At 72.5% G+C, this 114501-nt stretch carries 101 protein-coding genes, 1 tRNA gene and 1 riboswitch (1 of these 103 only partly in view); of the genes, 60 read left to right on the top strand and 42 right to left on the bottom strand.

The annotated features are described in order from the left end of the window. The 5 genes from J3P32_RS09745 to topA form a co-directional block, all read left to right on the top strand. A protein-coding gene (locus J3P32_RS09745) for a baeRF2 domain-containing protein (RefSeq protein WP_210439580.1) crosses the window boundary here: on the top strand, positions 1–863 show its 3' portion. It extends 295 nt beyond the left edge of the window; 863 of the gene's 1158 nt are visible here — the last part of the coding sequence; its start codon lies off the left edge, out of view; the stop codon is at positions 861–863. Then, positions 863–1213: a DUF3140 domain-containing protein gene (locus J3P32_RS09750; RefSeq protein ID WP_210439581.1), complete on the top strand. Its 351-nt coding sequence runs from the start codon at positions 863–865 to the stop codon at positions 1211–1213. The genes J3P32_RS09745 and J3P32_RS09750 overlap by 1 nt, the downstream gene beginning before the upstream one ends. 156 nt (positions 1214–1369) lie before the next feature. Next, positions 1370–3508, top strand: a complete 2139-nt coding sequence (locus J3P32_RS09755) for a PQQ-dependent sugar dehydrogenase (RefSeq protein ID WP_210439582.1) — start codon at positions 1370–1372, stop codon at positions 3506–3508. A 70-nt stretch (positions 3509–3578) separates the two neighbouring features. Beyond that, entirely contained in the window at positions 3579–4580 is a 1002-nt protein-coding gene (locus J3P32_RS09760) for a sugar phosphate isomerase/epimerase family protein (RefSeq protein WP_210439583.1), read from the top strand. A gap of 176 nt (positions 4581–4756) precedes the next feature. Then, positions 4757–7468 (top strand): type I DNA topoisomerase, encoded by a 2712-nt coding sequence (gene topA / locus J3P32_RS09765; protein WP_210439584.1) that lies wholly within the window; start codon positions 4757–4759, stop codon positions 7466–7468. Positions 7469–7528: 60 nt separating this feature from the next. On the opposite strand, the gene J3P32_RS09770 is transcribed toward topA, so the two are convergent. Together J3P32_RS09770 and J3P32_RS09775 are read right to left on the bottom strand one after the other, a co-directional pair. Next, positions 7529–7897 (bottom strand): rhodanese-like domain-containing protein, encoded by a 369-nt coding sequence (locus J3P32_RS09770; RefSeq protein WP_210439585.1) that lies wholly within the window; start codon positions 7895–7897, stop codon positions 7529–7531. A 146-nt stretch (positions 7898–8043) separates the two neighbouring features. Beyond that, entirely contained in the window at positions 8044–8949 is a 906-nt protein-coding gene (locus J3P32_RS09775; RefSeq protein ID WP_210439586.1) for a GNAT family N-acetyltransferase, read from the bottom strand. 122 nt (positions 8950–9071) lie between these two features. Between J3P32_RS09775 and tmk the strand changes: the two genes are divergently transcribed. Genes tmk through J3P32_RS09785 form a run of 3 tightly spaced genes read left to right on the top strand, consistent with a single transcriptional unit; the run spans position 9072 to position 12450 of the window. Beyond that, positions 9072–9710: a dTMP kinase gene (tmk, locus tag J3P32_RS17810; protein WP_307861645.1), complete on the top strand. Its 639-nt coding sequence runs from the start codon at positions 9072–9074 to the stop codon at positions 9708–9710. Next, positions 9707–10885, top strand: a complete 1179-nt coding sequence (locus J3P32_RS17815) for a DNA polymerase III subunit delta' (protein WP_307861646.1) — start codon at positions 9707–9709, stop codon at positions 10883–10885. Before tmk ends, J3P32_RS17815 begins: the two co-directional genes overlap by 4 nt. Further along, a complete protein-coding gene (locus J3P32_RS09785; protein WP_210439587.1) occupies positions 10885–12450 on the top strand; it encodes an alpha/beta hydrolase in 1566 nt (521 codons plus the stop codon). The genes J3P32_RS17815 and J3P32_RS09785 overlap by 1 nt, the downstream gene beginning before the upstream one ends. Positions 12451–12895: 445 nt before the next feature. On the opposite strand, the gene J3P32_RS09790 is transcribed toward J3P32_RS09785, so the two are convergent. Next, positions 12896–13339, bottom strand: a complete 444-nt coding sequence (locus J3P32_RS09790) for an OsmC family peroxiredoxin (protein WP_210439588.1) — start codon at positions 13337–13339, stop codon at positions 12896–12898. 136 nt (positions 13340–13475) lie between these two features. On the opposite strand from J3P32_RS09790, the gene J3P32_RS09795 reads away from it, so the two are divergent. The 3 genes from J3P32_RS09795 (at position 13476) to J3P32_RS09805 (ending at position 15743) form a co-directional block, all read left to right on the top strand. Beyond that, a tRNA-Thr gene (locus J3P32_RS09795) sits at positions 13476–13551 on the top strand. Between the two features lie 423 nt (positions 13552–13974). Next, positions 13975–14805, top strand: a complete 831-nt coding sequence (locus J3P32_RS09800; protein WP_210439589.1) for a TIGR04255 family protein — start codon at positions 13975–13977, stop codon at positions 14803–14805. Between the two features lie 554 nt (positions 14806–15359). Beyond that, the gene (locus tag J3P32_RS09805; RefSeq protein ID WP_210439590.1) at positions 15360–15743 is read left to right on the top strand and encodes a hypothetical protein; all 384 of its coding nucleotides are present in this window, start codon (positions 15360–15362) and stop codon (positions 15741–15743) included. Positions 15744–15955: 212 nt separating this feature from the next. Here the strand turns inward: J3P32_RS09805 and J3P32_RS18470 are convergent, their stop codons facing one another. Both J3P32_RS18470 and J3P32_RS09815 read right to left on the bottom strand, forming a co-directional pair. Beyond that, positions 15956–17299 (bottom strand): tyrosine-type recombinase/integrase, encoded by a 1344-nt coding sequence (locus tag J3P32_RS18470; protein WP_210439591.1) that lies wholly within the window; start codon positions 17297–17299, stop codon positions 15956–15958. 149 nt (positions 17300–17448) lie between these two features. Next, positions 17449–17634, bottom strand: a complete 186-nt coding sequence (locus tag J3P32_RS09815) for a helix-turn-helix domain-containing protein (protein WP_210439592.1) — start codon at positions 17632–17634, stop codon at positions 17449–17451. 1020 nt (positions 17635–18654) lie between these two features. Between J3P32_RS09815 and J3P32_RS18650 the strand changes: the two genes are divergently transcribed. Both J3P32_RS18650 and J3P32_RS09825 read left to right on the top strand, forming a co-directional pair. Then, a complete protein-coding gene (locus J3P32_RS18650) occupies positions 18655–19275 on the top strand; it encodes a recombinase family protein (protein ID WP_210439593.1) in 621 nt (206 codons plus the stop codon). 78 nt (positions 19276–19353) lie between these two features. After that, on the top strand, positions 19354–20388 hold the full coding sequence (locus J3P32_RS09825; RefSeq protein WP_210439594.1) for a hypothetical protein: 1035 nt from the start codon (positions 19354–19356) through the stop codon (positions 20386–20388). 59 nt (positions 20389–20447) lie between these two features. Here J3P32_RS09825 and J3P32_RS09830 read toward each other — a convergent pair whose 3' ends face one another. The 4 genes from J3P32_RS09830 to J3P32_RS09845 all read right to left on the bottom strand — a co-directional run bounded on the left by J3P32_RS09830 (position 20448) and on the right by J3P32_RS09845 (position 28995). Further along, positions 20448–23474 carry a type I restriction endonuclease subunit R gene (locus tag J3P32_RS09830; protein ID WP_210439595.1) on the bottom strand — a complete coding sequence of 1009 codons (3027 nt, stop codon included), beginning with the start codon at positions 23472–23474 and terminating at the stop codon, positions 20448–20450. A 92-nt stretch (positions 23475–23566) separates the two neighbouring features. Continuing rightward, complete coding sequence (locus J3P32_RS09835) at positions 23567–24751, bottom strand: restriction endonuclease subunit S (protein WP_210439596.1); 1185 nt, start codon at positions 24749–24751, stop codon at positions 23567–23569. Beyond that, positions 24748–26781: a type I restriction-modification system subunit M gene (locus tag J3P32_RS09840; protein WP_210439597.1), complete on the bottom strand. Its 2034-nt coding sequence runs from the start codon at positions 26779–26781 to the stop codon at positions 24748–24750. Before J3P32_RS09840 ends, J3P32_RS09835 begins: the two co-directional genes overlap by 4 nt. A gap of 996 nt (positions 26782–27777) precedes the next feature. Next, entirely contained in the window at positions 27778–28995 is a 1218-nt protein-coding gene (locus tag J3P32_RS09845; RefSeq protein WP_210439598.1) for a hypothetical protein, read from the bottom strand. 311 nt (positions 28996–29306) lie between these two features. Here J3P32_RS09845 and J3P32_RS09850 point away from each other — a divergent pair, with 311 nt between their 5' ends. After that, positions 29307–29729 (top strand): hypothetical protein, encoded by a 423-nt coding sequence (locus J3P32_RS09850; protein ID WP_210439599.1) that lies wholly within the window; start codon positions 29307–29309, stop codon positions 29727–29729. Positions 29730–30535: 806 nt separating this feature from the next. After that, entirely contained in the window at positions 30536–31579 is a 1044-nt protein-coding gene (locus tag J3P32_RS09855) for an aldose epimerase family protein (protein ID WP_210439600.1), read from the top strand. Between the two features lie 18 nt (positions 31580–31597). Here J3P32_RS09855 and J3P32_RS09860 read toward each other — a convergent pair whose 3' ends face one another. Beyond that, positions 31598–32170, bottom strand: coding sequence for a TetR/AcrR family transcriptional regulator (locus tag J3P32_RS09860; protein WP_210439601.1), 573 nt, complete (start codon positions 32168–32170; stop codon positions 31598–31600). Between the two features lie 21 nt (positions 32171–32191). On the opposite strand from J3P32_RS09860, the gene J3P32_RS09865 reads away from it, so the two are divergent. Further along, positions 32192–33379 (top strand): MFS transporter, encoded by a 1188-nt coding sequence (locus tag J3P32_RS09865; protein ID WP_210439602.1) that lies wholly within the window; start codon positions 32192–32194, stop codon positions 33377–33379. Here J3P32_RS09865 and J3P32_RS09870 read toward each other — a convergent pair. Further along, a complete protein-coding gene (locus tag J3P32_RS09870) occupies positions 33376–33738 on the bottom strand; it encodes a hypothetical protein (RefSeq protein ID WP_210439603.1) in 363 nt (120 codons plus the stop codon). The two genes, J3P32_RS09865 and J3P32_RS09870, sit on opposite strands and share 4 nt — an antisense overlap. 190 nt (positions 33739–33928) lie before the next feature. Here J3P32_RS09870 and J3P32_RS09875 point away from each other — a divergent pair, with 190 nt between their 5' ends. Further along, positions 33929–34498: an RDD family protein gene (locus tag J3P32_RS09875; protein ID WP_210439604.1), complete on the top strand. Its 570-nt coding sequence runs from the start codon at positions 33929–33931 to the stop codon at positions 34496–34498. Between the two features lie 90 nt (positions 34499–34588). Beyond that, positions 34589–37495, top strand: coding sequence for an AfsR/SARP family transcriptional regulator (locus J3P32_RS09880; RefSeq protein WP_210439605.1), 2907 nt, complete (start codon positions 34589–34591; stop codon positions 37493–37495). Positions 37496–37512: 17 nt separating this feature from the next. Here the strand turns inward: J3P32_RS09880 and J3P32_RS09885 are convergent, their stop codons facing one another. Further along, positions 37513–38775 (bottom strand): ROK family protein, encoded by a 1263-nt coding sequence (locus J3P32_RS09885; protein ID WP_210439606.1) that lies wholly within the window; start codon positions 38773–38775, stop codon positions 37513–37515. An 89-nt stretch (positions 38776–38864) separates the two neighbouring features. On the opposite strand from J3P32_RS09885, the gene zwf reads away from it, so the two are divergent. The 14 genes from zwf to J3P32_RS09955 all read left to right on the top strand — a co-directional run bounded on the left by zwf (position 38865) and on the right by J3P32_RS09955 (position 55615). Continuing rightward, positions 38865–40376, top strand: coding sequence for a glucose-6-phosphate dehydrogenase (gene zwf / locus J3P32_RS09890; RefSeq protein WP_210439607.1), 1512 nt, complete (start codon positions 38865–38867; stop codon positions 40374–40376). Continuing rightward, entirely contained in the window at positions 40373–42247 is a 1875-nt protein-coding gene (edd, locus tag J3P32_RS09895) for a phosphogluconate dehydratase (RefSeq protein ID WP_210439608.1), read from the top strand. Before zwf ends, edd begins: the two co-directional genes overlap by 4 nt. Continuing rightward, a complete protein-coding gene (eda, locus tag J3P32_RS09900; protein ID WP_246850031.1) occupies positions 42231–42869 on the top strand; it encodes a bifunctional 4-hydroxy-2-oxoglutarate aldolase/2-dehydro-3-deoxy-phosphogluconate aldolase in 639 nt (212 codons plus the stop codon). Before edd ends, eda begins: the two co-directional genes overlap by 17 nt. A 148-nt stretch (positions 42870–43017) precedes the next feature. After that, a complete protein-coding gene (locus J3P32_RS09905) occupies positions 43018–43749 on the top strand; it encodes a hypothetical protein (RefSeq protein ID WP_210439609.1) in 732 nt (243 codons plus the stop codon). Between the two features lie 133 nt (positions 43750–43882). Beyond that, entirely contained in the window at positions 43883–44923 is a 1041-nt protein-coding gene (locus J3P32_RS09910; RefSeq protein WP_210439610.1) for a glycosyltransferase family 2 protein, read from the top strand. Then, positions 44920–47112, top strand: a complete 2193-nt coding sequence (locus tag J3P32_RS18475; protein WP_210439611.1) for a glycosyltransferase family 2 protein — start codon at positions 44920–44922, stop codon at positions 47110–47112. The genes J3P32_RS09910 and J3P32_RS18475 overlap by 4 nt, the downstream gene beginning before the upstream one ends. Then, positions 47109–47924 (top strand): polysaccharide deacetylase family protein, encoded by an 816-nt coding sequence (locus J3P32_RS09920; protein WP_210439612.1) that lies wholly within the window; start codon positions 47109–47111, stop codon positions 47922–47924. The genes J3P32_RS18475 and J3P32_RS09920 overlap by 4 nt, the downstream gene beginning before the upstream one ends. Further along, positions 47921–48991 carry a GNAT family N-acetyltransferase gene (locus J3P32_RS09925; RefSeq protein WP_210439613.1) on the top strand — a complete coding sequence of 357 codons (1071 nt, stop codon included), beginning with the start codon at positions 47921–47923 and terminating at the stop codon, positions 48989–48991. Before J3P32_RS09920 ends, J3P32_RS09925 begins: the two co-directional genes overlap by 4 nt. 61 nt (positions 48992–49052) lie before the next feature. Continuing rightward, complete coding sequence (locus tag J3P32_RS18480) at positions 49053–51347, top strand: phosphotransferase (protein ID WP_210439614.1); 2295 nt, start codon at positions 49053–49055, stop codon at positions 51345–51347. Further along, entirely contained in the window at positions 51344–53134 is a 1791-nt protein-coding gene (locus J3P32_RS09935; protein ID WP_210439615.1) for a hypothetical protein, read from the top strand. The genes J3P32_RS18480 and J3P32_RS09935 overlap by 4 nt, the downstream gene beginning before the upstream one ends. Continuing rightward, complete coding sequence (locus J3P32_RS09940) at positions 53131–53517, top strand: hypothetical protein (protein ID WP_210439616.1); 387 nt, start codon at positions 53131–53133, stop codon at positions 53515–53517. The genes J3P32_RS09935 and J3P32_RS09940 overlap by 4 nt, the downstream gene beginning before the upstream one ends. Further along, on the top strand, positions 53514–53696 hold the full coding sequence (locus J3P32_RS09945) for a hypothetical protein (protein WP_210439617.1): 183 nt from the start codon (positions 53514–53516) through the stop codon (positions 53694–53696). The genes J3P32_RS09940 and J3P32_RS09945 overlap by 4 nt, the downstream gene beginning before the upstream one ends. Positions 53697–53773: 77 nt before the next feature. Next, complete coding sequence (locus J3P32_RS09950; protein WP_210439618.1) at positions 53774–54643, top strand: glycoside hydrolase family 16 protein; 870 nt, start codon at positions 53774–53776, stop codon at positions 54641–54643. Positions 54644–54733: 90 nt separating this feature from the next. Further along, positions 54734–55615 carry a hypothetical protein gene (locus tag J3P32_RS09955; RefSeq protein WP_210439619.1) on the top strand — a complete coding sequence of 294 codons (882 nt, stop codon included), beginning with the start codon at positions 54734–54736 and terminating at the stop codon, positions 55613–55615. Between the two features lie 25 nt (positions 55616–55640). Here the strand turns inward: J3P32_RS09955 and J3P32_RS09960 are convergent, their stop codons facing one another. From J3P32_RS09960 to J3P32_RS09970, 3 genes are all read right to left on the bottom strand, one after another. Further along, positions 55641–57221, bottom strand: a complete 1581-nt coding sequence (locus tag J3P32_RS09960) for a peroxidase family protein (protein WP_210439620.1) — start codon at positions 57219–57221, stop codon at positions 55641–55643. Positions 57222–57262: 41 nt separating this feature from the next. After that, on the bottom strand, positions 57263–57877 hold the full coding sequence (locus tag J3P32_RS09965) for a hypothetical protein (RefSeq protein ID WP_210439621.1): 615 nt from the start codon (positions 57875–57877) through the stop codon (positions 57263–57265). A gap of 137 nt (positions 57878–58014) precedes the next feature. Then, positions 58015–60114: an acyltransferase family protein gene (locus tag J3P32_RS09970; protein WP_210439622.1), complete on the bottom strand. Its 2100-nt coding sequence runs from the start codon at positions 60112–60114 to the stop codon at positions 58015–58017. A gap of 282 nt (positions 60115–60396) precedes the next feature. Between J3P32_RS09970 and J3P32_RS09975 the strand changes: the two genes are divergently transcribed. Continuing rightward, complete coding sequence (locus J3P32_RS09975; protein WP_210439623.1) at positions 60397–60771, top strand: PaaI family thioesterase; 375 nt, start codon at positions 60397–60399, stop codon at positions 60769–60771. Between the two features lie 4 nt (positions 60772–60775). Here the strand turns inward: J3P32_RS09975 and J3P32_RS09980 are convergent, their stop codons facing one another. Next, a complete protein-coding gene (locus J3P32_RS09980; RefSeq protein WP_210439624.1) occupies positions 60776–61441 on the bottom strand; it encodes a PAS and ANTAR domain-containing protein in 666 nt (221 codons plus the stop codon). A gap of 181 nt (positions 61442–61622) precedes the next feature. Here J3P32_RS09980 and J3P32_RS09985 point away from each other — a divergent pair, with 181 nt between their 5' ends. After that, entirely contained in the window at positions 61623–62312 is a 690-nt protein-coding gene (locus J3P32_RS09985; protein ID WP_210439625.1) for a GAF and ANTAR domain-containing protein, read from the top strand. A 438-nt stretch (positions 62313–62750) separates the two neighbouring features. Beyond that, positions 62751–64244 carry a S8 family serine peptidase gene (locus J3P32_RS09990; RefSeq protein ID WP_210439626.1) on the top strand — a complete coding sequence of 498 codons (1494 nt, stop codon included), beginning with the start codon at positions 62751–62753 and terminating at the stop codon, positions 64242–64244. A gap of 183 nt (positions 64245–64427) precedes the next feature. Here J3P32_RS09990 and J3P32_RS09995 read toward each other — a convergent pair whose 3' ends face one another. Further along, on the bottom strand, positions 64428–64871 hold the full coding sequence (locus J3P32_RS09995; RefSeq protein ID WP_210439627.1) for a RidA family protein: 444 nt from the start codon (positions 64869–64871) through the stop codon (positions 64428–64430). 3 nt (positions 64872–64874) lie between these two features. After that, positions 64875–65324, bottom strand: a complete 450-nt coding sequence (locus J3P32_RS10000) for a cupin domain-containing protein (RefSeq protein ID WP_210439628.1) — start codon at positions 65322–65324, stop codon at positions 64875–64877. A 122-nt stretch (positions 65325–65446) separates the two neighbouring features. Here J3P32_RS10000 and J3P32_RS10005 point away from each other — a divergent pair, with 122 nt between their 5' ends. From J3P32_RS10005 to J3P32_RS10020, 4 genes are all read left to right on the top strand, one after another. Next, positions 65447–66163: a winged helix-turn-helix transcriptional regulator gene (locus J3P32_RS10005; protein ID WP_210439629.1), complete on the top strand. Its 717-nt coding sequence runs from the start codon at positions 65447–65449 to the stop codon at positions 66161–66163. Between the two features lie 15 nt (positions 66164–66178). Beyond that, the gene (locus tag J3P32_RS10010; protein WP_210439630.1) at positions 66179–67789 is read left to right on the top strand and encodes an amidohydrolase; all 1611 of its coding nucleotides are present in this window, start codon (positions 66179–66181) and stop codon (positions 67787–67789) included. A 136-nt stretch (positions 67790–67925) separates the two neighbouring features. After that, positions 67926–68480 (top strand): M15 family metallopeptidase, encoded by a 555-nt coding sequence (locus tag J3P32_RS10015; protein WP_210439631.1) that lies wholly within the window; start codon positions 67926–67928, stop codon positions 68478–68480. Between the two features lie 379 nt (positions 68481–68859). Further along, the gene (locus tag J3P32_RS10020) at positions 68860–69450 is read left to right on the top strand and encodes a rhomboid family intramembrane serine protease (RefSeq protein ID WP_210439632.1); all 591 of its coding nucleotides are present in this window, start codon (positions 68860–68862) and stop codon (positions 69448–69450) included. A 70-nt stretch (positions 69451–69520) separates the two neighbouring features. On the opposite strand, the gene J3P32_RS10025 is transcribed toward J3P32_RS10020, so the two are convergent. Genes J3P32_RS10025 through J3P32_RS10035 form a run of 3 tightly spaced genes read right to left on the bottom strand, consistent with a single transcriptional unit; the run spans position 69521 to position 71201 of the window. Then, on the bottom strand, positions 69521–70534 hold the full coding sequence (locus tag J3P32_RS10025) for a cation transporter (protein ID WP_210439633.1): 1014 nt from the start codon (positions 70532–70534) through the stop codon (positions 69521–69523). After that, positions 70531–71007 (bottom strand): transporter substrate-binding domain-containing protein, encoded by a 477-nt coding sequence (locus J3P32_RS10030; RefSeq protein ID WP_210439634.1) that lies wholly within the window; start codon positions 71005–71007, stop codon positions 70531–70533. The genes J3P32_RS10025 and J3P32_RS10030 overlap by 4 nt, the downstream gene beginning before the upstream one ends. Then, positions 71007–71201, bottom strand: coding sequence for a hypothetical protein (locus J3P32_RS10035; RefSeq protein ID WP_210439635.1), 195 nt, complete (start codon positions 71199–71201; stop codon positions 71007–71009). The genes J3P32_RS10030 and J3P32_RS10035 overlap by 1 nt, the downstream gene beginning before the upstream one ends. Before the next feature lie 551 nt (positions 71202–71752). Here J3P32_RS10035 and J3P32_RS10040 point away from each other — a divergent pair. Continuing rightward, positions 71753–72373, top strand: coding sequence for a flavodoxin family protein (locus tag J3P32_RS10040; protein WP_210439636.1), 621 nt, complete (start codon positions 71753–71755; stop codon positions 72371–72373). 49 nt (positions 72374–72422) lie between these two features. Here J3P32_RS10040 and J3P32_RS10045 read toward each other — a convergent pair whose 3' ends face one another. Further along, complete coding sequence (locus J3P32_RS10045; protein ID WP_210439637.1) at positions 72423–73097, bottom strand: HAD family hydrolase; 675 nt, start codon at positions 73095–73097, stop codon at positions 72423–72425. Positions 73098–73224: 127 nt separating this feature from the next. Between J3P32_RS10045 and J3P32_RS10050 the strand changes: the two genes are divergently transcribed. The 3 genes from J3P32_RS10050 (at position 73225) to J3P32_RS10060 (ending at position 75706) form a co-directional block, all read left to right on the top strand. Further along, entirely contained in the window at positions 73225–73884 is a 660-nt protein-coding gene (locus J3P32_RS10050; RefSeq protein ID WP_210439638.1) for a hypothetical protein, read from the top strand. A gap of 86 nt (positions 73885–73970) precedes the next feature. Continuing rightward, a complete protein-coding gene (locus tag J3P32_RS10055) occupies positions 73971–74747 on the top strand; it encodes a helix-turn-helix transcriptional regulator (RefSeq protein WP_210439639.1) in 777 nt (258 codons plus the stop codon). Further along, positions 74744–75706: a TIGR03557 family F420-dependent LLM class oxidoreductase gene (locus tag J3P32_RS10060; RefSeq protein WP_210439640.1), complete on the top strand. Its 963-nt coding sequence runs from the start codon at positions 74744–74746 to the stop codon at positions 75704–75706. Before J3P32_RS10055 ends, J3P32_RS10060 begins: the two co-directional genes overlap by 4 nt. Before the next feature lie 13 nt (positions 75707–75719). Here the strand turns inward: J3P32_RS10060 and J3P32_RS10065 are convergent, their stop codons facing one another. The 4 genes from J3P32_RS10065 to J3P32_RS10080 form a co-directional block, all read right to left on the bottom strand. After that, complete coding sequence (locus tag J3P32_RS10065) at positions 75720–76202, bottom strand: hypothetical protein (RefSeq protein ID WP_210439641.1); 483 nt, start codon at positions 76200–76202, stop codon at positions 75720–75722. A gap of 61 nt (positions 76203–76263) precedes the next feature. Then, positions 76264–76938 (bottom strand): DUF6766 family protein, encoded by a 675-nt coding sequence (locus J3P32_RS10070; RefSeq protein ID WP_210439642.1) that lies wholly within the window; start codon positions 76936–76938, stop codon positions 76264–76266. An 82-nt stretch (positions 76939–77020) separates the two neighbouring features. Beyond that, on the bottom strand, positions 77021–77428 hold the full coding sequence (locus J3P32_RS10075; protein WP_246850035.1) for a hypothetical protein: 408 nt from the start codon (positions 77426–77428) through the stop codon (positions 77021–77023). Between the two features lie 63 nt (positions 77429–77491). Then, entirely contained in the window at positions 77492–78025 is a 534-nt protein-coding gene (locus J3P32_RS10080; RefSeq protein WP_210439643.1) for a CinA family protein, read from the bottom strand. 176 nt (positions 78026–78201) lie between these two features. Between J3P32_RS10080 and J3P32_RS10085 the strand changes: the two genes are divergently transcribed. Genes J3P32_RS10085 through J3P32_RS10095 form a run of 3 tightly spaced genes read left to right on the top strand, consistent with a single transcriptional unit; the run spans position 78202 to position 80533 of the window. Then, the gene (locus tag J3P32_RS10085; RefSeq protein ID WP_210439644.1) at positions 78202–79383 is read left to right on the top strand and encodes a zinc-dependent alcohol dehydrogenase; all 1182 of its coding nucleotides are present in this window, start codon (positions 78202–78204) and stop codon (positions 79381–79383) included. Further along, positions 79380–80336 carry an iron-containing redox enzyme family protein gene (locus tag J3P32_RS10090; RefSeq protein ID WP_210439645.1) on the top strand — a complete coding sequence of 319 codons (957 nt, stop codon included), beginning with the start codon at positions 79380–79382 and terminating at the stop codon, positions 80334–80336. The genes J3P32_RS10085 and J3P32_RS10090 overlap by 4 nt, the downstream gene beginning before the upstream one ends. After that, positions 80333–80533 (top strand): CDGSH iron-sulfur domain-containing protein, encoded by a 201-nt coding sequence (locus tag J3P32_RS10095; RefSeq protein ID WP_210439646.1) that lies wholly within the window; start codon positions 80333–80335, stop codon positions 80531–80533. Before J3P32_RS10090 ends, J3P32_RS10095 begins: the two co-directional genes overlap by 4 nt. Positions 80534–80548: 15 nt before the next feature. Here J3P32_RS10095 and J3P32_RS10100 read toward each other — a convergent pair whose 3' ends face one another. Genes J3P32_RS10100 through J3P32_RS10130 form a run of 7 tightly spaced genes read right to left on the bottom strand, consistent with a single transcriptional unit; the run spans position 80549 to position 87346 of the window. After that, entirely contained in the window at positions 80549–81166 is a 618-nt protein-coding gene (locus J3P32_RS10100; RefSeq protein ID WP_307861647.1) for a methyltransferase, read from the bottom strand. Beyond that, positions 81163–82824, bottom strand: coding sequence for a phytoene desaturase family protein (locus J3P32_RS10105; RefSeq protein ID WP_307807835.1), 1662 nt, complete (start codon positions 82822–82824; stop codon positions 81163–81165). The genes J3P32_RS10100 and J3P32_RS10105 overlap by 4 nt, the downstream gene beginning before the upstream one ends. Beyond that, entirely contained in the window at positions 82821–83258 is a 438-nt protein-coding gene (locus J3P32_RS10110; RefSeq protein ID WP_210439647.1) for an SRPBCC family protein, read from the bottom strand. The genes J3P32_RS10105 and J3P32_RS10110 overlap by 4 nt, the downstream gene beginning before the upstream one ends. Further along, entirely contained in the window at positions 83255–84112 is an 858-nt protein-coding gene (locus J3P32_RS10115) for a glycosyltransferase family 2 protein (RefSeq protein ID WP_210439648.1), read from the bottom strand. Before J3P32_RS10115 ends, J3P32_RS10110 begins: the two co-directional genes overlap by 4 nt. Beyond that, the gene (locus J3P32_RS18485; protein ID WP_210439649.1) at positions 84109–85140 is read right to left on the bottom strand and encodes a glycosyltransferase; all 1032 of its coding nucleotides are present in this window, start codon (positions 85138–85140) and stop codon (positions 84109–84111) included. The genes J3P32_RS10115 and J3P32_RS18485 overlap by 4 nt, the downstream gene beginning before the upstream one ends. Further along, complete coding sequence (locus J3P32_RS10125) at positions 85137–86204, bottom strand: glycosyltransferase family 4 protein (protein WP_210439650.1); 1068 nt, start codon at positions 86202–86204, stop codon at positions 85137–85139. The genes J3P32_RS18485 and J3P32_RS10125 overlap by 4 nt, the downstream gene beginning before the upstream one ends. Continuing rightward, entirely contained in the window at positions 86201–87346 is a 1146-nt protein-coding gene (locus J3P32_RS10130; RefSeq protein WP_307861648.1) for a glycosyltransferase, read from the bottom strand. Before J3P32_RS10130 ends, J3P32_RS10125 begins: the two co-directional genes overlap by 4 nt. Before the next feature lie 161 nt (positions 87347–87507). Here J3P32_RS10130 and J3P32_RS10135 point away from each other — a divergent pair, with 161 nt between their 5' ends. The 3 genes from J3P32_RS10135 (at position 87508) to J3P32_RS10145 (ending at position 90270) form a co-directional block, all read left to right on the top strand. Continuing rightward, positions 87508–88218, top strand: coding sequence for a GAF and ANTAR domain-containing protein (locus J3P32_RS10135; RefSeq protein ID WP_210439651.1), 711 nt, complete (start codon positions 87508–87510; stop codon positions 88216–88218). A 129-nt stretch (positions 88219–88347) separates the two neighbouring features. Continuing rightward, positions 88348–89328 carry a helix-turn-helix transcriptional regulator gene (locus tag J3P32_RS18490; protein ID WP_210439652.1) on the top strand — a complete coding sequence of 327 codons (981 nt, stop codon included), beginning with the start codon at positions 88348–88350 and terminating at the stop codon, positions 89326–89328. Between the two features lie 117 nt (positions 89329–89445). Beyond that, positions 89446–90270 (top strand): sigma-70 family RNA polymerase sigma factor, encoded by an 825-nt coding sequence (locus tag J3P32_RS10145; protein WP_210439653.1) that lies wholly within the window; start codon positions 89446–89448, stop codon positions 90268–90270. Between the two features lie 50 nt (positions 90271–90320). Here the strand turns inward: J3P32_RS10145 and J3P32_RS10150 are convergent, their stop codons facing one another. Genes J3P32_RS10150 through J3P32_RS10160 form a run of 3 tightly spaced genes read right to left on the bottom strand, consistent with a single transcriptional unit; the run spans position 90321 to position 94676 of the window. Continuing rightward, a complete protein-coding gene (locus J3P32_RS10150) occupies positions 90321–91757 on the bottom strand; it encodes an NAD(P)/FAD-dependent oxidoreductase (RefSeq protein ID WP_307807837.1) in 1437 nt (478 codons plus the stop codon). After that, entirely contained in the window at positions 91754–93124 is a 1371-nt protein-coding gene (locus J3P32_RS10155; protein ID WP_210439654.1) for an aspartate aminotransferase family protein, read from the bottom strand. The genes J3P32_RS10150 and J3P32_RS10155 overlap by 4 nt, the downstream gene beginning before the upstream one ends. Next, entirely contained in the window at positions 93117–94676 is a 1560-nt protein-coding gene (locus tag J3P32_RS10160) for a CoA-acylating methylmalonate-semialdehyde dehydrogenase (protein WP_210439655.1), read from the bottom strand. Before J3P32_RS10160 ends, J3P32_RS10155 begins: the two co-directional genes overlap by 8 nt. Positions 94677–94826: 150 nt before the next feature. Between J3P32_RS10160 and J3P32_RS10165 the strand changes: the two genes are divergently transcribed. The 5 genes from J3P32_RS10165 (at position 94827) to J3P32_RS10185 (ending at position 99583) form a co-directional block, all read left to right on the top strand. Further along, complete coding sequence (locus J3P32_RS10165; protein WP_307807838.1) at positions 94827–96422, top strand: PucR family transcriptional regulator; 1596 nt, start codon at positions 94827–94829, stop codon at positions 96420–96422. A gap of 186 nt (positions 96423–96608) precedes the next feature. Continuing rightward, entirely contained in the window at positions 96609–96806 is a 198-nt protein-coding gene (locus tag J3P32_RS10170) for a cupin domain-containing protein (RefSeq protein ID WP_307861649.1), read from the top strand. Positions 96807–96824: 18 nt separating this feature from the next. Continuing rightward, positions 96825–98252, top strand: a complete 1428-nt coding sequence (locus tag J3P32_RS10175) for an aminobutyraldehyde dehydrogenase (protein WP_210439657.1) — start codon at positions 96825–96827, stop codon at positions 98250–98252. Positions 98253–98334: 82 nt separating this feature from the next. Beyond that, on the top strand, positions 98335–98724 hold the full coding sequence (locus tag J3P32_RS10180) for a hypothetical protein (protein WP_210439658.1): 390 nt from the start codon (positions 98335–98337) through the stop codon (positions 98722–98724). 94 nt (positions 98725–98818) lie between these two features. Next, the gene (locus J3P32_RS10185) at positions 98819–99583 is read left to right on the top strand and encodes a SurA N-terminal domain-containing protein (protein WP_210439659.1); all 765 of its coding nucleotides are present in this window, start codon (positions 98819–98821) and stop codon (positions 99581–99583) included. Positions 99584–99605: 22 nt separating this feature from the next. Here the strand turns inward: J3P32_RS10185 and J3P32_RS10190 are convergent, their stop codons facing one another. After that, positions 99606–99950 (bottom strand): response regulator, encoded by a 345-nt coding sequence (locus tag J3P32_RS10190; protein ID WP_210439660.1) that lies wholly within the window; start codon positions 99948–99950, stop codon positions 99606–99608. A gap of 121 nt (positions 99951–100071) precedes the next feature. On the opposite strand from J3P32_RS10190, the gene J3P32_RS10195 reads away from it, so the two are divergent. Next, a complete protein-coding gene (locus J3P32_RS10195) occupies positions 100072–102027 on the top strand; it encodes an ATP-binding protein (protein WP_210439661.1) in 1956 nt (651 codons plus the stop codon). 19 nt (positions 102028–102046) lie between these two features. Here J3P32_RS10195 and icmF read toward each other — a convergent pair whose 3' ends face one another. Genes icmF through J3P32_RS10210 form a run of 3 tightly spaced genes read right to left on the bottom strand, consistent with a single transcriptional unit; the run spans position 102047 to position 106581 of the window. Next, a complete protein-coding gene (gene icmF / locus J3P32_RS10200; protein ID WP_210439662.1) occupies positions 102047–105295 on the bottom strand; it encodes a fused isobutyryl-CoA mutase/GTPase IcmF in 3249 nt (1082 codons plus the stop codon). A gap of 39 nt (positions 105296–105334) precedes the next feature. Next, positions 105335–105823, bottom strand: coding sequence for a MarR family winged helix-turn-helix transcriptional regulator (locus J3P32_RS10205; protein WP_210439663.1), 489 nt, complete (start codon positions 105821–105823; stop codon positions 105335–105337). 11 nt (positions 105824–105834) lie between these two features. Continuing rightward, positions 105835–106581, bottom strand: coding sequence for a helical backbone metal receptor (locus J3P32_RS10210; protein WP_210439664.1), 747 nt, complete (start codon positions 106579–106581; stop codon positions 105835–105837). Between the two features lie 83 nt (positions 106582–106664). Between J3P32_RS10210 and J3P32_RS10215 the strand changes: the two genes are divergently transcribed. Next, the gene (locus J3P32_RS10215) at positions 106665–107813 is read left to right on the top strand and encodes an aldehyde dehydrogenase family protein (RefSeq protein ID WP_210439665.1); all 1149 of its coding nucleotides are present in this window, start codon (positions 106665–106667) and stop codon (positions 107811–107813) included. On the opposite strand, the gene J3P32_RS10220 is transcribed toward J3P32_RS10215, so the two are convergent. Further along, positions 107770–108210 carry a GNAT family N-acetyltransferase gene (locus J3P32_RS10220; protein ID WP_210439666.1) on the bottom strand — a complete coding sequence of 147 codons (441 nt, stop codon included), beginning with the start codon at positions 108208–108210 and terminating at the stop codon, positions 107770–107772. The two genes, J3P32_RS10215 and J3P32_RS10220, sit on opposite strands and share 44 nt — an antisense overlap. Next, positions 108207–109106: an alpha/beta hydrolase fold domain-containing protein gene (locus J3P32_RS10225; RefSeq protein ID WP_210439667.1), complete on the bottom strand. Its 900-nt coding sequence runs from the start codon at positions 109104–109106 to the stop codon at positions 108207–108209. The genes J3P32_RS10220 and J3P32_RS10225 overlap by 4 nt, the downstream gene beginning before the upstream one ends. Before the next feature lie 43 nt (positions 109107–109149). Next, a riboswitch (TPP riboswitch) is annotated at positions 109150–109259 on the top strand. Between J3P32_RS10225 and J3P32_RS10230 the strand changes: the two genes are divergently transcribed. The 4 genes from J3P32_RS10230 to J3P32_RS10245 all read left to right on the top strand — a co-directional run bounded on the left by J3P32_RS10230 (position 109249) and on the right by J3P32_RS10245 (position 114129). Continuing rightward, a complete protein-coding gene (locus J3P32_RS10230) occupies positions 109249–110352 on the top strand; it encodes a thiamine ABC transporter substrate-binding protein (RefSeq protein ID WP_210439668.1) in 1104 nt (367 codons plus the stop codon). Its footprint overlaps the riboswitch before it by 11 nt. Then, complete coding sequence (locus J3P32_RS10235; RefSeq protein WP_307861650.1) at positions 110328–112055, top strand: ABC transporter permease; 1728 nt, start codon at positions 110328–110330, stop codon at positions 112053–112055. Before J3P32_RS10230 ends, J3P32_RS10235 begins: the two co-directional genes overlap by 25 nt. A 4-nt stretch (positions 112056–112059) precedes the next feature. Then, the gene (locus J3P32_RS10240; protein ID WP_210439669.1) at positions 112060–113061 is read left to right on the top strand and encodes an ABC transporter ATP-binding protein; all 1002 of its coding nucleotides are present in this window, start codon (positions 112060–112062) and stop codon (positions 113059–113061) included. 21 nt (positions 113062–113082) lie between these two features. After that, positions 113083–114129 carry a phosphatase PAP2 family protein gene (locus J3P32_RS10245; RefSeq protein ID WP_307807840.1) on the top strand — a complete coding sequence of 349 codons (1047 nt, stop codon included), beginning with the start codon at positions 113083–113085 and terminating at the stop codon, positions 114127–114129. The last annotated feature ends 372 nt before the right edge of the window (positions 114130–114501 follow it).

The raw sequence follows: 114501 nt of genomic DNA on the forward strand, positions 1-114501 counted from the left end.
TGGCGGGTCACCAGCACCACGGGCCCGTCGCGCACCTCCTCGAGCTGGCGCGCGCCATGAGCGACGACGTGCGCTACGCCCTCGTCCGCGTCGACCACACCGGCGCCGACATCACGCTCGCCAGCACCATCGGGGCCGTCGAGCGGGAGCTGACGAGCGAGGGCGACCACGACGTGCTGCACAAGGTCAAGGGCGGCGGCTGGTCCCACCGGCGCTTCCAGATGCGGGTCCAGGACTCGCAGGACCAGAACGCCGACACCGTCGCGCGCGACCTCGACAGCCTCCTCACCAAGGAGCGCGTGGACCTGGTGCTCCTCACCGGCGAGCCGTCGGCGGTCTCCCGCGTCAGCGAGAGCGCCGGCCAGCAGGTCTCGGAGCGGCTCCAGGTGCTCGAGCACGGCGGCCGGGCCGAGGGAGCCGACGACGAGCAGCTCGACGAGGAGGTGGCGGCGGCGGTGCAGCGGTGCCGGAGCCTGCGCATCGACGAGGTGCTCGACCGGCTCGGTCCCGCCGACGCACCGAAGGCCATCGGCGTCGGGGAGACCCTCGAGGCGCTGCGCCGCGGCGAGGTCGAGACCCTGATCCTGCAGGACGGGGCCCTCGACGACCGTCGGGCCTACGCCGGCCCGGACCCGATGCTGCTGGCCACCGACCCCGAGGAGCTGCGCTCCCTCGGCGTGGAGGAGCCCGCGGCCGAGCGGCTCGACGAGCTGCTCCTGCGGGCGGCGATCGCGCAGGACGCCGACCTGCTGCCCCTGCATGCGCCCATCGGCGCCCTGCCCGACGGCGTCGGCGCGGTGCTGCGCTTCTCGTCGCGCCCCGATCCCCGACCCAGCACCCGTGACGACGGAGAGGACCTCTGATGGCCGAGTCCCACATCAGCGACGAGCTCTGGCAGGAGTTCCACGAGGTGGTCAACATGACCTCCCGCGAGCTCTCCGACTGGCTGCGCACCGACGCCACCCAGGAGGACGGCCAGCTCGTCGAGCCGGACAGCGTCCTGCCCGAGCACGAGGTCGGCACGCAGGTGGTCGCCATCCTCGGCAAGCGCCGCACCGATCTCACCCCCGACGACGTCGACACGATGCAGCAGGTGGTCGACCAGGTGCGCACCATCCGGGGCGACGAGCCCGAGCCCGAAGCGTACGACGACGACCTGCGCCGGACGCTGATGCTGTTCGGCCACGACCCGCTGAAGCCGGCGGGCGCCTGACCGGAGGTCCCCCGGTCAGGCCCCGACACCCTGGCCGGGGGACCCCGCCCACTTGTGTCGGCAGGCGAGCAAAAGTCGTCCGGTCGTTGACGTGACCGTCATCACCTGCCTACGTTGCTAGTCGCTCCTCACATCTCGGAAACAGGAGAACCCTCGATGACCCACCCCCTCCGCACAGGGCTGGTGGCCGCCGCCGGCGCCGCCCTCTGCCTGCCGCTCCTCGCGGCGACCACCGCGACTCCCGCGGCCACCGCCCACGAAGGGCACGCCGACACCGCCCCGCCGCCCGCCAAGGGGGCGTTCCAGAAGGTCACCCTCAACGACCGCCCCGGTGAGCCCGTGGACCTCGCCGTGCTGCCCAACGGCGACGTCCTGCACACCACGCGCGCCGGCGTCATCTGGCACAACGACGCCAAGACCGGCGTCAACAGCATCGCGGGCCGGATCCCGGTGTACCTCCACGACGAGGAGGGCCTGCAGAGCATCGCCCTCGACCCGGGCTACGACGGCAAGAAGAACAAGTGGATCTACCTGTACTACTCGCCGCCGCTCGACACCCCGGCCGACGACCCGGCGACCGAGTCCATCAACGAGGGCGACGCGCCGGAGACCGGCACGGCGGCGGACTTCGCGCGCTACAAGGGCTTCCTGCGGGTCTCGAAGTTCCGCTACTCGGGCGGCCAGGTCAGGCTCGGCACGGAGCGCAAGGTGCTCGACGTGCCGGTCGACCGCGGCATCTGCTGCCACGTCGGCGGCGACATCGTCTTCGACTCCAAGGGCAACCTGATCCTGTCCACCGGTGACGACTCGAACCCGTTCCAGTCCGACGGCTACGTGCCCCTCGACGAGCGGGCCGACCGCAACCCCGCGTTCGACGCCCAGCGGACGTCGGCCAACACCAACGACCTGCGCGGCAAGATCCTGCGGATCAAGCCGAAGCCCGGCGGCGGCTACACGATCCCGAAGGGGAACCTGTTCAAGAAGGGCACCCCGAAGACGCGCCCGGAGATCTACTCGATGGGCTGGCGCAACCCGTTCCGCATCGAGATCGACCCGGTCACCGACGACCTGTGGGTCGCCGACTACTCGCCCGACGCCAAGAAGCCCAAGGCCGACCGCGGTCCCGCCGGCCACGGCAAGTGGGCGGTCGTCGACGAGCCCGGCAACTACGGCTGGCCCTACTGCGCGACCGCGCGGCTGCCGTACAACGACTACGACTTCGGCACCGAGAAGAGCGGCAAGAAGTTCGACTGCGCGGCCCCGGTGAACACGTCCGTCCACAACACCGGCAAGCGCAGGCTCCCGCCGGTCGAGCAGCCGGAGGTCTGGTACAGCTACGGGAAGTCGAAGAGGTTCCCCGCGCTCGACAAGAAGGACGGTGGCATCGGCCCGATGGCCGGCCCCGCCTACCAGTTCGACCGCAGGGACACCCTCGGCCGCAACCCGGTCGCCTGGCCCCGGCGCTACGACGGCACCCCGCTCTTCTACGAGTGGACCCGCGACTACATCAAGGGCTTCCACGTCGACGGCGCGAGGGTCGGGATCGAGGACGTCGTCCCGGGCATCGTCACCGACAACCCGATCGACATGGAGTTCGGCCCCGACGGCGCGCTCTACGTCCTCGAGTACGGCGACGGCTACTTCGCCGAGAACCCCGACGCCCAGCTCTCCCGCATCGACTTCATCGGCAAGGGCGGCAACCGCAGCCCGGTCCCGGCGATCGAGGCGGAGCCGACGGCCGGCCGCGCGCCGCTGACCGTCGCGTTCTCGAGCAAGGGCACCAAGGACCCGGACGGCGACAAGAAGCTGCGCTACGCCTGGGACTTCGACGGTGACGGCAAGGTCGACAGCCGCAAGGCACGGGCCAGCTGGACCTACACCGAGGACGGCACCTACCGCGCCAGCCTCCGCGTCACCGACCGGGGCGGTCGCCGGGCCTCGACCGACGTGGACATCGTCGTCGGCAACCAGGCGCCGGAGCTGGAGTTCGTCACCCCGGTGGCCGAGCAGCCGTTCCGCTTCGGCGACACCGTGGCGTACGAGGTCAAGGTGACCGACGACGACCCCGTCGACTGCAGCCGGGTCACCGTGACCTACGTGCTCGGTCACAACACCCATGGGCACCCGCAGTCCACAGCCACCGGCTGCACCGGCTCCTTGGTGACCACGGTGCCCGGCGGGCACGACCCCGCGACCGACGACCTCTCCGCCGTCTTCGTCGCGGAGTACACCGACGCGGGCTCCCAGCCCGGTCTCAGCGGATCGGCCGAGGTCGTCCTCGAGCCGGCCGGCTGAGCACCGACATCCACGCAAGTCCCCGGAGAAACCCCCGAGAAATCCCGAGAAACCCAGGAAGTAGGCACACATGTGTTTCGGATATGACGGCGACGCCGCGCTGAGCGAGTCGCTGGAGCGAAAGGGCGCCAGCCGACGCGGCCTGCTGCGTGGCGCCGTGGCGGGTGCGGCCGGTGCGGCCGTGGTCGGTGCCGGGTCGCCGGCCCTCGCCGCCCACCCGGGCAAGGGCAGGGGCAACGGCCACGGGCGGAAGCGGGAGGTCCCCACCGACCTCATCAGCATCCAGCTCTACACGCTGCGCGACGCGATGAAGACCGGCGACAGCGTCCGGCGGCAGCTCGACCAGCTGGCGAAGTTCGGCTACGAGCGTGTCGAGCGGGCCGGCCTCTACCCGGACGCCGGCATCGACACGGCTGCGAAGCTCAAGGCCGAGTTCGACGCTCGTGGCATCTGGGCCTCGTCGAGCCACGACGGCATCAGCAGCAACGCCTCCGCCCTCAACAAGAAGCTCGACGACGCCCAGACGTTCCGTCAGAAGTACATCGTCGTGCCCTACCTCAACTCCAACAACAAGAGCGACTGGCAGAAGTGGGCCGCGCAGATGAACACCGAGGCGGCCGCCGCCCGGCGTCGCGGGCTGCGCTACGGCTACCACAACCACGCCCACGAGTTCACGATCGAGTTCGCCGACGGCACGACGCCGTGGGAGGTGCTGATGTCCGAGCTCGACCCGAAGCTCGTGCACCTCGAGGTGGACCTCTACTGGGCGTACACGGCGGGCGTGAACCTCGGCGTGTCCGACCCGCTGGCCTTCGCCAACCAGGTCATCCGCACCTCGCCGCTGAAGGTCCGGCAGTACCACGTGAAGGACCGCCACGGCGCCGACGCGGCCGTGCTCTACAAGCAGCAGCCCGGCGACATGGCCGACCTGGGCCTGGGGGTCATCGACTTCCGGGCCATCTTCAAGAAGCACCAGGTCGAGGAGTACATCGTCGAGAACGACACCCCGGACTTCTCCCCGGCGGCGACCGCCAACACGGGGTTCCGCTACCTCGAGGGCCTCGAGTTCTGACCCGTACGCCAGCCTGACGCGCTCGGGCCCCACGTCCTCGCGGCGTGGGGCCCGAGCCGTGTCCGGCGGCTGGGCGCGAGGGCCCTGTGGACCGCGCGGCGTGGAGATATGGGCAGGTGGCGCTACGGTTGCGGCGCTGAGCAACATCGCAGCAGCAACAAGAGGGAGCACACCAAGTGGCAAAGCTCGTGATCGTCGAGTCGCCTGCGAAGGCCCGCACCATCGGCGGGTACCTGGGCAAGGACTACGTCGTGGAGTCCTCGATCGGTCACATCCGCGACCTGCCCAACAACGCCGCGGACACGCCGGCCAAGATCAAGGACAAACCGTGGGGTCGGCTGGCCGTCGACGTCGACAACGGCTTCGAGCCCTACTACGTCGTCCCTCGCGACAAGAAGAGCCACATCTCCAAGTTGAAGAAGCTGGTCAAGGAGTCCGACGCGCTCTACCTCGCCACCGACGAGGACCGCGAGGGCGAGGCGATCGCCTGGCACCTGCTCGACGAGCTCAAGCCGCCGAAGGGCCTGCCGGTCCACCGGATGGTCTTCCACGAGATCACCAAGCCCGCGATCCTCGCTGCGGTCGAGAACCCGCGCGAGATCAACGACGACCTCGTCGAGGCCCAGGAGGCGCGGCGCATCCTCGACCGGCTCTACGGCTACGAGGTCTCGCCCGTGCTGTGGAAGAAGGTCATGTCCGGCCTCTCCGCGGGCCGCGTGCAGTCGGTGGCGACCCGCCTCGTCGTCGACCGCGAACGGGAGCGGATGAAGTTCCGCGTCGCCTCCTACTGGGACCTCGACGCCACCTTCGACGCCGGCACCGGCCACGACCCGCGGATGTTCCCCGCCCGGCTCCACTCCGTCGACGACGTCCGGGTGGCCCGCGGCTCCGACTTCGACAACACCGGCGAGCTCAAGCGCGGCGAGCGCGTCCACCTGTCCCGTGCCGACGCCGAGGCGCTGGCCGCCGGCCTCGCCGAGACGACGTACGACGTGCGCTCGGTCGAGTCCAAGCCCTACCGCCGCTCGCCGTACGCGCCCTTCCGCACCACCACGCTGCAGCAGGAGGCCAGCCGCAAGCTCGGCATGAGCGCGAGCGTGACCATGTCGGTCGCGCAGCGCCTCTACGAGAACGGCTTCATCACCTACATGCGCACCGACTCCACGACGCTGTCGGACGCGGCGGTGGGTGCCGCGCGCGACCAGGTGCGCGAGCTCTACGGCGCGGAGTACCTCCCCGACGCGCCGCGGACCTACGCGTCGAAGGTCAAGAACGCCCAGGAGGCGCACGAGGCCATCCGCCCGGCCGGCGAGACGTTCCGCACGCCGGCGCAGACGGGCCTGTCGGGAGAGCAGTTCCGGCTCTACGAGTTGATCTGGATGCGCACCGTCGCCTCGCAGATGAAGGACGCCACCGGCAACTCGGTCACGATCCGCCTCGGCGGCGCCGCCGCCGACGGCCGTGACGTCGTGTTCAGCGCGAGCGGCCGCACGATCACGTTCCACGGCTTCCTCAAGGCCTACGTCGAGGACATCGACGACGCGTCCAAGCGCCGCGACGACGCCGAGACCCGGCTGCCGAACCTGACCGAGGGGGCCGCGGTGTCCGCCGCAACGCTGACGCCGGAGGGCCACGAGACCAAGCCGCCGGCGCGCTACACCGAGGCGACGCTGATCAAGGAGCTCGAGGACCGCGAGATCGGCCGCCCGTCGACGTACGCCTCGATCATCGGCACCATCCTCAACCGCGGCTACGTCTACAAGAAGGGCACGGCGCTGGTGCCGGCGTGGCTGGCGTTCTCCGTGGTGCGGCTGCTGGAGGAGCACTTCCCGCGGCAGGTGTCCTACGAGTTCACCGCGTCCATGGAGGACGTGCTCGACGAGATCGCGAGCGGCCGGCGCGACCGCGCGACCGAGCTCGCCGAGTTCTACTACGGCTCCACCGACGTCACCGGCCTGAAGACCCTCGTCACCGAGCTCGGCGACATCGACGCCAAGGAGATGGCGACGTTCCCGATCGGCGAGCCGGAGGACGGGATCAACCTCCGCGTCGGGCGCTACGGGCCCTACGTCGAGGGTCCCGGGCCCGACGGCGGCGACGCCGCGCCCGTGCGCGCCAACGTCCCCGACGACCTGCCGCCCGACGAGCTCACCGTGGCCAAGGCCAAGGAGCTGCTCGCCAACCCCGCCGGCGAGGAGCAGGTCGTCGGCACCCACCCCGACACCGGGCTGCAGATCGTCGCCAAGAACGGCCGCTTCGGTCCCTACGTCACCGAGGTGCTGCCCGACGACGCGCCGAAGTCGGCCAAGCCCCGCACCGGCTCGCTCTTCTCGTCCATGTCCCTCGACACGGTCACCCTCGAGCAGGCCGTGAAGCTCCTCGACCTGCCGCGCATCGTCGGCGTCGACGACGACGGCACCGAGATCACCGCGCAGAACGGCCGCTACGGCCCGTACCTGAAGAAGGGCACCGACTCGCGCTCGCTCACCAGCGAGGACCAGATCTTCGACATCACCCTCGACCAGGCCAAGGCCATCTACGCCCAGCCCAAGCAGCGCGGGCGCGGCGCGGCCACCCCGCCGCTGAAGGAGCTCGGCAACGACCCCGTCTCCGGCCAGCCGGTCGTGGTGAAGTCGGGCCGCTTCGGCGAGTACGTCACCGACGGCGAGTACAACGCCACGCTCCGCAAGGACGACACCGTCGAGTCGATCACCCTCGAGCGTGCGGCCGAGCTGCTCGCCGAGCGGCGCGAGCGCGGCCCGGCCAAGAAGGCGGCCAAGGGCGCGAAGAAGGCCCCCGCCAAGAAGACCGCCGCGAAGAGGACCGCCGCGAAGAAGACCGCGACCAAGAAGACGGCTGCGAAGAAGACCGCTGCGAAGAAGGCCTGACCGGCCGCCTGACCGGCCGCACCGATCGGGCCGGGCTGGGCCGGGCTGGGCCGGCGTCCGTCAGCAGACGGGCAGGCCCTCGTCCTTCCACGCCCGGAACCCGCCCACCAGGTCGGTCGCGCGGTGCACCCCGAGCCGGCGGAGCGTGGCGGCGGCGAGGCTGGAGGAGTAGCCCTCGTTGCAGACCACCACCACGTGCAGGTCGTACGCCGCCTCCGGCAGCCGGGCCTCGCACGCGGGGTCGAGCCGCCACTCGAGCACCGTCCGCTCGACCACGAGCGCACCGGGCAGGCCGCCCTCGCTGACGCGGTTGGCCTCGGGGCGGATGTCGATGAGGACGGCACCGTCCTCCTGCGCCTGCAGCGCCTCGGTCGGCGAGAGCCGCACGAGGTCCGCCCGGGCCTCCGCCAGCAGCTCGTCGATGGTCATGGGTCCATCCCAGCGTGGCCGCCGGTGCGGCCGCCACGCCCGAGGAGGCGGGCGGTGGCAGCAGCCGGACTCAGCTCGACGTGACCGCGGTGCCCTGCCGGGCGTCCTTCAGCTCGAGCAGCGCGGCATGAGGTCCATGGCGCGCCTCAGAGCGCGATCGCCCGGTTGACCCAGGTGGACGCGACCTCCATGCCGACCTTCTCGTAGAGACCGCGGGCGCCGGCGCGGGTGTCGGTCGAGAGGTAGCACCGCACCGCTCCGTGCTCTCGGGCTCGGGCGAAGGCGTCGACGAGCATCGCCGGCGCCAGCCCACGGCCCCGGTGGTCGGGGCGGACGGCGATGCGGGCGACGTACGCACCCTCGCCTGCGAGGAACACGTGCGTGGCACCCACGACGCGGCCGTCGGGTGCGGCGAGGAGGCGCAGGTTCCAGGGCTGGTGGCCCGGACGGCCCCACACGCGGGCGCCGAAGTCCTCGAGGCTCATCCGCTCCCGCTCCGACCACTCGAGGAAGCAGTCCTCCAGCAGCGTCCAGACGATTTCGTGGTCGGACTCCTCGGCATTGCGGATCGCGAAGCCGTCGGGCAGCGGCCGGGCGGCGACCTCGCGCTCGGGCGGCAGCTCGAGGTCCCACGCGGTCCAGCGCACGGCGTAGCCGAGGTCGGCCATCAGCCGGTCGGCGGCGCTGCCCTCGGGCACCTGCGTGCCGATGCGCGCCGAGCCGGCCGCCCGCGCCCTATCCTGCAGCCAGTGGGCGAGGGCGGTGCCGATCCCGCGGCCCTGGTGGTCGGGGAGCACGGCCGTGTAGGCAACGTCGGCGTCGCTGTGGTCGGCGTAGGCGACGAGCCGGTCGCCGTCGAAGACGCCGATCGTGCTGGCGGTGATGTCATAGCTGGGCCGCTGCCAGTCGGCCACCACGTCCTCCACGGTCATCTCGGACTCGCCGAGGTCGACGACCTCCTCCGCGGCGATGACGGCGTGGACCGCCTCGGCGTCGGCGAGGGTCAGGGGACGGGTGCTGAGGCCCGCGGGCAGGCCGTCGATGGTGGTCATGGCAGCAGTGTGCGGCCCGGACCTTGCGGATCGCTTGCGGCTGGTCGCAGACCGTCCACCCGCCCCGGGCGCGAGCGGGCTCACCGCGCATCCCTGTCCCTCCGCGCCCGTAGGGTGTCCCCGTGAGCGCAGGAGTGTTGTCGGAGCGCGGGCTGTTCGTCTGCTTCGAGGGAGGCGAGGGGGCCGGCAAGTCCACGCAGTCGCGCCTGCTGCACGACTGGCTCCTGGAGCGGGGCGAGACCGTGCTGCTCACCTTCGAGCCGGGGGACACGTCGGTCGGCAAGGAGCTGCGCCGCATCGTGCTCGACCCGGCGACCGGCGACCTCTCCGACCGCACGGAGGCCCTCCTCTACGCCGCCGACAAGGCCGAGCACGTCGACCACGTCGTGCTGCCCGCCCTCGCCCGCGGCGAGGTGGTGATCACCGACCGCTACGTCGACTCCACGCTGGCCTACCAGGGCGCCGGGCGCACCCTCGACGTCGGCGAGGTGGAGGCCGTCGCCCGGTGGGCCACCGGCGACCTGCGCCCGCACCTCACCGTCGTGCTCGACCTCGACCCGGAGGCGGGCCTCGACCGCCTCTCCGGGCGCGACCGCATCGAAGGGCAGTCGCTCGCCTTCCACCAGCGGGTCCGTCAGGGCTTCCTCGACCTCGCGGCCGCCGACCCCGAGCGCTACCTCGTCCTCGACGCGCGTGCCCCCGTCGACGAGATCGCGGGGTCGATCCGCCAGCGCGTCGCGCCCCTGCTGGAGCGGTCGTGACCACCGCGAGCGCCACTGCCGGCGTCTGGTCCGGGCTCGTCGGCCAGCGCCCGACCATCGAGGTGCTGCAGCAGGCGGCGGGGGGTCACGGCATGACCCACGCCTGGCTCGTCACCGGTCCCCCCGGCTCCGGCCGCTCCAACGTCGCCCGGTCCTTCGCCGCCGCGCTGCAGTGCGAGCAGCGCACCGGGTGCGGCCGGTGCGAGGCCTGCCGGCTCGGCATGAGCGGCTCCCACCCCGACATCACGTGGGTCAGGTCCGAGACATCGGTCCTCTACGTCGACGACATGCGCGACCTCGTGCAGTCGGCCGCGAAGTTCCCCGCCATCGGCCGCTGGCAGATCGTGGTCATCGAGGACGCCGACCGGCTCGGCACCCCGGAGAACCCGCGCACCGGCAACGCGCTGCTCAAGGCGATCGAGGAGCCGACGCCCCGCACGGTCTGGCTGCTGTGCGCCCCGACCGTGCGCGACGTGCTGCCGACCATCCGCTCGCGCTGCCGTACCCTGACCCTCGCCACACCCGGCACGGAGGACGTCGCGGCCTTCCTCGTGCGCAACGAGGGGGTCTCCGAGACCCTGGCCGGCTTCGCCGCCCGCGCCAGCCAGGGGCACATCGGCCGGGCGCGCGCGCTCGCACTGGACGAGGAGACCCGTTCGCGCCGGCGCGAGGTGATCAGCATCCCGGCACGGCTCACCTCGCTCGGGTCGTGCATGACTGCGGCGACCAACCTCGCCGAGCTCGCCAAGGAGGAGACCGAGGCGATCACGGCCACGGCCGAGAGGCGCGAGCTCGAGGAGCTCCAGTCCATCTTCGGCAGCGAGCGCAAGGACCTCGCCAACCGGTCCTACCGGGCCGCGCTCGCCGGGCTGGAGAAGCTGCAGAAGCAGAAGGCGAAGCGTCGGGTGCTCGACGTGATCGACCGCGCGCTGATGGACCTCGTCTCGGTCTACCGCGACGCCATCGCGCTCTCGGTCGGCGCGCCCGGCGTGCTGGTCAACGAGGAGCTGCGCGGCGACGTGGCACTGGTGGCCCGCGCCGCCTCGCCGGAGCAGCTGCTGCGGATGATCGACGCGATCTTCACCGCCCGCGAGCAGATGCTGGAGTTCAACGTGCCGCCGCAGCTGGCGCTCGAGTCGATGACGGTCGCCCTGCGGCTGCCCGGAGGTCGCTGATGCGCAGGCTCCTCGCGCTCCTGGTCGTCTTCGCGCTGGCGGTGACCGCCTTCGTCGCGGTCGGGCTCGCCATCCAGGGCGGCGGCCGCGACGCCGCCGACACCTCGGACGCCCCGCCGACCCCGTCGCCGACGACACCGCCGCCTGCCGCCGTGACCGAGGCGCCGGACCCGTCGTTGGCCGACTTCTACTCCCAGCGCATCGACTGGCAGCCCTGCGAGCGCGACGAGGCGCAGGACTGCGGCTTCCTCACGGTGCCGGTCGACTACGCCGACCCCGCCGGCGACACGATCGAGCTCGCCCTGCTGCGGGTGCCGGCGAGCGGGTCGCGCGTCGGCTCGCTCGTGGTGAACCCTGGCGGCCCCGGCGCCCCCGGGACGTCGTACGCCGCGCTGGGCCGGCAGGTGTTCCGCGAGCCGCTGCTCGACGCCTTCGACGTCGTCGGCTTCGACCCGCGCGGCGTCGGCCGGTCGGCGCCGGTGGACTGCCTCAGCGACGCCGAGCTCGACGCCTACCTCGCCGGCGACCCCACGCCCGACACCCCTGCCGAGCAGGCCGACCACCGCGAGGCGGTGCTGTCGTTCGGCGAGCAGTGCGCGGAGGGCTCGGGACCGGTGGTCGGGCACGTCACGACGACCGAGGCCGCCCGCGACATGGACGTGCTGCGCTCCGCGCTCGGCGAGGAGCAGCTGGCCTACTTCGGCGCCTCCTACGGCACCAAGCTCGGCGCCACCTACGCCGAGCTCTTCCCCGAGCGCGTCGGCCGGTTCGTGCTCGACGGCGCGGTCGACGTCTCCCTCGACGCCCGGCAGCTGGCGCTCGAGCAGGCCACCGGCTTCGAGACCGCGCTGCGCGCCTACGTCCAGAACTGCCTCGACTCCACCGACAACTGCTTCCTCGGCGACACCGTCGACGAGGGCATGGCGACGATCTCCGGGCTGCTCGAGGAGATCGAGCAGCAGCCGTTGCCGGCGGGCGAGCGCGAGCTCACGGTGGGCAACGCGTTCTACGGCATCATCACGCCGCTCTACAACCGCGACTACTGGTTCCTCCTCAGCACTGCCCTGGCCTCGGCCCTGGAGGGCAAGGGCTCGGCGCTGATGAACCTCGCCGACGCCTACGCCTCCCGCAACCCCGACGGCAGCTACGCCGACAACTCGGTCGAGGCGAACTACGCGATCAACTGCCTCGACGACCCCACCTCGGTGCCCTTCGCCGAGGTGCCGTCGCTCTTCCCGGCCTTCGAGGAGGCGTCGCCGACCTTCGGCCGGGTGTTCGCGTGGGGGATGACCGGCTGCCGCGGCATCGAGGTGACCTCGCGCGAGGAGCCGTTGACGATCCGGGGCGAGGGCGCGGCGCCGATCCTGGTGCTGGGCACCAGCCGCGACCCCGCGACGCCGCTGAGGTGGGCGGTGGCACTGGCCGAGCAGCTCGAGTCGGGCGTGCTCGTCGAGCGCGACGGCGATGGCCACACGGCGTACAACGCCGACAACGCGTGCATCGACACCGTCGTGGAGGACTACCTCATCGACGGGGCCGTGCCCGACGACGGGACGACGTGCTGACCTGACGTCGCGCGTTGCCCGGGCTCGGGGTCCTTCCGCCGGCGGCGGCCTGCGTCATACGGGTCGGCGCCTATTGGTACGCGTTCGTATGACGCTGCGGCGGCGGGCCGGGCGACGTCATACGGACCGGCACCTATTGGTGCGGCTTCGTATGACGCTGCGGCGGGGGGCTGCGCGGGCGTCATCCGGACCGGCACCTATTGGTACGCGTTCGTATGACGCTGCGCGGTGGGCCGGGCGACGTCATACGGACCGGCACCTATTGGTACGCCTTCGTATGACGCTGCGGCCGGCCGGCCGGCCGAGGGGCGGGGGGCTGGGCGGCGTCATACGGACCGGCACCTATTAGTACGCGTTCGTATGACGCTGCGGCCGACCGGCCGACCGGCTGGCCGGCCGAGGGGCGGCGGGGCCGGCCCTCAGCAGCCGGCCGGCCCGGCCGCAGTCAGCCCTCGAGCGCCGCGTCGAGCGTGATGTCGACGGCGGCGAGCGCCTTGCTGATCGGGCAGCCGACCTTGGCCTTGTCGGCGGCCTCCTTGAAGCCGGCCTCGTCGAGGCCGTCCACCTCTCCGCGGACGGTGAGCTTGATGCCGGTCAGCTTGTTGCCGCCGGCCTGCTCGTCGGGCCCGAGTGTCACGTCGGCGTTGATGTCGAGCGCGTGCACCGTGCCGCCCGCGTCGCCGACGATCTTCGACAGCGCCATCGCGTAGCAGGCCGAGTGCGCCGCCGCGACGAGCTCCTCGGGGCTGGTCGTGCCGTCTGCGGACTCGGCCGCGCGCTTGGGGAACGAGACGTCGTAGGTGCCGACACCGGAGCTGGTCAGCTCGACCTGGCCGGAGCCGTCCTGGAGGCCGCCCTTCCAGGCGGTGCGTGCGGAGCGAGTGGGCATCGTGTCTCCTGTGTGACGAGGCGGGATGTCGGGTCGTCCTCGAACCTAGCCGGTGCCTCCCACCCCGTGATTTCTGTCCGGATGAACGTCGTCCGTATACTCGCCCGCGGCCCTTCGAGCAGCGCTCCCGGGCCACGCCGCCTTAGCTCAGTCGGTAGAGCGAATCACTCGTAATGATTAGGTCGTCGGTTCGATTCCGACAGGCGGCTCCACCTCCGGGCCCTGACCTGCCGGTTTGCTGGATCAGACTGGTTCTAGGCTCTCAATGGGCCCGCTGGTCCCGGTGATATCCCGGTGAATGCAGTCCTCGTCGGGGCTTCGCTCGGCGAAGGAACGAGGGCCGCGACGTGGCCAACTCTGGTCCCGGGTAGACGCGGAGGTGGTCAATCAGGTCCACCGGCAAGGCAGATCCCTTCACGGACCGCGGCGAAGCGCTCGAAGACCGCACCAGAACCCGTCACGCCCCAACATCTGCGAACAGCGGCAAGTGCCTGCGCTCCGCTGTCAGGACCGGAGTCCCGTCGTACTGCGAGGGCGGATGCGCCTGAACCCGAACGGCAGGGTCGTGGCGATGGCGAAACGCCGTATGCGGCGATCGCCGCGCGGGGTTTGTTGATCGGCACTATCCTGACGGCGTGGCGGCGGAGGAAGTGATTGCTGACTTCGCGACGCCGCCCGTCGTCGAGGTGGTCACCGCAGTTCGCTTCAGCCCCATGCGGCAAGAGACGTTCTTGGCCTTCGCGTCGTTCTGGCGGGACACTTGGAGGGACGACTTCCCTGGCTTCGAACTTCAGGGACCATACGAGTCCCCGGTCGAGCGGTTCTCGGACGGCGCACCGCAGGCACCGACCCTCTCCTTCGAGTTTCCACCGGTGATGCTGCTCCCTCGCGTCTGGGCGTCCTCGGCGGACGGTCAGCACCTACTGCAAGTGCAGCGCGACTGGTTCGCGGCGAACTGGCGGCGTCATGGCGGCGTTTCGGACGTGACCTATCCCCACTGGCCCGCCCGCCGGACGGAGTTCAAGCAGCGGTGGGCCGAGTTCAGCGGCTGGTTGGAGGCCCAAGGCGAGACGCCGGATTCCATCCAGTGCGAAGTGACTTACATCAACCACATCGCGCCCGTCGAAGGCATCTGGAGTTCTCACGGCGAAGTTGCACGTGTCCTTCCGGGGCTATCTGTCGGGGCCGACCTGCCTGTCCGAGCAGAGCAAGCGGCGTTGCGCTCGCAGTATGTTGTCGACGCCGAAGGCGACCTCCCGCAAGCGCGTTTACACGTGTCGTTGACGCCTGCCTTCGGCGGACCGGGGGAACCGAAGCCCATCTATGTCCTGGAACTGACCGTGCGTGGAGCACCCGCCTCTGACGGCGACCTCGGAAAGTTCGGAGACAGGGCACGGCGTGTGATTGTTGAGTCGTTCATCTCTATAACCAGTTCCGAACTTCGAATGGCTTGGGGACAGAAATGACAGTGGCACCCGTCCGCTCCTCGTCCGCCTGGTCTGTCGCGGAGCGCATTGACCTACCCGTGCGAGCGGCATCGGCCGACCTTTCCGTTGCAGCCTCGTCGCGTCACCTCAGGCAGGCTGACTTCCGTCCGCTCGACAACAGGTCTGCAGCCTGGCTCCCGGACGTAATCGCTCGCATCAACTACCTGATCTCGGAACTCGGACAGACTTTCGCGCCGCGACCCCTACAGGCGCTGGTGCAGGTGCTTGCAGACTCAATCTGGGAGGGCACTCCAGCGCCCACCGTTGCACCGGCTGGTGAGGGCGGTGTTGCGGTCGAGTTCCGGGGCCGCTCGGTGGAACTGCAGATTGAGGTTGATTCCGATGGGGCGGCGACTGCTTACGCGGCGCAGCGAGGAATCTCGGAGTGGGAAGGACCGTTCAGCGATATGCCGGACGGTGTCGAGAAGTGGGCGTGGAGACTCGCTCAGGACTCGCTCTGACACAGGGCCATGCCAGAGAGTTCGTCGCTTCGACCCCTCGTTGATGACCCGAGTATCTCGGACGACGACTTTGTGCTGAGGGTGGTCAGCCCGGCGTTCTTCGATGGCGACACGTTGCAGAGCCGAGCGTTCCAAGATCAATCCGCTGGCGTGGCGGCCTCCTTCGGCCTGGCCGGTCCTTGTGCGTCCGTCAATCTGCAGTCTGTGTGGGAGGCACACGGGGGGAACGTGAACGCGCTACTAGAGGCCTTCGGGCCGGGTTCGCGCATCGCTCAGGTTGCGGTTCGAGACCTCCGGAATCTGGTGAACTCCCTCGACCAGCCCATGCCGCAGGGAATCATGTCCGACCCGCGTCCAGACGCGCCGTGGCATGCGGTGATGTTCTCCCTGGCCGGTGGAAACCGCTCGAAGGGCGCGATGCGCGCCGTCGTCGAGGTGGCGCACTGGTTCACGTAACACTCCGCTCGTCTTCGATGAGACGCCCACTCGACGCAGCAACGGCTGGGAATCCTGCCCAGTGGTCCGGCGCGGTTACGAGTATCTCGGCCGAGGTTGGTGTGGTCGGTGTTCGGTCACCGTCCGCGACTGCAACGACTAGATGAGAGCGCTTCTTGCAGACCACTCACGACCCTGCACCCGAACGAACGCAGGTCGTTCAGAGCGCGTGGTCAGGCGGCTGGGTCGGCATAACGTGCGGCCAGACGGTCTTCTTCATCCGGTGCCGCGTTCGGGTCCCACGTGCCGAAGAGGCGCTCCAACACGTGGCTGGAGTCAGGCGCGACCTTCGCGCGTGCGATGTAGTGCCGCTGGGTGATCGTTTGCGCGCGCCCGAGACTGCCCTTATGGCCGAGTTGTGCCCCGGCTGCATCCGCGGTGACGGACCGTGCGAGCAGCGTCGCCACGCTACGGCGGAGGGTGTGAGGGCTCGTTCCTGCCAACTCCGCGATGTTGGCGGTTGCCCTTCGCAGGTCGCTGCGCACGTTGGCCGGTTCGCGCAGCCCCCCGGTGCGTGTCGCGAAGACTGTCTCGTCAGCGGACACCGTCCGTGTAGCAATGAGCCTCTCGTACCTTGCCTCCAAGATTGCGACCAGTGCGGGCGGCAGGTAGAGGATGCGGTCGGAGTGGTCCTTGCACCACGGCTGTCGGTACGTCTTCGTGATGGTCGGCTTGCGGGCTTCGATGAGTGTGCCGCGCAGGAAGGTCGACGGCTCGATGTCGTCGAGGTCGAGGTCCATCCACCTCACGGCGAGTACCTCGCCAGGCCGGGCGGCGGTCCCAAGCGCAAACGCCACAATCTCGGCGAGGTCAGGACCGGGCCTCCGTTTGGCACCAGGGACCCCGCGATTCGAAGGTTCGAGCAGGTGCCGCAGACGGAGGCACCGCTGCAGGCTGAGCGCCTCAACCTCTTTGGCCTCGTGCTTCGTAGGTGCGACCCGGGACATCGGGTTCTCCCGCAGCGCACCGTCGTCAACCGCCAATTGCAGCATCTGATTCAAGACCGTTCGTGCTTGGTCGGTCTTCCCTCCGGCGTTCTCGATGCCGGACAGCCACGCTTGGAGGGTGGCGCGGGAGCACTCGCCGAGGCGCAACGAAGCAATACCTCGTTCGCGGCCCTGGAGGACCCACTTGCCGTCAACGCGCGTCTTACGCTCGCCGAGGATGGCGGTGCGGAAGGTCGCTTCCATCTGAGCGAGCGAGGAGGCGCCAAGGTCACCGGCCGTATTCAGCAAACCGATCTGTTCACGATGAGCGAGCCAGTGCTGGCCGAGCCGCTCGACGGTCCAAGTCGGCTTGATGGTGTCCCCCGCTGCCACCGAGGGAGTAGCGGCCCAGTCTGCGAGCGCCTTATCGATCGCCCGTTCGGCGGCAGCCTGCCCCGACGCCCTTCGCTGCAACTCCGCGTACGAGCCGTCGAGCCGACGAACCCGGACACGTGCAACGACGTAGGACTTCCCCTTCCCTGGCTTCGGGTCGAGGTACTGCTTTCCTTTGTGCGTCTCGACTGCTCGCACACGCCGCTCGGCTCCCGCTGGTGCCGCAGGGAAGGCAGGGAACACTTCGGTCGCCTCCGTGGCGTCGACGGCAGGGGCACATCCTTCGACCCACCACTCGGCATACCAGCGCTTGCCGTGCTTCCCGGGCTCGATGGGTTCCCTCGGCATCAGGACCACCCCTCGGAGGCGGCCGTGGCGGAAGCCTGATCGGCGATCCACCGCTCGACGTCCTGTCGGCGGTATCGGATCGGACGGTTCATCGTCGCGGGGGTGGGTCCCTTGCGCAGGTGGCGCCAGTTGGTGAGGGTCTTAGGGCGGATGCCGAGTACGGCGGCGACGTCGGTGTTGGTCATCAGGGCTTCCATTGCGAGTTCTCCAGCGGCAGGGCCCCGTCGGTCGGGGCCGGACAACGCCGCTATCGGCATCCGGGCTCCCGGACGGTACCGTCCGCCTCCCGCATCTTTCGTGGACTTGAATCGAGGCGCAGTCGGGAACGGTTGGCGGACTCGATCCCAGGCCGAATTCGTTGCAGGCAAGGCTGCGGATAGCGCTTAGCGCGAACACGTTCCGGGCCGAGAGCGCATCGCATGTGACAGGGCAGGGGCCGTTCGCCCGATTGCGCGCCGGGTGTGTCGCTCAACCATCGGCTGCTTGAGCCGGACCGGACGGTCGCAGGTCGGTGGATATGCCTCTGTTGTCCGTTCGTCAGGTGAGAACGGCGCGGACCGGAAAAGCCGCCACGTCCCGCGGTGGCTGCGCCCAGAAACCAGCACGCTGCGCGACTAGCGGCGCCTGCGTTACGGAAGGTGGTTGGGCTGTCGATAAACAGTGCAGATGCCGACATCGGCTTCGAAGGGATGAAAGTGCGCACTACACGTAAGGCCGCAGAGGTTCGAGCAATCTGCTCGGCCGCGCTGGTCGGAGACTTGGCCAACGGCCACGATTCCTTCCGATGCCTCATAGGCGAGTGGGTGGAGTCGGACGGACGGGTGGTGATGCATATGGATTGTTCCCAGTCGGCCCGTCGCGTGGCTCATGCACTCTGGCTTCGATACGACGTATTCAGCGACGTACATCCCCAGAAAGGTGTGGTCCTTCGGGTCTAGAGCCGTCTGAAGCAAGTGGGTCAGGCACAGCCCGGAATTTTCCGATGTCGACGACGCGGTCCCAGCCAGCGATACCGGAGGCTCGGGTCGGTCGGCCGTCGTGCGTCACAAACGACCGGTTCTGCAACACAGCATCGAGCCGAGCGACATCGGCAGTCTCAGAGCGGGGATGAGTTGCTCAACCCGTGTCCGATTCGCGACTTGCACTACCTCCGGATGCCATGGGTTCTGCGAAAAGTGTCGGTGGAACGGGGTAAGACGTCGACCATGACATTTGCTGCAAATGACACCCGCGCGGGGGACCTCATCGGATACGCACGTGTGTCTACTTGGGATCAGAACCTCGCTATGCAGTTGGACGCGCTCAATCGTGCAGGTTGTGTGCGGATCTACGAGGAGACCGCTAGTGGAACCCGGACAGACCGCCCCGTACTCGCAGAGGCGGTCGATGCGCTTCGTCCGGGAGACAGTCTGGTGACCTGGCGGCTGGACCGTGCCTCTAGATCCCTTCAACATCTCGTCGCCTTCGTCGCCGACCTCCGTAGCCGACACTGCGGCTTCCGGTCTCTTCAAGAAGGGATATTCCTCACCCCCGGGAATGACTCCGCAACCACGAACTTCCAATGGCAACTGTGGGCGCTCCTGGCCGAGTTCGAGCGCGGCCTAATTGTCGAGCGGACGAGAGCAGGACTGGAGGCGGCTCGACTACGCGGCGCGAAGAGCGGTAGGAAGCCAAAGTTGTCTCCTGAGCAGAAGGCCCTCGCAACGCGTCTGTACTTCGAGGAGACCACCCCGGTGGCCCAGATCGCCGCGATGCTCGGCACCAGCCGTGCGACGGTGTATCGAGCCGTGCAAGTCAAGTCCCCCCAGGGAGTATCGACTCCCTGAGTTGGTTAACGTACGCAGTCGCTCCCACTACCGGACTGCCGTCTACGCCGACGGTCGCACGCCGATCTCTCAGAGGTTATGACCGACACACGCGCCGCCACCGAGTCCGTGTCCACACGTGTAGACACGGATGGCGAGCCGACGTTCCTGTCGCGCGACGAAGCCCGTCACCTCACAGATGCCATCCGCCTCACAGCCAGCGCGCTCCACGAACTCGTGCACCAGGCATACGTCGGGATGGCCCACTTTGCGCTGGGCTACCGCCGCTGGGCCGACTATGTGGCCTCGGAGTTCGATGGAATGAGCCGCGCTCGTTCCTACCAGTTGCTGAACCAGCACGAAGTAGTGCAGGTCCTCAGCGGAGCAGCGGGCACGGACGTCTCCGAAGTCGTAACGGAGAAGGCTGCGCGCGACATCAAACCCATCCTGGAACCGATCGCCGCCGAAGTTGTCGCCCGAAGTCATGGAGTGACGGACCGAGAGCAGGTGTTACGTCTGGTGTCCGAAGTGCTGGACGCGGCTCGCCGCTCGGACTCGGCACACTTGTCCGGCCGCATGAACGAATTGCATGCGAGCCAAGCGAAGGGCACGTCGGGCGACCTCTGGTACACGCCGCGGACGGCGGTAGCGCCGCTGCTGACGATTCTGCCTCGCCCTCCACTGCGCATCTGGGCACACGCCGACGTGCGGGGCCGCTCGCACATCGTTGATGTGCTTGAGGAGTCTGGATATGAGGTCATCTGCTCGGACCTAAGCACAGGGCAGGACTTCTTCCAGTTTACGCGTGCCGACGTCGAGGCCATGAACGTAGATGTCGCGGTCACAAACCCTCCGTACAGCGTGCGACGCCGTTGGCTCGCCCACCTCGTCGAACTGGGTGTCCCGTTCGCCTTGCTCACGCCCGAGACGGGAGTGGGGGAGTGGGCATTCGAGTCCCTGCGGTCGGCGGGAGCAGAGGCAGGCCTGCTCTTGCTCAACCGACGCATCGCCTACTCCCAGCGTTGGGGACAGAAGCCCGTGGGCAGCCCACCATTCAACAGCGGGTGGATCTGTCGAGGGCTGCTGCCGCCAGGGCAGCAACTCGTCTTCGGGGAGGTCCCTGCGTCGTACTGAGGTGGCGCGGCGGAGCGTGCGTCTGCCACCGCGATTCTGCGTGAGCACGGGCACAGCGGTTATGCCGCGCCTTCCGATTCCCGGACAGCCTTGTAGACCGCTTCGCCCATCATCCGGGTGATGGCTTCTCGGAAGTCGGGCTTGTCCAGGAACGCAGTGAGGAGGGCGTCGTTGGCTGTGTGCCGGTCGATGATGATGCCTTCGAGGATGTCGTCGAAGACGGTCATGAACTGGGTCTGGTCGTTGTTGCTGGCAATGTCTCTGGCGCGCTCGTTGTCCTTGACCTCGGCCTCGATCTGCTCGAAGAACAACTGGTCGGCTTCGCCCAGGTTCATGCCGAACCGCTCGTTCAGAACCTCGATGATCGACGACAGTCGGTCGACGGGTGACTCGGCCTGCTTGCCGCGACCCTCGCCGGTGTGGCCAGTGGTCTCGGCGTCCTCGTCGGTGACGGTGGTGAGCGATGCGCTGGTGATCTCGCCCTCTTCCATACGGAGGTGGGTTAGCACCGCTGCATCGGTCAGATCGGGAACGTCATCTCCCTCAGCGCGCGGCAGCCGCGCGGCCAAGATCTTGCCGTAGAGGTAGAGGCGCTCCATGTCCGTCGACTTGAACGGCACCACGTGAGCCAGGAAGGCGTAGAGGCGGACGTAGTCGCGCAGGGCGGTGCGGAACTGCTCCTGCTCGTCCTCGTCGAGGGCGAGCCAGCGGCCGACGGCCGGGTCGGTCTGCGCGTACAGCGCCTCGTGGGTGCCTGCGGTGCTGGCGAGGAACGCGGCCACCAAGTCGCCGACCTCGTCGTCGTCGAGCACCCCGGAGCCCAAGAGCCGGGTCTTCAGATTCGACAGGATGTTGGGGTCGGTCGGCTGGGACCAGGTGCGCTCGAAGTAGGGCGCGAAAGCCTCGGCCATGTCCCCGGCGGTGTTGACGAAGTCGAGTACGAAGGTGTCGTCCTTGCCGGGGTGCTTGCGGTTGAGGCGCGAGAGCGTCTGCACGGCCTTCACGCCGTCCAACTTCTTGTCGACGTACATCGTGTGCAGGAGCGGCTCATCGAAGCCGGTCTGGTACTTCTCGGCGACGACGAGCACCTGGTACTCGTCGGACTTGAACTTCTTCGGCAACTGGCCCTCGGGGAACCCGTTCATCGAGGCCTCAGTGACGCCCTTCTCGGGGTCGTTCGGGTCGACCGGGTTGTCGGGGTCCAGAACGCTGCCGGAGAACGCGACGAGGGCGCGCAGGTGCTGGTACCCCTTGCTCGCGATGTAGGCGTCGATCGCTTCCTTCATGCGGACCGCGTGCAGGCGCGAGCGCGTGACGACCATCGCCTTCGCCGAGCCGCCGATCTTCTTCGAGGTGTGCGACCGGAAGTGCTCGACGATGATCTCGGCCTTCTGCGAGAACGCCGAAGGGTGCAGCGAAACGAACCGGGCCAGGGCGGAGGCGGCCTTGCCCTTCGGCACCTCCGGGTCGTTGCCGGACAGACCGTTGGCGAGCCGGTAGTAGGTCGCGTAGGTGAGGTAGTTCTCCAGGGTGTCGAGGATGAACTTCTCCTCGATCGCCTGGCGCATCGAGTAGAGGTGGAACGGCACGAGGCGCTCACCCGACGGCACCGACGTTTCGGGCACCCTCTCGCCGAACATCTCCAAAGTCTTCTGCTTCGGGGTCGCAGTGAAGGCGAAGAACGACAGGTTGTCCTGCTTGCCACGGGCCTCGACGTTGCGGGCCAAGGCGTCCTGCGGGTCCTCCTGTGCCGCCGCCGCGGCGGTCTCGGCGGCCGCAGCGGCCTCCAGTGCCTTCTCGCCCTTCAGCCCGGCGAGGACGGCCTTCAGGTCCTTGGCGGCTTCGCCGGACTGCGAGGAGTGCGCCTCGTCGACGATCACGGCGAACCGTGATCCGGACAATTTCGTGGCTGCCTCGGAGATGACCGGGAACTTCTGGAGCGTGGTGATGATGATGCGGGCCTTGGCCGACTCCAGTGCAGTGCGCAACTGGGCGGAGTCGTCGTCGATCTTGGCGATGACGCCCGGGGTGTGGTCGAAGGACGTGACGGTGTTCTGCAACTGCCGATCGAGTGCGACCCGGTCGGTCACGATGATGACCTTGTTGAAGACCGGCTGGTTCTCGCTCAAGCCGGACTTCAAGGAGCCGGGGCCGAGTCCGGCGGCGTCGTGGGGTGTGTGCAGGGTCGAGAGCCGCTGCGCGAGCCACGCGATGGTGTTCGACTTGCCGGAGCCCGTCGAGTGCTGGGCCAGGTAGTTGTAGCCGGGTCCGTAGCCCTTCGCGTGTCCGGTGAGTTCACGGACCGCGTGCCACTGGTGGAAGCGCGGGAAGATGAAGCGGCGCTGGTGCGGCTTGATCTTCGTGACGTGCCTCTTCGTGCCCTTCTCGTCCGTGGTGTCCTCGCTGACGAACGAGCCGAGGATGTCTAGCCAGGCGTCACGCTGCCAGACCTGCTCCCACAGGTAGGCGGTCTTGTAGCCGCCGGGGTTGATCGGGTTGCCCTTGCCGCCCATCTGTCCGGGGCCGCCCGAGCCTTGGTTGAAGGGGAGCCAGTCGGTCTTCTCCTTCGCCAACCGGGTCGTCATCATGACGAGGTCCTGGTCGACGGCGAAGTGGATGAGGGACCGTGCCCGGAACAGCAGGTCGTTCGGGTTCCGGTCCGACTCGTACTGGGTCTGCGCATGCTTCACGCCCTGCCCGGTGACCTGGTTCTTCAACTCCGCGGTCGCCACAGGAATCCCGTTGAGGAGCAGCATGACGTCAACGGAGTCGTGGGGGTTCGACTCCGAGTGGTGCACCTGGCGGGTGACCGTGAGGCGGTTATTCTCGTACAGGTCCCACAGGTCCGCAGTGATCCGGTGTGCGGGCGCGAAGTAGGCCAGGTCGAAGGCGATGCCCATGTCCTCCACGCCCTGACGCATGACATGGATCGTGCCGCGCGAGTCGATCTCGTCGGCCACGCGCTTGTTGAACATCTGCTGCGCCTTGTCCTGCCCACCGCGCAGGCCGATCAACTGCTCCCACTTCTCGGGTTGGGTCGCGTGGATGAACGCGAGCAGTTCGTAGGTGTCGAGCCCGAGGTCCACGCGGTAGAAAGACGCGTCACCCTGCTCCCAGCCGTTGGCCAACAGGTGCGCCTCGATGGTCGCCTCAAAGGCCGACTCGGTGTGCTGCTTGGTCATTGGATCCCCCGTCCAGATGCAGTGGTCACGTCGAACTCGCCGGTCACGGCGGCAGTGATGAGGGAGCGCTTGCGCTCGTCGAGAAGGGCGTTGCTATCAAGGCATAGGGACCGGACCTCGAACGCCTGGCTCCGCAACCGCGATGCCTCGCGACCCAGTTCCCGCTGTGCACAAAGGGAGGCTGGTGTCGGAACCTCAATCCGTCGGAGGTCGCCGATGTTGATGCCCTTGACGGTGGCGCCCGTAATCATTTGCCTCATCCGCGACTGAACTGTCGGGGTTTCTAGAACGGCATGGAGCCAGTCAGCGTCGCAGCCGAGCGGCGCGATGCGAGCCGAATCTTGGGTGAGGTTGGCCCCAGTCAGTTCATCCGGAACCCGACCGATTTCTCCAACGCTGCCACGGATGGCGATGACAAGGTCGCCAGCCTTTACCCGACTCCGGGAGTACTGCGCGTCAATCTCATGGGTCGTGCGCTTCAGGAGGTCGAGGCGAAGCCTGTGAGACGCGACGTCGCCCCCCTTGATGATGGGGACCCCGCCCTCAACGTCCGGGCCGGGGAGGACGATGCCGTACTGGATGGGACGGCTCGGATCGGTGAGCCGGACAAGTGCCTCCCCGCTGGAGAAGGGGGCCACCAGCAACGCCTCCAAGGCGGCATCTAAACGAGAGTCCAGAAGGTCGACCTGCTCGCGCCGCAGCCGCACCGCTTCATCGATGCGCGCCACCTGGTCGTCGAGGAAGGCGGCGAGGATCCGTTGGACTTCGAGAGGGGGAGGTGACACTGGCAGCGCGGCCATCTCCTCCCACGAGGTGCGCGGCATCTTCGCGCCGTATGACGATGCTTGCGAGAAATTGACCCACGGGTCCGACAGGCTCAGATAGAGAAGCCAGCGGCCGTCGACGACCCCGGGCTGGGGGCGCAGGCAGAGGAACTCGCCGCTCGCGAAGACCGGCTCTTCGACATAGAGACTCTTGCGCAAGTAGGGGCGCAACTTTGCGAACAGGACATCTCCCGGCTCGGCGGCGATGTTCTGCGATGCCTGCGACAGGACTAGGTCGGCGGCGTCAGACAGTCGGCCCCCTCCGCTGGCAACGGAGTCCAGGTTCACGAGCGGCCTCTCGCCGACCACGTCCTTGTCGACTCGATGGCGGACGATCCGTCGCAGCGTCATGGTCACGTCAGGCCCCCGAGCAATTCGCGGATCCTTGCCTCGCGCTCGGCGATCTCCGCATCCAACTCGGCGACAGGACGCGGCGGTGTGTAGACGTAGAACTGCCGGGTGAACGGGATCTCATAGCCGATCTTGCTCTTCGCGTGGTCGATCCACGCCTCGGGAGCGTACGGGTGGACTTCGGCTTTCAGGTGCTCTTCGGCAGCCTCTACCAACGCCTTCGCGCGCTCGTCCCCATCCATGTCGAGGAAGCCGGACGGGAGTGGCACGTTCTCGGCATCGCGGAGGTCGAGGTCAGGCAGCGGGTTGCCCTTGCGGTCAGTGATGATGGGCGCGTCGGGGTCAGCGACGGCTGCGGCCTTGGCAAGTTCCTTCGCTACAGCGATCGGGACCCCACCACCCATGTTGTTGTTGCCGAGGTCGAGCAGCATCTCCTTCTCGGTTGCGTACTCCCGACCTACGAACGCGGCGTAGACCTCGGCCGGGGTCTGGTGGTGACCCCACTTGGCCCAGGCCTTCGTCTCGCCAACGGCCGCGACAGCCTCGGGACTCACGATCCAGCGGCGGCGCAGCGGCTGCTCGACGGTGACGCGTTGGAACCCGAATGCCTCGTTGTCCAGGACCTTCACCCGCGGGTCATCGACGCCCGCGTCGGCGGCGTCCATGTAGAGGCGAGTGATCTCAGCGATGGCGTCGTCGGAGAGGTACTTGCGCTTCTGGCCGAGGCTCTTGCGCATCTTCTCGAACTCATGGCGTGCGTCCAGCAGAAGGACCTTGCCTCGGCGCTCCGGACGCTTGCGGTTGGTCAGCACCCAGAAGTACGTCGAGATGGACGTGTTGTAGAACAACTGGTCCGGCAGGGCGACGACGGCCTCCAGCCAGTCGTTCTCGATGATCCACTTACGGATGTTCGACTCGCCGGATCCGGCAGCGCCGGAGAACAGGGGTGAGCCGGAGAAGACGATGGCGAGCCGCGAGCCGCCCTCGATAATGTCGGGTGTCGACGGGTCGTCGGCGACGGGTTTCATCTTCGACAACATGTGCTGTAGGAACAGCAGCGAGCCGTCGGACGACCGCGGCAGCCCGGCGCCGAAGCGACCGTCGAAGCCCTCGTTCTCGGCCTCGGACACGATCGGCTCGGCGTACTTCTTCCAGTCCACGCCGAATGGCGGGTTGGCAAGCATGTAGTCGAACTTGTCGTCGGGGTGTCCGTCAGCGGACAGGGAGTTGCCGAGCACGATGTTCTCGGGCTTCTCGCCCTTGATGAGCATGTCGGAGCGGCAGATGGCCCAGGTCTCGGGGTTCAGTTCCTGGCCGTAGACCTCCAGGTGCGCGTCCGGGTTCAGTTCGGCCAGGTAGTCCTGTCCCGAGGAGAGCAGCCCGCCGGTGCCGCACGCCGGGTCGAACATGGTCCGCACGGGGGCGACGCCAGAGAGCGCCTTCTCGTCCTCGATGAAAAGGATATTGACCATGAGGCTCACGACCTCACGGGGCGTGAAGTGCTCACCGGCGGTCTCGTTGGCCATCTCCGAAAACCGACGGAGGAGTTCCTCGAAGATGTAGCCCATCGCATGGTTCGGGACCACGTTCGGGTGCAGGTCGATGTCAGCGAACTTGGCGACCACTTGGTACAGCAGCCCGGCCTTGTCGAGGGTGGCGATCCGCTCGGCGAACTTGTACTTCTCCAGCACGTCGGCCGCGCCGGAGGAGAACCCGGCCAGGTAGGACGTCAGGTTCGCTCGGACGTTCTTGTCGTCGTTGAGGAGGTCTGTGAACGTTAGCGGAGAGACGTTGTAGAAGGGCGCTCCTGAGACTCGTTCCAGGATCGGGTCGACGTTGCTGACCTTGCCCTCCAGCGACTTCGCGCGAGCGATGACGTCAGCCTTCGTGGGCTCCAGGACACAGTCGAGACGCCGCAGCACGACGAACGGAAGGATGAACTGGCCGTACTCGTGCGCCTTCACGTCGCCACGGAGCAGGTCGGCAATCGACCAGATGAATCCGACCTTGTCGCCGAAGCCGTTGACCTGCGTCATACCGTGGGTGTCCTTCGTAGTTGGGTGGTGCCGCCGTTCATCCTGCCCGAGGCGGGTCCTTGGGCCGGGCACTCTTCGCACTCAAGAATCCCTTACCGCTTCGCGCTCGGGGTCTTCCTGTACCACTGGAGCGGTGGCAGCGACAGTGAGGCGCTCACCATAAGGCGGTGCAGGGGCGAAGGATCACCAGCGGCGGCCGACACAGCGTCTACGGCATCTTGCCCGGGTCGTGCGGTCAGCGGACACCTGGTGGGGCTGGGTGGCGCATGTGCTCTCTACCGCGCTCCACACCGACGTCGACCGAGCGAGGTGGGTACGCCGGGCACATCCCGCATCGATTGGACGGTTCGAGATCAGTTGGCGTCCCCGCTCGTCGCAGCGCCCACGGCGACGCGGCGCACCGCTCTACCTCGACCGCCGTCCGACGGTTCTAGACACCACAACCTCGCCCTCCAAAGGACGCATCCTCCGGTGTCCACCTTTGTAGACAGCGCGGCTATCGCGTTAGCGGTCGCTGAGTCGGCAGTCCCGCCGCGGGTTGCTGAAGCGTGGAGATCAGCCTGTCCCGCTCCGCCCGACGTCCGGCTTCAAACGCTCGGTTGAGTTCGTCGGCGCTCGGGCGACCGGCCAGATGCTGACCGATGAGGTCTCGGAGAATCACAGAGACTGCTGTGCGCCGCTCGAAAGCCTCGCGTCGAAGCGCCGCGTGCACGTGCTCGGGAACAGCGATCTGAACGGAGCGGAAGCCCGGTCGTGGTGTTGGCATTGGTGGGCTCGGCTTTCGCTAGGGGGCTGGGAGGGGCGGGAGGGGAGTGGTCCCTCCGTTCATGTCTTCGTCGGGGTGCAGCACCACCTTTAGTTCCTGAGCAAATGGGGCGTGGGAACACCGTGGGTCGTCGCGTCCAAGCGCGGTTTTGGGTCTCTGCTTGCGTGGGGCTGTTCGCATCCATGCGGGCCGTGGTGCGAACTGCCCCACGAGGCGTGGCTTCTCCGGACTCAGCCCGCCGGGCGCCCATGTGGTGACTGCGAGGGGGCAAGCCTGACGCGCCGCGTCCACTCAGGGGGGTCTGTCACCTGTTGGGCGGCGCGCCTTCGCGCGACCTCCGCTGGCATGCCCATCTTCACGTAGCACCGGGCGACTTCTGCGGCGACGTCCGTGACTCCGCCGACGAGCGCCGCCTCGACGACCTGCTGCTCTGCCATGCACTCTTGAATGGCTGCCCACGCGTCATAGCGGATGCGGCACCGCGCCTCAATGTGAAGGGCTGGTTGTGCCAGAAGCATCGTAGGAATGCCAGCGTTGGCGCATGCCTCGTCGAACTTGCGGGCAGGGGAGAAGCGGTTTCGCGATGCGTATGCCTTGGCGTGGGATTTGGGCGTCCCCGGAGGCAATGGGGAGTCGGCGGGGTCCGCAAACTTCCGCCACACGGCAGCATTTCGCTTGCAGTCCTCGCAGTAGCAGGGCGCGCCGAGCGCATCTTCGTGATCCGCCAGCGCCTCCAGGAGGACGAACATCCCCGTGGCACGCAACCGTCCCGACTTGTCGCGGTGCATCGTGCCCTTGGTCAGGTACGCGGCTGTAGCCTCTGGCGACTTGATCGGTTGCACCCACACGCCGTGCTTGGCCACGGCATCCCGGTTGCCGTCCCAGATGGGCGCCTCGGTCTTCCCTAGCACGACTGACCAGCGCTCTTTCAGCCTCGATTCAAGCGCCAGATAGTCGACGTCGTCCGACGCACATAGCAGGTAGAGGACTGCGTGGACGTGTGGGTGAGGACCGCGCTCGATCGAGTATGTCGTCTCCCATGACTTGTCGATGGGGCCGATGCCCAACTCGCGTCGGAAGGCTTGCCCGTCTCGTCCAGCGAATAGCGTGCGGAGCGCCTGGTCGAGCCAGTCCCGAACCTCGTGGAAGTCGTTGCAGGCACGGTGAGGAGGAGCGAACCTCACGCCCACCGCAGCCATGCCATGTCCCATCCAATGGGTGGTGCGGGCTTCTACCCCACGGCGCTTCCTCGGGCGGTCGCGGTCCGCGCACTGAGGGCAGGCGTTCTGGCCACACGTCTCCAGCAGCCCTCGAACCTCCGGATTGGGGCCGCTCGTGACGATGGCCCCGAGGCCCTTGCCGCCGCAGGCGCGGCGCTCCTTGTTGTTGGTGATGCGCTGATCGACGGCACGCAGGCGCCGCAGGAACGAAGTGGGGTCATTGGCCATGGAGCGGTCTTCGGAGGTGCCGAAGACTCGCTGTAGGGCTCAGGCGAACAATTTTCCGAGCGGAACAAACTCGCACGGTATTTCTAAGGACGGGGCTGATCCGGATGTCGGAGCCGTTCTCTACAGTCCGCCTTCACCGGTAGAGAGGACGCCGTATGTCTGTTGGCTTCGCAAGGTGTCGGAACCCGCAGGAGGGGGCGCCTCCGGCGCCACCCGGTCTGCCCGACGGCGCTACGGAGCCCTATCGGTGGTGTCTGCGTCTCCCTTCACAGTTCGAGGAGTACGCCTACACGAGCACCGAGGTCGAACTCGTGTCCGTGCTGCTCGGCATGCCTGAGTACCCTTACCTCGATGCGCAGGCCGCATTGGTCGCGCGGATCCGCTTCGCCATCAGCACTCAGTGTTGGCAACAGGCGAGGCTGAATGTCATCGCGCAGAACATCACGGGGGATTGGGCAACGGTCGAGCCGTGGCAGCAAGACGTGCTGAGCGGTTCGCGCGCACGTCAGCCGCATGACTGGCCCACGAAGACCGTCGACGGCGTCGACGAGTGGCAATGCTCGGTGCCCCTGGTGCTCGTTTCGACCGCCTTCGAGCCCTTCTCACCGGTCCCTGCGCCCGTCGGAGACGCGGTCTGGTGGATCGACCCGATTGAGGACGCCACACTCCTCGGGTCGTTGGAGGACGAGCCGCTGGCACTCATCGATGTCCATGCGGTCCCGGACCTGAGGTGAGCCCGTAGGCCTGTGCCTGGGCCCGCCCAATTCTGACGCGGTTCTGACAAGGCAACAGAGAACACCCCCGGTCGACCAAGGTCGACCGGGGGTGTTTTCGCAGGTACACGCTCGGCTCGGTGTTGTTGCACCGGCAGGCGCTCGCGCTTGCTCAGATGTCGTAGTTCTGACGGGCTTCGGCCTACTTGTCGTCGCGGTATCTCACGGGAAGAGCAGTCTTTCGCCCGCCAGACGCCGACCGCCATTACGTAGATGGGGGCGACCGCCCAAGGCAACGTCCACGTGGGCCACTTGTCGACACCCTCTAACGCGTCGACGACACCCTTGTTAGGGCGGCGACTCAGAACCGCTGGGTTGCGGCCCTCGGTGTGTGTCGGGGGTTGAAGCAAGCCGGGACGTGGGAGCGGCCTCTAGTGTCAGCGAAGGCTGTACGCCGACCGCCCCGCTGAATCCCGGTGCTTGCCCCGGTGTTTCGCCGGGATACAGCGGGAATCACGCGGCGACTCAGGGAACTTGCGGGACATCGCACAGTTGCTCCGACCCGCCGATATAGGCGTGGATGAGCGCGAATCGCCGGAAACCGACCCGACAAGATTAGGTCGTCGGTTCGATTCCGACAGGCGGCTCCGACTCCCCCGTGGACCCGAGACCACGGGGGAGTCTCCGTCTCCGGCACCGGCGCCGCGCCGGATCAGGCCCCGCCCGAGCCGGCGCTCGCCGTGTGGCGTGGACCCGGCCGCGGGCGGCGGACCAGATTCCTCGGCCGGTCGGATCCGGCACCGACGCGATGACCGAGGATGGAGCCCGTGACCCGGAACCACGTGTTCGGCCGGCTGCCCGACGGGCGTGACGTCCACCTGCTCCCGATCGGCGCCGCCCCGGGCGTCGAGGTCGAGGTGCTGACCCTTGGGGCGACCGTCCACCGGATGGTCGTCACGGGCGGCGACGGCGAGCGGCGCAACGTCGTCCTGGGCCACCCCGACGTCGAGGAGCGGCTCGCGAGCGGCGACTACGTCGGCGGGACCATCGGGCGCTACGCCAACCGCATCGCCGCCGGCCGCTTCCCCCTCGCGGGACGCGAGGTCGAGGTGCGGACCCACGACCGGGGCAACAGCCTGCACGGCGGGCCGGACGGGTTCGACGCGCGCCTCTGGGACGTCGTGTCCTACACCGCCGACGAGGTGGTGCTGCGGCTGGTCAGCCCCGACGGTGACCAGGGCTTCCCCGGCGCGGTCACCGCGACGGCGCGCTACGTCGTCGACGGCGACACGGTGCGCGTGACGATGGAGGCCACGACCGATGCGACGACCGTCGTCAACCTGACCAACCACGCCTACCTCAACCTCGACGGCGAGGGCGCCGGGACGATCGACGGCCACCTGCTCGCGGTCGAGGCCGACGAGTACACCCCCGTCGACGCCACCGGCATCCCGCTCGGTGGGCACGCCACGGTGGCGGGCACGCCGTTCGACCTCCGCGAGCCGACCGTGCTGGGCCCGGCGCTGCGTGCCGAGCACCCGCAGGTCGTGGCCGCGCGGGGCATCGACCACGACTACGTCGTCCGGGGCACGGGGCTGCGCCGCGCCGCCGTGCTCTCCTCGCCGGTCACCCGGACGTCCGTCGAGGTCTGGAGCGACCAGCCGGGCCTGCAGGTCTACACCGGCAACTTCCTGGACGGGACCCGCCGCTCGACCAGCGGCGCGCGCTACCGGCAGGGTGACGGGATCGCGCTGGAGCCGCAGCTCTTCCCCGACTCGCCCAACCGGCCGGAGTGGCCCTCACCCGTCCTCGAGCCGGGGGAGACCTACCGCTCCACCCTGGAGTGGCGCTTCTCCACCGAGCCGGTTTAGGTCTCGGCGTACGCCGTCTCAGGTCGCCCGCAGGAACGCCCGCGCCGCGTCCCGGGCATGGGTGACCGGGTCGGCCGGCGTGCCTCGCAGGAGGCTCGCGAGCACGCCGTTGTAGAGCAGGAGCACGACCGCGGTGAGGGCGTCGGGGTCCGGGTGCCGGGTCTCGCCCGCGAGCCGGCGCAACCGGGCGGTGAGCGCCCGGGTGTCCTCGGCGACGAGCTCGAGGGCCGGGTCGGCACCGTCGCTGGGCGCCGCGCGCTCCGAGGCGGTCGCGAGGAAGCAGCACCACTGTGTCGGCTGGGCAGCGGCGCGGAAGGTCGCGATCGCGTCGAAGATCGCCAGCACCCGGTCGGCGGGCGACGCGGCAGCCTCGACGGCGGCGTCCCAGTGCTCCGTCCACGCGGCGAGCCGTCGGGCGAGCACCTCGCGCAGCAGGTTGTCCTTCGAGCCGAAGTGCTTGTAGAGCGTCACGACCGCGACGCCGGCCTCGGAGGCCACCCGGTCCACCCCGGTGACCGCGATGCCGTCGCGGAAGAACAGCGCCTCTGCGGCGTCGAGCACACGCGCGCGCCGCTCAGCCGTCGGATCCACGCAGGTACTGTAACGCCCGTTATGGCAGGATCGTTTCACCTCGCGGGCCTGGGCGCGGCGGTCGCCGGCATGCTGCTCATCGCCGCGACCTACGGACTGGCGCGGTTCGGCGTCGGCCTCCACGCGCCCGGCCTCGCGGCGACTCGCCCCCAGCTGGCGGGCGTCCTCGGCTGGGCTGCCGCGGCGCAGTTCCTCTCGTACGCGACGGCCGCCGTGGTCGCCGCGAGGCTGGTCGACCAACGGCCGCGGGCGGGACTGGTGGTCGCCGGCGCCACCGCGACCGCGGGCTGCGTGGGCGTCGCGGTGGCGACGCACCCGGCGGCGTTCGTCGCTGCGGTGGTGGTTGGCGGCATGGCCGGAGGGTTCGCCTCGCCCGCCCTGGTCCCGGTGGTGGACGCCGTCACCGCCCCCGCGCGCGCAGGCACGGCGCAGTCGCTGGTCAACGCCGGCACCGCCGTCGGGGTCGTCGCGGCCGGCGCGACGGCGGCCGCCTTCAGCTCGACGACCGCCGCCTGGCTGGCGATGGCAGCGGCGTGCGCGGTGGCCACGCTCGTGGCGTGGTGGCCCGTCCGGTCGCGCGAGGACCTCGCCGCCGCCGCAGGCACCCGACCCGCCCGCGGTGCCGTCCGGAGGCGAGCGCTCGCGGTGCCGGCCGTGGCGGCGGTCGTGGTGGGCGCCGGATCGGCACTCACCTGGACCTTCGGGCCGCTGCTGCTGACCGAGGCCGGCGTCCTGCCGGCGAGGAGCGTGGGCGAGCTGTGGACGGCGCTCGGTGTCGGCGGCCTCCTCGGTCCGCTCGCCGGGGTGCTGGTCGTACGAGCCGGGCTACGGGGAGCCTGGGCCCTCTGCTCGGCCGCGCTGGCGCTCGCCAGCGCGGGGGTGGGCGTGGCGGTCCCGACCGACGACCGGTGGCTGGCCCTGGTCGCGATGGCGGCGTTCGGAGCCGGCTACATGGCGATGTCCGCGGTGCTCATCCTGTGGGCTCGGCGCGCGTGGCCGCGGCGCTCGGGTGCCGGCACGTCGGTGCTCTTCGTCGCCCTGGCGACCGGTCAGGCCCTGGGGTCGGCTGCGTTCGGGGTGGCACGGTCCCACGCCAGCACCCCGTGGCTGGCCGCGGTGGCAGCGTGCCTCTGCGCGGCCGGTGCGGGCATCGGCCTGGTCGGTCGTCGCGCCGCACCGCGGGGCACGGTGTCCCGACACCGGGGCTAGACGTCGACCAGCCCGCCGGCATCCACCACGACGACGCGCGCTCCGGACAGCGAGGGGCGTACGACGTACGCCCGCCCGCTCAGCACGCGGAGCGTGGCGCCGTCGAGCACCGCCGTGCTGTCCTCGCCCAGCCCCAGCGCGACCGGCGAGGCGCCGGCGGCCACCTCGGACACCAGCCGCCCGAGACCGGTGAGCCCGCGGTCCAGCGCCGCGACGGGACCGCGCACCGCGCCCGAGCCGGGTGTGCCGAGCCCGGTGACTGCCCGGCCGGCCACGACCTCGTCGTGACCGGTCGCCCACGGCGCCCGGAGCAGAGCCGAGGCGGTGGTCGATGCGTCGGTCGTGAGGAGCGTCGCCATGGGGTGCCTCCTGGTGGTGAGGGGGTCGGGGGAGGGCCTGCACACGATCGTGCGGGACCGCGCTTGCGCGAGGCTTGCGCCCCGACGGCGTCCGGGCGGGCCGGTCGGGGTCGCAAGGCCGGCGCAAGCACTCCGCAAGGCCGCCGGCACACGCTCCTCCGGTCACCCACTCACGAAGGAGAGCACGTCCGTGTCCACCGCCCCGCCCAACACCCCTTCGAACGCCACCCCGAGCGCCACCTCGAACGCCACCCCGAACGCCACGTCAGACCCGTCCGTCCCCGACCCGCACCTCGGCGGGGTCTGGGAACGCGTCGCCGCCCGCGTCGTCGACCACGTCCTGGTGGCGGTCGCCTGCGCCCTGCTGCTCCTGCCCCTCGCGTCCGTCGGGGCCCTGCTGCCCCAGCCGGGCGGGTACCTCCTCGGCGCCGTCGGGACGCTCGTCGCGTCGGCACTGACGGTGGGCTACTTCACGGTGCTCGAGTCGCGCGACGGGCAGACGCTGGGCAAGCGGCTGCTGGGGCTCCGGGTCGTCGACCACGCCGGCCGGGTGCCGACCCGCGAGCAGGCGCTGCGCCGCAACCTCTGGACCGGCCTCGGCGTCGCCGGCGTCGTCCCCGTGGTCGGAGGCCTCGTCGGCGCGCTCGCCACGACCGTCGCGGTGGTGCTGATCCTGCTCGGCGTCCTGTCCGACGTCGCCGAGCGGCGCGGCTGGCACGACCGGCTCGCCGGCGGCACGCGCGTGCTCCACACGCGCTGACGGTCCTCGGCGCGCTCCGGAGCGCTCGGAAACGACCTGCGGGCACGGTTCACCCTCGGTACTCTCCCTCCCGAACCGAGGGGGACGTACATGGCTCACACAGCCACAGGTGTGGAGTTCCGGGTGCTGGGGGCGCTCGAGGCGCACCTGGACGGGACGCCGGCGCGGGTCACCGCGGCGCTGCAGCGCGAGGTGCTCGCCCAGCTGCTCGCCGCGCAGGGACGCTGGGTCAGCGACGAGCTGCTCGTCGACTGCCTGTGGCCGGAGCACCCTCCGGAGGGCGCCATGGACAACCTGCGCGCGCTGGTGTCCCGCCTGCGTGCACTGCTGGACCCCGGCAAGAGGGGCCTCATCGCCCGCGAGCCGGGCGGCTACCGCCTCTCCCGCGAGCTCGCGGTGGTCGACGACGCCGTGCTGGAGGAGGCGCTGGAGGGCGGATCCGCAGGACCCCGGTCCGCCGCGCAGCGGATCGACCTCCTCGAGCGCGCGCTGGCGACCTGGCGGGGTGAGCCGTACGCCGGACTCTCGGACCGCGGGCACGTCGCGGTCGAGCGTGCGCGACTGCTCGCGCTGCGCGAGGAGGTGCGCCTCCAGCGCCTCGCCGTCCTGCTCGACGCGGGGCGGACCTCGTCCGTGCTGCCGGAGCTGGAGCGGCTCACCGTCGAGGCGCCGACGCACGAACGCGCGTGGGAGCTGCTGGCGCTGGCGCGCTACCGCGCCGGTGACCAGGTGGAGGCGCTGGCGACGCTGCGCCGGGCCCGCGCCCTGCTGCTGGACGACCACGGCCTCGACCCCGGACCCCGGCTGCGCCGGCTCGAGGCGGACATCCTGGCGCAGGACCCCGCACTCGACCTCACCGCGCCGGACCTCCCCGCCTCGGATGTCACCGCCTCGGACCGCCCAGCGCCGGACCGCCCCGACGCGTCCTCGGTCGGCGCCCACGCGGTGTCCTCGCCGGACGGGACCGGAGGCGGCGCCGGCGCGCCGGCCTCGCCCGCCCTGCCTCGCCCGCTGACGTCGTTCGTGGGCCGTGACGGCGAGGCCGCCGAGCTGGCGTCGCTCCTCGCCGACCACCAGCTCGTCACCGTCGCCGGCGTCGGCGGCATCGGCAAGACGCGGCTCGCGATCGAGGTGGCCTCCCGGCACGGCGACGCGTACTTCGTCGACCTCGCCGCGGTCCGCGAGGCCGACCGGCTGGCCGACGCCGTGGCCGAGGCCCTCGGGGTGCTGCCGACGGGTGGTGAGGCCGGACTGCTGGCGGCCGTCGGCGGACGCGACCTCCTGCTCGTCCTGGACAACTGCGAGCACCTCGTCGGCGAGGTGGCGGCACTCGTGCAGCGCGTCCTCGGCGCGGGGGCCGGCCTGCGCGCGCTGGCGACCTCGCGCGTGCCGCTCGGCGTGGAGGGTGAGCGCGTGCTGAACCTCGCGCCCCTCGAGGCCGGCTCCGCGGGCGTGGACCTGTTCCTGCAGCGCGCCGGCACCGCCGGCGCCGAGACGTCCGGGCTGCGGGACGCCGCGCTCGTGGAACGCATCTGCCGGGGCCTCGACGGGGTCCCGCTCGCCCTCGAGCTGGCGGCGGCGCAGTGCCGCGTGCTGAGCGTCCACCAGGTCGCCGACGAGCTCGACGAGGGCTTCGAGCTGCTCACGACCCCGGCGGCCGAGCGCGGCGAGGGCCGCTCCCTCGAGACCGTCATGACGTGGAGCGTGGAGCGCCTGCGCCCCGACGCGCGGCTCGCCTTCGAGCAGTTCTCCGTCTTCGAGGGCGGCTTCGACCTCGCCGCCGCCCGCGCCGTGCACGGGAGGGGCGGCGTCGTCCACCTCCTCGTCGAGCTGCTCGACGCCGGCCTGATCGTGGTGACCGACCACCGCGAGGGGCGCCGCTACCGGCTCCTCGAGCCCCTCCGCGCGCTCGCCCGGCGGACGGCGAGCGAGGAGGTCCTCCGTGGGGCCCGTGACGCCCACGCCCGCTGGGTCGCCGACCTCGTGACGGCGGCCTCCGGGGAGCTCCGCGGCCAGCACGCCGCGGCCTGGTTCGAGCGCCTCGACACCGACCTCCCCAACGTCCGCGCGGGGCTGCGGCACCTCGTCGACACGGGCGCGTGCGACCTCGCGCGAGCCGTGGCCGGCGGCATGGGCTGGTTCTGGTACCGCCGCGGCCAGGTGGCCGAGGGTCTCGCGCGGTACGCCGAGGTGCTGGCCATGCCCGTCGCCGAGGACGACGTCGAGGCCAGGTGGGACCTCGGTCGGTGCCAGATCGGCGCCGGCATGCTCCACTACCTGTCGGGCGACGTCCCGGAGCTGCTCGCGCTGGGCACGGCGGCCGCCGCGTCCGCCACCGCTGCCGGCGACGCGCAGACCGCGGCGCTGAGCACCGCGTACCTCTCCTACTTCAGGGCCTACTCCGGCGACCTCGCCGGCTCGCGGGAGGCAGGGGCGCAGGCGCGCAGCCTGGCCGGCTCGGCGCCCGACTGGGTGCTGGCCGAGGTCCTGATGGTCGAGGGCCAGCTGCTGCGCGCCATCGGCGACCACGAGGGCGCCGCCGACACGCTGCAGCGGGCCACCGCGATCGCCGACCAGCACCACCACGGGTGGGCGGTGGGCTCCACGCTGTGGATCGCCGCGAAGGTCGCGTGGGACAGGGGCCGCCCCGAGGAGGCGCTCGAGCACGCGACCCGCGCCGCCGTGCGGCAGCGCTCCGACGGCGACGTGACGTCCTGGCTGGTCTCCCTGCACGTGGCGGCCGGCTGTGCCGCTGCCTGCGGTCGAGCGGCCGAGGGCGCGAGGCTGCTCGGGGCGGTGCGGGCGCGCGCCGCCCAGGTCGGCTTCTCCCCCGAGGTGATGGACCCGCTCGACAGCCCGCGCACCGTGTCCGCGGTCCGTGACGGGCTGTCGCCCGACGAGCTGGAGCGCGAGACCGCGGCGGGAGCCGCGCTGGGGGACCGCGAGCTGCAGGACCTGCTGGGCTCGCTCGCGGGGGAGACGGCCGCCCTGTCCTGACCGCCGACGGGGCTGGCTCAGCCCCGGCGTGCCAGCGCCGCGTCGACGGCGGCCGGGGACAGCACCGACTCCAGCGCCAGGCGGACGCAGCCCACGAGGCCGGCCCGGTCGCCGTACGTCGCCGGCACGACCTGGAGGTCCCGCCCGGCCAGCGCGGTCGTGGCGCCGAAGAGCGCCTCGCGGAGGCCGGCGGAGAAGGTGTCGAAGGCGCCCGCCATGTCGCCGCCCACGACCACGACGCGGGGGTTGAGCACCGTGACGGTGGCGGCGAGCGCCTCCCCGATGTGCCGGCCGGACTCGCGGACGACGGCACGCGCCCGGCCGTCGCCACGGACGGCCCGCGTGACGAGGTCGCGGACGTGGTCGACCTCGGCGCCGGCGCCGCGCAGCCGCTCGACCAGCGCCCAGCCGCTCGCGACGGTCTCCAGGCAGCCGCTCTCCCCGCACCGGCACGTCAGTCCGGCGGCGGCCGGAACCTTGACGTGCCCGAGCTGGCCTGCGGCGTCGCGGTGGCCACGCACCAGCCGGCCGTCGGCGACGAGCCCGACGCCGATGCCGGTCGAGGCCTTGAGCACCAGCGCGTGGTCGCGCTCCCGCAGCGACGACCCGGCGTCGGCCGGGCGCGACACCGGCAGCTGCGAGAGCGCCATGACGTTGATGTCGCTGTCGAGGACGAGGGGGGCGGGCGTCACCTCGGCCAGGTGGGGACGCAGGGCCACGCCGTCCCACCCGGTGAGGGCCGGGGAGTCGACGCTCGTGCCCGCCACCGGGTCGACGGTGCCGGCCAGCGACATCCCCACCCCCCGCACGTCGTCGCCGGTGCGCCCGAGCTCGCCGAGCATGCGGTCGAGGTGGGCGACGACCACGGGCATCAGCACGTCCGGGCCCTGGCCCGCCTCCTGATCGACGCTCACCGCGGCGAGCTCGCGCCCTCGCAGGTCGCACACGGCCAGCTGTGAGCGGCTGCGCCCCACCGCGACCGCGAGCACGAGGCCGGCGTCGCCGTTGAGGACGAGGGTGGTGGCGGGCCGTCCGCCGGTCGCCGACTCCTCGTCCCCCTCCAGCACGAGCTGCGCTCGCGCGAGCGCCGCGAGCCGGGCGTTCACCGCGGTGCGCGAGAGGCCGGTGACCCGCCCGAGGGCGCCGCGGGTGGTGGCGCGGCCGGAGCGGATGTGGGCCAGGACCTCCCCCGCCGTCGCGGGGGCGCCGGGGGCAGGCGGGGGGCTCGCGGGCGACGTGCTGGCTGCGGTGGGCTCGGTGATCGGCTCGCTGGTCGGCATGGTGACCGGCATTGTGGCACCTGCCGATATGTCTCGAAAAGTCCGAAGTTCGGTTGTCGCGCTGCGGAAGTGTCCGTACGGTACGGCGCATGGACACCCACACCACGGCCGCGACCGACGGCCAGCCCGCCGTCCTCCCCGTGGACGCGTGCGACTTCACCGTCTTCGGCGGCACCGGCGACCTGGCGCTGCGCAAGCTGCTGCCCGCCCTCTACCTCCGCGACCGGGACGGCCAGCTGCCCGACGGCTTCCGCGTGATCGGCGTCTCGCGCGCGACGATCGACGACGACGGCTACCGGAGCCTCGTCGCCGGCGCCCTCCGCGAGCACGTGCTGCCGACGGACCTCGACCAGCACGTCGTCGACCGGCTGCTCGCCCGCCTGCACTACGTGACCCTCGACGTCGAGGACGTCACCGCCTGGCACCGGCTGCACGACCGCCTCAAGGACGGCGCCGCCAGCGAGGACGTGACCCGGGTGTTCTACCTCGCCGTCGCGCCGGGGCTGTTCGGGACCATCTGCGAGCGGCTCGACCAGGTCGGCCTGGCGACCGAGCACGCGCGGGTGGTGCTCGAGAAGCCGCTCGGCACCGACCTCGCGACGGCGCGTGCCGTCAACGAGGCCGTCGGCCGCGTCTTCGACGAGTCGAGCATCTTCCGCATCGACCACTACCTCGGCAAGGAGAGCGTCCAGAACCTCCTCGTCACCCGGTTCGCCAACACCTTCCTCGAGCCGCTGTGGAACAGCCGCTGGGTCGACCACGTGCAGATCACCGTCGCGGAGTCGATCGGCGTGGGGGAGCGCGGCTCCTACTACGACCGCTCCGGCGCGCTTCGCGACATGGTGCAGAACCACCTGCTCCAGCTGCTGTGCCTGGTGGCCATGGAGCCGCCGACCTACGTCGACCGCGAGACGGTGCGCGACGAGAAGCTCAAGGTCCTCCAGGCCCTGCGGCCGATGACCCCCGAGCTGGTGGACCGCGACACGGTCGCCGGTCAGTACGGCCCGGGCCTCTGCGCCGGCGAGCCCGTGCGGTCGTACGCCGACGAGGTGGGCCACCCGACCAGCACCGAGACCTTCGTGGCGCTGCGGACGGAGGTGCAGAACTGGCGGTGGGCCGGCGTCCCGTTCTACCTCCGCACCGGCAAGCGGCTGCCCGAGCGCGTCTCGGAGATCGTCGTCGTCTTCAAGGAGCCGCCGCACGCGATGTTCCCGCACAGCGAGGGGACGACCGAGGCCAACCGGCTGCACATCCGCGTCCAGCCCGACGAGGGGATGCGGCTGCACATGACGGCCAAGGAGCCCGGCCCCGGCGGGATCAGGCTGCGTCCGGTGTCGCTCGACCTCAGCTACGCCACCGCGTTCGGCGCGCGCTCGCCCGACGCCTACGAGCGGCTGCTGATGGACGTTGTGCGCGGCAACACCACGTTGTTCATGCGGCGCGACGAGGTCGAGGCCGCGTGGACGTGGGTGGCGCCGATCCTCGACCGCTGGTCGCAGCCCTCGCACACTCCCCGCCGGTACCCCGCCGGCACGCACGGCCCCGTCGCCGCCGCCACGCTGCTCGAGCGCGACGGCCGATCCTGGCAGGAGACAGAATGAGCCGCACCAGCGTGAACCCGGTCGTCGCCGAGGTCACCGAGCGCATCGCCCGCCGCAGCGCCGGCACCCGCGCCGCCTACCTCGCGCGGGTCGATGCCGCCCTCGACAAGGGTCCGGCCCGCGGGCGGCTGGCCTGCGCCAACCTCGCGCACGGCTTCGCCGCGGCCGAGGAGCCGATGAAGGCGGGCCTGCGCGCCGGTCGCAAGCCCAACGTGGCCATCGTGTCGTCCTACAACGACATGCTGTCGGCCCACCAGCCGTTCCGCGACGTGCCCGAGGTGCTCAAGAAGTCCATCGTGCGCGCCGGCGGCCTCGCCCAGTTCGCGGGCGGCGTGCCCGCCATGTGCGACGGCATCACCCAGGGCCGGGCCGGCATGGAGCTGTCGCTGTTCAGCCGCGACCTCATCGCGATGTCCACCGCGGTCGCGCTGTCCCACGACATGTTCGACGCCGCGATGATGCTCGGCGTCTGCGACAAGATCGTGCCCGGGCTGCTCATCGGGGCGCTGTCCTTCGGCCACCTGCCCACGATCTTCGTCCCGGCCGGGCCGATGACCTCGGGCCTGCCCAACGGCGAGAAGGCGCGCGTGCGCCAGCTCTACGCCGAGGGCAAGGTCGGTCGCGAGGAGCTGCTCGACGCCGAGGCGGCGTCGTACCACTCGAAGGGCACCTGCACGTTCTACGGCACCGCCAACAGCAACCAGATGCTGATGGAGGTCATGGGGCTGCACCTGCCCGACGCGACGTTCGTCAACCCCGGTACGCCGCTGCGCGCGGCCCTCGACCGCGCCGCGGGCGAGCGGGCCGTGGCCATCACCGCGTCGGGCGGCGAGCCCACGCCCGTCGGGCACCTCGTCGACGAGAGGGCGATCGTCAACGCGTGCGTCGCGCTGCTGGCCACCGGCGGGTCGACCAACCACACCATGCACCTCGTCGCGATGGCGGCCGCCGCCGGCATCACGCTCACGTGGGACGACCTGTCGGACCTCTCGGCGGCGGTCCCGCTGCTCACCCGGATCTACCCCAACGGCTCCGCCGACATCAACCACTTCGTGGCCGCCGGCGGCACGCCGTTCCTCGTGCACACGCTGCTGAAGCACGGCTACCTCCACGACGACGTGCTGACGGTCTCGGGCCGCGGGCTGTGGCGCCACACCCGCGAGGCGCGGCTCGACGGCGACGCGGTCGTCTGGGAGGAGGGACCGAAGTCCTCGCTCGACACCGACGTGCTGCGCCCGGCCGACGACCCGTTCGCCCCCGACGGCGGGCTGCGGATGCTCTCGGGACGGCTCGGCCGCGCGGTCGTGAAGACCTCGGCGGTGCGTCCCGAGCACCGCGTCGTCACGGCGCCGGCGATGGTCTTCGACGACCAGGCCGACTTCCTCGCCGCCTTCGCCGAGGGGCGCCTCGACGGCCGCGACCTCGTCGCCGTGGTGCGCTACCAGGGTCCGGCCGCCAACGGCATGCCCGAGCTGCACAAGCTGATGCCGGCGCTCGGGGTCCTGCAGGACCGCGGCCAGCGCGTCGCGGTCGTCACCGACGGGCGCATGTCCGGGGCCTCGGGCAAGGTGCCGGCGGCGATCCACGTGACGCCCGAGGCGGCGCTCGGCGGCCCGCTCGCACGGGTCCGGGACGGCGACCTCGTCACGGTGGACGCCGAGGCCGGCCTGCTCGAGGTGGACGTGCCCGACGCCGAGCTCGAGCACCGACCGGCGACCGGGCGCGCCCCGCACGACGTGGAGTGGGCAGGCACCGGGCGCGAGCTCTTCTCCGGCTTCCGGGCCATCGTCGGCACCGCGGAGACCGGCGCCAGCGTGATCCGTCCCCTGCCCGCCCCCACCCAGGAGGCCCCCGTTGTCCAGCCCGTCTGAGTCGCTGCTGTCGCTGGTGCCGGTGGTGCCGGTCGTCGTGATCGACGACCTCGCCCACGCCGTGCCCGTCGCCCGGGCGCTCGTGGCCGGCGGGCTGCCCGTCGTCGAGCTCACGCTGCGCACGCCGGTGGCGCTGGACGCGATCGCGGCGATCGCCGCCGAGGTCCCCGACATCCTCGTCGGTGCCGGGACGGTGGTGTCGCCGAGCCAGGTCGAGCAGGCGGTCGAGGCCGGAGCCGGGTTCCTGGTCTCGCCCGGCTCGACGCCGAGCCTCCTCGCGGAGATGTCCGCGTGCGGGCTGCCGTTCCTGCCCGGCACGGCGACCGTCTCCGAGGCCATGGCCGTGCTGGAGGCCGGACGCACCGAGATGAAGTTCTTCCCCGCCGAGGCGTCCGGGGGCGCGGCGTACCTGAGGTCCCTCGCCTCGCCGCTCCCGGCGGCGAGGTTCTGCCCCACCGGCGGGATCACGGCGGCCACCGCCGCGTCGTACCTCGCGCTCCCGAACGTCGGATGCGTCGGCGGGTCCTGGCTGACGCCGGCCGACGCGCTGGCCGCCGGCGACTGGGACCGCGTCCGCGCCCTGGCGGCAGAGGCGGCGGCGCTGGGCACGTCCGGCTCCTGACGGGACCCGGGACAGGAGGTCCCCGGGGCCGTCGGCGCTCGCCCGTGGGGCGGTAGCGCCGCTCGCAGATCCCAAAAATGGGTGACAGCCTCGCCCCGGTCCTGTGCCTACGGTGGTCGCTCAGTTGGCGATTCCACGTGGGGAAAGCATGGGCGACGAGCGTCGAGAGGTCCCCGCGACCGTCCTGGCGGTCGTGGTAGGGCTGCTGGCGGGTGTGGGCGTGGGCGCCGTCGCGGTGCTGGCGTGGGTCGGCGGGATCGACCCGGAGGACCCGGCGCCTGCTGGCGACGAGTCCACCTTGACGGGTCTGGGCGGCCCCTTGGGCGATTCCGAGCCGACCGCCGACGTCCCGGCGGACTCCACGATGCAGCGCTGCGTCAGCGCCGCTCGCGCCCTCGAGGCGCCGCTCGAGGCCGCGGGGGCGGCACTCGAGCAGTGGGGCGTGCACATCCAGGCGATGAACGACCTCGTGGTCGGGGAGATCAACCTCCAGCAGGCGCGTGAGTTCTGGGACCGGACGAGGGTGGTCGCGCGACGCCGCGTCGACGACTACGACAGCGCCTGGACGGCGGTCCGGCAGGAGGGTGTGGACTGTCCATCGCCCCGCCTCGCGCCCCCCGATCCGGCCCTGCGGCCGTGCATCGGCCAGGTCGCGGCGCGGATCCGGGTCCTCGAGGCGGCTGCGACCTCGATCCGCATGTGGGACCACCACGTCCGGGACATGGAGATGCTGCGCAGGGGCACGCTGTCACCCGGCGAGGCCACCGCCATGTGGCTCGCCACGTGGCAACGCGGCGACCGGGGGTTGAACGCCTACCGCGAGGCTGCGCGCGACGAGCGGGCACACGACGGATGTCTCGAGGAGGCGACCTCGGGCTGACGGATGTGGGTCAACGTCATCGGATGGACCGGTGGTGGCCGTCGGGCGGAGTCCGCGGCGCCGTCGGGTCGAGAGCACTGGGTCGTCTCGACGGGGGCGCGACGCCCCTGTCGCACATGTGGGGTGGATTGACATGCAGCACGCGTACGAGTTCGGCAACAACTGTCACGACCAGGGTCGATCCCCGTTGCACGGGGATCGAGCCCGGCGAAATCTGAAGAACCCGCGCGTCAGCGTCGTGATCCCGACGCTGAACGAGGCGAAGAACCTGTCGGTGGTGCTGCCGCGGCTCCCCGAGGGACTGTTCGAGGTGCTGCTCGTAGACGGCGGCTCCACCGACGGCACCGTCGAGACGGCGCGCGAGCTGCGTCCCGACGTGCGCGTCGTCGAGCAGACCGGCCGGGGCAAGGGCAACGCGCTCTACACCGGCTTGGCCGCGGCGCGCGGCGACATCCTGGTCACCCTCGATGCGGACGGGTCAGCCGACCCGGCTGAGATCCCTCGGTTCGTGGCGGCGCTGGTCGCCGGGGCCGACGTGGCCAAGGGCTCCCGGTTCGCCCAGGGAGGGGGCAGCGCCGACATCACGCGCGCCAGGCGGCTCGGCAACCGGGCGCTGTGCATCCTCGTGAATCGGATCTACGGCACCTACTACACGGATCTCTGCTACGGCTACAACGCCTTCTGGGCCGACTGCCTGCCGGCGCTCTGCACCCCGAGGCCGTTGTACGCCGCCGACCCGGCCCTGGAGTCGCCCCTCGGTGAGGGGTTCGAGGTCGAGACGGTGCTCAACGTGCGGGCGGCCAAGGGGGCGCTGCGGGTGTGGGAGGTGCCCAGCTACGAGCTGCGCCGCATCCACGGCCAGAGCAACCTCAACGCCCTCCGCGACGGCATGCGGGTCGTCCGGACGATCTGGGGCGAGTGCCCCGCCATCTCCGCGCGCTACTCGCCGACCGCGGCCGCCCCGGCCGACGCCGTGGCAGGGACGCTGCCGGAGTCCGTGACCATCACGGCGGCCGAGGCTGCGATCCCCCTGCGCGAGCGGATGCCGCAGCTGTCGGCGTCGGGCGACGGCGTGACCGAGCTCGGGCGGCGTCCGCTCGAGGCGGGGACGGCCGACGTCCGGCCCGTGGCCGGTCGGAGCACCCCCAACGGGCACGGGTCGACGGACCGGTGACCGCTTCGGTCCTCCCCGGGTCTCTTCCGGTCACCGTCGTCGTCTGCGCCTACACCGAGCGGCGCTGGCACGACCTGACGGCGGCGATCGACGCCCTCGGCGCCCAGAGCCGTCCACCGGACCAGGTGGTCCTGGTCATCGACCATGACGAGTCGCTGCTGCGGCGCGCCCGGAGCACCTGGGAGCCGCACGTCGAGGTCGTCGGCAACCAAGCGTCCCGGGGTCTCTCCGGTGCCCGCAACACGGGGATCATGGCTGCCACCGGCGCGCTGATCGCCTTCCTCGACGACGACGCCACCCCCGCACCGGACTGGCTGGAGCACCTGACGGCGCCGTTCGCGGACCCGCGGGTGGTAGCGGTCGGAGGGGCGGCGACGCCCAGGTGGGACGGCGTACGTCCCCGGTGGTGGCCGGCGGAGTTCGACTGGGTGGTCGGGTGCACCTACCTGGGGATGCCGCCAGCCGGTGGGGAGGTCCGCAACGTCCACGGCGCCACGATGGCGTTCCGGGCCGAGGTCCTCGCCGAGGGCGAGTGCTTCTCGCCCCTCGTGGGGCGGATCGGGGCAGCGGCCACCGGCTGCGAGGAGACCGAGCTGTGCATCCGGATCCGACAGCGCCGTCCGGGCGCGCGCATCGTGTTCGAGCCGCGTGCCGTCGTGCACCACCGGGTCACCCGGGACCGCGCGCGGTTCGGCTACTTCGCTCGACGGACGTTCGCCGAGGGCCGGTCGAAGGCGACCGTCGCCGGCCTGGTCGGCCCTCGTGACGCGCTCAGCACCGAGCGCTCCTACGTGGCGAGAACCCTCCCTGCCGGTGTGGCCGCCGGGTTGGTCGCCACGCTCCGGCGCGGCGACGCCTTCGGCGCGGCACGTGCCGGGGCCATCGGCTTCGGCCTGGCGTCGACCGCGGCCGGCTACGCCATCGGCCACGCCGCCCGGCTGCGCCACCGGGTGCCCGCGACGGGCGGAAACCGCTCGAGGGACGACGGCTTCACCCCGGTGCGCCTGATGGAGGTCGAGCTGACGGACCCCTCAACGCCCCCGCCGGCGCCCGGGTACCGGCGGGCGCGCGTCCTGGTCCGGCGCGCGGGACGCCCCGTCGGCGCCGCGGACGTCGCCCTCCACGACGGCCGCATCAGCCCGGAGGACGACGCCCGGATCCGGGCCGAGCACGCGAGCACCGAGGCCACGTCGAGCCCGACGGGTGCGGCGCGGCGAGCGGCCGGCGGCCCCGGCGTGACGGTCGTGGTGGCGACCCACGACCGTCCCCGCCAGCTCCAGCAGTGCCTCGAGTCGCTGCTGGCGACGCGGTACCCGGACCTGCAGGTCATCGTCGTCGACAACGCGCCGAGCTCCTCCGCGACCGGCGACATGGTGCGCCGCGACTACCCGGAGGTGACGTACGTCCGCGAGGACGTGGCCGGCCTGGCGCGCGCCCACAACCGCGGGCTCGAGCACGTGTCCACCCCGGTGGTCGCCTTCACCGACGACGACGTCGTCGTCGACCGCGACTGGATCGGCAGCCTCGCCCAGCACTTCTCGTCCGAGCGGGTGGGCTGCGTGACCGGACTGATCTGGCCGGCGGAGCTCGAGACCCCGGGCCAGGCGATGATCGAGGCGCACGGTGGGTTCGGCAAGGGGTTCACGACCCGCGCGTTCAACCTCAACGGCTCACGTCCCGACGACCCGCTGTTCCCGTACACCGCGGGCGCCCTCGGATCGGGCGCCAACATGGCGTTCCGGACGGACGTGCTGCGCAGCCTAGGAGGCTTCGACCCGGCGCTGGGTGCCGGGAGCGCGGGCCGGGGAGGGGACGACCTCGCGGCCTTCCTCGACGTCATCGAGGCCGGCTACACGGTGGTCTACGAACCGTCGGCGATCGTCCACCATCACCATCGCCGCGAGCCGGGCGACGCCCGGTCGCAGGCGCTCAACTACGGCATCGGCCTCGCGGCGTACCTGACCCGTGCCGTGGCGCGCCGGCCCTCGCGGCTGGTGACGTTCGCGCGGCTCGCTCCGCGCGGGCTGGTGCACCTGGTCGCGGCCTCCCCGGCGGACGGCCCGGCACGCGGTGCGCGGAGGCCGCACGCACTGCTGCCCTGGCAGCTCCTCGGCGTGGCCCGCGGGCCGTTCGACTACGCCCGCAGCGTCCGCGAGGCACGTCGCACCCCGTCGGGGACGGTGCGATGACGCGCGTCCCGGTCCTGATGTACCACAGCGTCGCGGGGCAGGCCTCCGCACGGTTCCGCCCCTGGGTCGTGCATCCCCGCCGGTTCGCGGCACACATGGAGCACCTGTCCCGTCACGGCTACCGCAGCCTGACGCTCAGCCAGCTCGAGGACCACCTTCGCCCGGGAGGACCGCCGATGCCCGACCGGCCGGTGGTGATCACCTTCGACGACGGCTTCGCTGACTTCCACTCCACGGCCCTGCCCGTGCTGGAGGCGCACCACCTGATGAGCACGTTGTACGTCGCGACGGGTTACCTGGGCGGGACCGCGCGCTGGCTGGCCCGCGAGCGGGAGCAGGGCCGTCCGATGCTCCACCCCGAGCAGCTGCACGACGTCGCCGACCGCGGGGTCGAGATCGGGGCGCACAGCCACACCCACCCCAGGCTCGACGAGCTGAGCGCGACCGAGGCCCGGGCGGAGATCCGACGCAGCAAGGACGTGCTCGAGCAGGAGCTGCAGCGGCCGGTCGCCACCTTCGCCTACCCCCACGGCTACTACAGCCGGCGGGTGCGCGATCAGGTGATCGAGGCGGGGTACACCTCGTCCACGGCCGTTCGGCACGCCATGTCCTCGACCGAGGACGACGTGTTCGCGCGGGCCCGCCTCATGGTGCTCGCCGACACCTCGACCGAAGAGCTCGAACGGCTCCTCCGCGGGGACGGGGTCCCGCAGGCCCCCTTCCGCCCGCGGCCGCGTACCGCCCTGTGGCGGACCGCCCGGCGCACCCGACGTGCGCTCACGCCGGCACGGAGAGGACCGCGGGCGGCATGACGGACACCCGGTCGACCCACCCGCTGACCCGCACCCGGCCCGCCTCCTCCCGGGACTGGCGCGAGCTGGTCGCGTCCGACCCCGACGCGCTGCCCACCCAGTCGCCGGAATGGATCGAGAGCCTGTGCGCCGGCGGTCGGTACGTCGACGCCAGCACGTGTCACGAGCTCCCGGACGGCCGCCGCGCGCTGCTCCCCCTGGTCCGCAGCGCGCGCCGCTCCGGCCGGGCGGCGACGCTCGACTCCATGCCGCCCAGCTGGGGTTTCGGCGGGCCGCTCGTCGAAGGCGGCGTCACCGCCGACGCCGTCGCGGCCGTGGTCGACGACCTCGTGGCTCGCCATCCGCTGCGCATCCACCTGCGTCCCAACCCCCTGCACGCCGACGTCTGGTCGGCCGCCATGGCCGCCCGACCGGGCGTCTCCGCCCGTCCCGCGTGCGCACACGTGCTGGACCTGAGCGGTGGCTTCGGCACCGTCTGGCAGCAGCGCTTCAAGGCAGCCACCCGCAGCCAGGTCCGCAAGGCCGAGCGGATGGGAGTGGTGGTGGAGACCGACACCGCGGGTCGCCTGCTGCCGGAGCTGCACGCCCTCCTGCGCACGTCGGTCGACAGGTGGGCCCGCCACCAGCACGAGCCGGCCCGACTCGCGCAGGCCCGGTTCGCGCGCCGGGACCCGCCGGCCAAGCTCCAGACGGTTGCCGCTCGCCTCGGTGCGTCCTGTCGGGTCTCGCTCGCCCGCCACGACGGTCGCCCGGTCGCTGCCATCCTGGTGCTCCAGGGACGCAACGCGCACTACACGCGGGGCGCGATGGACGAGGAGCTGGCTGCACAGACCCAGGCGAACCGGCTGCTGCACAAGGTGGCGATCGAGGCGGCCTGCGAGGCGGGGTGCCGGACGTACCACATGGGCGAGTCCGGCACCTCCGCCGGCCTGTCGCAGTTCAAGAGCCGGTTCGGGGCGGTGGCGCACCCGTACGATGAGTACGTGCTCGAGCGGGTCCCGCTGAGTCGTCTCGACCAGCTGGCCCGGACGAGCGTGAAACGTGTGCTGGGGGTCCGCGATGCCTGAGCGGCGACGAGGGCCGGTCACGGCGGGCGCCCGGACCGCGTCGAAGGGCGGGTGACCGGCGGTGTCCGTCGACGTCCGACCCCGGCGGCTCCGCTCCCGGCTGGGCGACCACGTGCGTCACCCCCTGCTGCGCAACGGCTACGCGCTGGTCCTCAACTCCGGCGCGACTGCCGTGCTGGGCATGGGGTACTGGGTGCTGGCCGCGAGGCGCTACACGGTCGAGGAGGTGGGGGTCGGCTCGGCCCTGGTGGCCGCCCTGACCCTGTTGTCGACGATCGCCCAGCTCAACCTGTCCAACGTCCTGGCCCGGTTCCTGCCCGCCGCAGGGCGGCACAGCGGTCGGATGATTCTGGCGTGCTGCCTGGCGACGGGCGCTGCGGCGGTGGCGGTGGGCTCGGTGTTCCTCGCCGGCAGCCGGTGGTGGGCACCGTCGCTGCCCCTAGGCGCGCACGGCCCGGGCCTCGACCTGTGGTTCGTGGCGGCCCTGGTGCTGTGGTGCCTGTTCGTGCTGCAGGACGGCGCGCTGTCCGGGCTCCGCCGCTCGGACTGGGTGCTGGCCAAGAACACCGCTCACGGGGTCCTCAAGGTGGTCGCCCTCGTGGTCCCCGCGATCGCGCTCTCGTCGTCCGGCGTCTTCCTTGCCTGGACGATCCCGGTGGTCCCGCTCATCGCTGTGGTGGGCCTCGTCATGGTCGTGCGCCTCGTCCCGGCCCACGTGGCGGGCACCGCGCACCTGGCGCCGAACGTCGCGCCCGGACAGGTCGTGCGGTTCGCCTCACTGGACTACGTCGTCGCGCTCGTGGGCACGGGCGCCACGAGCGCGCTGCCCCTCGTCGTGCTGGAGTTGTCCGGCGCGGCGGCCGCTGCGTACTTCACGCTCGCGTGGAGCATCTACTACGCGCTCTACCTCGTGAGCCGGAGCATGGCGACCTCCCTGCTGGTCGAGGGCGCGAGCGACACCGCCCGGCTGGACGAGTACAGCTGGCGGGCGATCGTGCACATCACGGGAATCCTGGTCCCCCTCGTGGCCGGGACGGTCCTGCTCGCTCCGGTGCTGATGCGAATGTTCGGACCCGACTACGCCGCCGAGGGGACCACCACGCTGCGGCTGCTCGCCCTCTCGGCGCTCCCGTCGGCGGTCATCGTCGTCTACAGCGCCGTGGAGCGCGTCCGGAGGCGGATGCTCCGACTGGTCCTGGTGACGGTCGCGGTCAACGCGACCGCGCTCGCGCTGATCTGGGTGCTCCTGCAGTCGCACGGGCTGCCCGGCCTCGGCCTGGCGTGGCTGGGCACGCAGTCGGTCGCCGCAGTCGCCCTGCTGAGCACCACGTTGGTCCCGATCTGGCTTCCCCGCCTCGACGGCCGGGCGGCGGCCCGGCTGGTCCAGGTGGCGAGCGCCGCCCGGGCAGCCGCCCGCCGGCGGGCACAGCGCCAGCTCCTGCAGCGGCGCTACCCCGGCGTGGCCGCCGCCCTCGGGCTCGAACCCGGCTGGCGCCTGCAGCGGGTGTTCTCGACCGTCGGCGACGTGGCCGTCGCCGAGGTGGGCGGCACGGTCCCCGAGGCCGTCCTCAAGCTGGCGCTGACTGACCGCGGGAGCGACGCGCTGCTGGACTCATGCCGTGCGGTGGACGCCCTCTCCGTGGACGCCCGGCTCGACGGCTGGGTGGCGCTGCTGCCCCGGACCCTCGCGGCCGGCCGCGACGGGGACGGCCGGGCGGTGCTGCTGGAGCGGTACGTCTCGGGCAGGGACGGTCGCGAGGTGATCGGCTCGGCGCCCGACGAGGCGCCGGTGGCGACCGTGATCGAGCAGGTGGAGGCGCTGCACCGGCTCACCGGCCGGACAGCGGTGGTCGACGCGCGACTGCAGCGGGCCTGGGTGGACGAGCCGGTGGAGGTGCTCGAGCGCTGGCTCGGCGCGACGGGGTCGGCAGAGGCCACCCGCGGCCTCCGGCAACGGTTGCGCGACGGGCTGCGGGGCCGGGCGGTGATGCTCGGCTGGATCCACGGCGACCTCGCGCCCGGCAACGTGGTCTTCGCGGCCGACGGCCGTCGGGTCACGGGCATCCTTGACTGGGAGAAGGCCCGCCCCGACGGGCTGGCCGACGTCGACACGGCACACCTCCTGCTGACTGTCCGGATGCTCCGGGAGGACCGTGAGCTCGGAGACCTGGTGTGCGACCTCGTACGACGACCGGGATCTGGCCGAGGCGTGCTCGGCGACCCCACACTGGTGCTGCTCGCCTGGTTGCACCACGTCACCGGCGTCATCACCAAGACCGAGCGCTGCTCTCCCGACGGCTTCTGGGCTGCACGCAACGTGCACCCGGTGCTCGCCCGGCTCAGGAGCGGCACGTGAGCGCCACGCTGAAGACCGAGGTCCGCCCCCCGGCCCTCGCCGTGGTCGGACGCCGCGTCCGCACGAGCGAGGCCGGATCGCTCGCGGAGCTCGGCGGCGTGGTCGGCTTGTGGCTCCTCGCGCTGGGACGGGTCGACCTCCGCGCGATGACGGACCTCGGGCTGCTCTCGGTGCTGCCCTGGACGGCGTGGGGCGCCGTCGTGTTGATGGCGTTCAGCTTCGCCCGGGCGCTCGCCCGGCCGACGTCGCCCGTCTGGTTGCTCACGACCTATCCCGTGGCCCTGTCGACCCTCGTCTTCTGCACCCCGCTGATCCTCTACGGGACGCCTAGGTACTCCTGGGCGTGGAAGCACGCCGGGATCGTGGACTACGTCTCCCGCCACGGGGCGGTGGACCAGCACATCGATGTGCTGCCCATCTATCACAGCTGGCCGGGGTTCTTCGCGGCCAACGCGATGCTCAGCGACCTGGCCGGGTTCGACACCAGCCTGCACTACGCCGCCTGGGCGGAGCTGTTCTTCAACCTCCTGGCGCTCGCGGCCGTCCTCGGCATCCTTCGTGCCCTCACGCCGGATCCCCGCACGACGGCGGTCGGTGGCTGGTTGTTCGTCCTGGGCAACTGGGTGGGTCAGGGGTACTTCTCGCCGCAGGGCATCAACTACGTGTGGTACCTGCTCGTGGTCGCCGTCCTGCTCCGGTGGTTCCCCGGCCGGTCCGCCGTCCCCTCCCCGCCTGAGCTGAGCGCGACCAGACGGGTGGGGCTGTGTGCCCTTGTCCTGTTGCTCCTCGTCAGCATCGCGAGCACCCACCAGCTCACGCCCGTGGTCACGATGCTGACGCTCGGCGCGCTGGCGCTGTTCCGGCGGACCAGCCTGCTGAGCCTGCCGTTCTTCCTGGGAGTGGTGGTCGCGGCGTGGGTGCTCTACGTCGCCGCGCCGTTCAGCCGAACGGCGCTCCGAGAGGCCCTCGGCGAGGTCGGGGCCGTCACCTCGAACCTCCAGAACACCCTGATCGGCTACGGAACCGCCAGCGACGGCCAGGTCCTGGTGTCGCTCGTCACGCGGGGGTTCACCGTCGCGTTCTGCCTGCTGGCAGGCTGCGGGATCCTCGCCTCGTGGCGGTCCCGGCGACGTTACGCCTCGGCGCTCGTGCTCGCCCTCGTGCCCTTCCTCATGGTGGCGTTCAGCACGTATGGCAACGAGATCGTGTTCCGGGCGTACCTGTTCGCGATGCCAGGCCTCGCCTTCTTCGCCGCCCTCCTGCTGTGGCCGCCGGGGACCTCGGCGTGGCGGCACCGGGCGGTTCTGGTGGGCCTCCTGTCGGTGTACCTGATGGGCGGGTCCGGGATCGCCCAGTTCGGCAACGACCGCCAGTACCACTTCACTCCCGAGGAGGTCGCCGCCGCCGAGTATGTCTACGACAACGCGCCGCCCGACACCCTGCTGATCGAGGGCTCGCGGAACTACCCCAGCCAGTTCCGCAACTACGAGCACTTCACCTACGTCCCGATCGCCCGGGAGGAGCCGCGCGACATCCAGCGGATCATCGAGAACCCCGTGGGGACGATGACGCGCTGGATGAGCGACACCGACACCTATCGGGCCTCGTACCTCATCATCACGCGGTCCCAGGTCGCCGCCACAACGGCGCGGGGCGAGATCCCGGGTGACGGGCTCCTCGCGATCGAGCAGGCGCTGAGGTCCTCGCCGCTGTTCCGGGTGGTCTTCGAGAACCGCGACGCCACCGTGTTCACGCTGGCCGCCGCACCCGAGGGCGGGAGCTCGTGAACCGCCTCGAGTCCTCGGCGACGGTCCGCGCGGCGGTGACCGTCGGCTCCGCAGTGGTGGCCGTCGCCGCCGTGATGGCGGACGTCGGTGCGCCGGCGCAGCCGATCCTCGTCCTCTGGTTCGTGCTGGTCTGCCCGGGGGCGGCGTTCGTCGGCCTGGTGCGCCTGCCGTCGCCGGGCTTCGCGTTCGCCCTGTCGGTCGCGACGAGCTGCGCCCTGGCGGCCGTCGTCGCCCAGGTGATGCTGTTCGCGGGGGTGTGGAGCCCGTTGGGGGGCCTGGTCGTCCTGGCGGAGCTCACGATCGTGGCGGCCGTTGCGGGCCTCGCGGTCGACCTGCGCGCTTCCCGGCTCACGGCCGCACCGGGGAGGGGGGAGCGCCGATGAGTGTGACACTCCCGCTGGTGTGCCTCATCGCCCTCCTCGGCCTGCTCGCGCTGATGCGGGCGCACCACCCGGGCGAGGTGAGGGACGCGGACCGGGCGCTCGCCGCGGTCGCGTCGGCTCAGGGCCTCGTCGTGCTCGTCCTGGCGCTCACCCAGGTGGTCGCGCTGACCCGGCCGTGACCGCTCGCGCGGTAATCTGGGTGCATGGGGCTCGCTCGCCCCGTCCCTGGAGTCCGACTGAGTGGAACTGATCTCTCGTGGCCACCCCGCACCGCCGTGTCATCACGGTCGTCGCCAGCCTCCTCCTCGCCACCGTGGGCGCCGCGACTCCCGCGACGGGGATGCCCGCCGAACCCGCCCGACCCGCCGTGGCACAGCCGCGCTCGTCGGCTGCGCAGCCCTTCGGCGTGCGGGGTGGATGGCGGCTGGTCTTCCGCGACGAGTTCCGCGGGACCCGCCTCGACCTCGACAAGTGGCGCCCCAACTGGCTCGCCGGCTCCGACCGGGTGATCACCAAGCCGGTCAACAGCGCCGAGCTGGCGGCGTACGACCCCCGACAGGTCCGGGTGGCGAAGGGGTCGCTGCGCCTGCGCGCGGTGCGCCGCGACACGACCGACAACCGCGGCAGGAGCTATCGCTACGCCTCCGGTCTGGTCGAGTCCTTCCACGACTACCAGTTCTCCTACGGGTACGCCGAGGCGCGGATCTTCCTCAAGGCCAACACCGATCCCTCGCTGGGCGACGTCGGTAGCTGTGGTCCGAACTGGCCCGCGTTCTGGCTCAACGGGAAGGACCATCCCGAGGACGGCGAGATCGACGTCATGGAGTGCCTCAGCGAGGACGACGTGGCGTGGCACTACCACTGGGGCGAGGGCAGCAACGGCGGCTACCCCGATCGCTGGAGCGGCCGCATGCCCGGCGGCGGGGGCTGGCACACGTTCGGGGTTAACTGGGAGCGTGACCGCCTGACCTTCTACTACGACGGTCGCAAGGTCGGCACCCAGAGGGCAGGCGTCACGGGCTCCCCCCACTACCTCATCCTCAACAACGGGCTCAGCGGCACTGCGATCAAGACGCCCTCCACCCTCAAGGTCGACTACGTGCGGGTCTGGAAGCCGACGCGGTAGAAGGCTCGCGTCTGCGACCATGTCGAGGCGGCGCGCAGCCCGCGCGCTGCGGCGACCACGGTCGGCGAGACGGTTGGAGGACTCCCTGTGGTGCCTGGTGCCGACGGCTCGTCGATCCGGCGGAGGCTGGAGCTCGGCCGGCTGCTGGTCGGCTCGCTGCTCGAGGTGGGGATCAAGGCCTACGGCGCGGGCGCGGCCCTGAGCGTCGCCGTCAGCGACGCCGAGACGGTCGGCGGCAAGAGCGAGGACGCCCTGGCCGCGGTGCCCAACCTGGTGGAGCGGTACCGCGCAGCTCAGTACGTGGTCGACCACCGGCAGGAGATCCAGGCCGCACTCGACCACGTCAACCAGCACACGCCACCGCAGGAGGAGCTCGAGGACGCGGCGGAGCGGAGCTCCGAGACGCTCCGCGGCATCGACACGACGTACAGCGAGCTGCTCCAGGCCTGGGACACCCTCGACCGGTTCCCGCCGCGGCCGGACGAGGCGCTGGGGCACGTCCGCGACGCGTGGGGCGCGAAGCCGGACCTGGACTCCATCCGTGACCTCGCCGAGGCGGCCGGGCAGGTCGGTCCCTACGTCGACCAGGTCGACGTGCTGATCCCCGTGTACTCCGGCAGCCTGCTCCCCGTCGTGGACAACTTCGCGAGCGACGAGGTCGCGGCCACGCTCGGCGTGATGGCAGGGGTGCTCGCGCTGGCCTTCGTCGTCGGCCGGGCCGTCGGGTTCTGGGTCCGGAGGGGCCGGCCCGGGTTGGTCGCCCGCACGCTCCAGCGCTGGGGGGCGCGCACCTACCGGCGCTGGTACGTGCGCAACCTGCCGTACGCCCTCAGCCCGCCGCTCTACGCGGCGGCGCGCGAGCGCATCCAGCGCGACATCGTGGCGGACCCGCAGGAGGCGCTCGACCCCGAGACCCTCCGGGAGCTCGAGCTGTACTTCGCGCACAGGGCCGGCGACGACGCCGCAGGGTGAGCCGGGCGGCGGGTCAGGTGGCTGCTCAGGCGGCGCCCGCGAACCTCAGCAGGTCGACGAAGCCGAACTGGCCGGTGGCGGGGGCGATGGGGGGCGCGGGCTTCCACGCCGGGTCGAGGTAGAGGTACGAGGTCGGGTCGCGCTGCAGCAGGCCCACCAGGACCTCGGCGACGATCCTGCCGCCCACCGCGCCCAGCCGCTCGGCGTTGGTCGGCGGCAGCTCGGCCTCCTTGAGGACGTAGTACCAGAGCGGCGCCTCGCCACCCCACCCCGGGTCGTTGCTCAGGCCGAGGGCGGCGTTGGTGAGCACGGGTGCTCGCATGAGCCGTGCCACCTGCTGCCCCGACGGGAGCCCGACGGCCTTGCCGCGCAGGGAGTTGCGCACGGCGAGGTGGACCGTCGGGTCCGGAGGCGGCACGACGGGGGCGGGCAGCGTGGTGAGCGGGAGCGACAGCCTGGTGTCGATCCGGCGCGGCCTGCGCGCCGGGAAGGCCGGGTCGACGGGGAGGATGTGCTTCCACTCCACGACCAGGTCGGGCGGCACCGGGCGCCCGCCGTTGAGGTTGAACCCGCCGTCGGCGCCGAAGACCGGGACCCCGCCGCGATCGGACGTCGACTGGTTGATGACGTAGAAGGGCCGGATGAGGCTGTGGCCGAACCGGTACGCCGCGACGGCGAACTCGACCGGCATGAAGGGGCGGCCGTCCTTGTTCGTGGGCCGGTAGTAGGTCAGCGTGAGGACCGGCGGCCGGCCGGCGACCTCCCGGTACACCGTGCCGTTCGGGCCGACGAGGGCGTCGCCGACGAAGCGCGGCAGGAAGTCGTGCGTCACCGCCCACTGGTAGTGCCACCGGGTCAGCCGGCGGGCGGTCTCGAACACCCACTCGCGCCGGATCCCCTGCGCCCGGGCGTGGTCGACGAGCCGGTTGTGGAACCGCGCGACCGCCTGGTGGAGCTGGACGAGGATGAGGTTCTCGTCGTTGCGCCCCTCCGGGATGATCGCGCGGCCGTCGCCGCCCCGCGGCACGTCGGGGACGCCGTGGACGTTCGGTGTCACCAACAGCTTGTCCGGGTCGGCCGGGTCGTAGAACTGCGGCTCGAGTGCCGGGCCCCGGCCGTACACCGAGTCGAGGTCGTAGCGCGGCGTGCGGAAGTTGGTCGTCGCGTAGGGGTCCGCCTCCTGCTGCGCGAGCGGCGTGTTGTCGAAGGTGATGTCGTGATCGATGAACTGTCCGATGAACGTGTAGCCGGCGAAGAGCCGCGGGTTCGTGTTGAGCAGGCTGTCGTCGGGGACCGTCTGGTCCTCGACCATCGACTCGCTGAGCCCGCGCAGCAGGTCGTCGCTCGGCGCGTACGGCGGGAGCTTCTTGAACATCATCCCGAACCGGCCCTCCGCGGTCCGGTTGCGGCTCGTGAGGTACATGCCGCGCAGCTCCACACCGTGGGGGACGTGCCCTGCCGGCGCCGCGCTCACGGCGGCGTGGGCCAGCGACCGTGCTCGGCCGACGAGCGCCCCGGCGGAGAGTCCCGCCGCGCCGGCGAGGAGGGCGCGCCGGGCCAGCCGCCCGTGCCCGTTCGACTCCGACCGACCATGCGCGAGGTCCATCGCTCCGGCTCCTTCCAGGTCCGACCGAGCAGTGTGGGGTGTCAGTCGACCGTCAGGTTGCCGCTGCGCAGCAGACCGGCGCGGGCGTAGAAGACGGTGGCCGGGTCCAGCTCGGACGAGAGGACGGTCCCGCTGGACAGCTTGATCGAGAAGAAGTCACCCGCCGAGGGGGCTCGATCGCTGTCGTTGTCCCGCACGATCACCTCGAAGCGGCACAGGGACCCGCTGGTCGTGCAGGCCGGCGCGAACCCGGCCGGAGCGGGGCCCGAGGACCGGTAGCGCCCCAGGAAGATCAGCTCGTTGCCTCCCGGCGGAGGCTCCTGGCCGATGCAGATCATCGACTCGAGCACCGGGTCGAGGGTGTCGACGGTGCCGTGGACGGAGAACCCGGACCCGAGCAGGTTCCGCCCGTGGTCGGTGTACGACAGCTGGATGCGCAGCCGCCCCGCCGACGGCTGCGGCCGGGTGCTCTTGGACGAGCGTTCACAGCTGAAGCTGAAGCCGAACGACGCGGCGCCGGCGAACAGCAGGCCGTCCGGCGGCAGCTGGCCGCCGCCGCGACCGGTGCACGCCGACAGCGTGGCCACGAGGATGCTGACGAGCCCGATCGCGACATGTCGCTGTCGCCGTCGTGGGCGCGTTGAGGCAAGCGTCATCACGAGTCCCTCCCCAGGGCTCCAGTGACGGGTCCGCCACCTGCTGCGGCGCCCGCCACTCACCGTTTGGACTGGTCTACACCAGGAGTGCGGCGTCGCGCCGTCCCCCAATTTGGCTAAAACGGCCGTCGTGTCGCTCAGTGCTGGCTCCGAGCGTGGGAGTGGCGTCGCTCGGGCACGGCGTCGATCAGCTGGGGCAGCAGCCACGGTGCGATCCAGCCCTGCACCCCGGAGGGGGTGAGGTGCAGACCGTCCGAGCGGACCTGGTAGCCGCCCGCGTCCCACGTGAAGCGGCCTTCGGGCGAGACCCGCCTGCCCAGGTCCACCACCTGGACTCCCGGGTGGTCGGCGGCGACGCTCCGCAGCAGCGCGTTCCACAGGGTCACGCGCTCGGGCTGGTCCTCCGGGTAGAGGCTGCCGTCGAGCTTCTCCCACCGTCGGTTGTACGGCTCGGTCGCGAGCAGCACGTGGGCTCCCCGAGCGCCCGCCACGTCGATGGCCAGGTCGAGCTCCGCCCGCAGGTGCGCGTCGAAGTCGGGCTGACCGATGTGGGTCCACCGGCCGTCGAGCACCCGGTCCATGGTCTCCCAGCGGCCGACGAGGATGAACGCGACGTCCGGGTCGTCGGCCGCGATCGCGGCCCGCCAGAGGTGCGGCCAGTCCCGGCACGCCGGCGCGAGCCCACGGTAGAGGCGGTCGCCGTAGCGGAAGGGGGCGGTCCGGGTGATCCCGCACCCCATCAGGGTGTGGTCGCGGACGTCGAGCTCCGGGTGGTCCGGGAGGTAGGTGACCAGGGTCCACGCCACCGAGTCGCCGAACACGTCGACCACCACGGGCTGTCCCGGGATCCTCGTGTGGAGCCTCGGTGGGGGCGGCCGCGACGTCGCCTTCTCGACGCGAGGCCTCCGACGGTCGTCGGGAGCCACGACCGCGCCCTGCTCCGCTCGTGCCAGGAACCGGTCCACGGCACGGCCGACGGGGACGTCCCCGGGGCCGGGCTGCAGCGGGTGCACCGCAGTCGAGAGCACGAGGGCCGCGGCGCCACCGGCGATGGCGGCGCCGGTCAGGCCCAGCGCGGCGAGCGGACGCCGGACCCTGACCCGGAGCCGGACGGGGCGTTCGACGAGCGTGTAGGACACGACCGCGAGCGCCAGGGTGAGCAGGCACCGCGTCGCGAAGAGTGGCAGGCCCTCGAGCCCGGTCCGGTCGGCGTTCGCCGCGAGGAAGACCGGCCAGTGCCACAGGTAGATGCCGTAGGAGATCCGGCCCAGGGCCGGCAGCGGTGGCAGGGAGAGCAGCCGGGCCGGGACCCCTGTCGGAATCAGCACCACGTGCGCGATCACGGCCGCGACGGCGAGCGCGATGCCGGCCATCGCCCCGCGGTAGAGCGCCTCGTCGGTGCCCGAGAGATGGGTCGAGGCCCACCCCAGGACGCCAGCCGCACCCGTCGCCGCCGCGCCGAGAGCCAACCGTCGGCCTCCGGCGACGGGGCGCGCCGCGTCGGGCGCTGGGGGCCTTCCGGGCAGTCCCGGGCGACCTGCCGTGCGGAGCGCCACGAGGCCGGCCAGCCCGGCCCCGATCAGGATGGCCCCACCCCGGGTGTCCGTCCCGTAGTACGCCCGCCCGGGGTCGTCCGGGCTGTAGACCAGCGCGAGGGCGATCGTGGACGTCACCGCACCTGCCGCGCACACCGCGACAAGCCAGGACAGGCGCTGCCGCACCCGCCGGTCCGCGCCGACGGGCCACGGCGCGCGGCCCGGGCGCGCGCCGTACAGCACGGCGTACACCACCACCGGCCACACGAGGTAGAACTGCTCCTCGATGCCGAGCGACCAGGTGTGCTCCAGGGGCGAGGGCGCCGCCGTGAGCGCGAAGTAGTCGCTGCCGCGGAAGATCATCCGCCAGTTGGCGACGTACAGGAGTGCCGCGACCCCGTCGCCTCGCAGCAGCCGGACCTCCTCCGGAGGGAGCATCGTGCGGGCGAGGACCGCCACGGTCGTGATCATCAGCACCAACGCCGGCAGCAACCGCCGTACGCGCCGGCCCCAGAAGGCGATGAGGTCGATGCGTCCCTCGTGGCGGGTCCACTCGGCGAGCAGGAGCGAGGTGATGAGGTAGCCCGACAGCACGAAGAAGGCGTCCACGCCGAGGAAGCCGCCGGTGGCTCCGGGCAGCCCGCCGTGGAACGCGAGCACCGCTCCGACCGCCAGGGCCCTGACGCCGTCCAGGGCGGGCACATGCCCCGCCGTGGCGCCCCCGCCGGTCCGTGCCCCGGGGGCCGCGTGCCGAGGCAGGTGGCTGTGCCATCGAACCGGACTTCCGACGATCGAGGCCATGTGGTCCTCCACCACGACTTGGCGCGTCCTGTCATGGTCCGCCTCCGGGACGCGAGGAGTCCAGAGCTCCGCATGGGCGCTCGACGCTCACCCACCTGGGCGCGCGACGCCTGCGCCGGCCGGGGGCGGCACCGACATCCGCGGACTGCGGATCGTGCGACGTGCCACGGGTACCGCCGTCAGGTGACTGACACCGAGGACGGCTTCACTTCGACGATCGGCGCTGGTTCCCCCCGAGCGGCTGACGGGCGGGCCACCTTGGAGGTGCGGGCCGATGAGCGGCATCTCAATGCGGCCGGCACGATCCATGGCGGCATGCTCGCCACCCTGGTCGACGCGACGATGGGCGCAGCCATCAGAAGTGCGGTCGGGGACGAGACGCCGGCCACCAGTCAGCTCACGCTCACGTACCTCCGCCCGGGCACGCCCGGCGACCTCGTCGTGACAGCGGAGGTACGCAAGAGGGGGGACAGGCTCACCATCTGCGAGGCCGACGTCGAGCAGGACGGGAAGTCCCTCGTGCACGCGCTCGCCACCTTCGCCCTGCTGGACGGCTGACGCGTCAGGCGGACGGCGAGGCGGAGGGAGGCAGGTCGGCGTACAGGCGGTCCAACATGGTGTGGGCCGACGCGGCCCGGCGCTTGGCCGGCGTGCGGTCGCTGCTGGCGGCGGCGACGAGCACGGCCGCGATGTCTCGGATCCTGCGGTTGGTGTCGGCCGAGAAGACACGCAGCAGCGCGAAAGCCGTGTCGACGTCCACGCTGTAGAGCTGCGCCAGCACGCCCTTGGCCTGCTCGATGACGGCCCGGTGCTCCACGAAGTCGATCACCGCGGTCTCGACCTCCGCGGCCACCGCCCGCTTCTGCACCGTCGTGATGTCGACCAGGTGACCGTGCACGACGGAGGCACCGTCCTCGCGGGCGAGGTGCCCCGCCGCCACCACCACGCGGAGGTCGCCGGTCGCGGTGCGGATGCGGTGCAGGAACGAGAACGGCTCCTGTCGCCCGACGACGTCCTCGCGCGACTGCCACGCCGCCTCGCGGTCCTCGGGATGGATGTGCCGCAACACCAGCTCGGTCGTCGGCACCACGGATCCGGGCTCGAAGCCGTGGATGCGGAACATGTTGTCGGACCACCACCAGCTGTCGGTGTCCGGTCGGTAGGTGTAGCGGCCCACGAGGGCAAGGCCGGAGGCGTGCAGATCCCTGTCCGCCTCCCGCTCTCGCATGGTGTGAGTGTGTCGGAGCCGGCACGCGCGCTCAACCTGTTCCGACCTTTCCGCCGCAGCCACCACCACTTGTCGGCGTCGAGCAGAATCGGATCGTCGGGTCGCGGGGGCCGCCCGACTCCGGATGGTGCCCACGCGCGCGTCGCGCCGGGCGCCTCGCGATGGACAGACAGGAAGAACGGTGGCTGGGGAGCACACGAGCATGCGGGACTTCGCCGACCTGGCCCGGGCCTTGAGGTCGGCCACGCAGGAGGCGGACCGGCTGATGCTCGCCGTGGAGGCGGCGGTGGAGCTGGTTCCCGGCTGCTCGTGTGCGGGGCTGACGATCAACCGCGACGGCGAGTGCCGGACGCTCGCCGCCACCGCGGAGGCGCTCACGGCGGCGAACACGCTGCAGAACGAGCTCGGCGAGGGCCCGTGCTTCCCGCCCGGGCGGGAGGAGGAGACGGTCGTCTCCCAGGACCTGGTCCGCGACGAGCGCTGGCCCGTGTGGGGCCGCCGGGTCCACCAGGACCTGGGCCTGGGCTCCATGATGTCGGTCCTCGTCTTCAGTGGTCGGCACGTCTACGGCACCCTCAGCGTCTACGGCACCGGCCCCGGGACCTTCACCGCCGACGGCCTCGCCACGGTCCAGGCCCTCGCCGGGCACCTCGCGGTCTCCCTGGCCGCCGGCCGCGAGATCGACGGGCTGGGCCTGGCGCTGACCAGCCGGACGGTGATCGGGCAGGCCGAGGGCATCGTGATGGAGCGGCTCGGGGTCGACGCCGACCAGGCGCTGGCCTACCTCAAGCGGATCTCGTCGCACACCAACACCAAGCTGGTGGAGGTCGCGCTGCGCCTGGTCGAGAGCCGGGAGCTCCCCGAGGGCTAGGCGGTCACGAGCGGGGCGGCGTCCACGTCCGCGGATGCGCGCCGCCACGACGGGCTCCGCCCGGGGGAGGTGCCGCCCGCCTCCGGACGGAAGGCGGGCGGCCGGTGCCGCCGGACGGGGGAGAACGGCGGCGTGACCAGCAACCCCCTGCGGTCGGCGAGCAGGTACCCCGCAGGCCGACGGGAGATGCGGCCTCGCGCGGATTCCACCCGTAGGAAGGGGCGGAGGGGGCGGAGCGGGCGTGTGCGTCCGTGGGTGGGATCGGGCCCTGGTGGCCGGCGGGCTGCCGCCCGACGCCCGGCCCACGAGACAGCGTGCCCGTGTCCCTCCCGTCGTCCGGGGAATGCGCCGGTGCAGACCCGGAACACGACACGACGGTAACCACCGGACGGGCGCGTCGTTGGGACTGTCAACAACTCGCCACGGAGGCTCACCCCCATGCTTCGACCCACCCGGCGTCTCGCGTCGCTCCTCGCCGTCCTCACGACCAGTGCCGCCGCGTTCGTCGCGCCGGTGTCCGCCACTGCGAGCCCTGAGCTCGTCCTGACCGCCCCGTCGGTGCCGACCGACGCAGCAGGGCGCGGGAAGGTCATCGTGGCCTTCCAGGACGGCGTGGTCCCGACAGGCACGCTCGGCGTGCTGCGGGACCTCGGCGTGCACCGGGCGATCGAGCTGCCGACGATCGGAGCCGTGGCGGTGACGGCGGACCTCCCGGTCGTCGACGCCCTCGGCACCCTCCCGGGCGTCATCGCGGTGGAGCCGCAGCGCCAGCTGGTGTCCCACCTCTACGCCTCGAAGCAGCAGATCAACGCGCTCGGCGTCGACCAGCCCTCGACGTACACCACCCGCGTCGGCGGCAAGCGGGTCACCGCGACCCGTCCGGGCGTGTCCGGTGAGGGCGTGACCGTGGCCGTGCTCGACTCCGGCATCTTCGCCGCTCACCCGGACTTCGGTGACCGGGTGGTCAAGGGCCTGAACTTCTCCTACGCCGAGGCCGCCCAGCAGGTGGGCTTCTCGGCCGCTCAGTGGGACGCGTACGCCGAGTCGACAGGCGCGCTGGCGCTCCAGGACGAGATCGGCCACGGCACCCACGTCGCCAGCACGGTGGGTGGCGACGGCAGCCTGTCCGCGTCGCAGGGCGGCCCGGACCTCGCGGGCGTGGCCCCGGGCGTCTCCCTGATCTCCATGCGGGTGGCGACGCCGGGCTTCGGCATCGCCGACGACCTGGACTGGGAGGAGGCCGCGCTCGCGGCGTTCGACTGGACGATCCGGCACCACGAGCAGTACGGCATCGACATCACCCAGAACTCGTGGGGCCTGCTCCCCACCGAGCCCAACTGCCTCGGCCTCGACTGCGGTGAGCCCACGGACTTCGACGCGATGTCGCAGATGATCGGGTCGGTCGTGGACAGCGGTGTGCACGTCGTCTTCTCGGCCGGCAACAACGGCCCCGAGGCGGGCACGATCGGCGGGTACCACGACCCGGCCAACGGTGCTGTCCTCGTGGGCGCGGCCTGCAAGTCCGTGGACTCCCAGTGCGCGGCGGGGGAGCAGATCACCGACTTCTCCAGCCGAGGTGCGGCCGACGGCACCGGCCCGCAGGTCGACGTCGTGGCGCCCGGCGACGCGATCATGGCCGCGCTGTCGCCGTCCGTGCTCGCCCCGCTGACCGAGTGCGCGGAGACCCAACAGCCCGGCTACTTCTGCATCTCCGGCACGTCGATGTCGTCGCCTCACGTCTCCGGCGTCCTGGCGCTGATGCTCCAGGCGAACCCGAGGGCGACGCCGGCCCAGGCGAAGCAGTGCCTGCTCTCCACGGCGGTCGACATGATGACCCCCGGCTTCGACATCCACTCCGGGCTCGGGATGGTCGACACCAAGGCCGCGCTGACCTGCGTCCACTCGCTCACGTTGACCAAGAAGTCCCGCTGACCGGGTGACGGCGGCCGCCCGCCCCGTCGGGCTGGGCGAGCGGCCGCCGGATCAGGCGTCGGTCGCCACGCCCTCGAGCACGCCGCGCGTCGGTGCCCCTCGGCCAGGACGTGGAGTTCTCCATCGGTCGGGAGGAGCCTCCCTCGACCTCGCGGCGCGGCTGCGGCCTGCCTGGTCGCTCGGTCAGAGGTCGTCGACCTGGACGATCGCCTCGATCTCGACCGCGAAGCCGAGGGGGAGTGCGGCCACCCCGACAGCAGAGCGTGCCGGCCTGCCGCGCTCACCGAACACCCGCACGAGGAGATCGGTGGCGCCGTTCGCGACGAGGTGCTGCTCGGTGAAGGCGGGCGTCGAGCTCACGAAGACGACCACCTTGACGAACCGCTCGACCCGTCCGAGGTCGCCGAGCTCGTCCTGGACGGTCGCGAGCAGGCCGAGCATCACGGCCTCGGCAGCACGCGCACCCTGCTCGGTCGTGAGGCTCGCGCCGAGGCGACCGGTGTGGATCGGCCTCCTGTCCTCGAACGCGCCGTGTCCGGAGAGGAACACCAGCCCGCCCGCGTGCACGGCCATGCTGTAGGTGCCGACGGCGCGCGCCGGCGGCGGAAGCGTGAGCTCGAGGTTCATGGCCTACACCGGAACCGAGTCGTAGCGGCTCGAGACCGCAGCACGCACGGCTGGGTCCCGGATCGCGTCACCCGACAGGCTCGCCAGCTCCACGAACATCTCCTCGAGGCCGCCGGGAACCATCAGCAGCAGGAACCTGCCGCCGCCGCGCGCGGCCTCGAAGACGTGAGCGGTTCGCCGCGGGACCAGCACGTACGAGCCGGGCGTCGCCTCGATGCGCTCGTCTCCGACGCTGAACGTGAAGAGGCCGTCGAGGACGTAGAAGGACTCCTCGAAGCCGCGGTGCAGGTGCGGCACCGTCCACGGTCCCGCGGCGGTGCCGGACATCTCGGCCACGGTGAACGCGGAGCCGGTGGTCTCGCCGCTCGCGATGAAACGCATGGACGCGACGCCGAGGTCGATCGTCCTTCCCTGCCCCGGCCGAACCGCGTAGGCCTCGCTCGGGATCGTCATCTCCACCACCACTTCCGTCGTCGTGTGTCTGGCCCGCCGCCCCAGCGTCGTCCCGTGCGGTGACAGCAGCAAGATCAGAATGTGAAGTTGCCGCGCGCGACCCGCGGGGGCACTCTGGACGGGTGGGTGACTACGGTCAGTTCTGCCCCATAGCGAGGAGCTCTGAGCTGCTGGCTGAGCGATGGACGCCCATCATCATCCGCAACCTGCTCAACGGCTGCCGGACGTTCAGCGAGATCCGTCAGGGAGCTCCCGGCATCTCGACGGCGCTGCTCACGCAGCGCCTCCACACGCTCGAACGCCACGGCGTCCTGGTGCGCACGACGAACGGGTCCGGCCGAGGCGCTACGTACGAGCTCACCGAGATGGGCCGCGACCTTGAGACGGTCTGCGACGCCATGGGCCGCTGGGGTGCGAGATGGCTCGAGCTGGAACCGCGGCACCTCGACCCGGCCTACGTCCTGTGGGCGACCACCAAGCTGGTCGACGTGGAGCAGATCCCCCCGGGCACGACGGCCGTCCGGTTCTCCCTGCGCGACCAGCTCTCCGACAACTACTGGATCCTCCTGCGGCGCCCGCAACCCGAGCTGTGCACCCGCGGCGCCGGGTACGACGAGGACCTGGTGGTGCGGACCGACTCTATGACCTTGGTGGACCTGCACCTCAGGCACACGTCCTACCGGGAGGCGCTCAGGACGGGCCGGCTCGAGCTGGAGGGGCCCGTGGCGCTCACGCGTCGGTTCTCCTCATGGTTCCGGGCCAGCCCCTTCGCCGCGGCGGAGCCGGCGGAGCGGGCCGGTGCCCACGTCATGGGCGTGCTGGCCAGCGACCCGCGCTGACGCCACGATGAGCGCATGGCCGACCTCCTCCTCACCCATGCCCGCGTCTTCGACGGTCACCGCTACCTCGGCGGTGTAGGCGACGTGCTGGTGCGCGACGGCCGGGTCGTCTCGGTCGGCGGCGCCGAGCGCACGCCCGGCGCCGAGGTGGTCGACTGCGGCGGGGCGCTCCTCCTGCCGGGCTTCGTCGACGCGCACGTGCACCCGGTCCAGGGCGGGCTCGAGCGGCTGACGTGCGACCTCAGCGAGGTCGCCGCCGAGCCGGCGGCGTACCTCGGCCACGTCGCGGCGTACGCCGCCTCCCGCCCGGACCTCGACTGGGTCCAGGGCGGCGGCTGGGCGATGGCCGCCTTCCCGGGCGGGCTGCCGACCGCCGCCGCCCTCGACACGGTGCTGCCCGACCGGCCCGCCGCGCTGGTCAACCGCGACCACCACGGGATGTGGCTCAACAGCCGGGCGCTGCGGGTCGCCGGCATCACCCGCGACACCCCCGACCCGGCCGACGGCCGCATCGAGCGCGACGCAGCGGGGGAGCCGACCGGCGTGCTGCACGAGGGCGCGATGGGACTGGTGCTGGCGGTGCTGCCCGTCGCGGACGCCGACGCACTGCACGCGGGCCTGCTCGAGGGCCAGCGCCACCTGCACTCGCTCGGCGTCACCGGCTGGCAGGACGCGATCGTCGGGGCCTACGCCGGCATGCAGGACACCGGTCCGGCGTACCTCCGCGCCGCGCGGTCGGGGGAGCTGACCGGCTCCGTCGTCGGGGCGCTGTGGTGGGAGCGGGAGCGCGGGCTCGAGCAGGTGGCGGAGCTGGTGGAGAGGCGGGAGGCGTGCTCCCACGGGCGCTTCGCCGCGACGTCGGTCAAGATCATGCAGGACGGGGTCGCCGAGAACGGGACGGCGGCGCTCGTCGAGCCGTACCTCGACCGCTGCGGGCACCCCACCGCCAACGCGGGCATGTCGTTCGTCGACCCGGCGTCGTTGCGCAGCATCGTGTCGGCCCTCGACGAGGTGGGCTTCCAGGTCCACGTCCACGGTCTCGGCGACCGGGCGGTGCGCGAGGCGCTCGACGCGCTGGAGGGCACCGAGCCGCTGCACCGGCACCACGTCGCCCACCTGCAGCTGGTGCACCCCTACGACGTGCCGCGCTTCGCCGAGCACCGGGTCGCCGCGAACATCCAGGCGCTCTGGGCCTGCTACGACGAGCAGATGGTCGACCTGACGATCCCGTTCCTCGGCCCCTCCCGGGCGGCGCGGCAGTACCCGTTCGGCGACCTCCACCGCGCCGGCGCCCGCCTCGTCGCCGGCAGCGACTGGCCGGTCAGCACGCCGAACCCGCTCGAGGCGATCCACGTCGCCGTGCACCGCACGGCGTACGGCGATCCCGGCCGCGCGGGCACCGAGCCGTTCCTGCCCGACCAGGCGCTCCCCCTCGAGGTCGCGCTCGCCGCCTACACCTCCGGGTCGGCGTGGGTGTGCCACCGCGACGACGCCGGCCTGGTGCAGCCCGGTGCCGTCGCCGACCTGGTGCTGCTCGACCGCGACCCGTTCGACGCGCCGGACGAGGTCGGCGCGGCGCGGGTGGAGCGGGTGTGGATCGGCGGCGAGGCGGTCGTGGGCGGCTGAACCCGAGTCCGCTGCGCGCGTGCCAGGGCGCTCGGCGCGCGTCGTCCGGTGGGTGGAGACGGCCGGGACCCGGGGCGGGCGGGTCGGCACCTGGGAGGGAGGCCCCGGACCTCCCCTGCTCCCTAGCGTCGCCGGCATGTACGAGATCGGGACGCGCCTCCTCATCGGCGTCATGCTGGCCTCCTTAGGCCTCGCCGTCTTCGGCTGCGACGTCCCGGGCGGCGGTGACGGCATCCTTCGTCCGGCCGCCCAGCGGACCGTCGCGGAGGAGGCCGCGCGCGAGCTCGGCGAGGGGCTGCACGACAGCGCCGCACTGGACCGCCTCGACCCCGACCTGGTCGCGGCCGTGCTCGCAGCGGCAGAGGACGCCGCTGCCGACGGCCTCGACCTCCGGGTGACCAGCGGCTGGCGCAGCCGGGCGCACCAGGAGCGATTGTTCGAGGAGGCGCTGGCGACGTACGGCAGCGCGGAGGAGGCCCGGCGCTGGGTGGCCTCGCCCGACTCCTCGGCCCACGTCACGGGCGACGCCGTGGACATCGGTCCGACCGACGGTGCGCTGTGGCTGGGCGAGCACGGCTCGGCGTACGGCCTGTGCCAGACCTTCGCCAACGAGATCTGGCACTTCGAGCTGCTCACCACGCCGGGCGGGGTGTGCCCCGAGATGCTCGCCGACGGCAGCGCCGAGCGCTAGGGGGGTGGGGGGGTCCCCAGAGCGCGGGCGTCTGCGCGGGCTGGGGCGCCTGCGTCATACGAACCGGCACGTATAGGTGCGGTTCGGGATGACGTACGCCGGCTTCTCCGGGGGCCGGGACGCCTGCGTCATGCGAACCGGCACCTATACGTGCGGCTTCGTATGACGTACGCCGGCGCCGCCGCCGGGCTGGGCGGTTGCGTCATGCGAACCGGCACCTACACGTGCGGCTCCGTATGACGTACGCCGGTGCCGCCGTCGGGCTGGGCGGTTGCGTCATGCGAACCGGCACCTATAGGTGCGGCTCCGTATGACGTACGCCCGCGCCGACGCCCCGACATCGGCACGCCGTTTCACGACGGCTGTCACCATGAGCGACATGCCGACGACCGCGAGGGAGCCCGCCTGGAAGGGCGCCGCGCTGCTCACCGGCGGCTTCGTCGTCGTGCTCTGGGTGCTGGAGATCTTCGACGCCGCGACAGGCCACCCGCTCGACGCGTACGGCGTGCAGCCCCGCAGCGAGGACGGCCTGGTCGGCATCGCGCTCGCGCCGACCCTGCACTTCGGGTTCGACCACCTGGTGAGCAACACCGTCCCGGTGCTCGTGCTCGGCTTCCTGGCGCTCGCCACCGGCGTCGCCCGCGGGCTCGCCGCCACCGCGATCATCTGGGTCGTGGGCGGGCTCGGCGTCTGGGTGTTCGCGCAGCCCGGCAGCAACCACGCCGGTGCGTCGGTGCTGATCTTCGGGTGGATCGTCTACCTGGTCGTGCGAGGCTTCCTCAACCGCCACCCCAGCGAGATCCTCATCGGGGTCGCGGTGTTCCTGCTCTACAGCGGTGCGCTGCTCGGCGTGCTGCCCGGCCAGCCGGGCGTCTCGTGGCAGGGGCACCTCTTCGGCGCGATCGGCGGCTTCCTCGCCGCGCGGCTGCTGACCACGCGGCGCGGCCGTGAGGCGAGCCTCTCGTACTGACCGGTGACGAGCGCCGGACGCCGCCGGACGCCGCCGGGACTCGGCGCGGGCGCAACCCGGACGCCGACCGCTAGCGCGCGCCCTCCGCGCGGGGGTCCGGGATGGTGTCCGGCAGGTCGCGCACCGGCATCACGACGACGTCGTGCAGCTTCCAGTCGAGGTCGCGCAGCAGGTCGACGGCCTCCTCGAGCTGGTCGAGCGTCGGCGCCTGCCCCTCGGCCGGCCGCACGAAGGCCTCGACGTGGAACACGTGCCCCTGGTCGCGGACCCGGCTCCGGCTGTCGACGACCCACGGCAGGCGCCGCAGCGCCTCGTCGACGTCCTGCGTGAGCGGGTGCGGGTGCTCGTCGTCGTACGTCCGCGCGCGCTCGTCCATCAGCGCGGTGGACGCGTGGCGGAGGTTCGACCAGCCGTCCCGGACGATCGACAGCGAGATGAGCAGGGCCGCCGTCGAGTCCGCCCACCACCAGCCGACGCCGATGCCGAGCACGCCGGCGATGGTGCCGGCCGCGGTCATCCAGTCCGCCTTCTGCATGTCGGCGTCGGCGTAGAGCACCTTGTCGTGCAGCTTCTCGGCGAGCGGCAGCTTCAACTGGGCCAGGACGAACGGCCCGATGCCCGTGTAGACCATCGCCGCGACCATCAGCCACCCCGACCAGAACGTCTGGCCGAGCAGGTGCACGGTGCCGATCGGCGGGTGCTCGGCGCGCAGCAGGCCCATCGCGGAGTCCTCGATGAGCAGCAGCCCGACGGCGAGGAGCGCGACGGCTGCGGTGAGGTGACCGATGCCGGTGGCCCGGTGGTAGCCGTAGGGGTGGTCGGCGGACGGACGCCGGCGACCCACGCGCACGGCGACGAGGAAGGCGAGCGGCGGGATCAGCGCGAGCGAGTCCTCGATCCAGGCCGTCTTCATCGCCTGGGAGCCGCCCGCCGTCGCGAACACCACCGCGACGCACGTGGTCATGTAGAGGAACGTCACCACCTCGAGCCGCTCGGCACGCCTGAGGGCCGCGGCCTGTCGCGGCGGGAGCTCGGTGTGGCCGAAGCGGTGCCGCGATCCGGTCTGCTCGCCGGGGCCGCTCACGCGCCACCGCCGTGGACGTCGAGCCAGCGCTCGAGCTGCGACTGCAGGGCGTTCTCCCCCATCGGCACCATCATCACGTGGGCCTCCGTCGTCCCCGAGACGACGACCTCGGTGTAGGCGCGGGTGAGGCCGACCTTGTCGACCCAGGCGTTGTCCTCGGTGAAGCCGCCGACCGCCAGGTCGAGCTTCCCGTCCTCGAAGAGGCGCACGAGCTCCTCCTCGCCCGCCACCGTCCACTCCACCTCGGCGCCGAGATCGTCGGCGAACGCCGCCACGAGGCGGGGCTCGCGTCCCCCGGGCTGGCCGTCACCCGTCTCGACCCACCCCGGTCGCGGTGACGCGCCGACCCGCAGCACGCCCTCGGCGCGGATCCGGTCGAGCGTGCCGTCGGGATCGGTCGGGATGGACAGCCCGCACCCCGCGAGCAGGAGCGCCGCTCCCGTGAGCAGCGCGGCCCGCCGCGTCGCGGGCATCACTCCGCCTGCTCGTCCGTCCGGTCGTCGGCGTCGGACGTGGCGTCGCCGGTCGGCGTGCCGGTGCCCGAGTCGCCGCCCGCATCGGTGTCGGCGGCGTCGTCGGGCTGCGGGGCGGCGTTGACCGGGTCGGTGTCCACGTGCGTCTGCGGGTCGCTCCAGGGCGTCTGCGACTGGTCGTCGGAGGTGGTCATCGGCTCTCCTCGTGAGGCGGGACGGCAGGACGCACCGTACTCCGGTGGGCTCCGGCGCGGGCGGAGCGCGAAGGCGGTCGGCGGGGCGGTGCATGCATCCACCGTCGCGGGGTACAGGTGCTTCACCGCGGTCGTCCGCCACGACCACGGCGCTTCGGCCGCGAGACCCGCCGGACCTCACCTCCCGTACGCCGTGCGAGGTGCTTCCGGCGGGTTTCGTCCGTCCAGGCGCTGCCCGCCGCCCGCTCGCCGCTTGCGCGGGCGGTGCGTGGGGCAGGTTCTGCGGGGCGGAAAGGTGTCTCACTCACCGCCGCCCGCCCGCCGCCCGCCCGGGCGGTGCGTGGGGCAGGTTCTGGGGGCCGGAGAGGTGTCTCACGCACCGCCGCCGGCCCGCCGCCCGCGCGAGCGGTGCGTGGGGCAGGTTCTGGGGGCCGGAAAGGTGTCTCACGCACCGCCGCCCGCCCGAGCCCCGCCCGAGCCCCGGTCACTGCCCGAACTGCGGACGCCGCCCGCGCTCGTATGGACACCCCTCCACCGGGTACCAGCACGGCATGACAGCACCCGCGCCGGACCTCACCTGCCTCGTGCTCACCTGCACCCTCAAGCCGGCGCCGACGGCGTCGAGCTCGGAGCTGCTGGGCCAGCAGGTCCTCGACGCCTTCGCCGCGCTCGGCGTGAGCGGCTCGATGGAGCGCGTCATCGACCACCGGGTCGCCTTCGGCGTCAGCACCGACGAGGGCAACGGCGACGGCTGGCCCGCGCTGCGGCGCAAGGTCCTCGATGCCGACATCCTGGTGCTGGTCACGCCGATCTGGATGGGCCAGCCCGCCTCGGTGTGCAAGGTGGTGCTCGAGCGCCTCGACGCGGAGATGGGCGAGACCGACGACGAGGGCCGGCCGCTGATGTTCGGCAAGGTCGCCGGTGTCGGCGTCGTGGGCAACGAGGACGGCGCGCACCACGTCTCGGCGGAGCTCTACCAGGCGCTCGACGACGTGGGCTTCACCATCCCCGCCCAGGCCGTGACCTACTGGGTGGGGGAGGCCATGCAGGCGGTCGACTATCAGGACCTCGACGCCACGCCCGAGAAGACGGCCAGCACGACGCAGGTGCTGGCGCGCAACGCGACCCACCTGGCGCGGCTCCTGAAGGCCTCGCCCTACCCCGCCGACTGACGCACACCGGCACGCGCCGGCTCACGCCGAGCAGGACCGCCGTCGCCGCTCAGGGCAGGCGCAGCAGCCCGCCCCCGAGCTGGTCGAGCAGGTCGCGCGGACCGTCGTAGACGGCGTACGCGCCCGCCGACCTGAGCCGGTCGGCGTTGATCCCGCCGCTGCGGAACCCGATGCTCGCCGCCCCGGCGGCCTGCGCCGACACGGCGTCCCAGGTGGCGTCACCGATGACGACCGCGTCGCCTCCGCCCGCCTTCTCGACCGCCGCCAGCACCATGTCGGGCGCGGGCTTCGTGGCGGCGTCGTCGGAGCCCGTCACGACCGCGGTGAGGTGGTGGCGTACGTCGAGCAGGTCGAGCATCTCCTCCACGAGGCCGGTCTCCGACGAGCTGGCGAGCACCAGCCGGTGCCCGTGACCGGCGAGCGCCTCCACCAGCTCGGACGCGCCGTCGAGGGCGCAGACCGTGCGGAGGGCGGCCCGGAAGTACTTGTCGTGCAGCTCCCGCACGTCGTCGCCGACCGCCGACTCCGCGGCGTCACCGGCGACGTGCGCGACGAGCCGGTCACCGCCCATGCCGATGGCCTCGTGGATGCGCACCGTGGGGACGTGCAGCCCGACGTCGTGCAGCGCGGTGTGCCAGGCCACGACGTGCTCGTAGACCGAGTCGACCAGGGTGCCGTCGAGGTCGAGCACGACGACGGGGGGACTGGGCTGGTCCGCTGCCATCCGCGGACGTACCCCGGAGCGCTGCGCGGCATGCGCCGTCGGCGGTCGCCCGGGCGGGTGTGGTGTGGTCCGGCGGGCTGGAGCACGATCGACGAGCAGGTACCCGCCGGATGCCGAGGAGGAGGTCGTGGAGCTGCTGCCGCAGAGTCGGGAAGCCCTGGACGAGTACGTCACGCCGTCTGTCGACGACGTCGAAGGGCTGCTGCGGGTCATCGAGGGCTGGGCGGTGCGCGCGGTGCCGGACTGCGTCGCGCTGAGCGTCACGCTGCTCGACGAGGACATCACCTTCACGCTCGTGGACCGGGCGGCGACCGCCCCCGCGGACGCCGCCGGCGACGCGCCCGCCTCCGACGAGCAGCACGAGGAGGAGTACGCCCTCGACGAGCATGGCTGGGCCGAGATGGCCCGCGAGCGCGCCTTCTCCGGCATCGCCAGCACGGTGTCCCTGCCGGTGGTGGAGCACGGCCGCGCCGTGCTGAACATCGACCTCTACGCCTCCACCGCGTACGCCTTCCACGACCGGATCGACGGGCTGGTCGAGGCGCTCGGTGCGTGGCAGGCCGGCGCCGTGACCAACGCCGACCTCGGCTTCGACACCCTCCGTCGCGCCGAGATGGCCCCGGAGCGCCTGCGCGAGCAGCGTCTCGTCGACGTCGCGGTCGGGCTGCTCGCCGCGCGGATGGCGCTGACCACCGAGGACGCCGCGGTCCGGCTGCGCGAGGCGGCGGAGCGCGCCGGCGTGGCCGAGAGCCAGGCGGCGTGCGTCGCGAGGGTGCTGCTGGCCTGACGCGCGCCGCGCCCGCCCCGACCGCCGGCTGGTCCATCGCACGGATCGGGCCTGTATGCAACCCGCCCTTCGGGGTACATCAGGCCATGGACCGACCTACTGCCCCCGGCACCCGTCGCCACGTCAAGGTGGCGTTGATGGAGGAGAGCGAGCTCGTCGTGCACGGCCTCCGCGCCATGCTCGAGCCGCACTCCGCGTTGATCTCCGTGGTGCCGCACCGGCCCGACGGTCCCGCGCCGCTGTGCGACCTCACGCTCTACGACCCCCAGCGGCGCGCAGCGGGCACCCGACCGGCTCCGCAGCGGTTCCCCACGCGCATGGTCGCGTTCGGCTGGGACTGCAGCCCGCAGGCGGTCTCGACCGAGATGTCGCGCGGCGCCGCCGGCTTCGTCAGCAAGTGGCTTCCCGGCCGCCGCCTGGTGTGGGACCTGCTCCAGATCGCCGACGGCCGCGTCATCGTCGACGACTGGACCGGCCAGGCCGAGGCGCAGCGCGCGCCGGCCGAGAAGTGGCCCCTCACGCAGCGCGAGACCGAGGTCCTGTCGATGATCGCGGCGGGCAAGGCCAACCGCGAGATCGCGGAGGAGACCAACCTCAGCATCAACTCGGTGAAGTCCTACATCCGCGGCGCCTACTCGAAGATCGAGGTGTCCTCGCGCTCGCAGGCGGTGCTGTGGGCCATCCAGCACGGACTGCTGCTGTCGGGCGAGGCCGAGACCGCCTCCCCGCGTGCCGCCGCCCCGCGCATCGCCGCGCCCAGGGCCGCGGGTCCGCGCGTCGCCGCCCAGCGGGTCGCGACTCCTCCGGTCGCCGCCCCGCGCGTGGCTGCCCAGCGGGTGGCCGCGCAGACCGCCCGCTCGTGACCCGCTTCGGTTACTTCCTCTCCTGCGAGGAGTACGCGCCGGAGCAGCTGCTCGAGCAGGCACGCCTCGCCGAGCGGGCCGGCTTCGACAGCCTGTGGATCAGTGACCACTACCACCCGTGGAACAACGCGCAGGGGCAGTCGCCGTTCGTCTGGTCGATGATCGGGGCGGTCGCGCAGGTGTGCGACCTGCCCGTCACGACGGCGGTGACGTGCCCGACCGTGCGCGTCCACCCGGCCGTCGTCGCGCAGGCGGCGGCGACGTCGGCGGTGCTCCTCGGCGAGGGCCGCTTCACCCTCGGCGTGGGCACCGGCGAGGCGCTGAACGAGCACGTGCTGGGCGATGCCTGGCCCCGCACCGAGAAGCGGCTGGAGATGCTGGAGGAGGCGGTCGAGGTCATCCGCCGGCTCTGGACCGGCGAGGTGGTCTCGCACGAGGGCCGGCACTACACCGTCGACACGGCGCGGATCTACACGCTGCCCGACGTGCCGCCGCCGATCTACATGAGCGCGTTCGGCCCCAAGGCGCTCGACGTGGCCTGCCGCATCGCCGACGGCTTCATCACCACCCAGCCCGACGCCGAGTCGGTGCGGACGTTCCGGGCGGCGAAGGGTGCCGACGCCCCGGCCCATGCCGGCTTCAAGGTCGCGTGGGGGCCCACCCGCGACGAGGCGATCGACGCGGCGTACGAGCTGTGGCCGAACTCCGGCGTGCCCGGTGAGCTCAGCCAGGTGCTGCCGAGCCCGCAGCACTTCGAGCAGGCCAGCGAGCTGGTGACCCGCGAGGCGTTCGCCGAGCAGGGCGCGTTCGGCCCCGACGCCGCCGAGCACGTCGAGGCCTTCGCGCCGTTCGTCGAGGCCGGCTTCGACGAGGTGTACGTCGCCAACATGGGCCCCCACTACGCCGACATGCTCGCGGCCTACGGCTCCGACGTGCTGCCGGAGCTCCGCGGCCGCTAGCCGCCCGCCCTCGTCACTCGAACTCGGGGTCGCCCTCGACGTCTCCCGGCCGGGCCTCGTGCCCCTCGCGCCCGCGGGTGCGGCGCAGCTCCTTCATCTCCGCCTCGAACACGTGGCGCTGGCCGTTCATCAGCTCGTCGAGCGCACGCTGGTGCAGGCCTTTGGTGCGGGCGTAGAAGCCGTCGTCGAAGGCGTCGACCATCTGGAAGGACCACATGCCGGGCAGCGGGTTCTGGCCCAGCACGTCGCGGTCCATCGCGTCGGCGATGTCGACGTGCCCCGCCTCGCGGACCAGCGCCTCGGCCTCCTCCAGCGTGCTCTCGGCGCTGCCCATCAGGCGGTGGAAGGCGTAGAGGTGGCCACGCGCGTCCTCGACGTGGTCGAGGGCGGCGGACAGCTTGCCCACCGCCTCGACGGTGGCGTCGGTGACGCCCTCGGGTCGGCGGCGCTCGGGCGCGGGGTGGTCGGGGATCGCGTCGGACGTGTGGTCGGGCATGGTGCGAGGCTCACAGGTGCCGGTCGGGTGCCGCCACCCACCAAGGGGTCAGTTGTCGCGCTCAGCCCTCGACGCCGGTGGACCCGTGCGGCTGGCCGACCGGCTTGCTCTGCGAGGACCCGCGCTGGCGCAGGTAGATCGTGAGCACGGCCATCGCGCCGACCGCGAGGAACTCGCTCTGCCAGTTCTGCAGGGTGCGCGCCCAGAAGTCGGCGTTGCGCAGGTAGGACGTCCACGACAGCGGGTCCTGGAGCTGCTGGAGGCGCTGCTCGTTGAAGGCGGCCCACCCCGCCACGGACTGGACGAGCCAGGACGCGAGGAAGATCGCGCCCATCACCATGGCCAGCGAGGAGGAGTAGACCCGGGTCCGCCAGCCTCCGGTCCTCGCCCACGCGGGGGAGTCGGCGACGGCGTGGGCGCCGATCTTCTGGTCCTCGTCGGACTCCCGGCCGGCCTTGTCGAGCTCCTTGGACTCCGGGGAGCCCTTCTGCAGCAGCCAGACGGTGGCCATCAGGTAGAGCCAGAACTGGAGGAACTCGCTCTGCCAGTTCTCCGCGACGTCGACGGCGAAGTCGGAGGAGGTCACGTAGCCGGTCCAGGTGAGCGGGTCGAGGTGCTCGGCCACCTGGAGGGCGTTGAGCTGGTGCCACCCGGCGACGGACTGCCCGGCCAGGCTCAGCACGAAGAGCGCCCCGAAGAACAGGCTCAGCGAGTTGTGGCGCAGGAACGTGCGCATCAGGCGTGCCTCAGGGCGAGGAGGAGCAGTAGGGCCAGGCCGACGCAGATCACGGCCAGGTAGGCGACGAAGACCACCCGCATCACGGCACCGCCACGCTGCAGTCGTACGGCCGCCCGGCGACGGGGGTGCAGGCGGCCCCGACCACCAGCCAGCGCCCGTCGAAGCGGGACAGGAACACCGTGTCGGCCCCGAGGCGCACCTGCGCCATCGAGTCGTACACCTCCACGTGCGCCGCGCCCGAGCCGCTGCCGAGGTCCTCCTGCAGCACCGCCCGCTCGCAGGGCCGGCCCGACTGCTGCTCGAGCTCGTCGCGTGCCGCCGGGGCGAGCAGGGCGCACGCCGCCGACCCGTCGCCGGTGTCGACGGCCCGGAGCAGCTGCTGCGCGGCGGACCGTGCCGGGGCGTCCTGCGACCCGGCGCAGGCGGCGAGCAGCAGCGCGCCGGCGCCTGTGAGCGCCAGCCGGGCGCCGACGGTCGTCCGGGTCATGCACGAGGAGTACCACCCCGCCGCCGCCGTCCGGCGGTGCGACGCGCGGCGGGGCGCATCGGCTCACCCGGCCGGGCGGTCCTCCGTCGCCGACCCAGCGCCGTCCTGGGTCACGGCCGCCAGCTCGCTCGCCAGCTCGTCCAGCGCGCGCCGGGTGGCGGCCACGACGACCTCGGACGGGTCCCCCTCCAGCCGCACGTGCAGCGACCGCGTGCCGTCCGGGCCGGCCAGCGCCAGGTGCACGGTCCCGGGCGGGCGGTCCTCCTGGGGCCCGGGACCGCCGACGCCGGTGATCCCCAGCCCCACGTCGGCCATCAGCAGCCGGCGCACCCCCTCGGCCATCTCCCGGGCGCAGCTGTCGGTCACCACCGGCCCGCGCGTCACGCCCAGCACGTCGAACTTCACCTCCTCGTCGTAGGCGACGACGGCACCTCGGTACCACTCCGAGGCGGCCTCGCCCCGACCGAGGAAGGCGGAGATCCGGCCGGCGGTCAGCGACTCCGCGGCGGCGACCCTCAGGCCACGCGACTGGGCGAGCTCTGCCACCCGCTCGGCGCGCTCCTCGTCGGTGCTCGGTGCCGGGTGCTCGTCTGGCATGTGGGGGTCCTTCCGCTCGGCGACCGGCTGTGCTCGGCCGTGGGTGCGCAGTCGTTCCCACCGGTGCGTGCGCCCATGCGCCGACGTATGCCCCGCAGGTGCCGGGGGCACTGGTCGTCGTTGACGCCCGCGGCTCCCGGCCGCACCCACGTCCAGACCGAGGAGGTCTCCGGTTCATGAAGGCAGTCACCTGGCAGGGCAAGCAGGACATGCAGGTGGTGGAGGTGCCCGACGCGAAGATCGAGGAGCGCACCGACGTCGTGGTCCAGGTGACCTCGACCGGTCTGTGCGGCTCCGACCTCCACCTCTACGACCCGCTGACCCCCTTCATGACGGCGGGCGACGTCGTGGGCCACGAGCCGATGGGCGTCGTGCGCGACGTCGGGTCGGCGGTGACCACCCTCAAGCCCGGTGACCGGGTCGTCGTCCCCTTCAACATCAGCTGCGGCACCTGCTGGATGTGCAGCCGCGGCCTGCACAGCCAGTGCGAGACCACCCAGAACCGCGACACCGGCACCGGTGCGAGCCTGTTCGGCTACAGCAAGCTCTACGGCCGGGTGCCCGGCGGGCAGGCCGAGCTCCTGCGCGTGCCGTTCGCCGACACGCTGCCGATCAAGGTGCCGGACGGCCCGCCGGACGACCGCTTCCTGTTCCTCTCCGACGTGCTGCCCACCGCGTGGCAGGCGGTCGAGTACGCCGACGTCGAGGACGGCGGCACGCTGCTCGTGGTGGGCGCCGGCCCGATCGGCGACATGGCGGCACGCATCGGGATGCACCGCGGGCTGCGGGTCATCGTGGTCGACTCGGTGCGCGAGCGGCTGGCCCGCGTGCACGGCCGCGGGGCCGAGACGATCGACCACACCCAGGTCGACGGGGTCGGCGACGCCGTCCGGGAGCTGACCGACGGCCGCGGCGCGGACGCCGTCATCGACGCGGTCGGCATGGAGGCGCACGGCTCCCCGGGCGCGGAGACCGCGCAGAAGGCGCTCGGGCTGCTGCCCAAGAAGGTGCAGGAGAAGGTGATGCTCAACGTCGGCTCCGACCGGCTCGCCGCGCTCTTCAGCGCCATCGACGCCGTGCGCCGGGGCGGCACGATCAGCATCTCGGGCGTGTACGGCGCGCCCACCGACCCGCTGCCGATGTTCGAGCTGTTCGACAAGCAGGTGCAGCTGCGGATGGGGCAGGCCAACGTGCGTCGCTGGAGCGACGACATCCTCGACCTGCTGCAGCAGGACGAGGACGTCCTGGGCGTGGAGTCGTTCGCCACGCACCACCTCCCGCTCGACGACGCGCCCGAGGCCTACCGCAAGTTCCGCGACAAGGAGGACGGCATGGTCAAGGTGGTGTTCAACCCGTGAGGCTGCCCAAGCCCCGCGGCGGCCTGAGCGAGTGGGTCGTCGCCCGGCTCGCCGACGCGGGTGCCGCCGGCGCCGCGCCCGCCGCCGACTCCCTCGAGGACGAGGCGCTCGCGCTGTGGACGCTCCACGAGCTGTCCTACCGCGGATTCGAGGACGCCGACGACCACGCCGAGTGGGACCCCGAGGTCCTGCACGTGCGCCACGGGCTGGAGGTGGCCCTGGAGGACCGGCTGCGGTCGCGCTGGGAGGCGGCACGGCCGGTTGCGGGCGACCTGCCCGACGACGTGCCCGCGGCGCTCGAGGCGCTCGTGGCCGCCGACGACGGGCCCTCGCTCGCCGACCACGTGCGGCGTCGCGCCGACCTCGACCAGGTGCTGGAGCTGCTGCGCCAGCGGTCGATCTACCACCTCAAGGAGTCGGACCCGTCGGCCTTCGTGGTGCCGCGGCTCCCGGTCCGCGCCAAGGCGGCGCTGATGGAGCTGCAGTACGACGAGTACGGCGACGGCGACCCCAACCGGCTCCACGCCCACCTGTTCGCCCGCGGCCTCGAGGCCGCCGGGCTGCGTCCCGAGTACGGCGCGTACATCGACGACGCCATCGCCGAGAACCTCGAGATGAACAACGCCGGCTCCCTGTTCGGGCTGCACCGCCGGCTGCGCGGCGCGGCGATGGGCCACCTGGCCGCGTTCGAGATGACCAGCTCGATCCCCTCGCGGAAGATGGCCCAGGGCCTCGACCGGCTGGGTCTCGACGGACCGATGGCCGCCTACTACGACGAGCACGTCGAGGCCGACGCCATCCACGAGCAGCTCGCCGCGCGCGACATCTGCGGCACCCTCGCCGAGGACGAGCCGGACCAGGCGATGGAGATCCTCTTCGGGGCGTGGACGTGCCTCGACGTCGAGGCCCGCTTCGCGACCGCGATGCTCGCCTCGTGGGGCGCGGACCGATGAGGGAGCGCGACTTCGACCACCCCGAGGTGGTGCTGTGCCCCGACGGGCCAATGCTGCTGCGCGGGGCGCGGTCGGTGCAGGACGCCGACGGCACCGTCCACCCGGTCCGGCGACCCGTCGTGGCGCTGTGCCGCTGCGAGAAGTCCAGCCGCCTGCCGTGGTGCGACGGGACGCACAAGGTCATCCCGAAGGGCTGAGACCGGCCGGGCCGCTCAGGCCCGGTCGATCCGCGCCAGCACGCCACGCACCTGCTGTCGTACCTCGACCACGGCGAGCCGGCCCTCGGTGAAGCACGGCTCGGACCGCAGCGCGTCGGTCTGCGCCCGGGTGCCGACCTGGAGGATCGCCGAGCCTCCGGGAGCCAGGTGGTCGTCGACCACGGCCAGGCAGGCGCGGGCCACGTCGAGGCCGTCGTCGCCGCCGTCGATGGCGGTGAGCGGGTCCGCGGGGTAGCGCCCGGTCTGCTCCCGCGGCACCCACGGCGGGTCGGCGATGACGACGGGGAACATCTCGCCGTCGGTCAGCGCCTCCTGCAGACGTGACTCCCGGACCTCGACCCGGTCGGCCAGGCCGTTGGCCACGGCGTTGGCCCGGGCGTAGTCGCAGGCGACGCCGTTGGCGTCGGCGCACACCAGTCGGCGCCCGGTCGTCGCGACGGCGAGCAGGCCGATGTGGCCGGCGCCGGCGCACAGCTCGAGCACGGGACCGCCCGGTGCGGTGGCCATGAGGTCCGCGGCCCACTCCGACTGGGCCGCCGTCCACGCGCGCGGGCGCAGCACGCGGTCGTCGAAGGCGATGGTCAGCGAGCCGAACGCCATGTGCTCGGTCACGGGGTCTCCTGCGTCGTCGGGCCGGTCGTGGATCCGGAGGCTCGGCCCTTGGCGGCGCTGCGGCCCGGGCGCAGCCGGTCGGTGCGCTGCTGCCAGATCGCGGCGCGGGCGGCATTGGCCCCCGCGGCCCCGTGCACGCCGCCGCCGGGATGGGCCGACGCCGAGGCCAGGAACAGGCCCGGGAGGCCGGTCGCCGCGCGGCCGCGCATGGCCGGGACGGGCCGGAACACCAGCTCCTGGTGCAGCTGCGAGGTGCCGCCGTTGACGGCGCCGCCGATGAGGTTGGCGTCGCGCGCCTCGAGCTCGTGCGGGCCGAGGACCCGCCGGGCCAGCACGCGGTCGCCGAAGCCCGGAGCCACCGCCTCGATGCGGGCCTGCATCCGGTCGGCGAAGCGCTCGGCGTCGTCGTGGCCCCAGTCGCCGGTGACCTCGTCGCCGGCGTCGCGGCGGGTCATGCCGGGCTGCGGCACGTGCGTGTAGGCCCAGAACGACTCGGTGCCGGCCGGCGACCGGGTGGGGTCGCTGGCGGTCATCTGCCCGGTGAGCAGGAACGGCCGGTCCGGCACCACGCCGGAGGAGACCTGGGCGAGCGTCTGCGTCATCTCCTCCACCGAGTCCGCGACGTGCACCGTGCCGGGCGCGAGCTCGGGGCCGTTGGTCCACGGCACGGGTCCCGACAGCGCCCAGTCGACCTTCACCGTCCCCGGGTCCAGCTCGAAGTCGCGCATCCCGCGCACCAGGCGGGGAGGCAGGTGCTCCTCGGCGACGAGCCCGCCGAAGAGGTGCGCGGCGGAGACGTCGGCCAGCACCGCACGCGCGGCGTACGACCGCCCGTCGCGGGTGCGTACGCCAGCCGCGCGGCCGTCGCGCACGTCGACGTGCGTGACCTCCGCGTCGGTCACCAGCTCGCCGCCGAGCGAGGTGTAGCGCGCCACGAGCGCGTCCGTCAGGGACTGCGCGCCGCCGCGGGGCACGGGGAACCCGACCGTCTGGCCGAGCATCGTCATGAGCACGCCGAAGACGCCGGACCCCGGGGACGCGAGCGGGAAGTCGGCGTGGCCGGCGTTGCCCGCGAGCAGCAGCGCCGCGGCGGGCCCGGAGAAGAGCTCGCGACCCAGCGACGCGACGGGGGTCGCCAGGCGGCGGACGGTGTCCAAGCCGCCGGCGCGGGCGAGCGCGGGCAGCAGCCGCGCCCCGGCGCGCACCGGCGGGAACGGTGAGGTCAGGGCGTCGACCATCGAGGGCCCGATGCGGTCCCACGTGCGGCACAGGTCCAGCCACGCGTCACCGTCGCCGGGGCACAGCGCGTCGAGCCCGGCCGCCGTCGCCGCCCGGTCGCGGTGCAGCACCGCCCACTGCCCCTCGCCGAAGGGGTTGCCCAGCACGGCGGGGGCGTGGTCCCACACCAGGCCGTGGTCCTCCAGCCGCAGCGACGTGATCGCCCGCGAGGCCAGCGCCAGCGGGTAGAACGCGCTGAACGTGTCGTGCACGAAGTCCGGGTGCACCTCCCGGTCGCTGCGGACCGCGCCGCCGGGGGTCGGCTGGGCCTCCAGGACGACCACGTCCCACCCGGCGTCGGCGAGCAGGTTGGCGGCCACCAGTCCGTTGGGCCCGGCGCCGACCACGACGGCGTCGTACGACGCGGTCCCGGCGGTCACTTGACGCGGCCCTCCACCACGAAGGCCAGGCGCCGCAGCGTCTCGATGTTGCGCCAGTGCAGCTGCGCGTCGCGCAGCGGCTTGGGCACCAGCAGGCCCGGCCCGGCCGTCGCGTCCTCGGTGATCGTCACGACGGTGGTGTCGCCGTCGGGCTCGAGCGAGATGTCGACGTGCGCCTGACCGGCGGGCCAGCCGCGGGCGAGCAGCAGGATGCGCCTGCCCGGCTCGCTCTCGAGCACCTCGGTGTTGTCGTCGATCAGCAGCGGCCACGTGCCCACGCTGTGGTGCAGCTTCGCGCCCACGGCGGGCCAGGCCTCGTCGACGTCGCGCATCCGCGAGGCGCCGACGACGAACAGCGGGTAGAGCCAGCCGTCGGCGAGGACCTCCCACACCTGCTCCGGGGTGGCCTTCAGGGGTCGACTCGTCGTGCTCATGCAGTCCTCTCCTTCGCGTCCGGTGCCGGTCGTGCCCTCTCCCAGTGCCCACCTCGGCGGCGGACCAGTCCTCGACGCTCGAACTCCTCCAGCCACCCCCGCATCGGCCACTCCCCCCACCGGTCGTGGAAGAGCCTGCCGTTGCGGAGGATGTCGTCGAGGTGCTCGACGGGCGGGCTGCTCACCGGGTGGTGCTGGTGGTAGGCGCGGGCGGCGCCGACACAGCCGAGGGCGACGCCCCGCGACAGCGCCGCGCGGGCGAAGTCGGTGTCCTCACCGCCGTAGCCGGCGTAGTCCTCGCAGAAGCCGCCCGTCCGCGTCCAGGCCTCCCGGCCGACGGCGAAGGACAGCGACCAGAAGAGGTCGGGGTCCAGCGGCTCCACGAGCTGGCCGGGGACCGGTCGCGGCCGCGCCGGGTGCGGGTCGTCCCAGGCGTCGAGGGCCTCCGGGTCGTCGGGGTAGCCGTCGGCGGGAGGCGGGGGCAGGTAGGTCACCGGCCCCGACCAGATCGTCCGCGGCCGCGCGGTGACGACGTCGGCGTACGACGCCACCAGCCGCGAACCGGCGAGGCAGTCGACGTCGAGCAGGACGACGACGTCGGCGCCGCCGTCGAGCGCCGAGGCGACGCCGAGGTTCCGGGCGGCGGCGAGCGGGAGGGCGCCCTCACGCGTGCGCTCGATCCGCACCACGCGACGGGGCAGGGTCCCCTCCAGGTGGTCGGTGATGCCCGGGTCGTCCATGGCGACGGCGACGTAGTCGTCGGGCAGGGCGGTCCCCCGGGCCAGTGAGCGGTGCTGGGCCGCGAGGTGATGGTGCCGACCGTGGGCGATCGTGACGACGGCGACGCGGGTCACGACGCCGCCCCCGTCCCGGAGCGGCGGCGAGCCTCGAGCACCACCCGCGCGAACCGGTCGGCGGCCGCGCCGTCGCACCACTCGGCCCAGCGCGCCGGGTCGAGGGACGCCGCCCGGTCGAGGACCGGCGCCCAGTCGTCGGGCGCGGGCCAGGTGCCGCACACCACCGCGGGCCAGCCGCTCGCCAGGACGGCGGCGGTGGTCCGCTGCTCGTCGTGCGGGCGATGCTGCGGCACGACGACCGCGGGGCGGCGGGCCGCGGCCGTCTCGGCCAGGGCGTTCTGCCCGGCGTGGGTGACGACGACGTCGGACTCCGCGAGCACCGAGGCGGTGTCCGCCACCCAGGTCGACCGGTCCGCACCCAGCACGCGCCAGGTCCACCCCGGCGTGGCGGCGCAGGCGGCCTCCACGTCGGCGCGGTCGATGTCGTGCCCGCCGGTGCCGAGCAGCAGCGCGACCGTGCGGATCCCGGGACGGCGGTCGGTGCGGTCCCGGCGTACGGGATGGCGCGAGAGCGCCCCCACCGGCACGAGCTTCGCGCGCAGGTGGTCGGGCAGTCCGGGCGCCATGCCGTCGGCCGACTCGGGCCAGAAGCCCACGAGGACGTCGGCGACGCCCAGGCCGAGCAGGTGCGGCGGGTCGTCGCGGCGCCCGGGCAGCACCACGGCGACGACGGGGATGCCGTGCAGCCGCGCCAGCAGCGCCACCTCGACCGACACGTCGACCACGACGAGGTCCGGCCGGGCGGCCTCGATCCAGGCCGACACCGCGGCCGTCCGCGAGCGCAGCCCGTCGTGCTGCCGGGGCACCCAGTGCAGGTGGCCGCCCGCCGAGACGTCGGCCGCGGTGCCGCCGTCGTCGCGGGCGAGTCGCACCCAGTCGCCGGCCCAGCCGTCGGGCCGGGGAAGCGAGGAGAGACCGGTGACGCGGATCCCCTCGCGCTCCAGGCGCGCGGCCAGCACCTGTGCCCGGTGCCGGTGCCCGCTGCCGACGTGGTGGACGTAGTAGCCGACCACCGGCGCGGTCACGCCGCGTCCGCCTGCCCGGCGAGCTCGGTGTAGAGGTCGAGGTAGCGCTCCACCATCACGTCGGCGCTGCACGTGGCCTCGGCGTGCGCGCGCACCTCCCGGCGGTCGAGCAGGGCGGCGGAGCGCACCGCCTCGGCGAGCGCGTCCACGTCGCCGGGAGGCGCCAGCACGCCGGCCTGCGGCGCCACGACCTGGCTGAGCCCGCCACGGGCGAACGTGGCGACCGGGGTGCCGCTCGCCATCGCCTCGGCGGCCACCAGCCCGTAGGGCTCGTCCCACATGGGGGTCACGACGGCGACCGACGCCGCCCGGAGCAGGTCGGAGAGGTCGCGGCCCGTCAGGTGCCCGACCCACCGGGCGTCCGGCCCGAGCCGCGGCACGACCTCGCGCTCGAAGTAGCGCCGGTCCTGCACCGGCCCGGCGAGGAGCAGCGGCACGCCGGCGCGACGGCAGGCGTCGATGGCGAGGTGCGGCGCCTTCTCCGGGACCAGCCGTCCCGACCAGACCGCCGGCCCGCCCCCGTTGCCCGGGGGCCAGGCCGTGAGGTCGAGGCCGTTGAGCACGACCGCGCTGTCCACCGCGTGGCGCCACGAGGTCGCGGTCCAGTCGCTCACGGCGGCGAAGCGGGGCGGGCGGGGGCACAGGGCGAGCGCGGACTCGAGCATGGGCAGCGGCGGCGTGTGCAGCGTGGTGAGCATCGGCACGTCGAGGGCCGGGGACATCGCGATGGGGAGGTGGTGGAGGCTGTTGTTGTGCACGACGTCGTAGTCGTCGGCGCCGGTGCGCGCGAGGTCGAGCATCAGGGCGAGGTACGCGTGGTGCTCGGCCAGCCAGTCCGCGCCCGGGGCGAACTTGTCCGCCATCGCCGTGTCGCTGACCTCCACCTCCGAGAGCGGCAGGAACCGCACCGGGAGCGCGCTGTCGGAGCCGGCACCGGCGAAGAGGGTGACCTCGTGGCCCCGCTCCGCCAGCCCGCGCGCGATGGTGTGCGTCATCGACTCCAGCCCGCCCGCGAAGGGCTCTTTGATGGGGAATCGGCTGGAGGCGATGAGGCAGATCCTCACCGCGCGCCCTCCACCAGCGCCTCGTACAGGCGGGCGTGGGCGGCTGCGACGGCTGCGCGTTCTCGGCGCCGCTCGTCGACGGTGGGGGTGGGGGCGACCCGTCCGTCGTAGGCGGCGCGGACGGCCGCGGCCAGCCCGGCGGCGTCGAAGTGCTGCTCGTCGTGGCCGTAGGTCAGCACCGGAGCCTGGTCGGCGAAGTAGCCGCAGGTCGGGGCCACGACGGCGGTGCCGAGGTCGCGGCAGGCCTCGAGCCAGCCGCTGTGCGTGCCGAACCGGTAGGGCAGGACCGACACGTCGAGCGAGGCCAGGTAGTCCCAGAGGGCGTCGTCGTCGAAGTAGTCGTGGACCCGGAGGTCGACCTCGCCCCGGGCGGCGTGCGCGCGGAGGGCCTCCGCGAGCGCGGCGTCGTACCTCGCGCCACCGGGCTCGAGCACGTCGCGATGGCCGTTGACCTGGAGCACCGCGCCCGGCAGCTCGCGCACCGTCTCCACGAGCACGGGGACGACGACGTGCGGGTGCATGCCCGCGCGCAGGCTCTTGACGTGCACGCCGACGCGGAACTCGCGCGAGCGGGGCCCCCGGCGGCGGACGTCACGCATGGCCGCCGCCCGGCGCATGACGTCCAGCGGGACGACATGGGGGTGCGGGAGCACGAGCGCCTCGCGGCCCCACCGGTCGCGGATCTCGTCGGCAGCACCGCGGGTGAGGGTGACCAGCGCGTCCGCGGCCGGGACGAGGACGTCGAGCTGCCGGTCGTGGGTCTCGCGCTCGACGTGGTGCGGGTTGCGCAGGTCGTGCACCGTGAGCACCAGCGGCTTGCGCCGCCGGCGCAGCACGGCGACGAGGTCCTCGAGGTCCGCGACGCTGCGGGAGTCGAAGCCGAAGTGCACGTGGAAGACGTCGAAGTCGTGGGCGTCGGCCCAGGCGGCGTCCAGCATCACCGGCGGCCACCACCGCTGCGTCTCCGCCGCCCCCTCCGGGACGGGGTCCGGCAGTCGCACCGGCCCGGAACCGTCCTCGGGCGCGATGTGGCGCACGTAGACGTGGTTGGCAGGCACCGAGGCGATGACCAGCATCGAGGCCCGCGAGCGGGGCAGCGGCAACACCGGCGGTGCACTCGCGGTCAGGTCAGAGATGGGCACGGTGCGAAGTACCCCGGAGCAACGATTCGCATGCGTCCACGGCGCAGGTGCTTCCGCAGGGTGGTTCGCGGGGTGGTCCGTGTCGGGGCGGGCGGGCGGCACGGTAACGTGTGCGCGACTCAAGAACACGGGTCGGAGATTGCTGTCCTCGAGGATCTGCATTGTCGTCCCACGACTCCTTGGCCGTGTTCGCGGCACTCGCTGCCGAGCTGCAGCAGGAGCCCGACGAGGTCCTGACCTCGCGCGCCATCGTCACGCGCATGCGTGAGCTCGTTCCCGAGGCCGACGAGGTCAGCCTCACCATCCGGACCGCCCGCGGCCACACCACGCTGGCGAGCAGCGGCTCCCTGGCGGAGGAGGCCGACTCCTTCCAGTACGAGCTGGGGGAGGGCCCGTGCGTCGAGATCTCCGACTCGGGCGGTTGGTTGCGCAGCGGTGACGTCGGCACCGACGCGCGCTACCCGCGGTGGGGCCCGAAGGCGGCGGAGCTCGGCGTCGGCTCGCTGCTCGCCGTGGCGGTGGCGGACGCCGACGTCCCCCTCGGCTCACTCAACGTCTACAGCAGCCACGCCGGCGCGTTCGCCGACCGCGACGTGGTCGACCTCGCGCTCGTCTACGCCGTGCACGCCACCACGGCGCTGTCCTCGGCGCGCCGGACGACCACGCTGCAGACCGCCATCAGCTCGCGCCACGTGATCGGCATGGCGCAGGGCATCGCGATGGAGCGCTACGGCATCGACCAGCACCAGAGCTTCGAGCTGCTGCGGCGGCTGTCGTCGACCACCAACGTCAAGCTCCGCGACGTCGCCGCGCAGATCGTCGAGACCCGGGCCATCCCCCAGAACCGCACCGACGAGCAGGCCGACGACTGAACCCCCGCCGACGCAACGACCTCGCCGCACGCCCCAGCACCTCCTCAGGGGTGGGATCGGCCGGGGTGGGCTACTGTGGACACGGCTCCAAACACAGGGCCGTCCCTGCGACACCACGAGGTGTGTCCTGTGCAGCAGCTCGGTGCTCGGCGCGCTCCGCCGGACGACGGCTTCGACTTCGAAGGCGCCGGCGAGGAGGCACGCCACTGGCTGGACCAGGCCTACGGCACGTCGTTGAACCTCGGCGGCCGGATGGGCACGGTGAGCCACCGGCGGATCGACCGCCACGGTGTCGCCTTCGACCACCTCAGGATCGGCTCGTCGGTCACCTTCGACGCCGACGCGATGCCGGTCCTCGTGGTGGTCGACGTCCTCCGCGGGGAGATCGAGTACACCCACGGCGCGACGACCGACCGCGGCCGAGCCGGCGACACCGTCCTGGCCGCGGGGTGGGACCAGCCCTTCGCGGGTAGCGGCAACGGCTACGACGTCCGCAACACCAGCATCACCGCCGACGTCCTGACCGCGGCGATCCATGACGTGGACCCCGAGATGTCGCGACACGACCTCACCTTCGAGCGCTTCGTCCCGCGCTCGCAGGTCGCCGCTGCCCAGTGGCGCGCGACCGTGGACGAGCTCAGCGCCTGGTTCCCCGACAGCGCCGACCCGGTCGCCTACGGCGAGGCGTCGCGGCTGCTCGGCCACACCCTCCTGCACACCTTCGACAACAACGTCGTGGGCGACGCGGCGGCGCGCGAGAGCGCCCGCGACAGGCGCGACGCGACGCAGTCCACCGTGCGCCGGGCCCAGGAGGTGATCGCGGCGCGCGCCCACGAGGACCTCTCCCTCGCCGACATCGCGCGGGAGTGCCGCGTCACCCCGCGCGCCCTGCAGTACGCCTTCCGCCGCCACCTCGGCTGCACGCCGCTGGCCTACGTCAAGCAGGTCCGCCTCGACCTGGTCCACCAGGCGCTGTGCGACGGGACCGCGCTCACGGTGAGCGATGCCGCGAGCCGCTACGGCTTCTTCAACCCGGGCCGTTTCGCCTCCGACTACCGGCGCGTCTTCGGGGAGAACCCTCGACAGACGCTCGCAAGACTCCTATCCTGACAGGTGTTTTCGCTTTCCGGCTGTTGTGCAGTCGGTGAGCATGGCACCTTGGACGTACGTTCTGGCTGGAGACCACGGCACAGAGCCACCGACTAAGGAAGCGAGCACGTGGTCCCCATGTCGATCGCACCTGAGTTCCCCCGCACCACCCTGTCCACCGCGCCCGTCCCGCCCCTGGAGGGCAAGGAACGAGCACGTCGCACCGACGACATCGTGTGCGACCTCCGCGAGGCCCGCCGGGAGGTCGACTCCCAGGAGCTGGTCCGCCGGCTGATCGAGACCAACGCGGCAGTGGCTCGGACGATGGCCTCCCGCTACCGCAACCGAGGCATCGACCTCGACGACCTCGAGCAGGTCGCGCTGCTCGGGCTCACCAAGGCCGCTCAGAGGTTCGACCCCGAGGCCGGCCACGACTTCCTGTCCTTCGCCGTGCCGACCGTGCGCGGCGAGCTCCGCCGCCACTTCCGCGACTCCGGCTGGATGATCCGCCCGCCTCGCCGCGTGCAGGACATGCAGGCCCGGATCGCGGCGGCGCAGGAGGAGCTCGAGCCCCGGCTCGGTCGCTCGGCGCGGCCCTCCGAGGTCGCCGAGCATCTCGGCGAGGACCTCGCCGACGTCGTCGAGGCGCTCGCCGCGGACGGCTGCTTCACCCCCACCTCGCTCGACGCGACGGTCGCCGACGGCACCTCCACGCTGGGCGACCTGCTCGGCCAGGAGGACCGCGCCCAGGCGCGCGTCGAGGCCAGGGTCATGATCGAGCCGCTGCTGCGGCACCTGTCCCCGCGCGACCGCACGATCGTGCGGCTCCGCTTCTACGAGGAGCGGACGCAGCAGGAGATCGCCGAGGCCGTCGGCCTCACCCAGGCCCAGGTGTCGCGGGTGCTGACGCGCATCCTCGCCTCGCTCCGCGCCGACCTGTCCGAGCCGAACCCGGCTGCCTGACCACCGGCCCGTCGGGTGCGCGACGCGACGCCGTCGCGCACCCGGGCGGGTCAGGAGTCGAAGCCGAGCCCGGCCCGGTCCAGGGCGCGCAGGAACGCATTGCGCCGCCCCTCCCGGTGGTCGGCGCGGTCGAGCGACCACCGCGTCAGGTTGATGCCCGCCGACGCCAGCGGCTCCGGCGGGAAGGGCAGCGGCCGGTCGTCGACCATCCGCAGCTGGGTGCGCCGCGTGGGCTCGCCGGCCAGCAGGTCGAGCAGCACCTCGGCGGCGAAACGAGTGGCTCCCACGCCGAGGCCCGTGAAGCCCGCCGCGTGCGCGACCCGGCCGCCGTGCGTGAGGCCGTAGAACGCGGCGAACTGCGTGGAGGTGTCGATCGCGCCTGCCCACCGGTGGGTGAACCGGACGCCCTCGAGCTGCGGGAAGGTCGCCAGGAAGTGTGCGGCCAGGCGGGCGTGGCTCTGCGGACGGTCCTCGTGACGCACGTGCAGCCGCCCCCCGGCCGGGTAGACGGCGTCGTAGCCGCCCCACAGGATCCGGTCGTCCCTGGTCAGGCGCGAGTAGTGGAACTGGTTGGCGAGGTCACCGAGTCCCTGGCGGCCGGCCCAGCCCACCGAGGCCAGCTGCTCCGCCGACAGCGGCTCGGTCATCAGCACGTAGTCGTAGACAGGGACCGTCATCAGCCGGTTGCGTCGCACCAGCGACGAGAACACGCTCGTCGCGAGCACGACGTGGTCGGTGGTCACCCTCGCGCGGTCGGTGGACACCTCCACGACCGTGCCTGACCGCCGGATGCCGGTGACGGCGGAGTGCTCGTGGACCTCCACGCCGAGCTCGCTGGCGGCCCGCGCCAGCTCGAGGGCCAGCCGGGCGGGGTGCACGAGCGCGGTCGTGTCCGGCTCGAGGGCACCGCCGAGGAAGAGCGGGCTGTCGACCTCCGCCCGCACCTGCGCGGCGTCCAGCACGGACGTCGAGCCCTCGAGCCAGGCCAGCTGGTGCTCCTCCACCGCCACCGACAGCGCTCCGGTGCGCTCCCACTCGCACGCGAGGCCGAGGTCGCGCACGTCGGCCTCGAAGGCATCGAGGTTCTCGGCGCCGAGCCGCTCGAGGACGTCGTGCTCCTCGGGCCAGCGCGCGCGCCCGTTGTCCGCGCCGTGGGTCAGCGAGGCCTCGCAGAACCCGCCGTTGCGCCCCGAGGCGGCCCAGCCGACCGTCTGGGCCTCCAGCAGCACGACGCGCCGGCCGGGGTCGCGCCGCTTCGCGTGCACCGCCGACCAGAGGCCGAGGTAGCCGCCGCCGACGACGGTGAGGTCGGCGTGCGTCGGCGCGGTGAGCGCGGGGTACGCCGGCCCGGGGCCGGCGTCCTGGAGCCAGAAGACGCCGAGCTCGCTGTCCACCAGCGCCTCGGCGACGAGCCGCGGGTCGGGCGCGTGCCGTTCGTACGCCGTCAGGTGGCGACGCGTGCCGGCGGACGGTGCCCGGGACCTCACCCGGCCGCCGCGCCGAGCGCCGCGTCGAGGATCGCCAGTCCGTCGCGGGCCTCCTCGTCGGTGATGGTCAGCGGCGGCACGACGTGGATGCGGTTGTGGTTGCTGAAGGGCAGCATCCCGCGCTCGCGGCAGCCCGTCACCACGGCGCTCATCTCCGGGCTGGCGCCCCCGTAGGGCGCGAGCGGCGTCCGGCTCTCGCGGTCGGCCACCAGCTCCACGGCCCAGAAGGCGCCGGTGCCGCGCACCTCGCCGACCCACGCGTGCTTCTCCGCCAGCGTCCGCAGCCCCGGGCCGAGCACGTGCTCGCCGAGCCGCTCGGCGCGCGCCACGAGGTCGTCGTCCTCCATCGTCCGGATGGTCGCGACGGCGGCCGCGCAGGCCAGCGGGTGGCCGGAGTAGGTGAGGCCCCCCGGATAGGCGCGGTGGGCGAAGGTGGCGTGGACCGCGTCGCTGATGGCCACGCCGCCCAGCGGCACGTAGCCGGAGTTGACCCCCTTGGCGAACGTCAGCAGGTCGGGGACGACGGCCCCGGCGTGCTCGACGGCGAACCACCGACCGGACCGGCCGAAGCCCGACATGACCTCGTCGGCGATGAGCACGATGCCGTGACGGTCGCAGATCTCCCGGACCCCCGCGAGGTAGCCCGGCGGGGGCACCATGATGCCGGCGGTGCCGGGTATCGCCTCGAGGACGATCGCGGCGATGGTGGAGGGTCCCTCCAGGCCGACGACCTGCTCGAGGTGCTCGAGCGCCCGCTCGCACTCCTCGGCCTCGGTGGTCGCGTGGAAGGCGCTGCGGTAGAGGAACGGCCCGAAGAAGTGGACGGTGCCGGCCGAGGCGTGGTCGCTGGCCCAGCGGCGAGGGTCGCCGGTCATGTTGACCGCGAGGTGGGTGCCACCGTGGTAGCTGCGGTAGGTGGTGAGCACCTTGTGCCGGCCGGTGTGCAGGCGCGCCATGCGGACGGCGTGCTCGTTGGCGTCGGCGCCACCGTTGGTGAAGAAGACGTGGTCGAGGTCGCCCGGCGTGTGCGAGGCGATCAGCCGGGCCGCCTCGGAGCGGGCGCCGTTGGCGAAGGCGGGCGCGATGGTGCACAGGGTCTCGGCCTGCTCCTTGATGGCGGCGACGACGCGCGGGTGCTGGTGGCCGAGGTTGGTGAAGACGAGCTGGGAGCTGAAGTCGAGGTAGCGGTGGCCGGTGCCGTCCCAGACGTGGCTGCCCTCGGCGCGCGTGATCACCATCGGGCTGATCTCCGCCTGCGCCGACCAGGAGTGGAAGACGTGGGCCCGGTCGAGCTCGTGGGTCCGGGCGGCGTCGTACGTCGGCGCGAGGTCCGCGGTGCGGGTGGCCGGCTCCAGGACGTCAGTCATTGCGCGGGAACCCCAGCTCGAGGCCGCCCTCGGGGCGGTTGGCCGGGTCGATCCACCGGGTGGTGACGACCTTGCCGCGGGTGAAGAAGTGGACGCCCTCCGTGCCGTGGGCGTGGGTGTCGCCGAGGAGCGAGCGCTTCCACCCGCCGAACGAGTAGTAGGCGACCGGCACCGGGACCGGCACGTTGACGCCGATCATCCCGACGGTGACGTCGGCCTCGAAGCGACGGGCCGCCCCGCCGTCGTTGGTGAACACCGCCGTGCCGTTGCCGTACTCGTTGGCGTTGACCAGCGCCACGGCCTCGTCGTAGGAGCCGACCCGGACGACGGACAGGACGGGTCCGAAGATCTCCTCCCGGTAGACGTCCATGTCCGGGGTGACCTCGTCGAACAGGGTGGGGCCCAGCCAGAACCCGTCCCGGCCGCCGCGCGCGGCCACGTCGCGGCCGTCGACGACCACCTTGGCGCCGGCCGCCTCGCCGGAGTCGATGAACGAGCTGACCCGGTCGCGGTGCGCCCTGGTGACCAGCGGGCCCATGTCGGCCTCGCGGGCGCCGTCGCCGGCCGCTCGGGTGGCGTCGGCGCCACCGTCGCCCACGAGCAGCGTCCGGGTCCTGTCGGCGACCCGCGCGACGAGCTCGTCCCCGATCGGGTCGACCGCCACGAGCACGCTGATCGCCATGCAGCGCTCGCCGGCGCTGCCGTAGCCGGCGTTGACGGCAGCGTCCGCGGCGAGGTCGAGGTCGGCGTCGGGGAGCACGACCATGTGGTTCTTCGCCCCGCCGAGGGCCTGCACGCGCTTGCCGTGCCGGCTCGCGGTCTCGTAGACGTACTCGGCGACGGGAGTCGACCCGACGAAGCTGATCGCCTGCACGTCGGGGCTGGTGAGCAGCGCGTCGACGGCGCTCTTGTCGCCGTGCAGGACGTTGAAGACCCCGTCGGGCAGGCCCGCCTCCTGCCAGAGGGCGGCGAGCCAGGTGGCGGCGCTCGGGTCCTTCTCGCTGGGCTTGAGCACGACGGTGTTGCCGGCCGCGATCGCGATGGGGAAGAACCACATCGGGACCATCGCCGGGAAGTTGAACGGGCTGATGATGCCGACCACGCCGAGCGGCACCCGCTTGCTGTGCACGTCGACCCCGGTCGAGGCCTCCTCGCTGTGCCCGCCCTTGAGCAGGTGGGAGATGCCGCAGGCGAACTCCACGACCTCCAGCCCGCGGGCGATCTCGCCCAGCGCATCGGAGTGCACCTTGCCGTGCTCCGCGCTGATGATGGCGGCGAGCTCCTCCTTGCGGCGGTTGAGCAGCTCGCGGAAGGCGAACAGCACCTGGGTGCGCCGGGCGAGCGACGTGGTGCCCCACGCCCGCGCGGCGCGGGAGGCGGCGGCGATGACCTCGGCCGCGTCGGCCTCGCTGGCGAGGGCGACGCGGCGGGTCACCCGGCCGGTGGCGGGGTTGGTCACGTCCGCCCAGCCGGCGGGGCTGCCGGTCAGCGCCGCTCCGTCGGCCCAGTGGACGATCTCGGTGGGGGTGTCGTTCGGCGCGCCGTCGGTCATGCGCACATCCTGCGCCGCCGCCGGCACCCCCGACGGGTGTCGGATCGTAGGCTTTGGGCGTCCCGCGTGGACATTCCGTCGGCATCGCCGGGCGTAGGCTGCTCGCGTGCTCCCGGGTGTGGGCGAGGTGAGGTCGACATGATGGCCGGCGTGACGCTGCGCGAGGCGCTGACCCTGCCCGAGCTCCGCCGGGCGGCGCCCGAGCTGGTCGCCGGGGCGGCCGGCGCCGACCGTCCGATCCGGTGGGTGCACGCGACCGAGCGGCTCGACGTCGGCCGGCTGCTGCGAGCCGGCGACCTGCTGCTCACGATGGGCACCGGCCTCCCGCCCGACGACGACGTGGCGGGCCTGTCGGCGTTCGTCGACGAGCTCGCCGACGTCGGGAGCGCCGGGATGGTCGTCGAGCTCGGCCGCAGGTGGGACTCGGCCCTCCCCGACGCACTCGTCGACGCCTGCGAGCGGCACCGGCTGCCCCTGGTCGCGCTGCACCGCGAGACCCGGTTCGCCGCGCTGGCGCAGGAGATCGGCGAGCGGGTGGTCGACCAGCAGCTCACCGAGCTCCGCGAGGCCCAGCGGGTGCACGAGACGTTCACCGAGCTGAGCTTCGCGCAGGCGGGCCCGGTCGAGATCCTGCAGGCGGTGCAGCAGCTGGCCGACGGCCCGGTGGTCGTCGAGAACGCCCACCACCGGCCGCTGGACTACTTCGCCGGCCCCGGCGACGCCGGAGGGTTCCTCGACGGATGGCCGGCGCGCTCGCGCCGGGTGGCGGTGGCGGGCCGCACCGGCTGGGACGCCGCCAACGGGTGGCTGGTCACCCGGCTCGGCAGCGCCGACCAGGCCTGGGGCCGCCTCGTGATCGGCTCGCCGGACGGCCCCTCGCAGCGCCTGGCCGCCGTCGCCGAGCGCGCCGCCGCAGCCCTGGCGCTGCACCGCCTGCACGACCGCGACCGCGGCACGCTGATGCGGCGCACGCACCTGGAGCTGCTCACCGCGCTGACCGACGACCCGGACTCCGAGGACGTGCAGCGCCGCTGCGAGCTCGCAGGCTTCGCGGTACGACGGCGGGGCTTCGTCGGCGTCGTCGTCCGTCCGCGCATCGGCGGCTCCGCGCCCGCCGACCTCGACGACGTGGCGGCCACGGTGGTGCGCGCCGCCCACGGGCTCCGCGTGCCGGCGCTGGTCTGCGAGGTCGAGCGCGACCTGCGGGTGCTGCTCTCGGTGCCGGCGACGAGCGGGGCCGATGACCTCGTCGACCGCCTGGCGGCTCGCGTGGTGCCGCACCACGACGTCCTCGTCGCCGCGGGGCGTCCCGTGCCCCGGCGTGCGGGCGTCGGGCTCACGCTCGCCGAGGCGGGCCAGGTCGCCGACGCCGCTCCCCAGTCGCCCCGCGACGAGGGCGCCGGTGTGCACCGCCTGGCCGACCTCCACCTGCGCGGCCTGCTGGCGCTCCTCGGCGAGGACGAGCGGGTGCGCCTGTTCGTCGAGCGCGAGCTCGGGGCGCTGCAGCAGCACGACCGGGCCGACCGGGCGCGCACCGAGCTCGTCGCGGCGCTGCGGGCGCTGCTGCTGCACCCCACCAGCAAGACCGAGGCCGCCGCGAGCCTGCACCTGTCGCGGGCCGCCTTCTACGACCGGCTGGCCCGCATCGAGTCGGTCCTGGGCGTCGACCTCGACGACCCCGACGTCCGGGTCTCGCTCCACGTCGCGCTCGTGGCGGACGAGCTGTTCGCCGGGCCGCCGAAGTGACGACACATCGTCGGGGCACGGGACGCGCTGCGCTGGGACGATGCTGCGCATGAACCGTGTGCCCACCCGCGTGCTGGACGTCGCCGCCACCGTGCCGACCGCCCCCTGGACGCCGCGACAGTCGTCACGGGCGCTCCGGAGGCCGGGTCACGCGCCCTCGCCGCGGTCGCCGGCGTCGAGGTGGGCGTGTGGGAGATGACGCCCGGCACCGCGACGGACGTCGAGGTCGACGAGGTGTTCGTCGTGCTGTCCGGCTCGGCGACGCTCACCTTCGGCGACGGGGAGCAGGTCGTCCTCGGCCCCGGCAGCGTCGTCCGGCTGCGAGCGGGCGAGCACACCACGTGGGCCGTCCGCGAGACCATCCGCAAGATCTACGTCGCCTGAGCGCCCGGGAGGACTGCCATGACCGAGACGATCCGCAACTTCATCGACGGCGAGCTCGTCGCCTCGGACACCACCGAGCACATCGAGCTGGTCGACCCGGTCACGGGGAAGCCCGACGGCCGATCGCCGGTCTCGACCCACGAGGAGGTCGACCGGGCGTACGCCGCCGCCGAGCGCGCGTCGGTGCAGTGGAAGCGCCTCACCCCGGGCCGTCGCCAGGCCCACCTCCTCGACGTCGCCGCGGCCGTTGCTGCACGGCGCGACGAGATCAGCGCGGTCCAGGCCCGCGACACCGGCCAGCCCGTGCGCCACGTCGCCAGCGAGGAGGTCGACCAGGGCGTCGACCAGCTGCGCTTCTTCGCCGGTGCGGCGCGGCTGCTGGAGGGCAAGTCGTCCGGGGAGTACCTCGAGGGCCACACCTCGGCGATCCGCCGCGAGCCGATCGGCGTGGTCGGACAGGTGACCCCGTGGAACTACCCCTTCGCGATGGCGATCTGGAAGATCGCCCCCGCCCTCGCGGCCGGCAACACGGTCGTGCTGAAGCCGAGCGACACCACGCCACGCTCGACCGTGCTCCTGGCCGAGATCGCCGGTGCCGTGCTCCCGCCCGGCGTGCTCAACGTGGTCAACGGTGACGCCACCACCGGCCGCTACCTCGTCGAGCACCCCACCCCGGGGCTGGTCGCCATCACCGGCTCGGTGCGGGCCGGCATCGAGGTCGCCACCTCGGCCGCCAAGAGCCTCAAGCGCGTCCACCTCGAGCTCGGCGGCAAGGCGCCGGTCGTGGTGCTGCCGGACGCCGACCTGTCGCGCGCCGCGGAGCTGGTCGCCGCCGCCGCCTACTTCAACGCCGGCCAGGACTGCACCGCCGCGACCCGCGTGATCGTGCACAGGAGCGTCCACGACGAGCTGGTCGAGCTGCTGGTGAAGGAGGCCGAGGGCACCCGGCCCGGCCCGCCGTCGGACGAGGGAGCCGACTACGGCCCGCTCAACAACGCCGCCCACCTCGCGAAGGTCGAGGCGTTCCTCACCGGGCTCCCCGACCACGCCGACGTGCGCACCGGCGGCACCCGCGTCGGCGGCACCGGGTACTTCTTCGCGCCCACCGTGGTCACCGGCGTGCGCCAGGACGACCGCATCGTGCAGGAGGAGGTCTTCGGGCCGGTGCTGACGGTGCAGTCCTTCGACGAGGAGGCCGAGGCCGTGGCCATGGCCAACGGGGTGCCGTACGGTCTCGCGGCCAGCGTCTGGACCCGGGACGTCGGGAGCGCCGACCGGCTGACGCGCGAGCTCGACTTCGGCTGCGTGTGGGTGAACACGCACATCCCGTTCGTCTCCGAGATGCCTCACGGCGGCTTCGGCCACTCCGGCTACGGCAAGGACCTCTCCGGCTACGGCTTCGACGACTACACGCGCGTCAAGCACGTGATGACCGCTCACTACTGAGTCCTCGCGGGCACCGGCGCCGCCACTCACCGGGGAGGGCCACGCACGCCACCGCGATCCGCCCGTCGGGCATGCTGGTGGCATGCGCTTCACCGAGCACGAGCTGACCGTCGCCGTCACAGCCGCGGCGAAGATCGTCGCCGGCGGCAAGGCGGGGCGTCGTCCCCGGGGGGAGGCCGCGTGGGAGGCGATGAGCAAGATCGAGCGCTACCACCTGCTCGAGGCCGTCGGCAGCCAGGTGCTGCCGGTGCTGCTCGCGCTGCCCGACGTCGAGGTGCCCGCCGGCACCCGACCGACGTTCACCGACGCCCAGATCACGAGGGCCGTCGAGGAGACGCTCGGCGAGAGCGGCGTCGGCAGGCTGCGGCAGAAGGTCGCCGTGGCGGCGCGGCTCACGCTCGTGCGAGCGGCCCTCGCCCAGCTCCCGGTGCGGCAGGACCCCGACGCGCTGGTCGTGCCCGACCACCCCTGATCCGGTTCTGATCCGGCTCTCATCCGGCTCTCATCCGGCCCCTGACCCGGCCCCTGAGAGCGGCCCTCAGGTCGGGCGCGTACCGTCGGGGGCGATGACTCCTCGCACCCGCACCGCCCTCGGCGCCCTCGCCGCCGCCCTCCTGACGCTCTCCGCCTGCGGCGGCTCGGGCTCCGGCTCGAGCTCCGACGCCGAGCCCTCGACCAGCGCCTCGGACGCGCCCTCGGACGCCGCTCCGGACGCCGCCTCCCCCGACCTCGACGCCATCCCGGACGTGGTGGCCGAGGTCAACGGCGAGGAGGTCACCAAGGAGGAGTTCGTCCCGATCTACGAGGCGGCCTACCAGCGGGCGACCGCCGAGGCGCAGGCGGGCGGCGCGGAGCCCGACGAGGCGCAGCTGCGCCGCCAGACCGCCAGGGACCTCGTCGACACCGAGCTGCTCGCCCAGGAGGCCGAGGCCCGCGGCATCACCGTCGACCAGCAGGCCGTCGAGGCCGAGCTCGACGCCGTGGCCGGGCAGAACGGGATGGAGTCCGGCGAGGAGCTGCTCGCCGCCGTCGTCGCGCAGGGCGGGGTCACCGAGGAGGAGGCGCTCGCCCAGGTGCGGACCCAGGTGATGGTCGAGCTGCTCGTGGCCGACGAGGACGGCTCCGCCGAGCCGACCGAGAAGGACCTGCGCCGGCTCTACGCCCGGGTGAAGAAGCAGGCCGCGACCGGGCAGGGCGCCCAGCAGATCCCGCCGTACGCGCAGGTGCGCGACCAGCTCGCGGAGCAGGCGCAGGCCGAGCGCGTCGGCACCGTGGCAGGCGCCCTCGTCGAGGACCTGCGCAAGGACGCGGACATCACCGTCAACCTCTGAGGCGGCCCCCGCGCTGGCCGGCCTAGGCGTCCTCGAGGAGCCGGGTCACGGCTGCCGTGAGCTCCTTCCGGTCGAACGGCTTCGGCAGGAAGTACGGGCACTGCTCGCCGACGTCGAGGTCCCCCGACATCAGCAGGACCCGCGCGGCCGGCCGCAGCACGCGCAGCTGCGCGGCGACCTCGAGCCCCGTCATCCGGGGCATGTGGTGGTCGAGCACGACCAGGTCGAACTCCTCGCCGGCGGCGCGGGCCAGCGCCTCGGCGCCGTCGCCGGTGACGGCGACCTCGTGCCCGGCGCGCTCGAGGACGTAGGAGATGAAGAAGCGGATGTCCTCGTCGTCGTCGGCGACCAGGAAGCGGGTGGGCATGGCCTGAGTCTGCTGCACGAGGCGAACGGTGGGGCAGTCCGCGTGCCGAGCTGTTCACCGCTTCGTGAAGTACGTCGCAGGACCACCTGCGAGCGAGCCGTCCGCTCCGTAGGGTTCGGCCATGCCCCCGCTCACGGCCCTGGCCTTCGGGCTCGCCTACGCGCTCCTCACGTGGGTGGGCCGGCTGACCGTGGTGGACGGCCAGGTGGTCAGCCTCGTCTGGCCGGCGGCCGGCGTGGCCATCCTGTGGTTCCTCGCCGAGTCGCCCCGCCGCCCCGAGTGGGTCCTCGTCCCCCTGATGGCCGTGCACGCGGGCGTCGTCATGGCCACCGGCGTGTCCCCGGTGCTCGCGTTCTTCGGCTCCCTGTCGGTCACCGTCCAGACCGCCGTGGTGGGACTGCTCGTGCGCCGGTGGTGCCCCTCCCTCCTCGGCGCCGGGGGGCACGCCAGCATCCGCTCGCCCCGCGACCTCGCGGCGACGGGTGCCGCCGCGGCGATCGGCTGCGTCCTGGGTGCGCTCATCGGCACGACGGGCCTGTGGCTCGACGGGGCGGACGTCACGCCGCTGTCCACGCTGGCCTGGTTCGCCCGGCACATGGCGGGCGTCCTCACGGTCGGCGCGGTCGGACACCTCGCGTGGGAGTGGCGCACCCAGGCCGTCCCCCAGCGGACGCACAGCGGCAGCCGCACGGAGCTCGTCGTGCTGTGGGTGGTCTCCCTCGCGGCGACCGCGGGACTGTTCCTGCAGCCGTACCCGCTGGAGTTCCTCGTCATCGGGCTTGCGGTGTGGTCGGCAGCCCGGTTCCGCACCTTCCCCGCGGCCGTGCACTGCCTCGCGCTCGGTGCCGTCGCGGTGGTCCTGAGCCTCACCGGGCACGGTCCGATCGCGGAGCTCGACGGCCGGGTCGTCGAGGTGCTGGTGTCCCAGCTCTTCATGGTCACGCTGCTGGTCACCGGCCTCGCGGTCGGGGCGCTCGGCGACCGCATCGACGAGCTCTACGCCAGCGCGACGCGGGCCAGCCGCGACGCGGCCGAGCAGGCCCAGCTGCTCGCGGAGATGACCGAGAGCATGGGCGAGGGCCTCGTGGTCCTCGACCGCTCGGGACGCATCGACCGCAGCAACGGCGCCAGCCGGCGACTGGCCCACCGGGTCAGCCTGGGCGCGGGGGACGACGAGGCGCTGGCGCGGCTCGTCGACCTCGTCCTGCGCCCGGCCGCCCAGAACACCGGGTCGGCACGGGCCGAGCTGGGCGTCGGGGACGTGGTCATCCCCCTGGAGAGCGGCGAGGAGGTCGTCCTGGCCGTCACGCGCACGCCCCTGGCCGGTGCGGCCGGCGGCGGGCCCACGGGAGTCCTGCTCGTGCTGCGCGAGGTGACCGACCACCGCTCCGGGCTCCGCCCGCTGGCGAACTTCGCCTCGACGGCGGCGCACGACCTCCGCGGACCGCTCACCGCGATCCGGTCCTGGCTCTCGATCGCCGTGGAGGACCTCGAGGACGGGTCGGACGCGCTGGCCCCCCTGCGCCGCGCGGAGCGCGCAGCCGAGCACATGGGCGAGCTCATCGGCGACCTGCTCGCCCACGCCCTCGCCGAGTCGGGCGAGCTGGCCGCGCAGGACGTCCCCCTCTGCGGGGAGGACGGCGTCCTCACCCAGGCCGCCGACCTGCTCGGCCCCGACGACGTGCTCGACGTCCCCGACGACCTGCCGGCCGTGCACGCCGACCCGGTGGCCGTGCGCCAGCTCTTCGGCAACCTCGTCGACAACGCCGTCAAGTACGCCGTGCCGGGGCAGCCGGCCCGGATCCGGGTCCGGGCGCACCGGCAGGGGTCGCGCGTGGTCGTCGAGGTGCAGGACGACGGCGTGGGGGTGGAGGACGAGGAGCGCGCGCTGGTCTTCCAGCGCTTCCACCGCAGCGGAGCGGTGCGCGCCCACTTCCGCGGCACCGGGATGGGGCTGTCGATCTGCCAGACCATCGTGCAGCGCCACGGCGGCACGATCGAGTGCCTCGCCGTGCCCCCCGGCACCGGGTCGGTGTTCCGCTTCGACCTGCCCGCGGCGGCCGAGGGTCCTCCGTAGGTCGTCGCCGCCGGCCGGCTCAGACGTTGCGCCGGTACTGTCCGCCCACCTCGAAGAACGCCTCGGTGACCTGCTGGAGCGAGCAGACACGGGCGGCGTCCATCAGGACAGCGAAGACGTTCTCACCCGACACCGCCGCGTCCTTCAGCCGCGCGAGCGCCTCCTGCGCCTCGGCCCCGTGCTCGGCCTGGAAGGCCCGCACGCGGGCGAGCTGGGACTCCTTCTCCGCCTCGGTGGCGCGGGCCAGCTCGATCTCCTGGGGACCCGACGACCCGGCGTCGCCGCCGTTGCCACGCAGGAACGTGTTGACCCCGATGATCGACAGGGTGCCGTCGTGCTTGCGGTGCTCGTAGAGCATGGACTCGTCCTGGATCCGCCCACGCTGATAGCCGGTCTCCATCGCGCCGAGCACGCCGCCGCGCTCGTTGATCCGGTCGAACTCCTCCAGCACCGCCGCCTCCACGAGGTCGGTGAGGTCGTCGATGACGTACGAGCCCTGGAGCGGGTTCTCGTTCATCGCCAGGCCCCACTCCCGGTTGATGATGAGCTGGATCGCCAGCGCCCGGCGCACGGACTCCTCGGTCGGGGTCGTCACGGCCTCGTCGTAGGCGTTGGTGTGCAGGCTGTTGGCGTTGTCGTAGATCGCGATGAGCGCCTGCAGCGTGGTGCGGATGTCGTTGAAGTCCATCTCCTGCGCGTGCAGCGACCGGCCGCTGGTCTGGACGTGGTACTTGAGCTTCTGCGACCGCTCGGACGCGCCGTACTTCTCCTTCATCGTGACCGCCCAGATCCGGCGGGCCACGCGGCCGAGCACGGAGTACTCCGGGTCCATGCCGTTGGAGAAGAAGAACGACAGGTTGGGGGCGAAGTCGTCGATCGCCATGCCCCGCGCGAGGTAGGCCTCGACGTAGGTGAAGCCGTTGGCGAGGGTGAAGGCGAGCTGGCTGATCGGGTTCGCCCCGGCCTCCGCGATGTGGTAGCCGGAGATCGACACGGAGTAGAAGTTGCGCACCTGGTGCTCGATGAACCACTCCTGGATGTCGGCCATCATCCGCAGCGAGAACTCCGTCGAGAACAGGCAGGTGTTCTGGCCCTGGTCCTCCTTGAGGATGTCGGCCTGCACCGTGCCGCGGACGTTGGCCAGGGCGTACGCCGCGAGGCTGGCGCGCTCCTCCTCGCTCGGCTCGCGTCCCTCGCGCTCCCGGAAGGCGTCGACCTGCTGGTCGATCGCGGTGTTGAGGAAGAACGCCAGCACCGTGGGGGCGGGGCCGTTGATCGTCATGCTGACCGACGTGGTCGGCGCGACCAGGTCGAAGCCGTCGTAGAGCGCCTTCATGTCGTCGAGGGTCGCGACCGAGACGCCGGACGTGCCGACCTTGCCGTAGACGTCGGGGCGCGGGTCGGGGTCGCGGCCGTAGAGCGTCACCGAGTCGAACGCGGTCGACAGGCGGGTCGCGGGCTGGCCCTCGGACAGGATCTTGAAGCGGCGGTTGGTGCGCGCCGGGTCGCCCTCGCCGGCGAACATCCGGGCGGGGTCCTCGTTGTCGCGCTTGAACGGGAAGACGCCCGCGGTGAAGGGGAAGTAGCCGGGCAGGTTCTCGTTGCGCCAGAAGCGGACCAGCTCGCCGTGGTCGGTGAAGCGCGGCAGCGCCACCCGCGGGATCTTGTTGCCGCTGAGCGACTCGCGGGTGAGCCTGGTGGTGATCTCCCGGTCCCGCACGCGCACCACCTGCTCGTCGCCGGAGTAGGCCTCGACCACCGCGGGCCAGCCGGCGATCTGGTCGGCGAGCTCGTGCGGCACCGCCTTGCGGGCCTGCTCGAGCAGCGCGGGCACGCCGCCCGGGTCGCCTTCGCCGAGCTGGTCGGCGACGTGCTGGACGCGCTGCAGGTGGCGGGCCGCCTCGGCGAGCTCCGCGGTCCGCGCGTGGTAGCCGCGGACGGTCTCGGTGATCTCGCTGAGGTAGCGGACGCGGTCGGCCGGCACCACCTGGCGGATGCCGGAGGAGTGGCGCACGTCGACGCGCGGCAGCGTGCCGTCGGCCACCTCCAGGCCCGCGGCGGCGAGCTCGTCGCGCAGGTGCTGGTAGAGCGCGGTCACCCCGTCGTCGTTGAACGTCGCCGCGCTGGTGCCGAAGACCGGCATGTCGTGCGGCTGCTTGCCGAAGGCCTCGCGGTTGCGCACCAGCTGGCGGCCGACGTCGCGCAGCGCGTCCTTGGCGCCGCGGCGCTCGAACTTGTTGATCGCCACGGTGTCGGCGAAGTCGAGCATGTCGATCTTCTCCAGCTGCGAGGCGGCGCCGAACTCCGGCGTCATCACGTAGAGCGAGTGGTCGACGAGGGGCACGATGCCGGCGTCGCCCTGGCCGATGCCGGGCGTCTCGACGATGACCAGGTCGTGACCGGCCGCCTTCAGCACGTCGATGACGTCGGCGAGGTGCCCGGGCACCTCGTGGGCGCCGCGCGTCGCGAGGGAGCGGAAGAAGACGCGGTCCCCGTCGAGCGCGTTGGCGCGGATCCGGTCGCCGAGCAGCGCACCGCCGCCCTTGCGGCGGGTGGGGTCGACGGCCACCACGGCGATGCGCAGCTTGTCCTGCTGGTCGGTGCGGAAGCGACGGACGACCTCGTCGGTCAGCGACGACTTGCCCGAGCCGCCGGTGCCGGTGATGCCCAGCACGGGCACGACCCGGCGCTGCGCCGCCGCCCGCAGGTCGGCGAGCATCGCCTCGTCGAGGCGGCCCTCCTCGGCGCCGGTGATCGCCCGGGCGACCGCGAACCGGTCGCCGGACAGCACCTGCTCGACCGTCACCGGCTTGTCCGACCACAGGTCGATGTCGCAGTCGGCGACGACCGAGTTGATCATCCCGACGAGCCCCATCCGCTGACCGTCCTCCGGCGAGAAGATGGTGACGCCGGACTCGCGCAGCCGCGCGATCTCCGAGGCGACGATGACGCCCCCGCCGCCGCCGACGACCCGCACGTGGCCGGCGCCCGCGGCGCGCAGCGACTCCACGAGGTACTCGAAGTACTCGACGTGGCCGCCCTGGTAGGACGACACGGCGACGCCCTGGACGTCCTCCTCGAGGGCTGCGTCGACCACCTCCTGCACCGAGCGGTTGTGCCCGAGGTGGATGACCTCGCAGCCCTGGCTCATCAGGATGCGCCGCATGATGTTGATCGACGCGTCGTGGCCGTCGAAGAGGCTCGACGCCGTGACGAGGCGGATCGGGTTCTGCGGGCGGTGCAGGGCGGGGCGGGCGAGGTCGGCCATGAGCCGATAGTAGGACTTCCTACTATTACTCGCGAGTTCTCATCCGTCGCCCAGGCCGGCGCGCAGCGACGTGAGCCGCTCGGTGAGGTCACGCACCGCGGTGCCGGGCAGCCCGGGCGCCTCGAAGACCTGTCGGTTGAGGGCCGCGGTCGCCTCCTCCACGGCCTCGCGGCCGGCCTCGGTGAGCACCGCGCGCACGACCCGCTTGTCCTCGTCGCTGCGCACCCGCTCGACGTAGCCCTGCGCGACCAGCCGGTCGACGGCGCTCGTGACGCTGGTCGGGTGCACCTGCAACAGCGAGCCGAGCCGTGACATCGGCATCGCGGCGTCGCGGGTGAAGGACAGCAGCCGCAGCACCTCGTAGCGCGCGAACGTGAGGGCTCGCGGGCGCAGCACGGCGTCGATGCGCTCCATCAGCAGCTGCTGGGCGCGGACCACCGAGGTCACCATCGCCATGCCGTCGGCGGCGTCGTGCCAGCCGTGGGCGACCCACTGCCGGTGGGCCTCGCTGATCGGGTCACGCGCCATGGGGCACGACCCTAGCCAGCCAGTGCGGTGAGCACCTCGTGCGCCTCGACCATGGCGGGTCCGTACCACGTGAGCAGTCGTCCCGAGACCAGGCGCGTGGGCGTGCGCAGCGCCTCGGGGCCGTCGTCGGCGGTGAACACGTACGGCTCGTCGGGCAGCAGCACGACGTCGGCGCCGGCCGCGTCGATCTTCTCCGGCGTGACGCTCGGGTAGCGCCCCTCGCGGTCGGCGAGCACGTTCGTCAGGCCGGCGCGGCCCAGGAGGTCGTCGGTGTAGGTCGGCGACCCGACGACCATCCACGGGTCGCGCCAGATCGGCACGGCGACCGAGAGCCGGCGCGGCGCGGGCGTCGACCACATCGCGCGCGCCGCGACGAGCCACGCCGGGTCGGGCAGGGCGAGGGCCGTCGAGAAGAGCCGCGTCATCGAGTCGAGCGCCTCCTCGACCGTCTCGATGCGGGTCACCCACACCGCGACGCCGGCGTCGCGCAGCCGGCGCACGTCGAGCTCGCGGTTCTCCTCCATGTTCGCCACGACGAGGTCGGGGGCGAGGGCGCGCACGGCCACGAGATCGGGGTTCTTCGTGCCCCGCACGCGCGGGACGTCGAGGCCGGCGGGGTGGGTGCACCAGTCGGTCGCGCCGACCAGACGGTCGGGTGCAGTGGCGGCCAGCGCCTCGGTGAGCGACGGCACCAGCGAGACGACGCGGGCGGGAGGAGCGGCGAGGCCGACGTCGGCCCCCAGGTCGTCGAAGGGCATGGCGCGACCCTAGGGGCTGGACCGGCCGCCCTTCGGGTGAGGGGGCGTTGGTGCCGCCCGGTGCTCGTGGTGGAGTTCTCCGCATGACCCAGCACGCCGGACCCACCGCCGGGCTGCCGATCGACGGCGCCGAGCGGCCGACGGCGGACGGCTGGACCTTCCCGGTGCGCAACCCCGCCACGGGCGAGCGGCTGTGGGACGTGCCCGACGCCGGGCTCCCCGACGCCGAGGCCGCCGTGGAGGCGGCCTGGCGGGCGGTGCACGCGACCGGGTGGAGCACCGACACCGCCATGCGACTCGGCGCCGTGCGCCGCTTCCAGCAGGAGCTGGCCGCCCGGGCCGACGACCTCGCCGCCCTGCTCGCCGTCGAGACCGGCGTCCCGGTGGCGCTGCGCCGGACGTACGTCGACGCGCCGGTCGAGGGCCTGCGGAACGTGATCGGGCGCGGCCGGCCGGCCGTGACGGTCGTCCTCACGCCGGCGACCGCGCCGCTGTCGGTGGCGCTCGCCGAGATCGGTCGCGTGCTGGGCGCCGGCGGCTCCGTCGTGCTCAAGCCCGCACCCGAGGCCGCGAGCGCCGCGCTCGAGGTGGGCCGCATGGGGCTGGACTTCCTGCCGCGGGGCGTGCTCAACGTGGTCGCGACCCGTGACGTCGACGTCGCGATCGCGCTGACCCTCGACCGCCGGGTCGACGAGGTGAGCTTCACCGGCTCGCCGGTCGCCGGGGAACGGGTCCGCGGCGCGGCAGGCGGAGCGGGCAAGGGCGTGCGCCTCGACCTGGGCGGCCCCGCTCCGGCACGGCCGGCCGACGACGACCGCCTCGAGGCCGTCGTCGCGCAGGCGGCGATGGACGTGGCGGCCAACGCCGGCCAGGGGTGCCGGCTGCCGGCCAGCGTCATCGTCCCGGTCCGCCGCTACGCCGACGCGCTGCGCGCCGCGATGGCCGCCATGGAGGCCGTGGCGGTCGGCGACCCGCTCGACCCGCGGACGCTGTGCGGGCCGCTGCGCTCGCCCGTCGCGCTCGACCGGGTGCTGCGCTACGTCTCGCTCGCGCGTGCGGAGGGCGGCGACGTGGTGCTGGGCGGCCGGCGCCTCGACCGCGACGGCGGGTGGTGGATGGCGCCGACGGTCATCGGCGGGCTGGACGTCGAGTCGCGGCTGGTGCGCGAGGAGCTGCTCGGCCCCGTGCTCATGGTCGTGCCGGAGCCACCCGGGTCATCGGCACGTGCCTGATGCCGTCCTCGTCGAACTCGGGACCCGCGACCGCGAAGCCGAAGTCCTCGTAGAACCGGGTCAGCCCGACCTGGGCGTCGAGGCGCACCTCGCGGTCGCCGCACAGGGCCACGGCCTCGGCCATCATCCGGGCGGCGAGGCCCCGGCCGCGGGCGGCGGGTGCGACGACCACGCGGCCGATCCGCATCCAGTCGCCGTCGTCGAGCACCCGCAGGGTGCCGACGACCGACCCGTCCTCGAGCAGCACCACGTGACGGGTGCGCTCCTCGAGGTCCCGGCCGTCGAGGTCGGGGTAGGGACACTCCTGCTCCACGACGAACACCTGCTGTCGCAGCCGCCACACGTCGTATGCCAGGCGCGCGTCGAGCCCGTCGAACGGGACGGTCAGCACCCTCACCGCACGAACTCCACGACCTGGCGGAACGCGCGGGCGCCCTCGGGCACCAGGGGCAGCAGGCCGTAGACGTGGATCAGGCCCGGCTCCTCCACCGCCGTCAGGTCCCAGCCGGCCTCCGCCGCACGTCGCACGAGCAGGCGGCAGCCCGGGTGCAGCAGGTCCCGGGTGCCGTAGAGCACCAGGCCGCGCGGCAGGCCGGCGAGGTCGGCCAGCGCGGGCGACACCTCCGGACGATCGAGGTCGTCCGCCGTCCCCGCCCACCAGGCTGCGTACGCCTCGAGCTTGCCGAGGAACAGCCACGGGTCACTGGCCGCCGCGTCGCGGGTCTCGGGTGTCGAGGTGGTCAGGTCGACCCACGGCGCGTGCAGCACCAGGTGCGTCGCCGCGGCGAGGCCGCGCTCGCGTGCCGCGATGGCCAGCGCGAGGGCGAGCCCGCCGCCCGCCGAGTCGCCGGCCAGGACGGCTCCGCCCGGCTGCTCCGCCCAGTGGGCGAGGTCGTCGACCAGCGCGTCGTGGGAGTCCTTCCACGTGTGCTCGGGGGCGAGCGGGTAGTCGGGCATGACGACCCGCGCGCCGACGGCGTCGGCGAGCCGGGTGGCGTACCTGACGTGGAAGGCGTCGATCGGCGCCATGAACGCACCGCCGTGGACGTAGTAGAGCGTGCGCGTGGCCGGCCGCCCCCTCGGCGTGAGCACCCAGGACGGGAAGCCGACGTCGCGCGCCGAGACCTCCCAGCGCCTCGCCAGTCCGGGCACCGCACGCGTCGGCAGGGCCCGGTCGAGGGTGCGGTGCCACGCCTCGACGCGGGCCCGCTCGGCCGGCTCGCTGTCGAGCTCGCGCGCCCGGCGCAGCCGCGGGATGGCCAGCGCGAGCAGGTCGTGTCGGCGGCTCGGCATGGGACGCAGCGTAGGTGCTGCGCGGCACGGCGCTAGGGTGGGGACCACACGACAGGGGAGCACGTGCAGGCGTGCTGAGAGTGCGGACCAGCCGCAGACCCTCCGAACCTGATCCGGTTAGCACCGGCGCAAGGGAGTCCACATGGTGCACGTACACGTCCGCGCTGCCCTCGCCAGCCCCGTCACCGCGCTGGTGGCGGCACTGGCCCTCACCGGCTGCAGCCTCACGGGTGGTGGCGACGGCCCGACGGCCACCGAGCCGCCGGCGTCCTCCGAGACGTCGTCGGGCGCGTCGCAGGAGGGCGGGACCGTCGTCCTGGCGACCCACGAGTCCTTCCACCTCCCCAAGCGGCTCGTGCGGTCGTTCGAGGCCGAGACCGGCTACACCCTCGAGGTGCGCGCCGCCGGCGACGCCGGCACGCTCGCGACCAAGCTCAGCCTCACCGCCGACAACCCGATCGCCGACGCGGCGTTCGGCATCGACAACACCTTCGCCTCCCGCCCGCTCGGCGAGGGCGCCTTCGCCGAGGTGGAGACCACCGCGACGCCGCCGGAGGAGTACCTGCTCCCCGAGGGCAGTGACCGGCTGGTGCCGGTCGACTCCGCCAGCGTCTGCGTCAACGTCGACACCGCATGGTTCGAGGCGGAGGGCCTCGAGCCGCCGCAGACGCTCGACGACCTCGTCGACCCGGCGTACGCCGACCTCATGGTGACGCCGGGCGCCTCGACCAGCAGCCCGGGCATGGCGTTCTTCCTCGCCACGGTCGCGGCCTACGGCGAGGACTGGCAGGACTACTGGAGCGACCTGCTCGCCAACGGCGTGAAGGTCGTCGACGGCTGGGAGGACGCCTACTACGGCGACTTCACCGCCGGGGCCGACAACGGCACCCGCCCGATCGTGGTGTCCTACGACTCGTCCCCGGCGTTCACCGTCAGCGGCGGCAGGTCCACCACCGCTGCGCTGCTCGACACCTGCTTCCGCCAGGTCGAGTACGCCGGCGTCCTCGAGGGCGCCGACAACCCGGCAGGCGCGGAGGCCCTCGTCGACTGGATGCTCTCGGACGAGGTGCAGAGCGCGCTCCCGGAGTCGATGTACGTCTTCCCGGTCATGCCCGACGCCGAGATCCCCGCCGACTGGGCCGAGTTCGCGCCGCAGCCAACCGATCCCTACGAGGTCTCGCCGGAGGAGATCGCCGCGAACCGCGAGCAGTGGCTGACCGAGTGGACCGACGTCGTGTCGCGATGAGCCCCGGGGCGCGCGGGCGCGTCCACCGCCCACCCGGTCGGCACGGCAGGGCTCGGCACGGCAGGGCTGGGCGCCGCGTCGCCGGACTCCTGCTGCTGGCCGCCGGGCCCGTCCTGGTGCTCGGCGTGCTCTTCGTGCTGCCGGTGACCGGCATGATCGCGGAGGGCTTCTGGGTCGACGGCCGGTTCGCGCCGGGTGCCGTGCTCGAGGTCCTGTCCCGCCCGCGCGTCCACCGGGTTGCGTGGTTCACCGTCTGGACGTCGGGTGTCGCGACGCTGCTCGCGGTCGTGCTCGGCCTGCCCGCGGCGTACGCCCTTCACCGGCTCGCGCTGCCGGGCCGGTCGGCGGTGCGGGCCGCGCTGCTGGTGCCGTTCGTGCTGCCGACCGTCGTCGTCGGCGTGGCATTCCGCCAGCTGCTGGGGGAGGGCGGCCCGCTGGGGTTCCTCGGGCTCGACGGCACGCCGGTCGCCATCCTCTGCGGCCTGGTGTTCTTCAACGTCGCCGTCGTGGTGCGCACGGTCGGGGTGGCGTGGGAGTCCCTCGACTCCCGGCCGGGCCAGGCCGCCGCAGCCCTCGGCGCCTCGCCGTGGCAGGTCCTGCGGACGGTGACCCTGCCGGCGCTGCGCCCGGCGATCGTGGGCGCGGCGAGCATCGTCTTCCTGTTCTGCGCGACCGCCTTCGGCATCGTGCTCACCCTCGGCGGGGTGCGCTACGCGACGGTCGAGACCGAGATCTACCTCCTCACCACGACGATCTTCGACCTCCAGGCGGCCGCTGCGCTGTCGGTCCTGCAGATCGTCGTCGTGCTGGTCCTGCTCGCCGTCGCGGCGCGCCTGCGGGCGACGCCCGACCCCACCGCGCAGCGCGTGGTGGCGCCCGCCCGGGTCGTACGCCGCTCCGACGCGCCCGTCGTCCTCGCGACCGTGCTGGTGCTCGCCGCGATGCTGCTGCCGATCCTCACGCTGGTGCTCGGCTCCCTCTCCGTCGGCGACGGCTGGGGCCTGGACAACTACCGGGCGCTGACCACCGCCGGTGACGACCAGGCGCTGCTCGTGCCCGTGAGGACGGCGCTCGCGACCAGCCTTCGCACCGCGGTCGACGCGACCTGGATGGCCCTGCTCGTCGGCGTGACGGTGTCGGTGCTCGTCACCCGGCGCTCGCACTCGGCGGCCGAGCGGCGGCTGCGCTCGGGCCTCGACGGCTTCTTCATGCTGCCGCTGGGGGTGAGCGCGGTGACACTGGGCTTCGGCTTCCTCATCACCCTCGACGAGCCGCCGCTGGACCTGCGTGACTCGCCGCTGCTGGTGCCGATGGCGCAGGCGCTCGTGGCGCTGCCGCTCGTCGTCCGGACCCTCACCCCCGTGCTCGGCGGCGTGGACGACCGGCAGCGACAGGCCGCCGCCTCCCTCGGCGCCTCGGCCTGGCGGACCTTCGTCACGGTGGACCTGCCGGTGGCGTGGAAGCCGATGCTCGCCGCCGGCGGCTTCGCGTTCGCCGCGTCGCTGGGCGAGTTCGGTGCGACGTCCTTCCTGGCGCGCGACACCAGCCCGACGCTGCCGGTCGTGATCTTCCGCCTGATCGGCCATCCCGGCGAGATGAACTACGGGATGGCGCTGGCGGCCTCGGTCGTCCTGGCCACCGTCACCGCGCTCGTCATGCTCGCGGTGGAGCGGCTGCGCGTGCCCGGTGTGGGAGCGTTCTGAAGCCATGCTGCAGCTCACCGACGTCACCGTCCGCTACGGCGGCACCGCCGCCGTCGACGACGTGTCGCTCGACCTCGACCCCGGGCACGTGCTCGCGGTCCTCGGGCCGTCCGGCTGCGGGAAGTCCACGCTCCTGCGCGCCGTCGCCGGGCTCGAGCCGCTCGACGCGGGCGCCGTCGCGTGGGACGGCGCGGACCTGGCGGGCGTGCCGACCCACAAGCGCGGCTTCGCGCTGATGTTCCAGGACGGCCAGCTCTTCGGGCACCTCACCGTGGCGCGCAACGTCGCCTACGCCCTCCGCCTCCGACGTATGCCGTCCGCGCGGGTCGCCGCCCGCGTCGCCGAGCTGCTGGAGCTGGTCGGCCTCGCCGGCTACGGCGACCGCCTCCCCGGCACCCTGTCCGGCGGCGAGCGGCAGCGCGTCGCCCTCGCCCGGGCGCTCGCCGTCGAGCCCCGGTTGATCCTCCTCGACGAGCCGCTGTCCGCGCTGGACGCGACGCTGCGCGAGCGGCTCGCCGGCGACCTCCGCTCGATCCTGCGCGCGGCGGGCACGACCGCGCTGCTGGTGACGCACGACCACGAGGAGGCGTTCGCCCTCGCCGACCGGCTCGCGGTGATGCGCCACGGCCGGGTGGTGCAGTCGGGCGAGATCGACGAGGTCTGGCGCGCGCCCGTCGACGAGGAGACCGCCCTGTTCCTGGGCTACGCGCGGGTGCTGCGCGGCGACGCCGCGGCGCGGGTGCTGTCGGAGGCCGCCCTGCCCGTGGCACATGCCGTCGCGCTGCGCCGGTCGGCGCTGGTCGTCGACCCGGCCGGAGGCCTCCGCGCGCGGGTCGAGTCCGCGCGGGTCACGCCGGAGCAGGTCCGGCTGGTGGTCGTCGCCGACGGCGTCGGACCGGTGGACGCCGTCGCGCCGCTGGGCAGCCGGGTCTCGCCCGGTGACGCGGTCGGCCTGCGCGTGGACGTCACCCGCCTCGCCGTCCTGCCGATCACGGCGGGAGGTTGACCCGTCCCTACACTGACGTCCGTGTACAGACCGGCCTATGCCCTCCTCGTGGGAGTCGCCGCCACCATGGGCGCGCTCGCAGTGACGGCCGCGATCTCGCTCGACCGACCGCTCGTGGACCCCGAGGGCTTCCTGGGTCCCTCGTGGCTGCGCCTGCCCCTCCTGGTCGCCGGCGCCTTCCTGCTCGACCTGCTGCCGCGGACGCTGTGGCTCTCGCGGATGAAGCCGGCGCTCATGCCGGCGATCGTCAAGGAGCGGATCCGCACCCACTGGGACCGTGAGCGCATCATCCTCACGGTGCTGGGCCTGGTGTCCTTCTACATCACCTACGTCTGCTACCGGAACCTCAAGTCGTTCCTGCCCTTCATCATGGGCGAGGACAAGTACGACCGCGAGCTGCACCTCATCGACCGGGCGCTGATGTTCGGCCACGAGCCTGCGACGATCCTGCACACGATCTTCGGCACCGGCTTCTCCGCGCACATCCTCTCCACCATCTACCTGTGGTTCCTGCCGCTGGTCCCGCTCGCCCTGGCCGCCTGGCTGGTGTGGTCGCGCAACATCACCTTCGGCTACTGGTTCGCCACCTCGCAGTGCCTGGCCTGGAGCCTGGGCACCGCCTCCTACTACGCCCTGCCGACCCTGGGCCCGGGCTTCCAGTACAGCTACCTCTACACCGACCTGCCGGACACCGGCTCGAGCGCGCTGATGGAGGCGCTGTCCTACGGGCGCAAGGGCGTGCTGCGCGACGGGGCCGAGGGAGCGGTGCAGTCGGTCGCCGGCTTCGCCTCGCTCCACGTGGCGATCACCCTGCTCGTGGCGCTGATGGTGCAGTACACCCTGCGCAACAAGGTGCTGCGCGTGGTCTTCTGGGCGAACTTCGCGATCACCGTGATCGCGACTCTCTACTTCGGCTGGCACTACATCGCCGACGACCTCGCGGGCGTCGTCATCGCCCTCTTCGCCTTCTGGCTCGGCGGGCTCGCGAGCGGCCAGAAGTTCGACCGGCGGGGCTTGGCGTCCCACCCCACCTCGACGACCCGCCAGGTCCCCGTCGACGCCGAGTGACGCCGGGTCGGCGCCCCCGCGCGGCTCCCGGCTCCGCCCGGCTCTCGCACGCGGCCCCGCGCAAATCCCCCGCTTAAGCGGGGGATTGCGAACTTCTAGGGGCGTGCAGACCACTGGAAGTTCGGAGGACCCTCGATGAGTCGGCCGTTCGCGGCGCTCCGCCCGGAGCCAGGGTGCGCGCTCTCCGGCCGGCGCTGCGTCATGCGGAGACGTACGCATGGGTGCGGGTTGGTATGACGCTGCCCGGCGGGGGGCCGTTGCGTCATGCGGAGGCGTACGTATGGGTGCGGGTTGGTATGACGCTGCCCGGCGGGGGGCCGTTGCGTCATGCGGAGGCGTACGTATGGGTGCGGGTTGGTATGACGCTGCCCG

The sequence above is a fragment of the Nocardioides xinjiangensis genome (genome assembly GCF_017916385.1).
Lineage (GTDB): Bacteria > Actinomycetota > Actinomycetes > Propionibacteriales > Nocardioidaceae > Nocardioides > Nocardioides xinjiangensis.

What these genes read in the sequence shown, in the direction of transcription:
- J3P32_RS09750 (WP_210439581.1), top strand. Translation starts at nt 863, where the DNA reads ATGGCCGAGTCCCACATCAGCGACGAGCTCTGGCAGGAGTTCCACGAG.
- J3P32_RS09755 (WP_210439582.1), top strand. Translation starts at nt 1,370, where the DNA reads ATGACCCACCCCCTCCGCACAGGGCTGGTGGCCGCCGCCGGCGCCGCC.
- J3P32_RS09760 (WP_210439583.1), top strand. Translation starts at nt 3,579, where the DNA reads ATGTGTTTCGGATATGACGGCGACGCCGCGCTGAGCGAGTCGCTGGAG.
- J3P32_RS09770 (WP_210439585.1), bottom strand. Translation starts at nt 7,897, where the DNA reads ATGACCATCGACGAGCTGCTGGCGGAGGCCCGGGCGGACCTCGTGCGG.
- J3P32_RS09775 (WP_210439586.1), bottom strand. Translation starts at nt 8,949, where the DNA reads ATGACCACCATCGACGGCCTGCCCGCGGGCCTCAGCACCCGTCCCCTG.
- J3P32_RS09785 (WP_210439587.1), top strand. Translation starts at nt 10,885, where the DNA reads ATGCGCAGGCTCCTCGCGCTCCTGGTCGTCTTCGCGCTGGCGGTGACC.
- J3P32_RS09790 (WP_210439588.1), bottom strand. Translation starts at nt 13,339, where the DNA reads ATGCCCACTCGCTCCGCACGCACCGCCTGGAAGGGCGGCCTCCAGGAC.
- J3P32_RS09815 (WP_210439592.1), bottom strand. Translation starts at nt 17,634, where the DNA reads ATGACCAACACCGACGTCGCCGCCGTACTCGGCATCCGCCCTAAGACC.
- J3P32_RS18650 (WP_210439593.1), top strand. Translation starts at nt 18,655, where the DNA reads ATGACATTTGCTGCAAATGACACCCGCGCGGGGGACCTCATCGGATAC.
- J3P32_RS09825 (WP_210439594.1), top strand. Translation starts at nt 19,354, where the DNA reads ATGACCGACACACGCGCCGCCACCGAGTCCGTGTCCACACGTGTAGAC.
- J3P32_RS09840 (WP_210439597.1), bottom strand. Translation starts at nt 26,781, where the DNA reads ATGACGCAGGTCAACGGCTTCGGCGACAAGGTCGGATTCATCTGGTCG.
- J3P32_RS09845 (WP_210439598.1), bottom strand. Translation starts at nt 28,995, where the DNA reads ATGGCCAATGACCCCACTTCGTTCCTGCGGCGCCTGCGTGCCGTCGAT.
- J3P32_RS09865 (WP_210439602.1), top strand. Translation starts at nt 32,192, where the DNA reads ATGGCAGGATCGTTTCACCTCGCGGGCCTGGGCGCGGCGGTCGCCGGC.
- J3P32_RS09870 (WP_210439603.1), bottom strand. Translation starts at nt 33,738, where the DNA reads ATGGCGACGCTCCTCACGACCGACGCATCGACCACCGCCTCGGCTCTG.
- J3P32_RS09880 (WP_210439605.1), top strand. Translation starts at nt 34,589, where the DNA reads ATGGCTCACACAGCCACAGGTGTGGAGTTCCGGGTGCTGGGGGCGCTC.
- J3P32_RS09885 (WP_210439606.1), bottom strand. Translation starts at nt 38,775, where the DNA reads ATGCCGACCAGCGAGCCGATCACCGAGCCCACCGCAGCCAGCACGTCG.
- zwf (WP_210439607.1), top strand. Translation starts at nt 38,865, where the DNA reads ATGGACACCCACACCACGGCCGCGACCGACGGCCAGCCCGCCGTCCTC.
- edd (WP_210439608.1), top strand. Translation starts at nt 40,373, where the DNA reads ATGAGCCGCACCAGCGTGAACCCGGTCGTCGCCGAGGTCACCGAGCGC.
- J3P32_RS09905 (WP_210439609.1), top strand. Translation starts at nt 43,018, where the DNA reads ATGGGCGACGAGCGTCGAGAGGTCCCCGCGACCGTCCTGGCGGTCGTG.
- J3P32_RS09910 (WP_210439610.1), top strand. Translation starts at nt 43,883, where the DNA reads ATGCAGCACGCGTACGAGTTCGGCAACAACTGTCACGACCAGGGTCGA.
- J3P32_RS09920 (WP_210439612.1), top strand. Translation starts at nt 47,109, where the DNA reads ATGACGCGCGTCCCGGTCCTGATGTACCACAGCGTCGCGGGGCAGGCC.
- J3P32_RS09925 (WP_210439613.1), top strand. Translation starts at nt 47,921, where the DNA reads ATGACGGACACCCGGTCGACCCACCCGCTGACCCGCACCCGGCCCGCC.
- J3P32_RS09945 (WP_210439617.1), top strand. Translation starts at nt 53,514, where the DNA reads ATGAGTGTGACACTCCCGCTGGTGTGCCTCATCGCCCTCCTCGGCCTG.
- J3P32_RS09960 (WP_210439620.1), bottom strand. Translation starts at nt 57,221, where the DNA reads ATGGACCTCGCGCATGGTCGGTCGGAGTCGAACGGGCACGGGCGGCTG.
- J3P32_RS09965 (WP_210439621.1), bottom strand. Translation starts at nt 57,877, where the DNA reads ATGACGCTTGCCTCAACGCGCCCACGACGGCGACAGCGACATGTCGCG.
- J3P32_RS09980 (WP_210439624.1), bottom strand. Translation starts at nt 61,441, where the DNA reads ATGCGAGAGCGGGAGGCGGACAGGGATCTGCACGCCTCCGGCCTTGCC.
- J3P32_RS09990 (WP_210439626.1), top strand. Translation starts at nt 62,751, where the DNA reads ATGCTTCGACCCACCCGGCGTCTCGCGTCGCTCCTCGCCGTCCTCACG.
- J3P32_RS09995 (WP_210439627.1), bottom strand. Translation starts at nt 64,871, where the DNA reads ATGAACCTCGAGCTCACGCTTCCGCCGCCGGCGCGCGCCGTCGGCACC.
- J3P32_RS10000 (WP_210439628.1), bottom strand. Translation starts at nt 65,324, where the DNA reads ATGACGATCCCGAGCGAGGCCTACGCGGTTCGGCCGGGGCAGGGAAGG.
- J3P32_RS10010 (WP_210439630.1), top strand. Translation starts at nt 66,179, where the DNA reads ATGGCCGACCTCCTCCTCACCCATGCCCGCGTCTTCGACGGTCACCGC.
- J3P32_RS10015 (WP_210439631.1), top strand. Translation starts at nt 67,926, where the DNA reads ATGTACGAGATCGGGACGCGCCTCCTCATCGGCGTCATGCTGGCCTCC.
- J3P32_RS10020 (WP_210439632.1), top strand. Translation starts at nt 68,860, where the DNA reads ATGCCGACGACCGCGAGGGAGCCCGCCTGGAAGGGCGCCGCGCTGCTC.
- J3P32_RS10030 (WP_210439634.1), bottom strand. Translation starts at nt 71,007, where the DNA reads ATGCCCGCGACGCGGCGGGCCGCGCTGCTCACGGGAGCGGCGCTCCTG.
- J3P32_RS10035 (WP_210439635.1), bottom strand. Translation starts at nt 71,201, where the DNA reads ATGACCACCTCCGACGACCAGTCGCAGACGCCCTGGAGCGACCCGCAG.
- J3P32_RS10040 (WP_210439636.1), top strand. Translation starts at nt 71,753, where the DNA reads ATGACAGCACCCGCGCCGGACCTCACCTGCCTCGTGCTCACCTGCACC.
- J3P32_RS10045 (WP_210439637.1), bottom strand. Translation starts at nt 73,097, where the DNA reads ATGGCAGCGGACCAGCCCAGTCCCCCCGTCGTCGTGCTCGACCTCGAC.
- J3P32_RS10055 (WP_210439639.1), top strand. Translation starts at nt 73,971, where the DNA reads ATGGACCGACCTACTGCCCCCGGCACCCGTCGCCACGTCAAGGTGGCG.
- J3P32_RS10065 (WP_210439641.1), bottom strand. Translation starts at nt 76,202, where the DNA reads ATGCCCGACCACACGTCCGACGCGATCCCCGACCACCCCGCGCCCGAG.
- J3P32_RS10070 (WP_210439642.1), bottom strand. Translation starts at nt 76,938, where the DNA reads ATGCGCACGTTCCTGCGCCACAACTCGCTGAGCCTGTTCTTCGGGGCG.
- J3P32_RS10075 (WP_246850035.1), bottom strand. Translation starts at nt 77,428, where the DNA reads ATGACCCGGACGACCGTCGGCGCCCGGCTGGCGCTCACAGGCGCCGGC.
- J3P32_RS10080 (WP_210439643.1), bottom strand. Translation starts at nt 78,025, where the DNA reads ATGCCAGACGAGCACCCGGCACCGAGCACCGACGAGGAGCGCGCCGAG.
- J3P32_RS10085 (WP_210439644.1), top strand. Translation starts at nt 78,202, where the DNA reads ATGAAGGCAGTCACCTGGCAGGGCAAGCAGGACATGCAGGTGGTGGAG.
- J3P32_RS10095 (WP_210439646.1), top strand. Translation starts at nt 80,333, where the DNA reads ATGAGGGAGCGCGACTTCGACCACCCCGAGGTGGTGCTGTGCCCCGAC.
- J3P32_RS10110 (WP_210439647.1), bottom strand. Translation starts at nt 83,258, where the DNA reads ATGAGCACGACGAGTCGACCCCTGAAGGCCACCCCGGAGCAGGTGTGG.
- J3P32_RS10145 (WP_210439653.1), top strand. Translation starts at nt 89,446, where the DNA reads ATGTCGATCGCACCTGAGTTCCCCCGCACCACCCTGTCCACCGCGCCC.
- J3P32_RS10155 (WP_210439654.1), bottom strand. Translation starts at nt 93,124, where the DNA reads ATGACTGACGTCCTGGAGCCGGCCACCCGCACCGCGGACCTCGCGCCG.
- J3P32_RS10160 (WP_210439655.1), bottom strand. Translation starts at nt 94,676, where the DNA reads ATGACCGACGGCGCGCCGAACGACACCCCCACCGAGATCGTCCACTGG.
- J3P32_RS10175 (WP_210439657.1), top strand. Translation starts at nt 96,825, where the DNA reads ATGACCGAGACGATCCGCAACTTCATCGACGGCGAGCTCGTCGCCTCG.
- J3P32_RS10180 (WP_210439658.1), top strand. Translation starts at nt 98,335, where the DNA reads ATGCGCTTCACCGAGCACGAGCTGACCGTCGCCGTCACAGCCGCGGCG.
- J3P32_RS10185 (WP_210439659.1), top strand. Translation starts at nt 98,819, where the DNA reads ATGACTCCTCGCACCCGCACCGCCCTCGGCGCCCTCGCCGCCGCCCTC.
- J3P32_RS10190 (WP_210439660.1), bottom strand. Translation starts at nt 99,950, where the DNA reads ATGCCCACCCGCTTCCTGGTCGCCGACGACGACGAGGACATCCGCTTC.
- J3P32_RS10195 (WP_210439661.1), top strand. Translation starts at nt 100,072, where the DNA reads ATGCCCCCGCTCACGGCCCTGGCCTTCGGGCTCGCCTACGCGCTCCTC.
- icmF (WP_210439662.1), bottom strand. Translation starts at nt 105,295, where the DNA reads ATGGCCGACCTCGCCCGCCCCGCCCTGCACCGCCCGCAGAACCCGATC.
- J3P32_RS10205 (WP_210439663.1), bottom strand. Translation starts at nt 105,823, where the DNA reads ATGGCGCGTGACCCGATCAGCGAGGCCCACCGGCAGTGGGTCGCCCAC.
- J3P32_RS10210 (WP_210439664.1), bottom strand. Translation starts at nt 106,581, where the DNA reads ATGCCCTTCGACGACCTGGGGGCCGACGTCGGCCTCGCCGCTCCTCCC.
- J3P32_RS10215 (WP_210439665.1), top strand. Translation starts at nt 106,665, where the DNA reads ATGACCCAGCACGCCGGACCCACCGCCGGGCTGCCGATCGACGGCGCC.
- J3P32_RS10225 (WP_210439667.1), bottom strand. Translation starts at nt 109,106, where the DNA reads ATGCCGAGCCGCCGACACGACCTGCTCGCGCTGGCCATCCCGCGGCTG.
- J3P32_RS10230 (WP_210439668.1), top strand. Translation starts at nt 109,249, where the DNA reads ATGGTGCACGTACACGTCCGCGCTGCCCTCGCCAGCCCCGTCACCGCG.
- J3P32_RS10240 (WP_210439669.1), top strand. Translation starts at nt 112,060, where the DNA reads ATGCTGCAGCTCACCGACGTCACCGTCCGCTACGGCGGCACCGCCGCC.